This window comes from Amylibacter sp. IMCC11727, assembly GCF_029854195.1.
Taxonomy (GTDB): domain Bacteria; phylum Pseudomonadota; class Alphaproteobacteria; order Rhodobacterales; family Rhodobacteraceae; genus Amylibacter.
In genome coordinates, this window is the sequence record NZ_CP122960.1 from 2807578 (window position 1) to 2922920 (window position 115343).

Here is a 115343-nt window from a genome sequence, read left to right on the forward strand (position 1 = left end):
TCATTTTCCAGAACGTAGCCTTCACGGATCAAAACGCCGCCTTCGCCTGCGTCGATGTTGAAATCAACACCAGCTGCGCGCAAACGTTCGAGCATTTCACCGTTCAGAACTTCCAGTGGGATGGTGGCAAAGCCGTTCAGGTCAAACGCCATTTTGCCAAGCGCGTTTTTACCTTCTTCAATCGCAACAGCCGCATCCGTAGACATTTTCAGGATAAGCTGCTCAGAGATGTCTTTCTCTTTTAGCCCAGCGCCGAACGGAATGAAGCTGCCGTTTGTTTCATCAGCAAGCGTTCCCAGAACATTCGCAAGGTTCGCACCTTCACCTGGACCCGCCTGAACCGAAATCACGTTGATGCTTTGGTCAAAGTAGTCTTTTGCGATCTTGTAAGCATCCAATCCAGCTGGAATACGCCCTTCTGAATCGAGCGACCCAATTGTCGTTGGCTTTGCATCATCATTTAGAACCGCGATGACGATCTTTTTGCCTGATTGCGCCCAATCAAAAATGTTCGCACCATAGTACATCGCATCAAGAATTGGTTCTTCTACATCACCACCGCCAGACATGAATGCGGCCGCTTTTTCCAACGCATTCGCTGCGTCTTTCAAAGGCATTGGGGCAACTGGAACCAGTTTTTCCTCATCCCCTTCATCACGATAGAACAAGAAGCCCATTTCAGAACCCTCACGCACCTCTGCAGGAAGGGAGCTGATACTGCCAGCGATGGCTTTCGCAGTTGAAAGCGCAAAGGCATCCATGGAACCCGTCGCATCAAACACAACCAAGATCGTGGCTGTCGTCAAAACGCTTTCAACGCTTTCGAGTTCACCTTCTTTGATTTCAATCGCCGCTGTAGGCGCCAAAGCGGCGGGCAGCAGCACGTTATAAACACGCTTTTCTGTTACGCCGCGCAGGGAACGCATTTCCGAGCCGAGCACAGGATACGGACGCGTGGAGCGTTCGCGCAGGCGTGTGGCTTCTAGGTTTTCTTTGAACGCAGGCGGGTGCAGTTTCTTGTTGCCTGTTTCCATAAACTTTTCGAGGACCGCCTCGTCATCCCATGCGGTGATCTCTGGACGTTCTTCCAAGAAGGCGATTTCAGAGAAACTCAGGGCTTCGCGCGTTGTCCAGTTGTAGGTCTGATCTTTGGCTACGAAGGCAACGTTACCTGACAGGGCTTCATCTACGGAGTCTGCAGGCAAATCGGTGATTTTGTAGTAATCCCCAGCATCGCAGATCACAAAGTAGGGTTGCAGCAATTCCAATTGGAATGCTTCTTCAGATGCGCTTTCGTCAGTGAATGCTGGAATCTTGTCTGACCCCGCAACGATTTTGAAAATAAAGCCATTTTCTGTTTTCAGCATCTCGTCTGATTCACATGCGAGGCTCATTGTGCTGGTCAACGATAGCCCTGCTGCAAGCGCAGCCGTTGACATAAATTTAAATATTTTCAATGTGTTTACCTCTATACTAAAGTTCATCGCGAAAAGTTTCGGAGTCGAGCCTATGCTCACTAAAATTATTTTACAATACTTGCATTTCCAATTTCAGCGAGACTCCATGACACCTTCAATAATAACTTTAATTCGTGCTGGTACGGTTGCCATTATTTTGTCTGCCATGCTCGCAGTCCCGACTGTTTCGCAGGCGCAAGACTGCTCTGTTCCTTTGGAAATCGACGATCTGCGAATCGAGCATTTGGGCAAATTAAACGCACTTCGAAAACGGCAAAGCGTGAATACTGTGTCAACAAACAACCAACTTGACGCGATTGCCCAGAAATATGCGTGTTTGCTCGCCGAGACAGGGCATTTCGATCATGTGGGGCCTTATGGGTCTACGTTGGCAGAACGGGCGCGCGATGGCGATTACGAGTTTTGCCAGATCGCAGAAAACCTCGCCAAAGGGCAGCAGTCTGTAAACGAGGCCTTGATGGGCTGGATCACATCGGTGGGGCATTGGAAAAATCTCGTCCGTGCCACGGTCGAAGAAACGGGCTTTGGCGTTGCCTATGTTGGCCCAGCCCGTGAAATTGACCCGAGTGGGCCGCAGACCCTTTCAGAATTGGCCACGAGCCTTGATGGCAAACCCCGAAAAAGCGTGCGGCGCCCCGCAAGCGCCACACGAAATTATGTTTGGGTTCAGCTGTTTGGCAAATCTTGCCGCTGATCAGTGATTAGAATTTGATAACGGGTACGCTGGCGTCGTCTGCGCCGCCAGCCAACATATCAGAATTCCAAACGGCAAAGTTCAGCATGCCGTCTTCGAAATCCACAGTCATGACATCACCGCATTTGGCGCTGACACCTGCTGCGGCATCTGCGTTCAGCGTTGGCGCAGTTTTTGCTTCCCACGACACGACCCCATCAACGATCTCGGCTTCAGGTTGCTTTAGCGCCAAATCTCCGCAAGAGGCACGCATCGCTAAGTCTTTGCGGGATGCCAAGCGGGTTTCTGAATCCCCGATCCACACGAGATCATCATTCACCAACCCTTCTTTGCCATATTCTGACAGAATTTTTGGAACGATGTTTTTGGTAAAGGATGCTTTGGTAAAGCCTTCTGGCATGACAATCGAACGGAAGATTGCAATGGCACCATCTGCTGGGGCTTTTTCGTCATAAACCGCCATCACTTGCTCTGATCCAGGCTCTGGCCAGTTTGGTTGTGACAGCACATGGCCCAAGCTGAGTTGACCTTCGGCCCCGATGTCTTCGGCACCACCAACAGAGATAGTCACGTCTTCACCGAGGTTTTCGATTACGGTTTCTTCGATTTCGGACCGGTTCATCCCTGGACGCATGCCAAGAACTTCGAATTGAAGTGCGGAGACAGCGGCCACTTCGGCTTCCACTGGCTCTTCTTCAACAACGGTTTTCGCTGCGAGATCTTCGAATGTTGCAACGCCTTGGCCTTCCTCTTCGCCAAGAACGCCGCCATCAAGACCCGCAGCGGCAACTGCGACGCCCGCAACCAAGCCACCCTCGCGGGCCATGACCACACCATTCATATGGGCCAACAAACGTTGCGACGCGAGCGTTTTACCCGGCAAACCGTTTGCCGCTTTGTACGCTTCTACAGCGCGGCGCGTGCTGCCGCCCCATGCGCCATCTGGCACACCAGCGGGGAACCCTTTTTCGTTCAAGCGAACTTGGATTTCGCGAAGTTGTGCTTTGGTTGTGTCACGCACCAACACAGATTGGAACAGCATAGGGCTGTCATCTGGAATGGATGCAAAGGCAACTGATGCTGCGGCCAGATCATTGATCTGCACTGGTGTAAGCTTGCCGGTAACTTTGGCACCAATGGCAGCTTGATACGCTCTGATTGATTTACGCGTTCCTGGTCCAAATGACCCATCAATCGCAGCAGTATAATGCCCTTTGGCAGCGAGCCCTTCTTGAACCAAGCGGCGCTCTGATTTGTTGATGCCGTATCCGACGCTACCGCCGCCGCCACCTTTGGCCTTCTTTTTGCCTTTGCGGCCTGCTTTGGCTTTTTTCTTGCCTTTACACTTACCGGATGCAGCACAAGCAACGCCGATCACGACCAATGCGCCGAAGATTTCTTCAGCCCCTGCGCGCGCCGGAGTCGGGGTCACAACCGTGGTTGCGGCCATTGCAACAGCAACTGTTGCACCGACAAAGGTTTTGGAGAATGTGGCAGTTTCCGAACCACGAAGAGAGGATTTCATTAGCAGCATTTAAATCACCTTACGCTTTAAACATTGGGTCCAGTATACAAAGACGCCAACATAATTTCCAGTTTTATGGACAAAATAAATGTCCAAAATTTCTTTGACTTAGTCCTTGAACAGATCGGACAGCCCGCCCGAGGGCTTTTTCTCTTTGGCTTTGTCACGGCCTTTTGCAGCGTCACCAAACAGATCAGAAAGACCGCCAGAGGGCTTTTCATTCCGCTCCAGATCGTCCTCTGGCTCTGCCAATACATCGCCCAATCGTTTGATCTGGCTGTTGTCGAGTTGCCCCGCCAGCGCAAAGGTCAATTCATCAATAGCGTATCCCGCCGCCTCTGGTCCGACCAAGGAAAATTGAATCCCTGCGATGGCATTGCGACCGTTTTCTGTGACCAAGGCCATGTATTCCATGCCTTTGCCAAGGTTGTGGACGCCACCGATTGTGCGCCCGTTCCGATCAAATGCTGTGATAGCGGTGGATTCAACCGTATCAAAAAATCCACCCGCAAGGCCAACACCTGCAACATCGCGGTCAAACAACATGCTGATCGGGCCGTTGAATTTTGGCGAGCCTGACAGCGAAGGGCTTGTGGGGTTTGATCCATCTTCTGCTGCAAAAACATCGGGGCTGGAACTTGAAAGTCGCAACGGTGCTTCGGGTGTCCCGACAACACATCCGCTTGCACTCGCACCGACCCCACACTGGCCTGATCGTGCGATACGTTGGCCCACGTAGTATCCTGCAAAGGCCACGTTGATCCCGTTTTTGTCACCGCCGTACATGGATGGTGAATAGAACGGGTTCTTTGAGCCGATTGGGATTTCCGAAAACGTAATATGCCCTGCGTCCGCTTGGAACGCTTTGTTTTCGATGCGGATCACTTTGCCAAATGCGCCTTGATCATCAGCCACAGCAGGCGCTGCGAGGGCGAAACATGAAACGGCAAGGCCAGTTTTAAAGGTGTTTTTTAACATCATATCTCGAATCAAATTTTCGGGTCACGTAAGCGTGAAGTGTTTGCGAAAACGGGGCAAATGGCAACCAAGCGTCACCGAACCGTAGTTTCCACGAGAAATGGCGTAGCGTTTCGTTTGTCAGGTTGGCGGCTTCACCCTACCTTTTGATCAACAGCAGGAGAATTATTATGGACCTGAATTACACCGAAGCCGAAATCGCATTTCGCGATGAAGTGCGTGCGTTCATCAAAGCAAAATTACCCGATCATTTGGTTGATCAAAGCAAGCTGGGCACAAGCCTGACCAAAGCAGATTACGAAGAATGGCATGCCATTTTAAACGCGCAAGGATGGCTTGCGCCAAACTGGCCCAAAGAATTTGGCGGTGCCGCGTGGAATGCCGTAGAGCGCCATATCTTTGAAGACGAAATGACCAAAGCCAACGCCCCGCGCGTTGTGCCGTTTGGCCTGTCGATGCTTGGGCCTGTGTTGCAGGCTTTTGGGTCAAAAGAACAGCAGGATTATTATCTGCCACGTATTTTGAACGGTGACGATTGGTGGTGTCAGGGGTATTCTGAACCAGGGGCTGGGTCTGACTTGGCGTCGGTGCGCACGTCTGCGGTGCGTGATGGGGACCATTATATCGTCAACGGGCAAAAAACGTGGACGACGCTTGGCCAATACGCCAACAAGATTTTCTGCCTTGTGCGCACGTCCAAGGAAGGCAAACCACAGCAAGGCATTTCATTCCTGTTAATCGACATGGACACACCGGGCATCGAAGTGCGCCCGATTGTGCTGATCGACGGGACACCCGAAGTGAACGAAGTGTTTTTCGACAATGTGAAAGTACCTGTTGAAAATTTGGTGGGTGAAGAAAACAAGGGTTGGACCTATGCCAAATATTTGTTGACCCATGAACGCACAAATATTGCGGGAGTCGGCTTCGCCAATGCGGGGCTTCAAAACTTGAAACGCATCGCGCGGTTGGAACAATCGGGCGGGCGTCCTTTGATCGAAAATCCCCATTTCGCGGCACGCATCGCGCGGGTGGAAATGGATCTTATGGCCATGTCCACCACCAACCTGCGCGTGGTGTCCCAAGCCGCGGCAGGCCAAGCGCCCGGTGCGGAAAGTTCCATGCTGAAAATCAAAGGCACGATTATCCGTCAGGAGATCAACGCGTTGACCCGCAATGCGGTTGGCCCCTATGCCATGCCTTTTGCCAGCGAAGCCTTGGACGAGGGCAGCAACGAAGAACCCGTTGGCCCAGATTACGCCGCCCCTGCGACGGCGCAATATTTGAACAACCGTAAACTGTCGATTTTCGGGGGATCAAACGAGATTCAACGCGGCATCATTACCAAAGCCATTCTGGAATTGTGAGGAGACCATGAATTTTGATCTGACAGACGAGAGACAGATGTTGCAAGACGGCTTGCGCCGTTATCTTGCTGATGCCTACACCGCAGAGGCGCGTAAAAAAATCGAAGATGACGAAGCTGCCTTTTCCCCTGATATCTGGACGGGCCTTGCCGAAATGGGTGTTATTGGTGCGTTGTTTCGCGAAGAGGATGGTGGTTTCGCTGGAGAAGGGTTCGACATCGCGCTTGTGTTCGAAGAACTGGGCCGTATCGGTGCGGTGGACCCGCTGATTGACACGGCGGTTTTGGGTGGTGGCTTGATCGCAGTGCTGGGGACCGACGCACAGAAGGACGTGATCGAAACCGTTATTGCAGGCGGCGCACATCTGGCGGTAGCCCACGGCGAACCGAGCAGCCGTTTTGACATGCCCCGTGTGGAAACCACAGCCACAAAAGGTGCGGATGGGTATACATTGAATGGACGCAAGGCAATTGTGGTGAATGCGCCGAGTGCAGAAAACCTGATCGTCAGCGCACGCACGTCCGGCGATATTGCGGATACAGACGGCATTAGTCTGTTTATTATCCCAGCAGATACAGATGGCATGACTCTACGCAGCTATCCCATCGTTGGTGGGGGGCATGCCGCCGAGGTGACCCTATCGGATGTTAGCGTTCCAAATGAAGCGATGCTTGGCGCGGAGGGCGCTGCGTATGATGCGATTTCGGCAATGAATGCGCGGGCGACTCTTGCCATTTGCGCAGAGGCGCTTGGCCTGATGGAGAGTATTAAAACACTGACAAACGACTATCTGAAAACGCGCAAACAATTTGGTGTGCCGATTGGTAAGTTTCAGGCCCTGCAACACCGTTTGGCGGATGTACTGATCGAAATCGAACAGGCGCGGTCTGCGGTGATTAACCTTGCAGGGCACGTGGATGCAGAACCGTCTGTGCGCGATGTGCATGTCAGTGCCACCAAAAATCTGATCGGTTTGGCCGCCCGTTTGGTTGTCGAAGAAGGCATCCAAATGCACGGTGGGATTGGGATGACAAACGAATATGAACTGGGCCATCTGGCAAAACGTTTGACCATGATCGACCACCGCTTTGGCGATACGGATTATCACATGGAACAGTTCATCAAACTGGCGGTGGCCTAAAAATCCACCAGTTTTACCGACCGTCTGTCCCTGATCTTTTTCGGGGTCAGACCAAATTCATCCTTCATGGATTTTGCCAGCGTTTGGGTGGATCCAAACCCTGTGGCAACGGAAATATCCACAATCGACACCATCGTTTCCTCTAGCATCGCTTTGGCCCGTTTGACCCGCAAGCGTTTATAAAACCGCGCTGGGGTGTCATCAAAGACTTCGTTGAATTGCCGTTCCAAATGGCGCACGGACACGCCCAATTGATCTGCCAAATCCACCATAGGCAGCGGATCGCTGATGGTTTCTTCCATCAGGTTAATTGCCTTGGCGATCCGCTTGTCAAACAGGCTCTCGTTATGGCCGATGTTGCGCGGTTGTTCGGTGCTGGTTTTGCGAATGGCAGGCATCAACAACAGGCTTGATAATTCGGCGACTTGCGGGCTGGTCAAATGATCGGAAATTAGACCAATCATCAAATCAAGCGTGGAGGAATGCCCTGCTGATGTAATGATCCCATTTGCGTTTTCCGCAATGCTAAAGGTGAGGTTGGGGAAATAGCCCGCTTCGCTGAGAGTTAAAACGTCTTTCCAATGGGTTGTCGCCTTGCCCGAGGTTGGTCCCGTTGCTTCGATAAAGGATGTGGCGGCATCAGACAGCAAAACCACCGTGCGCCCCATGCGTTTCATCGCGCGAATCCGTGCGATCCAATCCGCGCCTGTTTTCTTGCGCCCACCAACAACAATCATCACATCGGAGAAATCGTGGTTTGCTACCGCGGGTTCGGCCCGAACGATCATGCCTTGCGATCCTGTCAGCAAACCAGGCTTGTCCGACACATAGCGCCAATCAAAGGCCCCCTGTCCCAACACATCATTCGCTTGTGCGAGCACACCGCTGACGGCAGCAACTTCAAGCGCGTCGAAGCCCGTGCTGACGAAAATCTCGAACCGGATTTTTGACCGCTTTTCGCTTTGGGAGTTTTCGAAACGCACGCTCATTGGTCACAGCAGCCAAGGGATTGACCGCATAAAACATGCGGTTCAGGCGTTTTTGCGTTAAAAAATGCCGATAAACTATGCTTACGATTCTCAGTCACACACCATGTTTGCAAAAATATTCCTGTTGTTCAATATTTTTTCACACAAGTAATATCACTGTCGCTCACGAGCCGCAAACGGCGAGAGTCACCCCAATTTTCCATCCAAATCCGTACAATGTGTGCCGATTTACGCCAAACTCAGGCTTCGTCCCGATTTCTCCACAGCTCCCACGCGAAACGCGTGCGCACACCCAAATCCAAAAACGGGCGCGGCGGCAAGGCACTGGGTTCGCCAAGACTAAACATATCCGCGATCAACGGATTGTCCTGCTCCGTGGCCAGATCAGCGGCCAAAGTGCCTGCAAACGTGCCTTTGGAAACGCCCACCGCGTTTTGACACGCCGCTGTCCAAATGTTTGGCGCAATCTGCCCAAACGCTGGGGCGCTGTTTTGTGAGAGGCACACAATGCCGCTCCATGTGTGTTCAATCTCGACGTTGGGCAACATGGGAAAGCGGGCATCAAAGAGCTGTTTGTGGGTGCGTTTAACCCTTTGCTGCGTGGCGGGTGTTACCTTTTGGCTAGGGCAGTATCCAAGGCCCTGACGGATCAAAATACGCCGATCATTTGTGTATCGCATCGTTATGCCAGCAAAGGCATTTGCAGGGGTCAGCCCCCATGGCGCATCCACGCCATAGGCCTGTTGTTCGGACTCTGTCAGGCGGCGGGTTAAACTGCCATGGGCCGCCAAATGCAAAAAGCGGTTGGGATAAAACCCAAATTGTTCAGAATACCCATTAGCAGCGAGGATCATCTTTGGCCCGCGCAACGATCCGTGTGCCGTTGTCAGATGAACCCCATTTTGGAAATTTGCGCTGATCACTGGGGAATGTTCAAACAGCGTCACATTTTCTGGCAAGGTATCTGCCAACCCACGGGTAAGCGCAGCAGGGTTCATCAATGCTCCACCAGGTGTGAACACTGCAGCGGTAAAGTGATCTGAGCCCACTTTTGCCCGCACGGCATCCGCATCTAACCATTCAAACGGCTCACCCAATGCTTCCAATTCTTTGGCGTAGGGTTCCAAAACCGTTTTCACACCACGCTGGGACACCGCCGCGTGATAGCGCCCATCGAGCGACCAATCACAATCAATATTGTGGGTGCGCACGATGTCTTGCAGTTGATCAATTGAAAATCGGGCCAAGCGCATAAACCGATGCGATCCTTCCAACTCATCAAGCGAAGAGCCCACATTGTGCGGCAGATCAATGGCAAAGCCGGAATTGCGGCCCGAGGCATTTTCCCCGGCCGCGCCTGCATCAATCAACCCGATATGCTGATCGGGGCAATTTTGCGCCAAGCGCCGCGCGGCGGCCAGCCCTGCATACCCTGCCCCCAAGACCACCCAATCCACTGCCACATCTTTGTTCAAAGACGGGCGTGGCGTTCTGGGGGGCAGATGGGCGCTCCACCCATTTGTGCGATCAACAATTGGGATACGTGCGATTTTCATGATCAAACCCTGTGTCCTAAAACTTCGTTTGACAATAGCACCATACACATGTGTATTGTAAAGAACAAAACTGTATGGAATCCCTCGATTGACCCTGCTTTCAACCGCACAGACACAAAAGCGCGACCCACAGAAAACCCGCGATGATTGGATTGTTGCCGCCCTATCGGCACTGATTGAAGAAGGGATTGAAGGGGTTCGTATCCTGAAACTGTCCAAATCGTTGGGCGTGACGCGCGGCAGTTTTTATTGGCATTTCGAAAACTTGGATGAGTTGCTGTCTGCCATGGTTGCGGAATGGCGCGTGCGCAATACAGGCATCATGCTGGATGTGCTGGAGCAGTCAAAAACGCTCGAAGATGGGGTGCTTGATCTGTTTGCGGTCTGGGTGGATCATTCCAAATTCATGCCCCTGTTAGATCAAGCGATCCGCGATTGGGGGCGGCGATCAGATGACATTCAGGCGCTTGTGTCCCAAGAAGACGACAACCGTATCGCGGCTATTTCGGCATTCTATCAACGGCATGGTTATGAAAAGATCGAAGCATTTGTCCGCGCCCGCGTCATCTATTTCACGCAGCTGAGTTATTACGCGTTGGTCGGATCAGAACCGTTTGAAAAACGCAAAGAGTATTTGGAAACCTATTTCCACTGTTTCACAGGCCGCAGCATTTCTGCGCAAGCCTCTGAGGCCTTCTTTTCCCGTATCCTTGGCCAGAAAGCCCCATCATGACACATGCTCCCACCCGTGGCCGTCGCAAGCGCAATCGCAGTGCCGCGCCCGCCATTTTGCGCAGACCAAATTATCGTCAGTTGAAACATCCGTTTCCACAACAGACCATGTTTTCGGATGACGAAATCCACGCCATTCACGACACCGCCCTGCGCGTGATCGAAGAGTTGGGGATCAAAGTTCTGCTGCCCGAAGCCCGCGATATCTTCGCCAAGGCTGGTGCGCGGGTAGATGATGATCACATGGTGTATTTGGGACGTGATGTGGTAGAAGCCGCGCTCAAAACAGCACCGCGCAGCATACGGTTGCGGGCGCGTAATCCGCTGCGCGAACAAGATTACGAATTGGGGTCTATGATCTTTATGCCTGGTGTTGGCTGCCCCAATGCCAATGATGCTGAACGGGGCCGCCGCCCTGGCAGTTTGGCGGATTTCACCGAAGCCATTAAGTTGTGCCAGCACTATGATGTGATGCACACCTTTGGCCCGTTGACCGAAGCCCAAGATGTGCCGATCCATTTGCGCCATTACGAAACCATGCGCGTTCAGCTGGAATACGGGGACAAGCCGATGTTTCTGTACGCCCGTGGGCGTGGTCAGGTGCAGCAAGGGTTTGAAATGGCGCAAACTGCGTTGAACCTCACCACTGAGGAGTTCGAAACGGGCACTTGGATCACCACTGTGATCAACTCAAACTCTCCGCGTATGTTGGACAATCCAATGGCCCAAGGGATCATTGATTTTGCCCGCGCCAATCAAATCTCGATCATCACACCGTTTTGTTTGGCCGGCGCGATGGCCCCGATCACGCCTGCGGGTGCATTGACCCTGCAACACGCCGAGGCCCTGTTTGGCATCACACTGGCCCAATTGGCCCGCGCAGGTGCGCCTGTCAGTTATGGTGGGTTCAGTTCAAACGTGCATATGAAATCGGGGGCGCCTGCCTTCGGCACCCCTGACCATTTGAAGATGCAGATTGGTGGGGGACAATTGGCCAAGCTGATTGACCTGCCGTGGCGCACGGCGTCTGGCTCTGCGTCGAATACGGCGGATATGCAATCGAGTCTTGAGACTGTGATGGGGCTTTGGGGTGGGTCCATGGCCCATGGTACGTTGTTGGTTCATACGGCGGGGTGGCTCGAAGGGGGGCTGACCTTTGGCTATGAAAAGTTCATCAACGATATTGAAAGCCTGCAAATCTTTGCAGAGCTGTGCGAGCGCCCCAAAGCGGATGACGCGGAGATTGGGTTTGATGCATTGGCTGATGTGCAACCCGGTGGGCATTTCTTTGCCACCCAGCACACGATGGATCGGTATCAAACCGCGTTTTACGAACCTATCGTGGCAGATTTGAACAATTTTGGCAGTTGGACAGAAGCAGGTTCGCGTACATCAACAGAAAGGGCGGTGGATGTTTGGAAGGGTATCCTGCGCGATTTCACCCCACCCGAAGGCGGGGCGGAGGCCGTGGAACGGATGCGATCCTATGTGGAAAAAGCAACCGCCGCAGGGGGCGCACCGCCGCTTGATTAGGGCTTATTCGTCGCCTGGCACGCCGTAGGAGGGCGCGGCCCTTGGGTCGAGCGCACGCTGCACGTAATCCGCCAATTGTGGTTTATACACGTCCCACGCGGTTGCGATGGCTTCGATTGGGCAATCTTCTGTCCAGTCACATCGCAGATCAGCCACTGGCCATGGCACGGCGTCACACATCTGCATCCCTGCGGAATGCACGGGGCCTGCCTCGCCGCCTGCGGCCAATCCGGCACGCATGGCCGCAATTAATCGATCCCCCAAATGCCCTGTGGTCGACATGAACCCGTCAACCAGAGCCTGAGGGATATCTTCGTTGGCCAAAAGGTTCCCCGCAGCCACAACATCTGTACCGTGGGCTTCGGTCCAGATACCCAGCGAATTTGGCCCTGAATGGATCGCCGTGCGCCCATTTTTGTCGATGGCGAGTACTTGGCGGTATTCCAGAAATTGTGCCTGATCGCGGATGCCTGCAATTGCTTCGGGTGCGGACATGCCCCCCTGCATCAGATCAAGCGCAAAGGGGCCAAGCCGTGGATCGGTGATGTTCTGGCTGGCCACAGCCCCAACACCTGCACGGGTATAGGCACAACGGGCCGCAACGGCGGGGGAAGACGATGAAATCGCCAGACCAAACATACCCGTTTCTGCGCATCGGGCCACAACGGAAAAAGTCATGACGGGATCACCGCTGTGCCGTCGATCTCTACCAACCACTCGGGCCGCGCCAAGGCCTGTACCACCAAGCCAGTGGACACGGGATGCACGCCTTTGATGTATTCCCCCATGGTGCGGTACACCGCCTCGCGGTGGCGCACATCTGTGATGTAGACCACCACTTTGACAAGATGTTCCATTTCACCGCCGGCTTCTTGGATCAGTTGGCGGATGTTCTGCATAACCTTATGGGTTTGCTCAACCGGATCATGGCTGTCGATGTTTTTCGCATCATCCAAATTTTGCGGGCATTGGCCGCGCAGGTAAACGGTTTTGCCCCCTTCAACCACAACCGCCTGACACAGATCATTGTCGAGGTTCTGTTCTGGATAGGTATCAGATGTGTTGAATTTACGAATGCGCGTATGTGCCATGTTGGCCCCCTGATATCGTTATGTGCCGCTCGGCAGTTTCAGGGTCTTTAAACCGCAATATCTGCCTTGCCGCAATGATTTCACACACTGCGGCAAGGCGAAGTTTGTTTATTCAAAAACACCCACGAGGTCTTCGATCCCAACACCGTCTTTGATTTCGCGCAAACGCGCATAGATCAGGGCCAAGCCAATGCTGACCAAACCGTAAGACAGGGTTTGCAACAACGCGGACAAAACAACCAGGAACGCGATGGAGCCGCTGCCCAGTGAACCCAGCAGCCATTGCACAATGAATGTTGGGATCAGGTTCAAAATACCTGCTGCAATGCCGATCACGATAATCGTGCCAATGACGGGCCAGCGATATTCTTTGGTCAGTTCGGCACTGCGCCCCATGGACCCAAAGCCAACACGTTCAATCACCAAAACGGGGATGGTTACGGCAAACACGCCGTAAATCCAAATACCGGGTATGATAAGCGCAATCATGCCAAAACCCGCCAAAATGGAAATCACCAACGTTAAGATCACGTTTGGCACAAGGGTTTGCACCGCTGTAGAAGCATATTTACCAAAATTTGTGCCGCGCCCTGATTTTGCGTCATAAGCCAGTTGCACAATGATCGCGGTTACAATGCCGTAAATCGCCAAAGACAGCAGGGTTGTTCCGATCATAACTCCGGCGAACCCTTGGGCCAGAACATCAGGTTCTGCCGTGCCGAACATGATGTCAAATCCCATCAAGCTGCCTGAAATAGCCAGCGCAAACAGAATGGGAATAAAAGCCGCGACTGCGACAGCAACGATATTGCCAAACAACAGTGAAAAACTCTCGCTGATGATTTGACCCGCCCCCAAGGGGACACGTGGAGGAATTGTGGCGCTATCAGACATGATATTTCCTTACTTTTAAGTTGTTTCCGTTTCTATTTTTTCAGCATGCCGTTTGTTGGCACGTTTGTCGCCAAAAAGTTGGCGTTGTTCGAGGAACGCGCGCTGCGCGTTATAAAAGCTCTGTAAAAATTCGAGGTTTTCAGACGGTTGTACTTTGTCTGCGAAATCGATCTTTTTGCGGATTTGTTTGACCACTGCATCAATCGTATTTTTGCGCCGCATTGCGGTTGAGGCATTATAGACAGACGCATCGGCGCGCAGCAAATCTTCGAGCGTTTGCAATTCGAACGCGCCATAGTGTTCCAACTGGTGCGACAGGAAAGTGAACTTTGATGCTTTGACGTTGCTTACACTTGGCGACAAGGCCAAGTCTTTGAGCAGGATCGGTTTAGGCAAATGGATGACAAACGTCCCCGCGATCATATCACCCAGTCGTTGGCTGCGCCGATTGAACAACGGCACCGCAATCACACCGCAAATCCATGCAAGCGATATCAAAGACCACATCGGGCTTGCCGCCGAAAGGGAAAACAACAAGGTGCCCGGCAAGAAAATCTCTGCCTCTTTCATCAGATTGCGCACCACAAGTGATTGCGCCGTCAACGACCCGCTGTCCGCAGCAATCACCTTAATTTTCACCATCCGTTTGCCCAGCGTTTGCCCGTTCCACAGCAATTCGGACACCACGTAATACGGAATACGAATAAGGAAAAACAACATGGACGCGATGGCCATCATGGTGTTTGGCGTGGAGAGCCCGATGGAGCCCAGGAAAATCAACAGCGCAATCGCCGCGATAAATGTGATCAGGATATCGACCAATTGCGCCCCAAACCGCACGCCAAAGGTGGCGATTTCAAAATAAAGCGGCACGCCTTCTGGTGGCATCAATTCGTCAAATCCGGGCCGTTCGGGTTTGGCGCGTTTTTTGAACCAGAACCTCATGATCGGGACCGCCCTGCCAATACGAACCATGCGAGCCACAGCCCGCCGATCCCCCAGCCAATGACCAACCGCGCGGTGCGATCTTGGATCAATTGCCGACCGAACCCTTCGAGGAGTGCTGCGGCAATCAACATAATGGCAGCAACCAACGCCAGCTTTACCGCATCTTTACCCGCATCACGCAATGCGTCTTTGCGAGTACGTTGCCCAGGAAACAGCACGGCCGCACCCAATTGCACACCGCCGCCACACGCGATGCAAATGGCCGAAAGTTCGGTCACACCGTGAATCGAAAGCCACCCTGCAAGGTCCAGCCCCAAGCCCCGTTCCACATGCAGCGCATAAAACGCCCCAAGGATCAGACCATTGTAAAACGTCAGCAGGATCGCAGGAACGCATAGAAACGCGCCCAGCCCAAAGACGAAAATGGCGATACGCGTGTTGTGCGAAAACAGATATGTGGCAAAGGCTCCAAGACCATTTACCTTTGGATCGCTATCATAAATGACCCCGCGCAAAAACTCGGTGGAGCTGTCAGGCCCACGCCCGCCCGCCAATTCAGGGGGCATGAAAACATAAAACCAAGACGCGTTTTCAAAGAATAGGAAATATCCTGCTGCTGCGCCCAGAAACATGCACAGAAACCCGATCAGGATATAAACCCACGACCGCCGCATCGCTTGGGGTGCCCCTTGCGTGAGGAATTTGCGCAGCAATCCACCCAAGCGTTCTTGGGGGGCGTAAACGCTTAGATATGCGCGTGAGGTCAGCGCCTCTAGGTATCGCAACAAAGCCCGATCAAGCGAGATCTGCCGTGCAATGGACAGGGCCGTTGTGCTGCGCCGATAGAGGCTTGCCAGATCGCGGGCCTCCGCAAAGGTCATACGGTTAAACCCTTGCCGTTCTGCCTTTGATGTTAAGGCTTCGAGTTTGCGCCAATCTGTTTCTCGTTCTGCACGAAAGCGCGCGGATCGCATGACATCGGTTTGATCGCTCATTAGATCACCTCTCGCGCTTTGATATCGAGATATGCGGAAATCAGTTGTGCCGTTACCGTGCCAGGCTTGGCGTCCACAATTGTCACCCCAAGGGAAGCCAACCGCCCCAACACCACTTGACGTTCATTCAGGGTTTGCCCTGCGGCCACCAATTCGGCCACTTGATCCATGTCATCTGGTGCGGATTCCGTCATATTTTCCAAATTAGGATCGCGCATGATCACAAAAATAACCGCGTGCCGTTTGGACAGAACGCTGATGTTTTCCACCATCAGTTCTGCGGTCGTTGTGTCCACAAAATCGGAAAAAATAATGATCAGACTGCGTTTGGGCGTGCGGGCGTTTAATTCTGTCATGGCCAGCGTGTGATTGGTTTCCAAACTCACGTAATCCAGCTCTGACGTGCGCAGGCGGATCGAAGGGAACGCCGCGCGACCCGGTTTGGGTTCCACAAACACATTCGGGCGCGTGTCATAGGCATAAAAGCCAACCATATCCCCGCCCAACGCCGCGGCCCAAGCGGTGGCCAGTGCCGCTGTAACCGCATGATCAATCTTTGGCAGCCCCGCAATTTCTTCGCGCATCAAATAGCCGTTGTCCAAGGCCACAATCACATGGTGGTTTCGTTCGGCCCGCAATTCGCGCGAAACCAAGTTGCGGTGGCGTGCGGACCGTTTCCAATCAATAGATTTCACATCCATACCCGTCACAAAATCCCGCAACTGGTGAAATTCCGTGCCTTCCCCCACCGCGCGGTTTTCTTTCATGCCGTACATGCTCGACAACACAATCGACGTGATCTGACCAGATTGCACCAGCCGAATATTGGGGACGACTTTAACATCCAGCGAGAGAGCCAAGGTTGGCACCCGTTCAAACAGTTTAAATCGGGACGACCAAATCAAATGCAGTTTATTGATGGACCAACTGCCCCGCCGCACGGCGCGAACAGGAACCTGCGTTTCCACATCAGACCCAAACGAAATACTGTCAGGCCCTGACAGGCCTTCGGGCCAATCAACCTTGCCTGTCATGCCGTTCGTGGGTGGAGAAATCTCAAACAAGAAATTTTCTGTTTCGCCGACAAACATTTCAGGAGGAACGACAACGTTCACTTCTTTTCGGGGCGCGCGCGATAAGAACAGGTCTATCAACACCGCAAGGCCAAGCACGACCCAAGGGGCAAGCGCTGCATCACGCAGCCCTTGGCCGAGGACCAAAACCATGGCCGAAATGGCGAGTGCGACAGCACCCGCCAAAAGCAATCTGCGCGAAGGACGTATCAGCGGGGGGCCTCAACTTGGTTAAGGATGTTTTCAAGGGATTGCACTGATGTGCGCCCTTCGATTTCAGCGCCCGGGCCAAGCACGATCCGGTGACGCATAGAGGGTACGAACAGGCGTTTCACATCATCAGGGATCGCAAAATCGCGTCCTTGTAACGCGGCGGCGGCACGGGTTGCAGCCGCCAGGGCATCTGCCGCGCGGGTCGAAGCGCCATAAGAAATATCAGGGCTGTTCCGCGTGGCGCGTACCAGACGCAGGATATAGGCCAGAATGTCATCATCAATGATAATGCTGTCCACCACATCACGGCTTTCTTGCAGCGCTTTGGCATCCAGAACGCTCTCAAGCTGTCCTGTGACCCCAGCAGAATCCAGTGGTTCTGCTGCGTGATGTTTCAAAATCGCCATCTCGGTGGCTTCATCAGGGAATTCCAACACGATCTTGAATAAGAACCGGTCAAGTTGTGCTTCTGGCAGGGGATAGGTTCCTTGCTGTTCAATTGGGTTTTGCGTGGCAATAACGATAAATTCGGACCCCAAATCATGGTCTTTGCCATCAATGCTGACCACCCGTTCGTTCATGGCCTGCAACAGCGCCGCTTGTGTTTTGGGCGGAGCGCGGTTGATTTCATCGGCCAGCAGTACTTGGCTGAACACAGGCCCTTTGGTCAGCGTGAATTCAGAGGTTTGAAAATTGAAAATCGACGTGCCCAAAACATCGCCTGGCATCAGATCAGGCGTGAACTGGATGCGCCCGAAATCAAGGTTCAACGCCCCTGCGAAACTGCGTGCCAGCAGGGTCTTCGCGGTGCCGGGCGGCCCTTCGAGCAGGGCATGGCCTTTGGCAAACAAGGTGATAAGCAACAGGTCAATGACCTCTTCCTGACCATGGACGGTCTTGGAAATTTCGGCGCGAAAGGCTTCGGCGCGCGCGTGAAGGGCTTCAAGTGTCATCGTTTAACTGCTCCAAAATACGTTCGAGTTTGTCGACATTGGCAATGGCCGCTGTCGCAGAAAGGTTAGAAGGCTGGGTGCGAATGGCGTTTAGCGTGTCTTGCAGCGGGGTCACCAAATCAGGGCGTTTGCGGCGGACAAAGCGCACCGCCGCATCCGGATCATTTTTATGGGTTGGCCCCAAATTACGCGCTGCAATGGCGGACAAACGCACGTTGGCATAATCCGCCAGCAACGCACCGTCCTGTTCGGTTAGCCGCATCAGACGCGCCGCAGCTTGATTGGCCACGCGTTTGGATGCGTCCACTTCGGTTTTGCGGCGTAAAATCGGGCCGAACCGCGCACTGGCACGCCACAAGATCAGGGCAAACAGGATGCCACCACTGAGCCAGAGGACAGAAAACGGGTAGGCAAAGAATTGTTTCAAATCGGCCCAGGTGCGGTCCCGTTGGACCCCTTCGAATTGATTGATCAGCCAAACCTGATCGGAATAATCAATCATCAACGTTCGATCATCCGCTAAAGGCAAAATCAAATCCCGCGCGATCACCGCGTTGTCACCAAGGCGTATGCCGTGATTGTTCAACAGATCGGGATCAGACAGCACCCACGCGAAATCATCGCTCGCGCTGTCACCTGACATTGGGCATCGGCCCAGAACCATTTCCCCTTCGCGCCCAACCATGGGAATACAGCCGCGCCCTTCAAAGACTTGCGCTTGATAAAGAACCGCCGTTGCCTTGGAATTGTCAGGCAGACGCACGGTGAACTTGCTGAAATCTTGCGGCAACACTGATACCGCGCCAATTTTGGCAGGCATGATGTCGTGCAAAACTTTTGTCGGAGCACCTTTGGCCACCAGCAATTCGGGATGCGCCTTACCTGTGAGCCGCATTCCGCTGCGCCACTTGGGCAGCACGTACATGGTTTGCACGATACGACCCTTGCGCCGCACGACCCCTGTGCGCAGATCGTATTCATCGCTTTGGGCCAAGAACTCTTCGGTATTGCGCGGCGTCACGCGGCGCTGGTCCAAATTGGTGTCGAAAATCGGCAGAATACGCAATCCGATCACATCAGGATCGCTGGTCCAGCCCCCTGTGAAACTGCGTACAGGATGACCTTTGGCGGCGACCCAAGATTGCAACCCATCATACCCCGCAGGGGATTTTCGCAATTGCTGTTGGCTGCCAGAGGCAAAATAAATCAAGATGCCAACCAGCACCAAAACCCCTGCCCCGATCAGCAACAAATCTGTGCGGCTTTCGCGCCCTGTGCTTTCACCGCTCATAGGGACAGCTCCCGCAGCAGGGGTTTCGCACGCGCGGCAAAATCGGCGAATTCTTCTTCGCTGACGTCTCTCTCCCCAAAGTGAACCAATTCGCCCTTTAGAACCAAGGCACTTAGTTCGGGCAGGTATCGGCTGTCTTTGGGCATGCGGCGCAACACATCGCGCGCGGTCCAACTGCGTTGCAGCAACAGATCATTGGCGGACACCGCTTTGTAGATAAGCAACTGCGCCAAACTGATCAGTGCTTGCTGTCGATCAGGATTGTTTAAGATGCCGTCAAAGGATTGCATATCAACGGGTGCAGATGTTGCCTGCCGTGTGCGACCTGATTTTGCGCGTTTGGCGTTTTCGGCATCGCTGCGCAGCACCACCGACCCTGCGCCGCCAAATTTGTAAAACAAAAACAGGATGACAAACAAAATGGCCCCAGCAATCAGCGCCGTGGCAGGATCAAACTCTGACACACCAGAGCGCGAACGGGTTGTCCGTTCTTCCTGTGGTTTTGGTTTTTCAGTGGTTTGAAGATCAGGTTTTGGTCCATTGGGATCATAGTATTGCACATCACTTTGCACGCCTTTCAGGCGCAGTGTGCTTTGGTATTCTTCAGATATTTCTGGGGTTTCAAGTAAAACAGCAGTGTCTTGAGCGCGTGCAATTTGAGGGACCAAAACACCCAAAATCAAACCCACGTATAAAAGACGAAAACCTATCATTCCTTGGAATCTAGGTTAGCCGAAATCAGAACACAACTGCGATAACGCTCAGCAGTTGAGTTTTTCTCGTGTCGATAAACTTTGTGGCATTTGCGATGAAATATTGGCCCTTTGCGTTGTTTTCAGTTCCGCAGATTCGTAAGCAAAGTCCAACACGACGAAAAGAAAAGACACCGATGCAAAACGATACATCTTCTCCTCCTACTGGTCCGTTGGCTGGCCTGCGCGTTCTGGATCTTTCCCGTATTCTGGCAGGGCCGACCTGTACGCAGCTTTTGGGGGATTACGGCGCGGACATTATCAAGGTGGAAAAACCGGGGCTTGGGGATGACACCCGTGCGTGGGGGCCGCCCTATGTGACGGGTAAAGATGGGCAGCCTACATCCGAAAGCGCGTATTACCTGTCGGCAAACCGCAACAAACGGTCCGTTGCGATTGACATTGCCACCACAGAGGGCGCGGCCAAGATCAAAGCTTTGGCGCGTCATTGTGATATTGTGATTGAGAATTTCAAAACAGGCGGGCTGAAGAAATATGGCCTTGATGCGCAAACCTTGCTGCAAGACCATCCCAGCCTGATTTACTGTTCCATTACGGGATTTGGGCAAACAGGGCCAAATGCGCACAAACCTGGCTATGATCTATTGGCACAAGCCTTTGGCGGGATCATGAGCCTGACGGGTGATCCTGATGGGGAGCCCATGAAGGTCGGTGTTGGCATTGCTGATGTTGTCTGTGGTCTTTACGCCTCGACCGCGATTTTGGCTGCTTTGCGCCACCGCGATCAGACAGGTGTGGGCCAGCATATTGATGTTGCACTGGCCGATACCACGGTGTCTTGGCTGGTGAATGCTGGGACAAATTATCTGACCTCTGGGCAGGAACAGCCGCGATTGGGCAATCAGCACCCCAATATCGTGCCTTATCAAGTGTTCAAGGCAGCGGATGGGCATCTGATTGTCGCCGCGGGCAATGATGCCCAATATGCGCGGTTCTGCGAGATTTTGGATCGTGCTGATTTGGCTACCGACCCGAAATTCGCCACCAACATTGCGCGTATCGAACACCGCGATGACATCGTTTCGATCCTTTCGGATGAAATCGCAAAACACAAAAAGCATGATCTGGTGGCCGCGATGGAAAGCAGCAATGTGCCAGGCGGGTCCATCAACACCCTGTCCGAAGTCTTTGCTTCGGATCAAGTGGCCGCGCGGGGAATGAAGATCGAAATGCCAGTGGAAGATGCCGCAAAGGGCCGTGTGGATTTGATCGGCAATCCGGTTAAGTTCAGCGAAACGCCCGTAACCTATCGCCATGCGCCGCCCACCTGTGGGCAACACACAGATGAGGTGCTGCGCATGATTTTGAAAGACGATGGAACGAACGCTTAAAGCGTTTCGCTTTTACCTTGAAACATTTGTTGTGATTGAAACGCAAGAAATCCCATTACCGTCAAGCGGTTAGCGAAACGCATGTGAGTCAACAACATCGCTCACCGCTCTAGTCTGGGTCGGGTCGGTATCCAGCTTCGGCGGCCTTGCGCAGAGAATCTGCGGCACTGTTCAAATGCCCCCCCACTGCGCGCAGCAAACTGCCCGCCACGGACGCATCGTTTTCGATTACGGCGTTCAGTTCTGATGCACCGATACGCAAGAAAACAGTGTCTTCTATCGCAATCAGATCGAGGACGCGCACATCATCAAGGATCACCGCCAGATCACCGATCAATCGGCCTGGGTTGATTTCGGTTACGAGCCGTTCGGCATCGCTGCCCACTTCCCAAAACAGCCCCGCCTTGCCCGACACACACAAATAGGCCGCATCGGCAGGCTCATCCTTGCGGAACACCGTGTGGCCTGCTTTGGCGTTGTACCACTGTGCACTATAGGCCAGCAGACGTTGGTTTTTCAGATCAATGCCTTTAAACAAATCCGCCTTGGACACAGCGGCCAGTTTGCGGTTCAAATCGTCGCGTGACATGTCGTCAGAGCGCAGATCAATGTTTTGTCGCCCCCCATCAATACGGCCGTTTTCGATTTCGATAAACATGTCATAGGTTTCGGGCGCATTGAAATGATCTTCGATGAAAATCTTGGTGGCGTCTGGCATTAAGTCACCAATGCGTTCGCGCATTTTGCTGCGGCTGTCGGCGTCATGGCTGCTGAGCGCGCTTTGCAAAATCAGGATATCAGGCTTTTTTATCCCTGCGCGACTGATCGCAGCGCGTTCGCGGAACACCGCTGGCAGGTTTGTTCCACCAATACCCATCTCTAAATCAAAAATAGATTGCGCCGCTTGCCGCCGCCACCCATGCGCATTGATCACCTCGACCACGATGTCTTCGACTTTTTTGTCCCGTGCCCCTGCCATATTTGAGATGCGCCCAAAAATGGCATTCCCCAAAACAGACATGACGGGGATGTATTTGTCTGGGTTGATCTTTTCAAACAATCCGCCCAGTTCCTGCACCAAATGGTCCGCACTTTTCTTGCGAATGTCCAACACGCGCTCTTTAAAGGCCTCATCAAAGGCAGGGCCGATTTGTTCCGCAGAAAAGGCAAATGGCACGGTCATCAGCAAGGACAATTCCTCATCGCTTAGCCCATCATTGCCCAACTTGATGCGTTTCATGTGAATGTCGGACAGCTGTTGATAGAGCGCGTCTTCCATGTTCAGGCGGCGAAACAGCGGGTGATCTGTGCCGTCTGACCCAAAGGTGGCGATCAGGTTCCCAACCACGCTTGAGGACATTTCGGTAAGGGGTTCGATCAAACCTTCTGATCTGAGGACCCGCAAAAATCCTTCGCTGGCGGCCAAAGTGGTTTGTTGCAAAAACCGTACTGGCAACGCGTACATCAGGTTGCTGCCGAGGGGAGACACAGGGTTGAACTTTTCTGGATCAAAGGGGTGAACCACATCCATCAATCCAGCCGCATTTAATTTTTGAGCAATTTCCGGTCGCAAATCCACGATCAGTTTTGCCAGTTCAGGCTGTGTTTCTGGGTTCATGCGATTGCGCAGGGCACGACGCACCATGAATTCATCAATGCCCATGGCTTCGACAATTTGGAACCACCAATCGCGGATGGCTTCGTCACTTTCAAACCCCGCCTGTTGTGGATCGACCCAAGTTGCCACCAAAGGATCAAGACTGTTGCCAGAGCGTTTGGCCTCTTCCAGCCAAGCGTTAAATTCGGCCCGCATGTCTTCTTGTATTTGCGGATTGTGTTTTAGGGGCAGCATCAGGTTGTCCCCCAATGTTCCGTCAAACATATAGGGGCTGGAATGGGCATATCCGATGCGGCTGCCCACGACACCCTGGTGTAGATCGTTCAAGGGTTGGCCAGCAATCGTTACCGCACCACGATAGGGGATCACCTCGCGGGTCAGCAAATCAGCAAAGGCTTGGCTTGCGGACTCGCTGCTGGATTTAACGGCAACGCGCGCACCTGCTGGGATGGTCAGGTTCAGGTCATCCAAAATAACGTGATCACTTTCATCGCGCACGGTCACGTTTTTCAAAACGATGTCCCCATGCAGGCTTGGGTTTTGCGCAGGTTCCCCTTCGAATAACGCGTCTTCCACCAGTGTTTTGGGGGCGAACCGTTCTGTGACAACCTCCCAGCGCAGCGCCATGTCCTGTGTTTGGTTGTAATAGGCCAACAGCTCTTTCCAAGGGGAGGACAAATCTTTGTAAGCCGCAAGCGCCGCCACCAAAGCACCCACTGTGATTTGCCCCTGAATGGCCAGAAAACCCCCAACGGAATAGAAAAAGAACGGAGTCAGTTGGTTGATGAAGTTGTTCAGGAACTTCATAAAAAACTTTTTCTGATAGATCTGAAAACGAATGCCAAACAACGCGCCCAATCGGTTGGAAAACAGCGCCAAACGGAACCGCAACCCACCGTTCACGCGAATGTCGCTAACCCCAGCCGCCGTTTCGCCGATATCTGCCGCCAATCTGCGCACTTCTTGAATGCGCGATTTGTTCAGCAGGTTGATCTGTCTTTGCAATTTCGGGATCAGCCACGCCTGCAACGGGATCAACGCCACAGAGGCAAGGCCGAACCAAAAGCTCTGCGCAAACAGAAAAGTGAGAATGGTCAGCATCTGGCCTGCTTGGAACACGGGCTGAGAGAGCATATCACCCATTAGCCCGCCCATCGGCTCGGCCTCGGATGTGACCATAGACACCAATTCCCCTTGCGAAGTTTTGCGGAAATACGGGCGCGGGAAACGCAACATGCGGCTGAGCAATTGAAACCGGAACCGACGCAACAAGCGTTCCGCCAGCACACCCTTCATCGTGTTCAGACGCATTTTCAACAGACCGTTGGCCAAAACGGACAACAAGAACCCACCACACAAGAGCAACAGAAACTGGATTTGGCTAAACTCGTAACCAAGCAGACTGACAGGGCTCCCGTCCCCGCCGATGGCATCGTTGATGATCCGCTTAGGCAGCTCTAACGTGATGTAAAGTAACGGAAATGTGGCCAATGTCACAGCCAACAACATCAGTTGGCTGCGTTTTGAGTGTTTCCAGATGAAGGCAAATAGGGTGGAATCCATTCAGAACGTTCCAAAACCAAAATGTGAGAATACGACAGATAGGGTCGCGCGAATGTGCCCTAAAGACAAGGGCCAAACGATTGGGCGGCACGGGTCAATCAAGCAGAACTGTCAGAAACTTACCAAACCCCTAATCCAGACGCGTCTTACACGACGCGTTGTCTATGACGCGTGTTGTATGACGCGTCATGTTTCAGACTTTGTTAACTTTCGCGCGTTCGCCATCCATCGAACTGTGCCGGTTCAAACGAAAAAAGGGCGGCGCAAAGCCACCCTTTCAATCATCGTTCCAAAGGCACATGCCTCACATGCCAAGCGCTTCTTTATAGATTTCCAGAACCGCTTCTTCCTCTGAAATATCCGCAGGTTCGCGTTTGCGCAGAGCCACAATTTTGCGCAGCACTTTCACATCGTATCCGCGCCCTTTGGCCTCTGCCATCACTTCTTTCTGCTGGTCTGCGATGTCTTTCTTTTCCGCGTCCAACCGCTCGTACCGTTCGACAAAGGCGCGCAATTCTCCTGCGGCCACGCGGTAAGACCCTTCGCCGGGGGCCGATGTTTGGCCAAAGCCCTGTGCATCATCCAATACGTCTTCCATTGCGGTCTCCTACCTGATTTCGAATCCTAGGCCCACTGCCTAACGTTCTGTGAAACCCACTACAAGGCTCGACGCTTCAGTTGCGCAACAGAACGTGGGAAAACTGCATCCAGCGCAATTTTTCACAGAACCATACGTAAAGACTTGGCCCCGTCCAATCTTTCATGCTACCGCCAGCGAAACGACGGAGGTTCCCATGTCTTGGCTTATTTATCCTGGCGCAATTGTCACCCTTTTGGGGCTGGCGGGCCTTGGCTATTGCATCAAAACGGCGATGGGTCTGCGCACGGCCAACCTTGACGATGATCAAATGACAGCGCAACTCCAACGGTTGGTGCCGATCAATCTTGGCTCCGTCTGCGTGGCCGCATTGGGGCTGATGATGGTGGTGATTGGCGTTTTGCTCTGAAGATTATTGCGCCACGCAAGGATTAAACGCCCTGCGCGGCACCATCACAGAGGACAGAAATCCGCGATCCACCTTAATACGAATACTCGTCGTAAATCTTTGTCAAATCCCCGCCCCATTCGTCGCGGTATTTGTGAACCAATTCACAAGCGGGCGAATGACCGGTTTCCACAACTTCTTCCAACGCGTTCAGGAAGTGGGTTTCATCTGGAACCAAGCCGCCGTTGCCCGTTTTCGCACGCGCCGCCAGACCCGCCTTTGAAATTGCAACACATTCCCGTGCCACATCCATCATTTTGATGCCGTTCACTTCGGCAGATACCCCATCCACGCTGGCGGCAACGCGCAATTCTTCGCGCGTTTGAGCGTCCCAGCCGTTGCACAAATCCCATGCCGCATCGAGCGCGGTTTGATCGTACATCAACCCAACCCAGAACGCAGGCAAAGCACACAGACGCCGCCACGGACCACCATCCGCGCCGCGCATTTCCATGAATTTCTTGATCCGCACTTCGGGGAAACAGGTTGTCAGATGATCGCCCCAATCGCTTTGCGTTGGCATTTCACCAGGCAGTGCGGGCAATTCACCTTTCATAAAATCACGGAAGGACTGGCCCAGCGCATCCACATATTTCCCGTCGCGATAGACAAAATACATCGGCACATCGAGCGCATATTGAACATACCGCTCAAAGCCCATGCCGTCTTCGAACACAAACGGCAGCATGCCCGTGCGCGCATCATCCAAGTTGCGCCAAATACGACTACGCCAGCTTTTGTGGCCATTTTCTTCGCCATTGAAAAAGGGCGAATTGGCAAACAAGGCCGTGGCCACAGGTTGCAACGCCAAACCCACACGAAACTTTTGCACCATGTCTGCTTCGGAAGCAAAGTCAAGGTTCACCTGCACCGTACAGGTGCGGCGCATCATCTGTTTGCCGTGCGTGCCAACGGTATCCATGTAGGCGTCCATCAGCTTATAGCGCCCTTTGGGCATCAAGGGCATTTGCTCATGGGTCCAAATCGGCGCAGCGCCCAGACCGATAAAGCCCGCACCAATCTTATCAGCGATCTGTTGTACCTCTTTCAGGTGCGAATTCACTTCGTCGCAGGTTTCATGGATGGTTTCGAGCGGCGCGCCAGACAGTTCCAACTGGCCACCAGGTTCTAGCGACACATTCGCGCCGTCCTTTACCAAACCAATGATTTTGCCGTCTTCTTCCACGGGGTCCCAACCAAACCCTTCGCGCAGCCCATCCAGCATCGCCTTGATCCCACACGGTCCGTCATAGGGCAGCGGCATCAAGCCTGCTTTGTCATAGCCAAATTTTTCATGTTCCGTGCCAATGCGCCAATCGTCTTTGGGTTTGCACCCATCCGCCAAGTATTGCGCCAATTGATCATGATGTTCGATGGGGCCACCGCCCGACTGTGGAATGGACATCGCGTCTCTCCAAATTGCTGGGCGTTTTTTCAACGCCTCGCGTGATTGTTTTGCTTAACTTCGCAAGGTCCAAAGACAGCACCCGCGAAATTATCGTTAGCCCAGAGGTGAAACGGATGGCGCGGGGTGTCAAGGCACGATGCGAAACCCATCAGGACCATTATAAGAAAACATTACGGCTTGGCGCGCCAATCTATCTGCCAAACCCGCCGTGTCAGCCATAAAAACGCACCACCCCCAGCAAGGCACAGCGCAGGGGTCAGCACGGGGTGAAACATCAGTTCCATAAAGGCTTCGGGAAAACGCCACGTTGCCCCAAATTCGATTTGGTAATTCGTGGCCGTGCTATTGCCCCCAAGACCATAGAGACAAACAAACCCAATCCCCAACATCCAATGACACAGTGGCGTGCGGTAAAACACAAGCGTCACGAGAGCGAGCACGATCCCATCAAGGACACCCCCAAACAATTGAAACGCAATCATGCTCGGGATTGTCAGATATCCATTGAGCAAATACCGATCCCGCTCCCCTGTCAGAAATCCCCATCCATAGCCAAAGGTAATCAATTCGTGAACAAAGCCGATCACAGGCAGTGTTATCAGGGCGCACAAAAACACCCAACCTGCTGCCTTAAACCGTTTCAATGCAAAACTCGCTTTTCCCAGATCAAGAAGCGCGCATTGTCTGTGCTGGCCATCGCCCGCACCGCCATTTCATAATCAACGCCTTTCAGTGCGGCAAACGCATCAAATAACAATTCGCTGCCTTTGGCGCTGGCGGGAATGGCGATGGGTTCACCACCGCGATGGGACAGCACCCAGAACACATCGTCTTCGAACGGACCGCGATCGTTCGTGACAATTTCCAGTTTCGTCAAATCTTCGAGCGACACATAGGCCTCACCTTCTGGGGCAAGGTATCCCACCTCACGCTCTGTTACTTCGACCACGCCAACAGCTTTTTGTGGTTTGTACATTTTCGCGCGCAGTATGGACCAAAACATCAGCCCTGCGAACAATGCCGCGATCATACCGCCCAGAAAGGTCTGCGTCACACTTTCACGTTCCAGCCCGACACCGATCAACCGCACCCCCCAAAGGATCAGCAAACCGCAAACAATCACTTCGCGCCAACGCCACAATCCTTCGCGCACTTCGGGTCTGATGAAATTCATCGCCAGTCTCCCAAAGCGTCCTGCCACAGTGCAAGGGCCGCCACCGCCGCCGTATCCGCGCGTAAAATACGCGGGCCGAGGCTTACGGAATGCACACCGTCCATGCCGCGCAGTTTTTCTACCTCGGCAGGGGAAAACCCGCCTTCCGGTCCGATCAAGATCGCCCATGGGCCTGCACCCAGCGCCGCCAAATCAGTTGCCGCTTCGCCAACCCGCGTTTCATCGCAAAACAATAATTTTCGCTCCGTCGGCCACTCCGCCAACACACGATCAAGCTTCACCAAATCCACAACCTCTGGCACAAAGGTTCCGCCGCATTGCTCTGCTGCTTCCACGGCATGGGCCTGCAACCGATCCTGTTTCAGCCGATCCGATTGCGTGTAGTCTGTTGATACGGGGCAAATCCGTGCCACGCCCATCTCGGCTGCTTTTTCCACGATGAAATCGGTGCGTGCCTTTTTGATGGGCGCAAACAACAGCCACAGATCGGGCGGCATCTGCAATGGCTTTGATTGTTCAACACAAGTCAGTATTCCATTGCGCTTGTTTGCAACGGTGACATCGGCAAGGAACTCCCCATCGCGCCCATTAAACAGCGCCACGTGCGCACCCTCTTTCAGGCGCATCACCCCAAAAAGGTAATGCGCTTGATCCCGCGACACCGCGACCGCTTGCCCCTTGGCCAAGTCCGCGTCTACAAAGAGCCTGATTTTCGCTTGTTTCATGGCCGCACCATATGACCGATCAAAACCAGACACCAGACCTGCCGAACGCTGATGGCGGACGGGTTGCAGATGCCACTGATCTAAACTGGGTGGATCGTTTTTGCCCATTGTGGTCGCGCCCGTATTTGCGGCTCAGTCGTGCGGATCGTCCAGCGGGCACATGGTTGCTGCTGATCCCATGTTGGTGGGGGCTGCTGCTGGCCATTCTGATTGATCCAGCAGGTTTGCAGCCCGTGGACGGGTGGATCGCAGTGGGCTTTGCCATTGGTGCGTTTCTGATGCGCGGTGCGGGATGCACATGGAACGATATTTCGGATCGCCACATTGATGCACAGGTGGAACGTACGCGTTCGCGTCCGTTGCCATCGGGTCAGGTCAGTACGAAACAAGCGCTCGTTTGGATGATCATTCAAACGCTGTTGGCCGCTTGTATCCTGTTTACATTTAACTGGTTTACCATTGCTCTGGGTATCCTCGCGCTGGTGCCTGTTGCGATTTACCCTTTTGCAAAACGATTTACATGGTGGCCCCAAGTGTTTCTGGGCCTCGCCTTTAATTGGGGGGCTATGCTTGCATGGGCCGCGCATTCGGGCTCTTTATCGCTTACGCCCATTCTGTTGTATTTTGCAGGCATTGCATGGACCCTGTTTTACGACACGATCTACGCCCACCAAGACATTGAAGATGATGCTTTGATCGGGGTGAAATCCACTGCGCGACTTTTTGCCGAGAACACGCCGCGCTGGCTGTTTGTTTTTCAAGTCGTCGCCATGACCTTGATGTTGATTGCGGTATTTACGCCTGCCGCCGTGGCACAATTGATGGCAAATCCCATTGTTTTCATACTCGTATTCGTTGGCATCTGGGGCTTTGGTGCGCATCTAACACTGCAATTGCGCAAGCTCGATATCTCGGACCCGCGCAACTGTATGCACCTGTTTCGCTCCAACCGCGAAGCAGGTCTGATCCCCATCGTGTTTTGGGCGCTGGCAATTCTGATTGGCTAACTTGATCCCACCCCACTGATCAACTACACCGAACCAAGACACATTCGCCCGAGGACGTTAATGCACCGCACTGCCCTTCTGTTTTCAGCAATTAGCTTTGTTCTGATTGCGGCGGCGTCCTTTTTCTTGGCCAGTCGCGCGGTGGAATACATCGAAAACGCCACACAAGAATCCGTTGATAAGGCGCTGCTTGCCTCTGGCCAAAACTGGGCCACAACCCGTGCGGATGGGCTGGTGGTACACCTTACAGGGCTTGCCCCAGACGAAGCTGCCCGTTTGCAAGCGCTTGAAATCATGGGGCAAGTGATCGACACGAACCGCATTTCAGATCGCACAACCGTCTTGCAATCCTCTGAAATCGTTGAGCCGCGTTTCTCGCTCGAAGTGCTGCGCAACCTTGATCGCATCTCTCTGATCGGGTTGATCCCTGAACGGGTCGGTCGTACCTTTATTCTGGATCGCGCCGCGAAAATTGCGGACGGTGGCACAGTTACCGATATGCTCGAAAGCACGGAGCATCGCGTGCCTTCGGGCTGGGCGCGAAACTTGGATTTCGGATTGCAAAGCCTCGAACGGTTGCCACGCTCCAAAATCTCGATCACGCCCGATGCAGTTCGCGTTACTGCCGTTACGGAATCCCCAGAAGAACAAGCCGAGGTCGAAAAGGCCTTGCTTGCGGCCAAGCCCGAAGGGTTAAAGCTGATTATGGATATCTCTGCACCGCGACCCGTTATTGCGCCATTCCGCTTTCGTATGCGGGTCACAGATAGTTCGGTCGAATTGCAGGCCTGTTCTGCGGACACACGGGCATCACGCGATCGCATCTTGCGCGCTGTGCGCAAGGCTGGCGGTGAGCAAAAGCTGATCTGCGATATTGGTCTTGGGGTGCCGACATCCGAATGGGATCAAGCCATTATTCAAGCGATCCAATCTCTTACCCAATTGGGGGGCGGCACGCTCGACGTGACCGACAGCGACATTTCCTTGGTGGCCAATGACAAAGCGTCCCAAACACAGTTTGACACCATCGTTGGCGCATTGGAAAGCACCCTGCCAGAGTTGTTTTCATTGCAGGCGGTTCTTCCCCCGAAAATCGCCACGGACGGGTCGCAGGCCGCAGCCGAAACGCCCGAGTTTATTGCCACGCGCAGCCCAGAGGGGCTCATCCAATTGCGGGGCCGCATCCAAAGCCAGCAAGCCAAAGAAAGCGTTGGGGTGTTTGCCCAAGCCTTGTTCGGGGCTGACTCTGTCGATAACAAAACCCGCATTGATCCCGAATTGCCCGATGGCTGGCCCAAACGCGTTTTTGCGGGGCTCGAAGGCTTGGCAGAATTGCGTCATGGTGCGGTGATTGTGCAACCCGAAGAAGTGTCCATTCGCGGCATCAGCGCCAAGCCTGATATCACCACCATCGTGTCCAAATTGTTCGCCGTGCGGTTGGGGTCTGGGGATGAGTACAAAATCAATGTGCAGCACGACCCAAAGCTGATCGAAAAAGACAATCCGCTGGATGCGCGTCAGTGCGAAGCCCAGATCAACGCAGTGCTGGGCGAACAGCAAATTGCGTTTGCTCCGGGGTCTTCAACCATCGAAGCATCAAGCCAAGGGGTGCTCGATGCCATTGCCGACATCCTGCGTGAATGCCCTGACACCGCTTTTGAAATCGAAGGCCACACCGACAGCCAAGGCCGCGATGAGATGAACCTCTCGCTCAGCCAGCAACGCGCCGATGCGGTTCTGTCTGGCCTCTTGGCCCGTCGCATTTTGATTTCAGGGCTGACCGCAAAAGGATTTGGTGAAACCCAACCTTTGGCCGACAATGACACAGAGGAAGGACGCGCCGCCAACCGCCGCATCGCGTTCCGACTTGTGACCGAAGAAACCACCACCACGACTGACCCCGAGGAAGATACATCCGATGAATAGAACCGAGCTGATCGTTATCATCGCCATCACTCTTTTTCTGACTTTTTTGGCAGGGTGGTTGCTGCGCTGGGCCTATGGCCGTTTGAACAGCGTCAACTCGGTTAATATTACCGAAATTGACGATCTGGCCCACCGTCTGCACGAAGCAGAAGAAGCCCGCGATCAGGCTATGACATACATCCAGCAGCGCGAATTCGAACTGACCAATCAGCTGACCCAGTCAGAGGCCGAATTGACCGCAGCGATGGAAGGCTTGGGTGCCGCACGGCGCGAAGCGGGGGAATTGCAGGCGCAATTAGACGCCTTTCATGCTCAAGGCACAAGCACCAGTTAAGCTGCCTACCAGCGTTTTAACGCGGCCTCGTCTGTGTCTTTTGCATCGACCCATTCGGCCCCTTTAACGCCTGTTTCTTTTTTCCAAAACGGGGCGCGGGATTTCAGAAAATCCATCAGGAAATCTGCCGCTTCGAATGCTGCTTTGCGATGGGGTGATGCGGCGGCCACCATCATGATCTGTTCACCTGGCTTCAGCGGGCCATAGCGATGCACAATCAACGTGGCATTCAAATCCCACCGCTTGTGCGCCTCGGCTTCTATCTCGGCCAGTGCGGCCTCTGTCATGCCTGGATAATGCTCCAGCTCCAGTTCTTGCAGATCGCCCGTATCGTCGCGCACCAACCCAGAAAAGCTGACCAATGCGCCAATATCCGTACGCCCTTCGCGCAGCGCGCGCAGTTCAGACCCAAGATCAAAATCTTCGCGTTGCACCCGAACGGCCATATCAACCGCCTGTCATTGGGGGGAAAAACGCCAACTCGCGCACGTCTTTCAAAGGCGCGTCAAAGTCGGCCAAGACTTGATCCACCGCCACGCGCACCACGGTTAAATCGCTAAACGCCAGATCGTATCTGTCTTCGCGTGCGCGCAGTTCGGCAACCAATTCACCAACCGTACTGGCGGTCGTTTCCACCGTTTCGCGCGGCAATCCGATACGTTCACGCACCCATGCGAAATAAACAACATCCAGTTTCACGCCTTAGGCTCCCGCAAGAACGGCAGCGATTTTGCGAAATAGTCCCAGCCCGTTACCGCCGTCAAAACCGCGGCAATCCACAGCAAGACCACGCCAACCGTCCATGTGCCATTCATAAACTGTGCATATCCGACTACGCCGTTCACGTCTTCGATAGTGCCAGCCATGACGCCTTCGTAGATTTCGGCGTCCATACCTTGCACGAGGTTCAAATAGTGATGTTCAAACACCCCTTTGGCAAACAACACCGCAATGGCAATCATTTGCACCGTGGTTTTATATTTGGCCAAATTGGTCACTTTCAGCATCCCCGCTGAAGCGCCTAAAAACTCACGCAGGCCAGACACAAACACTTCGCGAAATAGGATCACAGTGGCAGGCAGCAAAATCCAAGCGTCCATCACCAATTTGTCGGCCGTCGATAACCCCACGATGATCACAAGCGCAATAATCACCATCGCCTTATCCGCAATCGGATCAAGCATTGCGCCAAATTTGCTTTCTTGTTTCCACAATCGCGCCAAATAGCCATCCAGAAAATCTGTCAGCGCCGCCGTGATAAACAAAATCAGCGCCACCCAATCGGCCACAGGGCGTTGGAAATACAAAAACAGGATCGCCACACCTGGGGCAGCGATCAAACGCAGGACGGTCAAAATATTTGGCAGATTCCACGTCATGAATGGGTCCTATTGGCAGAAGCGTGTCTTGGGGAAACTCTTACCTGCTGGCTCAGCCTTTGTCATGGAAGAAGTCATAGATTGTTTGCGCCAAAGCCCCTGAAATCCCATCAACCGCCTTCAAATCTTCGAGACCTGCGCGAGAAACCGCCTTCGCCGATCCGAAATGCAGCAACAACGCCCGTTTGCGCCCTGCCCCAACACCAGGCACTTCGTCCAGTGGATTGGCGAATTGCGATTTGGCCCGCTTGGCACGGTGCGTACCGATGGCAAAACGGTGCGCCTCATCGCGCAGTCGTTGCACAAAATACAACACAGGATCATTGAACCGCAGGGCAAATTTACTGCCATTCGGGCGGTAAAACTCTTCCTTACCCGCATCGCGCTCTGTGCCTTTGGCCACGCCAATGAACGGCACATCATGCACGTTGAGTTTGCGGAAAATCTCTCGCACGGCTGAAACTTGACCCGCCCCACCATCAATCAGGATCAAACCCGGCCAGTTATCTGTTTTACGAAAAGGGTCCTCTTTCAGCAGTCGCGTAAACCGCCGTTTCAGAACCTCTTTCATCATCCCAAAATCATCGCCAGGCGTCAGGTCATCCCCTTTGATGTTGAACTTGCGATAGGCCGATTTCATGTACCCGTCCGGCCCCGCCACGATCACTCCACCCACCGCATTTGTGCCTTGGATGTGCGAGTTGTCGTAAACCTCAACACGCTCTGGGATATGCTCCAGATCAAAGGCTTCTTTCAGCCCTGCCAACAGCTTGGTCTGTGTGGCACTTTCCGCCAACTTGCGTGCCAGGCTTTCGCGTGCGTTGCGCAACGCACCCGCCACCAAATCCGCTTTTTCGCCACGCTGCGGGATCAGCACTTCAACCTTCTTCTCGCGTTTGTCGGTTAACAACTGTTCCACCAGATCAAGGTTTTCGACCGCGTCTGACAACAGCACCTGTTTGGGCGGCGTTTTGTTGGAATAGAATTGCCCCAAAAACCCTTCCAAAACCTCGGCAGCTTCGGCGCCTGATCCAGTTTTGGGAAAATACGCACGGTTTCCCCAGTTTTGGTTGGCGCGGATAAAGAACACCTGCACGCAGGCCTGACCGCCTTCCATGTGCAGCGCCACAATATCGGCTTCTCGCACCCCTTGGGGATTAATCCCTTGTGCCTGTTGCACCTGCGTCAGTGCCTTAATCCGATCCCGCAGGGCGGCGGCCCGTTCAAATTCCATCTTTTCGGACGCTTCGCCCATCTGTTTGGCCAGCGCCTCTTGCACATCGGTAGAGGACCCGCGCAAAAATCGCCCTGCATCACGCACCAGATCCCCGTAATCTTCTTTGCTGATGTATCCCACACAGGGGGCGGAACATCGCGCAATCTGATATTGCAAGCAGGGCCGCGTGCGGGTTGCAAACATGCTGTCACTGCAATCGCGCAACAAAAAAACCCGCTGAAGTTGGTTCAGTGTTCTGTTCACCGATCCTGCGCTTGCAAACGGGCCATAGTAATCCCCCTTTTGCTTTTTCGCGCCCCGATGTTTAGTAATCATCGGAAATTCATGTTCCTTGGTCACCAGAATGTTCGGGAAACTTTTGTCATCGCGCAACAACACGTTATAGCGCGGCTTCAACTGTTTAATCAGGTTCTGTTCTAGCAACAGCGCCTCTGTTTCAGTTTTAGTTGTCAGAAACATCATCGTAGCGGTTGCTGAAATCATCCGCCCAATACGCGCGGAATGCCCATGCGGCTTGGCGTAGTTGGATACCCGTTTTTTCAGATTTCGCGCTTTACCGACATACAAGACCTCTCCTTGTCGATCCAACATGCGATAAACCCCAGGGCTGCCATCCAAGGTTTTCACATAACCCTGAATCACCAAATACCCCGTTGGCGTGTCCGCTTCGGCATGGCCCTCTTCTGGCAGATTTTGATCGGTTTCTTCTGTCATGCTTTCTCTATGCCTGATTCCCAGCGTCGCTGCACCGAAACTCGCAGGGGTACAAGGATTTTTCTGTCCACGTCTCTTGTGGATAACTCTGCGGATAACTCATCGTGATCCTGAATTTTTCCTTTGTTTTCGCACCTTTCACCGCTTTGCACAAAAAATAGGCAATTATTTACACCCTTGTTTTTAAACGATAAAAACATTACTTCCGTGCAAATTCCTGAAATCATTAACAATTTTGTTACACACGTTAAATAATATCAGCCAAGGTGGACAAAACCCGTCAGCACCACGCACCTTTGGGACTTTGGCCACTCAACCCTGAATGTCTGGTGTGCGCCATCCAAGGTGCTGACCACCGTCCACATTCAGCAATTGACCCGTCATCGCAGGGCTGTCCAAAAGATAGTTCATCGCGGCAACGATTTCTTCAGAATTGGACCCACGTTCCAAAATCGTGGCTTTGCGCTGATTGTCAAAATGGTCTTGGCTTTGCCGCTCCCCAATGATGGTGGACCCGGGCGCAATGCCGTTTACACGCGTCGCAGGGGCCATGCCGCGCGCTGCGGTTTGCGTGAACGCCCACAGCCCCATTTTGGCGATGGTATAGGTCATGAATTCGGGCGTCAGTTTGCGCACCCGTTGATCCACAATATTGATCACTGCGGATGTGGCTTTCACCTCGCCATTCTCATCCTGAGTCGCATCAGGCACTTGTGCGCCAAAGGCTTGGGTCAGGAAAAACGGCGCACGCAGGTTTGAATTGATATGGCGCTCCCAATGTTCGGGTGTTGCCGTTTCCAGCCGATCATATTCAAAGATCGACGCATTGTTCACCAACACATCCAGCGGTTTGCCAAGCGCCTTTGATGCGCGGCCAACCAAATCCTGCGTGGCGTCAATATCCAGCAAATCCGCCTGCAAGGACACTGCTTTGACCCCATAAGACGCCGCACGGGAAACGGTTTCAGCCGCATCATCCACAGAGCCATTGTAATGCACCGCAACATCAATCTTGCGCCGTGCCAAAGCCAGCGCCAATTCACGCCCCAACCGCTTGGCTCCGCCTGTTATCAAGGCCGCGCGATACATCACGCCCCCTTCCCGCAGGAACAGGTTTCACCCGCCAGATTATACCGCCCGCAGCTTTCGCATTTTTCTGTGGCTTTGACCGTTTTGCGTTTGAACGGGTTCTTAACCTTGGGCAGCCGTAGCCGCCCAAAAATGCCCAGCACCATGATAAAAATAAGAAAGAGGATGACAATTTTTGACATCACTTCACCCCGTATTGCGCCCAAAGCGCCTGATCTTCGACCGAAGCAATAGCATCGCCAACCGCCGCCTGAACCCCAAACCGCGACAAAAGCGATTTCTTTTGTCCCAGCACATTGAACTTAACTTTGTCGCCGAACTTTTCCTTCATGAACGGAACCAGATGACCAATGCCATCCACCAACCCGTCTTCCACGGCTTTTGGACCCACCCAAATCTCGCCGGTGAACAGATCACGATCCGCCAGTTTCGCACCGCGCCGCACTTCTACGTGATCTTTGAAATTTTGGTGGATCACACGTTGCAAGTCTTTCAAACGTTCCACATCTTCGGGGCGTTCGGGGCGAAATGGATCGAGCATGGATTTATCCTCGCCCGCCGTATGTACGCGCCGCTCAATCCCTTGTTTTTCCATCAGGCCAGTAAATCCAAAAGACGCGGAAATCACACCGATGGATCCAACAACGGAACTTGGGTCCACATAAATTTCATCCGCCGCACAAGCCAGCCAATAGCCCCCTGAGGCCGCCACATCTTCGCAAAACGCATAGACTGTTGTGTCGGTTTCCTGTGCTAGGCGGCGGATACGCGCCCCAATCAGTGACGATTGCACAGGAGAGCCGCCGGGTGAGTTGATCACCAAAGCCACCGCCGCAGGTTTTCCCTTGCGAAACGCTTTTTCGAGCAAAGGCGCAAGGGCCGCATCATTCAACGCCCCGCCCCCAAACCGCCCAGCGGACGCAATTACGCCAGACATTCGAACAACAGATACGGTCGGGTGGCTTTTGAGCCAAGGAATAAATTTACGCATGGCAAACACATAGGGCGAAACCCCACGGTGTTAAACCCACCGTACAGGCTCTTTTTGGGGAAAATATCCAAAACCCGCGCCCTGCGGCTTGCCCCATCCCACTCAAAGGCGTACCGCTGGGCCAAGACGATTGGACCCATTATGCCCAAACACTCCATTTACGGCACAACCCCAAATACCACCGCTGCGCCCGAGCGGGACAATTGGCGCGGGTTGAAATGGATGCTTTTGTCCGTTGTGGCTTCATCAGCCATGACAATTGCCGCGCGTGTGGCCAGCCAAGAATTGGACAGCCGTATGGTGGTTCTGGGGCGTGGCCTGCTCACTCTTATTGCCATTCTTGCACTGTTGGCCTTTTCCGCGAACATCCGCCGTAAGCTGCAATTTACCGACATCCGAGGCCATTTGGTGCGCGGTTTCCTGATCGCCATATCAACACAGATGGGGTTTTACACCATCGCCACCGTACCTTTGGCCACCACCACCGTGTTGTTCTTTACCGCGCCCATTTTCGCCACGGTTCTGGCCATACTGATCCACGGCGAAAAAATTGGCCCCAGACGGATCGGTGCGATTGTAGCAGGTTTTGCGGGTGTTCTCATTATCATGCGGCCTGGATTTGACGCATTGGAGCTCGGCCTTATCACAGCCATTGGGTCATCGCTGACCTTTGCTATGGCCTTGACCATGTCACGCAATCTTTCAAACGCGGATGGCCCTATGTCCACTTACTTTTCGTCGGTGGTGATCATGGTGATTGTGTCGATCCCAATCGCGGCCCCTGTTATGTCTTTGCCCACCCTGAACCTGACTTGGGTTGCCATGATCGCGCTGGTCATCACCTCCACCATTCGGGGCATTGGCGATATCGAAGCCTATCGCCATGCTGACGCCGCGCTATTGACCCCTATCACATACTTGCGTTTGGTGTTTATCGGGTTGGCCGCTTACCTTTTCTTTGGCGAAACCCCAGATGGCCCCACGCTGATCGGTGCAACCATCATCATCGCGGCTACGCTCTATATCGCCCAGCGGGAACGCTCCCTTAAAGCACAGAAATAGCCTTTTTCTTGGTCCAAATATCCAATTCTTTTGGCGCGGATCAGCTCCAAATATCGCCAATTGTGAACCCTTTTTGAAACGGATCACTTGGGTCAACCATCCATTGCGACGTGCCGTAAATCCACCCCTGCCCCGCCAGTTCAGGCACAATGACAGGGTAATTGCCAACCACCGTTTCTTCCAAAATTCGACCTTCAAACACTGTGCCAAGCGGCCCTTCATTCACATAATAATCGCCAACCTTTAACTGCCCTTTCGCGTGCAGCACCGCCATTTTGGCACAGGTTCCCGTGCCACAAGGGGAGCGATCAAAAACACCAGGCGCCATTTGGGGTTGGGACCAATCAAACGCTCCCGTTGAAACCGAAACCGCAGATGAACCATGCGCATCACTACGCCGTGCGGGACCTGTTAACTGACCAATGGTTGGTCCCGTAATCCCTGAATTTTCTGGATGTACCACCGGCAATTGTTCGACCGCTGCTTGCCTGATCATTTCCGCAAATCGCACCTGATCCCGTTCGTTTTCTGGACCCAACTCAATGCCAAACTGCGCCGCATCTGCGATGGCGAAAAACATCCCGCCCCATGCCACATCAATCACTGCTTTGCCAAAGTGCGGGATTTCCACCTCTGCATCCAAATGCACGGCAAAGGCGGGTACATTGCGAAACGCCACCTTTGTCACTTTACCATCTTTGCAATCCGCGCGGACCTTCAACACGCCCGCAGGTGCTTCTAAGGTCAGTTCGGTCACAGGCTCCACCATCGGTAAAATCCCCGTTTCCAGCAGCGTCGTCACCACGCAGATCGTGTTTGATCCGCTCATGGGGGGGTATTCTGTTTGCTCCATTATGATGAACCCAGCATCTGCCGAAGGATCACAGGGTTCCACTAACGCATTGCAGCATAAAACGGGATATCCACGCGGTTCGCGTAACATTTTCAAACGAATGTCATCGTGATGCGTCTCCATATACCGCATCTTTTCATAAACACTGTTCCCTTTTAGCGGCGGCATACCACCTGTAATCACACGGCCAGGTTCCCCCTCGGCATGAACTTCGACTGCAGTGATGAGTTGGGACACGCGCATGATGGCCTCTTTTTTGGCTTTGGCACCACCCTAAGGTCCCGAGACGTGGGTTCAAGCGGTGCCCTGCAGCTTTTTACACAATTCGGCACCGCGCCCCATTTACAAATCAACCACAAAACGCAATGTATCCAACACCGTAGGTATGCGAGCGTGGTGGAATCGGTAGACACGCCAGACTTAAAATCTGTTGTCCTTATGGACGTGGGGGTTCAAGTCCCCCCGCTCGCACCAACACTCAATCCAAAGGATTGAGTGGGCGGCAGATGTTTCGCAGAAACATCGAGAGTAACCCCCGCCCCAATCTTTCCCAATTCCCGCACACTTCCCGCCGTTTTCCCGCGTTAACGTGGTTTTAGGGCGCGCCAGTGTACGTTGGCGCCGAGGAAAGAGTAAGGAGCACATCATGATCCATCAACGTTTGGACCCGTTCACAATCCGCCAAATTCGCGAAATGCTGCAATCTGATTTGCGCAATGCCACATCGCAAGCGGATTTGACGCAACGATTGAATGCCAAAGGTTACGGATTGCGCCCCTCGGCCAATGGCACAATGCTTACGGCAGAACCACAGGGTCTACCGCTGTTCCCGTACACAGCGCCGGCACAGTAGCGGGATTAGTTTAAACTTTAACGAAAGATAATCACGAAGGCACATTTTCAGATGTGCCTTTTTTCATTCATCCTACACGCACAAAAGTAAGGGCTGCTCGTTAAATCAGCCCTTTACTATTTTCATGACCTTTTGGTCCTGTGTCAGCGAAGCGTTTACGCGGCCAAACGGATTTTGCGGCTTGGGGCAGCCATCAAAGAAAACCGTACAGGCATATCTTTCAGCGCTTCTTTTACGCGGGGTGCTGTATTGCCTGTCAAAAAGCTAACGCGATCCGATGCTGTTTCAACATCAGATGTTACGTGACTGATCATCATGTCTGCTTCCAGACGAAGAATCGTATTGCTCATTTTTTGTACCTCAACTCGATTACAGTTTACTCGTGGTGCAAAGTGTTTCACCTTGCTTGGCCCTGTTTTGACGGTGAAAACGGGCGTTCAAAGGACCCGTTCAAGACGATTTCAAGAAAAATTTTGCGCAAATTGTGTTCATTAACCAGAAATGTGGCAGCGTGGTTTGGTGCGTAGAAACCCTAAAAATAAAGGGAATATGCGCAATTTCGCCATTTCCAAAAAATGGCAATATCACCACACCAATAAAAAAGGCCCCGTTTAGGAGCCTTCTTTTGTCATAAGATTCTCAGACTTTATCGTCCCCGCATCCGCGGATCGAGCGCGTCACGCAACCCATCCCCGATGTAATTCACTGACAGCACAGTCAATGAAATCATCAAGCCAGGCAGGAACACCCGTTCTGGATACAAATCCATCCGCTGTACCGCATCCGCCAGCAACTTGCCCCAAGTTGGGAAATCCGACGGAAAGCCGACGCCAAGGAACGACAACGCACTTTCGGTGATAATAGCCACGGCCAAGCCCAAGGTCGCTGACACCATGATGGGAGACAATACATTAGGCAACAGATGGCGCATGATGATTTTGCCGGGCCGCGTACCAATCGAATGGGCTGCCATCACGAACTCTCGTTCTTTCAGCGCCAACACATCCGCGCGCACAATCCGCGCGGTTTGCATCCAACTGGTAATCCCAACAACGCTTACGATCAAAATGAACATGCCTGTTTCAATGCCAAAACTCTGGCTCAGCTTTTCGCGAAACAGCGTCACAGCCACCAACAGAATTGGCAGCAAAGGCAACGACAGCATCAAATCAGTAAACCGCATCAAAATGAAATCGAGCCGTTTGAAAAAACCTGCCAAAACGCCGACCGTTGTCCCGACCAACAACGACAGAACCATCGCGGCCCAGCCAACGGCCATGGACGCGCGCCCCCCTTCGATCATCTGGCTCAGCAAATCACGGCCCAACTGATCCGTGCCAAAAGGATGGTTCCAGCCCACTTTGGCATCACCGTCCCAAATGCCCCAAATAATCGGGCGCATGTCTTTTGCGCGAATGTCCAGCTTTGTGGCTTCCAACGTCCAGATGAACGGGCCGATCAACACAAACAGGGTGATAAACAACAGAAACCCACCGCCCAACACAGCGCCTTTATGCTGCTTGAACTGCCGCCATACATCCTGCCACTGGCTGGTTGGTGGCGCAGTTGGGATTGGGTCTCCCAATGGGTTGTTAGGGGATACATCAGTCATAGCGGATCCTCGGATCAAGCACACCGTATAATACGTCTGCGATCAGGTTAAACAGCACGATCAAAATGGCGAAGATAAAGGTAAAGGTCATCACGGTTGGGATGTCGCTGGCAAACAGCGCAATCAGCAACTGATAGCCCAAACCATTCACCGCAAATACGTTTTCGGTAATAATGGCCCCGCCGAAAATCGCAGGGATACCGAGCGCAATCACCGTAACCACAGGGATCATTGAGTTGCGCAACACATGCACCATCACGACAACGCCTTCACGCAACCCTTTAGCCCGCGCCGTGCGCACATAATCCTGTTTGAGATTATCGAGCATAGCAGAGCGCATGTAGCGGCTGATCTGCGCAGTGGTTTGCAGCGCCAAAACCATCACAGGCAGCACCATCTGTTTAAGCTGGATTACAAATGCATCCCAATCCACCACCTCGTGAACCGTGTTGTACTTTGACGGCAACCATCCCAGCTGTACCGCAAAAATCCAAATCAACAGTGGCCCCGTGAAAAACGGTGGAATCGAAAAACCCACCATCGTCACAAATGTACCCGTCTGATCAAAGATCGAATAATGCCGATAGGCAGAGTAAATGCCGATGGGCAGGGCAATCAGCACCCCCACCACATACGACATGCCAACCACCCAAAACGTTTGTGGCAAAGATTGGATCACCAAATCCATCACAGGGCCACGGGTCTGCCATGAAATCATGCGCAGTTTGCCTTCGGAGAAAGACGTGTCGGGCAGCCAACCCGCCCACCATGTGTTTGCTGTGGCCCAGTCGATGAACACTTGCGGTTCAATCCAGAAAAACTGCACCAGCCATTTATAGTATTGGATGTAAATCGGTTGCCCAAGGCCAAGCGCCTCGCGCATTTTTTCTTTCACATCAGGGGGCACGGTCAGCGGCACTTGGGACATCGGGTCACCAGGTGACAACTGCAACAGCATAAAGATTGCCAAAGAAATAAACAAAAGCGTCGGAATAGACAGTAATAGTCGACGAATAGTAAAGGTGAGCATAGACGCCTCGGTTTATGTCTTGGGGGTAAGGAAGGGGCCCTTGATGGTTAAACCAAAGGCCCCAAGCTCAGATTTTTGTGAACCGCTTACTTGATGCGGTGCCAGTCAGCAATGTTCCACAGCTCACTGTCCCAAGTGTTCAGGACAACGCCGCCCAAGGACAGCGCGTGTGCGGACACACGACCACGGTCAACCAGCGGAATGATTGTCATGCTGTCTTTTGTCAACATGTCGTTCATCTTTTTGCCGATTTCACCACGCTTCTCGATGTCACCTGTACGAGCCAGTTCGTCGATCAGCTTGTCGTATTCTGGATCACAGAAACGGTTGATGTTTTCACCCTGCCACTGTGACTCTGGCTTTGGCTCGTTGCCACAACGGTACGCTGCAAGGTACTGCTGCGGGTCTGTGCCGTTAAAGTTGTTGGCGTACATTTCTACGTCCGCATAGAACTTTTGGAATGTGTCAGGGGACCCTGGGTCACCGCCAAAGAACACAGACGCATCAAGGTTACGCAGCTCGGTTTCAACACCGATCTCGGACCACCACTGTTTGATCAGCGCTTGGAAGTCCTGACGTACAGCGTTTGTGGATGTTTGGTACAGGATCGCAAGTTTCTTGCCATCTTTGTCACGTACACCGTCGCCGTCGGAATCAACCCAACCAGCTTCGTCGAGCAGTGCGTTCGCACCTGCGATGTCTTGTGTCAAACAACCCGTGTTGTCAGACGCAAATACTTTTGGCGCAGGAACAAGGTTACATGTCGGACGACCAGCAGTACCGTAGCCGATTTCAACCAACAGGTTGCGATCGATTGCCATGGACAGCGCGCGACGCACTTTTTCGTCTGACAGGAATGGGTGCGGTGCAGCGCGTGTTGAACGTGTTTCCGCATCCAACTCTGGGGATGGATCCGTCAAGTTCATTTCCAGACGCTCAACCAGTGAACCGAATGCTGCGATTGGCTTACCTTTGCCGCCTTCAGCCATTTTCGCCAACACATCTGGTGCCAACTGCATGTTCCAAGCGTAGTCGAATTCACCTGTTTCCATGACAGCACGACCCGCAGCCGTTGCATCGCCGCCACCTTTAAAGGTCACAGTTGCAAATGCTGGTTTTGCTGGATCACGGTAGTTTGGATTCGCTTCAAACTGAATTACGTCGTTTGGACGGAAATCAGTTACGCGGAATGGGCCTGTACCGATTGGGCCAAAGTTGGCTTCTGTACATTCTGGCGCCTTTGCACCCAAACAATCAGCGAATTGTGCTGCTTGAATGATTGGGGATTGGCCACCCATGAACGGGCCATATGGGTTTGGTTTTGGCTGGTTGAATGTGACCTTAACTGTCAGGTCATCAATTGCTTCAACGCTTGTCACACCATCAAAGAAAGATGCCTGTGCGCAACCGCCTTCTGGGTGCATACAGTAATCGGCCGTAAACTTAACGTCTGCAGACGTTACAGTTGTGCCGTCAGACCACAGCAGGCCTTCTTTCAACGTCCACGTGATGGATGTCAGGTCTTCGGACACGCCACCGTTTGCAACCGTTGGAATTTCTTTCGCAAGATATGGAACCAGCGCACCGTCTTGGTCGTAACGGCCCAGCGGCTCGATAACCATGGATGACGATTCAACGTCTTTCGTACCGCCCGACAGATACGGGTTCAGGATGGATGGCGCTTGCCAATAGATGATGTTCAACTGCCCATCGGAACCGCGTTCAGCAGCCGCCATGGACGCCATGGAAAGCACAAGTGCGCTTCCTAAAGCCATTTTCTTCATCGTCATACGAAGAGTTCTCCCTTTGAGGTTATTGTTTAGGTCAGAGCCGCATTTAAAACGGCATTTAGGGGGATCAGGTCCGAGCGAAAACGCCTGCGTTTGCAGGTGAAACCAACGTGAAACACGCAGCTCTCAAAGCGTTCTGGCACTAAGTTCTCCCCAAGAGTTATTTTCCGAAACGAATCCGAAAAAAGCAGACCATGAGCAAAGTAAAGACGATAAAGAATTAGTTTACAATGACTTTTCTTTTGACCATTTGGTAAATTGACCCAACGAAACATCCCAACTGCGTACTCGTTATGCTCTTGACGCCACGCCAAGCAGTTTCCAAACTCGCGCCACTCTCATCATCAGGACTCATTTATGGCTGACGTCTACACTCCCTTTGAAATGTTGGAAAAGCTCATCAGCTTTAACACCGTTTCACACCGCTCAAACCTGCCTTTGATTGATTTTGTCGAGGAGTACTTGTCTTCGCACGGTGTAACTGCAACCCGCGTGTATAATGACGAAGGTGATAAAGCGAACCTGTATGCACACATCGGACCCATGGTTGAGGGCGGCGTCATTTTATCTGGCCACACGGATGTTGTTCCTGTGGAGGGCCAAGATTGGTCCACTGATCCTTGGACAGTTGTGGAAAAAGACGGCAAATATTTTGGTCGTGGTACGTGCGACATGAAAGGTTTTCTCGCCATTGCTCTTGCCTATGTGCCCCACATGATCGCTGCCGATTTGCAAACCCCGATCCAACTGGCGCTGTCTTATGACGAAGAAGTGGGCTGCGAAGGCGTGATTCCGATGGTTAAGGAACTCGCAGGTAAAATGCCCAAGGCCGCCATGTGTATCGTTGGCGAACCGTCTGACATGAAAGCCGTTACCGGCCACAAAGGTGGCATCGGATTTCATACCGAAGTGACAGGGTATGAGGTTCATTCTTCCCTTGCCCATATCGGTGTTTCTGCGGTCATGACCGCCGCCACCCTTGTGGAATGGCACAACAAGAAAAACGAAGAGGCGGTTGCCAACCACGACCCCGAAAATGAATTTGTGCCCCCCTTCCCCACCTATCACGTCGGGACAATACAAGGCGGCACGGCAGGCAACATCACCGCCAAGACCTGTACTTTCATCAATGATTTCCGCTTGCTCCCAACACAAGACGCCAAAGCCGAGGCGGAAGCGTATATGGATTTTGCAGCAGAACTGGATGCGAAAATCAAAAAGGTTCGTCCAGAGGCAGGTATCAAAGTCACGCCAAAATTTGGCGTTCCAGGTCTGCGGCCAGAAGAAAACGGCGCGGCAGAAACCCTTGTGCGCCGCCTGACGGGCGACAACTCTATCAACGTGGTCAGCTACGGCACCGAAGCTGGCCATTTTCAAAACGAAAACATCTCTACCGTTATCTGCGGACCTGGTTCTATTGACCAAGCCCACCAAGCAGATGAATACATCACCGTTGACCAATACAATCTGGGCGCCAAATTCATGCGCGACCTGATTGCTGATCTTTCATAAGGAAACTGACATGCCACTGATCAACCGCTTTGCTGAAACCCACGCCGAACTCACCGCCATCCGTCGCGATTTGCACATGCACCCAGAATTGCAATTTGATTGCCACCGCACTGCGGGCATTGTCGCGGATAAACTGCGCGAATGGGGCTGTGACGAGGTGAAAACAGGCATCGGCCAAACGGGTGTTGTTGGCGTGATTAAGGGCAAGCAAAACACCTCTGGCAAAGTCATCGGCCTGCGCGCCGACATGGATGCCCTGCCGATATTTGAGGCAACGGGCCTCGACTATGCGTCTAAGGAAGACGGCAAAATGCACGCCTGTGGCCATGACGGGCACACCACAATGCTGCTCGGTGCGGCGCAATACCTGTGCGAAACCCGTAACTTTGACGGCACAGCCGTGGTCATTTTCCAACCCGCCGAAGAAGGCGGCGGTGGTGGCCGTGAAATGGTCGAAGACGGCATGATGGAAGAATTTGGCATCCAAGAAGTTTACGGCATGCACAATTGGCCTGGCAAAGATGTTGGCACATTTGGCATCCGTGCAGGTGCATTTTTTGCAGCGGCGGACCTGATCCAAATCGACGTCACAGGCAAAGGCGCACACGCCGCCAAGCCCCAAGACGGCATAGACACAACCGTTGTGGCCGCCCATATCGTTATCGCGCTGCAAACCATCGCATCCCGCGTGGCCGATCCGCTGGAATCTGTGGTTGTTTCCGTCACCAGTTTTGAAACAGAAAGCAAGGCGTTCAACGTTATCCCTGAAAAAGTGGAACTGCGCGGCACAGTGCGCACGCTTTCCCCTGACATGCGCGACATCGCCGAAGAACAGATCACACGCATCGCCGAAAACACCGCAGCCGCCTTTGGTGCCACGGCAAAGGTCACGTACAACCGCAACTATCCCGTTATGGTTAATCACGATGCTCAAACAGAATTCATGGCTGATGTGGCGAAATCCGTGGTCGGCGATCACAACGTAGAAGTGGGCATGGAACAAACCATGGGCGGCGAAGACTTCGCCTTTATGCTCGAATCCCGCCCAGGCGCGTACATCCTGTGTGGCAACGGCGATGGGGCAATGGTTCATCACCCAGAATACAACTTCAACGATGAAGCAATCCCAACAGGCTGCACCCTTTGGGCTAACATTATCGAACAGGGCATGCCTGCCGCATAATCGTCCCTTTCGACATGCCGGCTAACATTATCGAACAGGGCATGCCTGCCGCATAATCGTCCCTTTCGACATGCGGGCTAACATCATCGAACAGGGTATGCCCGCCGCATAATCGCTCAAAAGGCACGGTTGACCGCTCAACCGTGCCTTTAATGTTCTTCAAATACCAAACCTAGCGCCAGTGATTGTTCGCGGCCGCCACTGTTTGGAAATTTGTCGCCACCACCAAAGACACTTGCGTCAGATTTGCAGGATCATTGGCGTATTCGGGCCGCATCCGTTCGCGCGCTGCGTCATCTGGCTGTGTTTTCTTCACCGCCATCCGCGACAACATTATCGCCAATTCATACCCTTCTTCAGGTGTTTCTGTTTTTAAACTCGGCAACCAACTCATGGCATTCTCCCATTTATGTCGTGTGCGATATATTTTATCCTCTATCCCAATCATGAACTTGCGATTAGGTCAAGAAAATTGTATCGTGTGCGATATAAGTTACCGAAAGCCCGCTATGCTTGACGAGTCGACCCTGCCCACTGATCCGCAAAATATGATCTGCTTTGCGCTCTACACCGCCAGTCATGCCGTGAACCGCGCCTATGTGCCCCTGCTTAAAGACCTCGGCCTGACGTATCCGCAATGGATTACGCTATTGTTTTTATGGGAAAAGGACGAACAGACTGTGGGGGACTTATCGGCCAAATTGCAAATGCAGACCAACACGCTCACGCCTTTGCTGCAAAGGCTCGAAACACTCGGTCACATCACCCGCACGAAAAACCCCAAAGACGCCCGCCAAGTCGTCGTTCGGCTCAGCTCATCCGGGCGGCACCTGCAACAGCACGCTCCCATAGTCACCCGCTGTGTGATCGAAGCAACAGGCTTTGACCTGCCAATGTTGGATAATTTGGTCCACGTGCTGTCGACCCTGCGTGATCAGGTCAGCACCGCCGGCTAATGCGCTGGTAGCCGCACAAACACGTAGGTTTTCTGCAACGCGCCTTTGTCTTTGAGCGACACTGACGCTTGGGGACCGTCAAAAATATCAAAAGTAACTTGTTCAAAGCTATCAGGATGGTTTACCGCACCTTGCGTGCGAACCGTTGCGAACTCACCATGGGCGGAACACACATTCATATCGTGCGCCAAACGATCATAAAGCTCTCGCGCCGCATCACTTCGAAATTCGAACGCGAAAGCGCACATATATTCTGCGGTGCTGATGCTTTCGCACTTTTGGCCGCGCAGCATCGGCTGATCTGCACTTCTTTCTTTAAGAACGGCACATAATTCACTTCGTTCCTCTGCCGTGGCGAATACCGCAAGCAGAAGAACGGCTATCAAAATACCGACAAAAATTAACGGAATGAAATGCGCGAGTCTCAAGGCTCCAACCGCACAGCACCCTGTGACGCATTACCAACGTGCGCTGCATAGACCCGCAGGGCGCGGCTGACTTTGCGGGCACGCGGCTGTGCTGGGGCCCACGGGTTCTCCCGTGCTTCCATGGCGGCGCGGCGTGTGGCCAATTCTTCATCCGTCAACTTCACATTCATCGTGCGGTTCGGGATATCAATCTCGATGATATCCCCTTCTTCGATCAGTGCGATGTTGCCGCCCTCACCCGCTTCTGGCGAAACGTGGCCGATGGACAGGCCAGATGTGCCGCCAGAAAACCGCCCATCCGTGATCAGCGCACAGGCTTTGCCCAGCTTCATAGATTTCAAATAGGTCGTCGGATACAGCATTTCTTGCATTCCTGGTCCACCACGCGGCCCTTCATAGCGGATGACAACCACGTCGCCTTCCACCACTTCTTTGCCCAAAATACGCTTACATGCCTCATCCTGAGACTCGCACACAACAGCGCGGCCGTTGAATTTCAAAATGCTCTCATCCACGCCTGCGGTTTTCACAACACAGCCCTCTTGGGAAATGTTGCCAAACAACACGGCCAAACCACCCTCTTGCGAATGGGCATGTTCTGCATCGCGGATCACCCCGTTTTCACGGTCCAAATCCAGCTCTTTGTACCGCCGCGACTGTGAAAACGCCTGCGTTGTGCGCACACCGCCAGGGGCCGCCAAGAACAAGTTATGCACATCTTCGTCATTGGACGTGCGCACATCCCATTTGGCAATCGCATCGCCCAATGTTGGCTCATGGATCGTGCCGACAGATGTATCGAGCATTCCTGCGCGGTTCATTTCACCCAGCAGGCCGAAAATCCCGCCAGCACGATGCACGTCTTCCATGTGAACGTTCGCAACCGCAGGGGCCACTTTGCACAGGCAAGGCGTCTTACGCGACAAGCGATCAATGTCATCAACGGTGAAATCAACTTCGGCTTCCTGCGCCATGGCCAGCAGGTGCAAAATTGTGTTTGTTGACCCACCCATGGTGATATCCATGCGCATCGCATTTTCAAACGCCGCTTTCGTGGCAATCCCGCGCGCGGACACAGATTTATTGCCATCCACGTAATATTCTTTAGTCAGTTCCACGATCCGCTTCCCTGCTTTGCGGAACAACATTTCACGGTCGCTGTGCGTGGCCAATGTGGACCCGTTGCCCGGCAACGCCAAACCCAGCGCCTCGGCCAAACAGTTCATCGAATTGGCCGTGAACATCCCAGAACAAGATCCACAAGTCGGACAGGCGCTTTCTTCAATCGACAAAACTTCTTCGTCGGTACGATCAGGGTTGGCGGCTTCCATCATGGCATCCACCAGATCAATCGCTTTCAGCTCCCCATCAATGTCCACCTTGCCCGCTTCCATCGGGCCACCCGATACAAACACAACAGGGATATCCAAACGCAGCGCCGCCATCATCATGCCGGGCGTGATTTTATCGCAGTTGGAAATACACACCATCGCATCCGCGCAGTGGGCGTTGACCATGTATTCCACACTGTCCGCAATCACTTCGCGTGACGGCAGGGAATAGAGCATCCCATCATGCCCCATGGCGATACCGTCATCCACCGCGATGGTGTTCATTTCCTTTGCAACACCACCCGCCGCATGGATTTCTTCGGCAACCAACTGGCCCAAGTCTTTCAGGTGAACGTGACCAGGAACAAACTGTGTGAAAGAGTTCACAACCGCGATAATCGGCTTGCCAAAATCACTATCAGTCATGCCAGTCGCACGCCAAAGGCCGCGCGCGCCCGCCATGTTACGACCATGTGTAGAAGTTCTGGAACGATACGGAATCATTGGGTGTGCCCTCGCAGTGAATTAGTCCCGCGTGTTTTGCCTGATTAAAGCCAGAAATGCTAGCCACATCGCCACAAACGCACGCCAGTCTTTTTCAATCTTGCCAAGCCTGCGGTGAAAAGTTTTAGTAATCGGATACAGACCAAAGGAATTGACGGCATGGCCATCCTAAAATGTATCGAATGCGGCGGCAAAGTTTCCAGCGAAGCAGCATCATGCCCCCATTGCGGCTATGTCAAAGGCGCACGTCCCAGTGAGCCACCAAAACCCAGCCCGCTGCTAGGCGATACACCCACTGAAAGACCCCCGTCAACACCTGCCAAAACCAGTCCATGGGTGATCATTGGCGCCTGCACCGGCGGATTGCTTGTCCTTTTTATCATCATTGGCGCTATAGCTGGTTCACAAAGCACTTGTAAAATCACCAGCCTGCGAAACACCGAAGACACCTTCATTGTAAATGGCCAATGGGACTACGGGATCGTCACAAATGCTGTCGTTTCACTGGACGGAAAAGCCCGCCAAGTCACTGTCACAGTCCGCCTTGAAACCAACCAAGGGGACATCACAAAATCCAAACGCGTCGCTGTATCAGAGAATGGCAGCCGCGAAGTCCAGATTCAGTTCATCGAACCCACAGTGACGACCAAAGTCCGCCAAAGCTACGCAACGTGTAAATAAGAAATGGGCAAAGCGAAAAAGCGAGGTTCTAGGGACAATGCTCACCATAGGTTTCATCTCGAAAGCACATCACGCGACCGCCACAGACGACCTCTAGCTGCTTTCTTTTGGCCAGAAATATCCCGGGGTTTGGGGCAGAGCCCCAAGCGGGGGCAAATGCGTGGGACAGCGCCAAGGTAAAATGGTGGGTTATACTGGTTCCACGAAAATGGGGGCCAAAATGGCCCCCATCAAATCAGTTAGGTTCAGATCGCGCGGTCTTAGTCTGCTGCGGCTGTCAGCGCGTTGCCCAGTGCGAACAAGCTTGCGAACAACAACACGATGTCTTTCAGCAGGAACTGGCCAGGAACAACCGAGATGGCCAATACACCAGTTTCAGGAATAAACACGCCAGGTGTTGAAAAGAAGAAGCTGAAAGTCACAATAAATGTTCCCACTGCGCCCAATGCGCCCAGCACAGCCAGTTTTGGTGCAAAGAACCGTGCGGTGAGCAATGCGGCGATGATCAATTCAGCCACCCCGATCAGTTTGGACACGGCCCCTTCAGACAAGAAGGCGTAGAGCCAGCCCAGAAACGGTGAGTTTTCCACCAATCCTCGGATTGCGCCTGCTTCGTAGGCGGTGAACTTCATTGCGCCGAACCACACAAAGACAAGGATCAAAGTTGCGAAAATCCCTTTGGAAGCAATTTCGGTCAATCGGTTGCCAAGGTCCTGAGGTGCAGCAGCGCTGTTTACGGTTGTATGTGTCATGTTAGATCTCCAAATCTGTGTTTTGTTTGTTTCGGTGGCGGACTTGCCAGTCGTTGAAAACAGATCTATATGTTTGTTACTGATCAGTCCATAATTAATGTCCGTTGTCATATAAAGTGGGACATCAGAGCGGCTTGAGCATTGGAGGCTCTGGCTCGTTAGTGTGATTGATTATGCTGCTTGTTTCTGATGTTGCAAGCGACGTTGTTTGATTGTCTGTTTCTTGATCCTCTTCCTTTCTCTCAGAATGGCTTTGTCGCGGCCGAAGTAGACATCGGCGGGTGTGACGTTGTTCAGGCTCTCGTGGTATCGTCGGTTATTGTAATAGTCGACGAAGGCCTCGATCTGGCGCTCGAGATCGCCGGGCAGATAGTAGTTTTCTAACAGCACTCGGTTCTTCATCGTTTGATGCCATCGTTCGATTTTGCCTTGGGTCTGTGGATGGAACGGAGCACCACGGACATGATCCATATTTTGCCCTTCCAGCCATTCGGCCAGGTCGCCAGATATGTAACACGATCCGTTATCGCTGAGCAGGCGTGGTTTGTGCCGAACAACCGCTTGGTCACAGCCTGATGCTGTCAGAGCGCGCTCAATCGTCTCGGTCACATCACTGGCCCGCATGGTTGTACACAGTTTCCATGAGATGATGTAGCGGCTGTAATCATCCAAGATCGTAGACAGATAATACCACCCCCAACCAATGATTTTGAAGTAGGTGAAGTCTGTCTGCCACATCTGATTGATGGCGGTGGTTTTATCCGTGAACTCGTTGGCTGCTTTGATCACCACGTAGTCTGGTGCTGTGATCAGGTCGGCTTCCTTGAGAATGCGATAAGCTGATGATTCTGAGACAAAATACCGCTTTTCATCGGTGTATTTGACTGCCAGCTCGCGCGTGCTCAGCGCCTCGTGTTCCAGCGCAAACGCGATCAGGTCGTCACGACGATCATCGGGGATGCGGTTCCAAACGGATTTAGGGCATGGCGATTTGTCAGCCAGCCGGTCAAACCCGCCTTCGAGATATAAATCATACCAGCGATAGAATGTGGTGCGTGGAATGCCCAGCATGTCGAGGGTCTGCTTGGTTGGCAGATGTGATCCCTCGACGGTGCGGATGACCTCCAGCTTCTCAGACGCAGGGTATCTCATTCCTCGAACTCCCCAGCCCCTGTCATGCTTTTTTTGAGAAGCCGGTTCTCAAGCGTCAGATCGGCCACGCATTCCTTCAAGGCCATAGCTTCTGAGCGTAGTTCTTTCACTTCAGGGGATGTGGCCTGACGCGCCGTATCGCCAGATAGACGGCGTTTGCCTGCTTCAAGGAATTCTTTCGACCAGCTGTAATACAGGCTCTCCGCGATGCCCTCCCGACGGCACAACGCTGAGATGCTTTCTTCTCCACGCATCCCTGCCAGCACAATGCGGATCTTCTCCTCCGCCGAATAGGTTTGACGTGTCTTGCGGCGGATGTTCTTTACCAATTTATCTGCAGACGCTTTGCTGCTTCCGGATTTCTTGTTCATCTTCACTCCATGAAGGTTACGATGAACCAGAAATCCTCCGTTGTTCAATTCCTCAAATCTGTCCCAAAGGCCCTGACGTCAGACACCCAAACCCACATCGGCTGAATCCGCCACAACAAAACAGGGTTCCACCGCACCAGCGCAAGGATCAGAGCCACACCCAGCAGCCCAATCAGAAACAACAGAACCCAACCAATCACAAAATCACCCGCGGCGTCCGCCAATAAAACACCCCAAACGCAGGCCCCCAAATCCAACACAGCGCCGCAACGAGCACCGCCGCCGTCACCAAAACCTCACCCAAATCTTTGCCGCCGCCGAACAGGGTCAAAAGTCCCACTTGCAGCAGCATAAAACCGAACATCACTATGGCCGAGACCACAAGCCCTAGTCCAATTGCAGGAACACCCCGCATAGAGGCAACTGCCAAAGCCCCTGCCCAACCAGACAGAACACTGAACAAAACCGCAAAGGCGAAGATCATCATGCCCATGTCACACCTCCCTCGCACTGCCCCCGACTCGATCGGGGGCCTTTAGCCGGAAAGACCCAACGACAGGGCAGCGCCGAACTCGGGTGGCGCGAATGCGCCCGCTGGTTCGACAGGCCATTGCAAAGCAATGACCGAAAGAACGCCCATGGGGGAGGTCGGCGCAGCCCGTGCCGGGCACGGGCATGCTTCTCGGACAACTTAAAATTTCCAATCATTTTAATAGCTTATCGAATCTATTGCTTCTAAGTCGCGATTCAGACGGGACCACTCCGCTTTCAAATAAGCACGGCCCGCCTCACATAATTCATGATGCACATTTCCTCTTCCAACTTTTTCCTCATCGGTGTCCGCGCTTATGAAGATAGAATCTCCAGCGTCAGCAATCTTAGAAATTAGATTGCTGCCTAACTCTTCTTCGTCGTTAATTTTCATTTGGAAAACACTAATCAAAAATGGGACTTTGCTGTCGATATCTACAATAGAGTCGGCATCGGCAATAATCGCGTTAAACTCTGCTAGTTCTGTACGCATTTCCTCAATCCATTCTCTTCTAAAGTCCGCCATTTTAAGTTGTACTTGCAACTTGCGATCTATTCTCGCGTTAGAAAGTGCCTTTTGTTCTGAAGATCGCGTTGCAATTTGGGTGACCACAAGAGTCAGCAATGGAAGCCCCACAGTTGCAACCAACGCTTGATGGTTCGCTATCCAATTGTTCAATTCGATAAGCAAGTTGTCACCCTTCCTTCCCTTCCAAATAACGCCGCTTCGCCTCTTCATTCCGCCCAAAGTCTCGAACCATATTCTCAATCGCGACTTCATCCGATTTATCCGCATACCTAAACTCTGAATCCGCGTAGCGATTGATCTCTTGGATCACCATTTCCACCGTAATCGGCTGGGCCAGTTCGGAAATCATCGACTTCTTCGTCTCATAATCCTTGGCGATAAACAGGTCCAAATTCTCCATCCACTCGTCTGGCAACTCGAAGTCCATCGCCCGCACCTTAACAGCATCCGTGATGTTCTTAATCGCCCGCCCCGTGAACCTCGGATCGGCCTCCTGAATGCCCTTCAGATACGTCCCCAGCTTCGCAATCGTATCCAAATCGCCAATCTCCGACGACACCCGATCAAACACGTTCAGCAACCCCTGCTCGTGCGGCTTCGAATGGCTATCATACGATGCCGCTACAGCCTTTTTAATCTGCTGCGCGGCGAACAGCTCGTGATCGCCCACAGGGATGTCGTGGTTTTTGCCCATCAGCAGATGCAGGATGTCGATGTAATCCTCTCGCGTTTGTGGCCCATCCACGAGGAACCGCGCCCCCGCCCGTTGGCGCAGCGCGTCGTCCACGTTTTCGGGATAGTTCGAAAACATCCCAAAGGTACAATTCCCGCGCACTACCGTATTGGCCCCCGCGAAGCTTTCCATCAGCACGGCGGTAATCTCCAACTGTCCCGCTGAACTCTGCCGATCCCCCCGTTTGCCCGCCAGCTGGTCAATATCGTCAATCGTGCCAAAGCCAATCACATTTTGATCAATCACATTGTTGATGAACGACTTTGCATTCTGCGCTGATTTCCCCTGATAACTGTCGATGCTGTCCGTGCTCAGGTTCTCATACCGAAACGCATAGCCTGCATTGTTGCAGTAATCGTTAATCATCCCCGCCATCATCTGGATCAGCGTGGTTTTCCCCGTCCCAGGCATCCCATCGCCCATAAACGTAAAGATAAATCCGCCCAGTTCCGCGAACGGGTTCAGCTTGCGATCAAAGTCATAGGCCATCAACATTTTCGCCAGCTTCATCGCCTGATATTTGGCGATGTGGTTGCCCACAACTTCGTTTGGCTTCTTGAACGTCATGGTCAGTTTGGATGATTTCGCCTTATGGCTGGCACTGAATCCATTGATTTCAAAATCATCCGCTTCCACCCGGTAAGACACGTTTTCAAACGCCTCCAACCGCGGCAAGGAACCTGCCCGCAGCGCAACCTTTTCCATCAGCTTTTCACAGAACGCCTGCACCACATGCACCACGCCCGCTTCGTCCTTGGCAAACAGCGCGAGGTCCTGATCCAACTCCCACAACGCCCCATGCAGGGCCAGTTGCGGGTTGTCCGTCAGAACCTCTTCAACCGCGCCAATTTCAACGGTGCTTTCGCCCTCTGCTGCGGCCGTCGCCGCCACCAAATTCGCCGCCATATTTGCAAACACATGCAGCGAAATCGCGGCCGACGCCGCCAGCAATTCCCCAAATTCCGCCTTCTTCGCTAGGGCCAAATTCCCCGCGAGGTTATCCTTCAACAACTCCGACAAACCCGTCTGATCCGCATACTGATCGCTCACCACATGGGCCACCGCCAGCGCACGGCGCAAAGACTGCAACACAATCGCCTGTACAGGGGACGTCAACGGATCACTCTCATCCGCGCCCTCAATGCGATCAATCAGATGCACCCCTTCGGGCCGCGCAGTGGAGCGTGTCACCAATCCCGGCGTTGTGGATCGAAACCGCCGCCGCGTGCCAACACCGCTGGATCGCTCCTTAGGCGCCTCCACATCCCGCTTCGCCGCCAACCGAGGCGTATGGTCAAACCCATCCAGCATCGCCACAGCATCCGCATACTTCTCAAGGATCAACTCCTCCTTGAGTTCCATCAAATCACCTGTCTTGCTCATAATTCACCTTCCGAAATCGGTGGGCTGCAGCCCACCCAACAATCCTTTTTCTCTGCGTAGGGCGGGCTTCAGCCCGCCAAAAACCACTTAGCCATAACTCCGAACCTTGCCCTTACTTCCAACAACGTACTTCCGCACCCCGCGCAGGCCCTTTGGGTCGCGGTGGTCCAGCACCTGATACGCCCGCTGCGGCAGGATCAGGGATCGCCGCTGTGTTGTCGCCCCCGTCAACTCACTCCGATCATCCAGATCGAAAATTTCCCGCTCCACCGTGCTGAACCAGCCCGATTTCTCCTCTGCCACCTTTTTGGATCGCAGCGTTTCCACCGTCCAAGACAGCGCCCAGTCCAAGCCTGGCTCGCCTTCAGCCTCTGCCAAAATCTCTCGCAGGGGTCCTGATTGTTCCGTAAACGCATGGGAATACATCGGCCCGATGTGCACGCGTCGCAGTGTTTTGGGGTGCAGATCGTCAAAGTCCTGATCAAACCCCGTCGCAATCGTCACCAGCTTTAGCCCAGACACCGCCTGCGCCATCAGATGCGCCTGCACTTGGGGCCAGCGTCGCTCGTCCTGCACCAGCGCCGTGCGCCCACTGTCCACCAGCTCCATCATATAGATTGCAGGCAGGTTCGTCTGGCTGTCGTAACTCGCCCAATGCACAAGATACTTGCGCCGATCCCCATCGTTCCCACGCCAAATTGCAATCGGATCATTGGCGGCGAAAAACAAATCGCGCCCCGCCAGCCATTCATAATACAGCCGCTGGGACATGGCATATTGCAGGTTGGTCGGATGGGAATGTTCGTTCAGGATATGCTTCACCATATCCTTCTTAATCTGCTCTGGCTCTGACAGGTTTGCCAAATGCCGCTCCGCATTCAGCGCGTCATTGGCCATTTGCAACAGCTCTTGAAACACGGGAAAGCCGCTGTCCTGCCGATCCACCGACATGCCGTTTGGCAGCGCGCCAGACACCCGCCATGTCATCAGATATTTGTAGGACAGCGCCGTGAACGTATGGCTCAATCGATCCAGATAGCCGCGAATAATCTTGGCCTCTTCACGCCCAATCAACCCTTCATCTGTTGTGATTTCAGTCACCCCATCCAAGTGCCCGATGATGCGCTCGAACTTCGCAAAATACCGCCGCGTCTTGGCCGCCCCTTCAAGGTATTTGTGGTCAAGGGTGAGGTCAGCGGTCATTTAAAAATACCATTTCAATTTATAAGGGCTTTTGTCATCTTTTGTGCGCACAATCCATTGAATACCAAAACCAAGTATCCCTGAAACGATGAGGTGCAGCAGGATGAAAGGAAACCCAAAATAAAGGCCGACCAGAGCGCAAACCGCAAAAGTGGTAAAGGGAATATTCTCCCAAAATCGCTTATTCATCGTCGCCTTTCTCGCATCTCATTACGCACGCAATCGTGTAAACCTTAGCCGCCCTTTCGGGGTATTTGTGATCTAAGGTTAGGTCAGCGGTCATTTAAAAGTGCTTTCGTAATGAGGGCACCTAAACGGCAATAATTAATCTCCATCGCCACCGTCACCGTCACCGCCCTCTGAATTATAGCCATCTTCTTCGTTTTTGAACACAATCTCAGCAGCGGTGGGATCTTGTCTTCGATAAATCAAATAGATCAGATGACTAAATCCAAACCAACCACAAATAAGCGCGACCCATAAAAAAGTGCTTTGCCAGATTGCAACTGGGATGACGAGCAAACCAAATACAGGCCATCTCGCATACATGGCTAAAACGACCCAATCAGGTTCTTTCACATCCGCACGCCGAACGCCGTCTTGATTAACTCTTGGTGGGATCAATCGCTCACCCATCAAGCCCCATACAGGTTCTTGTCGTGCTTCTCGACGATCTTCTCAAACCGCCGCGCGAACCGCTCGTCTGACTTGGCTTTTTCTTCCAGAACCTTGCGCGCGAACACCATATGGTCTTCGTGCTTTTCCATCATTTCAGCCATACGCTGGTTCGTTGCCGAGCCAATCGCCGCCATCGCTGTTTGCGCTTCTTGGTCCGTTTGCACACCGATCTCGTTGATCTTATGCGCCACGTCTTGCTGTTGTGCCGTTTTCAAGGATTTCGTCAGCGCATCATACAGAACAACCCGTTGCTTTGTGTCTGTCTGCAGCTTGTTGATCAGCACCATCTGCGTGGCCGCTTGGTTCTGCAAACTATCGACCCAGGATTTGCCCTTCTCGATATACCGTTCCAACGTCTGGGAATTGGCCAGCTTCACTTGCTCGGCCTGTGCCAGTTCGTTGTATTTCGCGTTCATTTCGGCAAGCTGGCTTTCCAGCTTGGTGCGTGCAGCCGCATCTTGTTCCACGGAAATCTTGTTTTCCAGTTCAATGATGCTTGGATCCATGGCCAGCAAATCTGCCTTGATCTGCTCCAACTCGCCCACAGCGGTTTCGCGCTCCACCAGAGTTTCCTGCAAGTTGCCTTCAACCCGTGTCTTATGCTCGTTCAGCACCGCCAACTGACCCTGCAACAGGTTCACAATCACATCGGATTTCGAAATCAAATCCTGCAACTTATCGTCAATGCTGGCCGTGCGCATCCGTTCTTGGCGCAGGCTTTCGGACCGCGCTGACGAAAAGATACCAACAAAGGTTTCCCAGCCCGTTTTGGACCGCATCGCATCAAAGTCCTGCGAAAACGCGGAGGTTACATCATCCAAACCCATGATCAGTTCTGCAATGTTTGCATTCATCGCATCTGAATGCGCATGCACATCATCAAGGCTCGCATTTTCGATATCAATGGAAATATCCGCCGTCCCGATCTTGTCACGGGCCGTTTCAATTTTACTGGTGAGTTCTGCGATTTTGGACTGCGCCGCCTCCACCTGAGCCTGAGATTCTCTAATTTGCGCGTCAAAATCCGCCATGAACGTTCCCTTTCGAAATTTCGTTTTGTTTCCTCATATATAGGCACACAATTCGGAATATTTAATACCTAACTACTGCAATTGTTGCATTCAGCTGTGATTTTCTTGGCAATTTCAACTCCATAAGGATGGAATGACGCGGTTCCCTTGCCCTAGGGGCCGTTTCTGTGTCAGGACTGCGCCAAATTCTTCACCCGAACGGAGCCACACCATGCTGACGACAACTGACCTGAAAAACCTTCTGAACGATCCAACACTGCTGTGTGACAAGGCCCTTGTTGCAGGGGAATGGATCGACGCGGACAGCGGTGAAACCTTTGAGGTGAAAAACCCAGCCCGCGGTGATGTGCTGACCACTTTGCCAGACCTCGGCGTTGCCGAAACCCGCCGCGCGATTGAGGCTGCGGAAGCAAGCCAAAAAGCATGGGCCGCGCGCACAGGCAAAGACCGCGCTGCGATCCTGCGCAAATGGAACGATCTGATGATCGAAAATGCCGATGATCTGGGCATGATCCTGACCGCAGAAATGGGCAAACCCCTTGGCGAAGGCAAAGGCGAAATCCTCTACGGTGCGTCTTTCATCGAATGGTTCGCAGAAGAGGCAAAACGCGTTTATGGCGAAACCATTCCAGGCCACCAGCCGGACAAACGTATCACGGTTTTGAAACAACCCGTTGGTGTTGTGGCATCCATTACGCCGTGGAATTTCCCCAACGCCATGATCGCACGCAAGGTGGCCCCAGCTCTCGCAGTTGGCTGCACATTCGTGGCACGCCCTGCCAAAGAAACTCCGCTGTCCGCTCTTGCCATGGCGCTATTGGCTGAACGGGCTGGCGTACCCGCAGGCGTGTTCTCTGTTATCACAAACTCCCGCGCTTCCATCATCGGCAAAGAATTCTGCGACAACCCAATCGTGCGCAAACTCACCTTTACAGGCTCCACCGAAGTGGGCCGCATCCTGATGGAACAGGCCGCGGGCCAGATCATGAAAACCTCTATGGAACTCGGCGGCAATGCCCCATTCATCGTGTTTGATGATGCAGACCTCGACAAAGCGGTCGAAGGCGCAATGATCTCAAAATACCGCAACAACGGCCAAACCTGCGTCTGTGCAAACCGCATTTACGTGCAAGCGGGCGTTTACGATGCTTTCGCAGAAAAGCTCGCCGCCGCAGTGTCTGCCATGAACATTGGCGATGGCCTTGAAGATGGGGTCACAGTTGGCCCACTAATTTCCATGGATGCTGTTGAAAAAGTCGAAGAACACATCGCCGACGCCACAGCCAAAGGCGCAAAGATCATGGCAGGCGGCAACCGTCACAACCTCGGCGGCACGTTTTTTGAGCCAACGATCCTCACGGGTGTCACATCCGACATGATGGTCACAAACGACGAAACATTCGGCCCCGTTGCGCCCCTGTTCAAATTCGACACCGAAGAAGAAGTCGTTGCAGCCGCCAACGACACGATCTTTGGCCTCGCCTCTTATTTCTACTCCAACGACCTGTCCCGCGTTCACCGCGTACAAGAGGCACTGGAATACGGCATGGTCGGCGTGAACACGGGCCTGATTTCAACAGAAGTCGCCCCATTTGGCGGCATCAAACAATCCGGCATCGGCCGCGAAGGGTCTTCTCACGGGACAGAAGATTATCTGGAAATGAAGTATATTTGTACAAGTATCTAAGGGCTTGCACCGCAAGCCCTCGCCTCGCCAAGACTTTGCTTGCAAAGTCTGAGAGAGGCCGAAGCTGCGTAAAAAGATCCATCTCAAATAAAATTCCAAAGGGCGCCAACACTAGGCGCTCTTTCCCATTCTCACCCCACACAAACGTGATTTGCCCCACACGCCCGTTCGCGCCACCGTGTCCCAAACATCAGGGGACCCGTCATGGCCAAACGACGCAGCAAATCCAACCGCGCGAAATCCACCTATAAGTCCGAGATCAAAGCCACCGACCAAAAGAAACGCAAAACCCTCCGCCTCTTGCGCAACCTCGCCATCGCGACCCCTGTCGTGGGCGTCGCTGGGTTTTTCTCGGTCAAATCCGTTCAAGCCACCATCTGCGAAGCAGACCTCACCAAGGTCGGCAAAGGCGTCCCGTCAATCGTGCAAATCCACGACCCGAATTGCCAGCTGTGCGCGGCCCTGCAAAACCAATCCCGCCGTGCGCTCAAATCCTTTGAAAAGGACAGCTACCGCTTCCTCGTGGCCAACATCCGCACCGACGACGGCAGCGCCTTTGCCGCAAAATACCGCGTTCCCCATGTGACCCTCTTACTCTTCGACAAAAAAGGGGGAATGACCCAAGTGGTGCGCGGCCCCATCGACCAAGACGCCCTCGAAAACATCCTCAGCGCGCATATGAAACGCTACGGCTAACGCCTGTCATCTAGGCGCGATTAGGCTTAGTGTTCCGTTTCCAGAAGGGTCCACCCTAACGCCCGATACAAAGCACTGTGTCCCGCAATCAAAATGGCCACAACGCCAACCATACCGAAATACGCGACAAACCCGTGCAGCGCCATGCTCGGCATAACCCACAGCAGCAATGTATCATTGCCGCTTTGAACAAAAATCGCGCCAATCCCCATCAGCAGACCGCCACAAAAATTCATCACACTGAGCCGCAATCCACCCATCTTAATCTTGAATTTCTGGTTAAAAACGGATGACAAAACCGCCCCGACAAACAGCGCTAAGACAGACAGCTCAAACACCAAATCAGGCGTCGTTCCCGCCCCACTGACAAAGCGACCGATCAGCGCCTCATAACTCCAGTCGGCTTTTGTCACGAACAAAAGCGTCGCCGCGACCCCCATCACAACAAGGGCAAAGATCGTCTGCTGACGGCGACGATACAGCCGAATACAGCTCCATATCCCGAGGGCCAAAAACATGCCCAAAAGGACCCAATACAGCCAATCATCCTCCATCGTCAGCCGCACACCACGCGGCAACGGCTCCAACGCTGGAAGCCCTTGATGCACGTTAAGCGTCCGCGCCGCCGCAAGGCCGAGGAACGTAAAGATGAAAGACAGCTTCCCACTGCTGATCCGCCCGACAGACCCGATGAAACATCCCCCGTTGAGCCATGCGCCCAATCCCATAACGCCAACACCAATCAAAAGCGTCGATGTCAAACCACTGGCATTTGGCAAATTCAGCGGCATGTTGGAAAAACCAGCCAAAACAAACAAGGTAATCGCCGCCCAACTGGACGCCACAAGGATCCCCAACAGCCAATCAATCCGCCGCCGCATTACCAAACGTTCCGTGGCCGCCACCGTGCAGGTGCTGGCCCGTGACAAGGCAAATCCGAGGATGAAAGCAAAGATAATTGTGAACATTCAGAACAAACTCTCAACAACGCGCTGCCAACACTAGGCCAAACCACGCGCACATTTAGCAACACCAAGATGGGATTTTCACAAAAAAGTTCGCGACGCGCCAAGGATTGCCATTTACCGCGCGTCTAACCACATTATGCGGATGGAAACGAGCGACGAAAATTTGGTCACATTGGCCCAAACAGGGGACGCGGCGGCGTTCTCTGCGCTGATTTCGCGTCACTACGACCTGATCCACCGCATTGGTTTTCGTGTGCTGGGGTCCCAAACCGAAGCACAGGACATGACCCAAGACCTCTGCCTCGCGCTCGCCACCAAGATCACATCATTTCGCGCAGACGCAAAATTCACCACTTGGCTCTACCGCGTTGCCATTAACGCGGCCCGCGACAGATTGCGAAAACGCAAAACCCGCCAAAAAGCCACCGAAGGCTGGGGCGACTTTGAATTAAACAGCCGCGCCGCAGAAGCCGAAAATCGGGCCCAGCTTGACTGGCTCAACCAAGCCATGGCCACCCTGCCCAAAGACCTGCGCGAAACCGTTGCCCTTGTTTTGGGCGAAGATCTGACCCACGACGCCGCCGCAACCATCCTCAACATCTCGCCCGGAACCGTCAGTTGGCGCATGTCAGAGGTGAAAAAACACCTCCGTGCGCTCGCCCAGAAAGAGGAGCTCATCCAATGAATGACCTCGAAAAACTCCAAGCCGCCTTGCGCGATGCCTCCCCTGCTCCAGATGCAGATGCCAAAGCCGAAGCCCTGCGCATGGCCGCAGAAAATTTCGCGCGTATCCAAGAAAGCCAATCCGCTGCACGTCCCATGTCCGAAGCCCCAACATCGGGGTCCCTCTGGAAAAGGACCACAGCTATGTTCACATTCTCAAACCTCCGCCCAGTGCTTTATGCCACCTCTTGCCTTGTTGTTGCAGGAGCCGTTTTCGTGGCCTATGACCCGTTCAACGACAACGGACCAGCGATTTATGATGCGGATTTGTCTTCGGATGAAACCGTGCTTGGCGAACCCGAACCTGCAATTGTCTTAGAAATTGAAGAAAGCACGGTTCAGAACCGCTTGCGGGCCGAACCAAAAGCGGAAACTCGATCTACGCAAGACGCAACTAAGAAGGCTGCGACCGCTGGCAACCTTCAACAATCCATGGCTCAAAATCCCCAAACTGCTCACCGTGATCTTGAAAATGAGGGGCAACTGTACAGTAGCACCACAAAGCCGAAAATGCGGACACAACCAGGGGCTTTGAAAGGGGTTAGACTAAAGTCATACAGCGGGGATGCGTCACATCAGAAAAAACCTTTGGCGATGACTGCCCCACAAGACGACGCCATCATCGCGCCGCAACCCAACAATGACCAATTCACAGCCGCACCGGAAAACCCCGTCAAAGTCACGGCGGAATCCCCCGTTTCAACCTTTTCCATCGACGTGGACACGGCCTCCTATGCTTACGTCCGCTCAACCTTGCTGAACGGTGGACAATTGCGCCCTGATGCTGTGCGGATCGAGGAAATGATCAATTATTTCCCCTACGATTATGCCGCCCCCGCCGCCACATCCGATGTGCCGTTTTCCACCGATATCAGCGTGACGAAAACACCGTGGAACGCGGATACAAACCTCGTGCGCATCGCAATCCAAGGCAAAAAACCAGCCATCGAGGACCGTCCACCGCTGAACCTCGTGTTCCTGATCGACACGTCAGGCTCCATGCAGGACGCGAACAAACTGCCCTTGTTAAAACAGTCCTTCGCGCTGATGCTCACCGAACTGCGCCCAACGGATCAGGTGGCAATCGTCACCTATGCAGGGTCGGCTGGGACGGTTCTGGAACCCACCAATGCGGGCGACACCGCCACAATCCTAAACGCGCTTGATTCGCTCAATGCGGGCGGGTCCACCGCAGGGGGCGCGGGGCTTCGCGCCGCTTATGCGCTTGCGGATCAAATGAAAGCAGAGGGTGAAATCTCTCGCGTTCTGCTCGCAACCGATGGCGATTTTAACGTGGGCATTAACAATCCCAACGATCTGAAAACCGCGATTGAAAAGAACCGTGACAGCGGCACATATCTGTCTGTTCTTGGCTTTGGCCGTGGCAATTACCGCGATGACATGATGCAAACTCTGGCGCAAAACGGCAACGGAACCGCCGCTTATATCGACACATTGGCCGAGGCGCAGAAAACCCTTGTCGACAATCTGTCTGGCGCGCTGTTCCCCATCGCAAATGACGTAAAAATTCAGGTGGAGTTCAACCCCGCCACAATCGCTGAATACCGCCTGATCGGCTATGAAACCCGCGCCCTTAACCGCGAAGATTTCAACAACGATGCGGTGGATGCTGGCGATATCGGCGCGGGCCATCAGGTCACTGCGCTCTACGAAGTTACCCCCGTCGGCTCCCCCGCGATCCTCAACGATCCTTTGCGGTATGCCGCCGATACGGCCGCTTCGGACTCCTCCGAACTTGGCTTTTTTAAACTGCGCTACAAAACCCCTGGGGCCGCAGAAAGTCAGCTCATTACCACCCCGATCAGTCGATCCGACACGCCTGCAAACACAGGTTTCGCCGCAGCTATTGCCGGGTTTGGCCAACTGCTCAAAGGATCCAAATACACCAATTCTTGGACCTTAGGCGATGCCATTACGCTGGCGTCAGAAACGAAAGGCACAGACCCTTATGGCTACCGCGCCGAAGCAATCCGTCTGATGAAACTCGCCAAAGCACGGAAATAAACCCGCCTTCTTTTGGCAAAAAATATCCGCGACGCAGGCATTCCAATTTTTATGTCCTCACAAACGCCAACCCCCGCCGCATTTGCGTCGGGGGTTCTGTCAAAACAGGTCGCGCGCTCAGGTAGGGGAAACTCAGGGCACAGCGACGGCTCGGCCAGCCGATAAGGGACAGCGGCTGGAACATGGCGCCTCAAAAGGGGAGGTACGAGGCGCCAATTCTGTGTGTGATTTACGCTGTGGCTTTGGCCTTAGCGACTTTCTTGGCTGGTTTTGCCTCGATCGTTTTGCTCGCATCCGCAATCTCGATGCGGCGCGGCTTCAACGCTTCAGGGACTTCACGAACCAAGTCCACGTGCAAGATGCCGTTTTCTGTGGTCGCACCAACTGCACGCACGTGATCGGCCAAATGGAACCGTTTTTCGAACGTGCGCGAGGCGATTCCACGGTGCAAATACGTCACCTCTTCTGTGGTCTCTGCTTCGGCTTTCTTGGCGGAAATCACCAACTGGCCTTCGCGCATTTCAATGGTCAATTCGTCATCGGAAAACCCAGCAACAGCTACCGAAATACGATAGTCGTTTTCGTCTGTTTTCTCGATGTTGTATGGGGGATAGCCGTTTGTGTTTACATCAACCGACATGGCGCGATCCAACATGGACGCAAGACGGTCAAAACCAACAGTGGAACGGTATAGGGGTGCAAAATCATAAGTTCGCATGAGCAAACATCCTCCTTAAGAAGCGATATTTAGATACGGCCTTCCATCATGGACAGACCTGAGTTTTAGTCACCAGACCCCTTCATGGGCATCCAGTACTAGGTAATCTAGGAACACCCAAATGGGGTTTCAAGACTAATTTTTCACAAAAAATGAATTTTGTGTTCGACCCAATTGTTCGCTTAAGGATTTATCAGAAACACGCTTGCCTTTGAACACGCCTTTGTCGCGCTGCAACTGGTTCATCAACTCTTCTAGTGGGCTCCCCAATGATGTGCCAAGCGCCACATCACGGTCTTTCCACGTGGCTTTGGCCGAAATCACAGAAGCAATCTTTGGTTCGCCGTTTTCAATCACAAAGATCGGCGCGCCCGACGCCCCAAAAGACGCGCTACACGACAGCACAAATACCGCCATGCTCTTGCCCAAAATCTCGCAAGGTTCTTCAATCGACGGCATTTCAGAGCGATCTTGCGCGTAAGATACCACCTGAACCTGTGCGCCGATCACGGGACGCGCGGAACGACCGAATGGCGCAACTGCGGCGTTGCGGATGGAATGATCAAGCTCAACCAGAGCAATGTCATTGCCCACATTTTCAAATTCTGCAGTGCCGTTGTGAACGTATCCCCCATGCACAACAATTCGCCGCGCTTTGCGGTGGGCAGATGCCCGACCTTGGCGCCACCCTGCGGCAAAGGACACATCGCTCGGGTCCAACCGCTCTTCGTTATTTGGGTCAAATACGCAATGGGCCGCTGTCAGAACGAGGTTCGGCGCAATCAACGCCCCCGTGCAAAACCCGTCATTGGGCAGGTTCACACGCCCAACCGCTTGCCAGGCTTTGGCTTCATCCGCGCTCATCAACTTGCGCGTGGGGTCTTCGCCTTGTGCTTTTACGAATGTTTGCGCTGATGCACTGCTTGCGCACAGTGCCAAAACCATCATCAAAACCCGTGTAAACATATCTGTCATCCATTGCTCGTTGGATGCAGATTGCCCACAAACTGGGCCTAAAGAAGGGCGAGAAAATCCAATTACTGGGGCAAGGTTGCGGCAGCCCGCACAGTTACGCCACTTTTCTGACGCAACTGTTAGTTGGTTAACGCGTAGCGTTTAATCATCCGATCAACAGGCGTTCCATCCTTCAACGGCACGTCTTTCACCACGTCAAAGGGTGCAAAGCCGATGGCCGCATAATACCCCATGCCAGGCACATTATCTGCACGAATGCGGGCGTTGATTTGCGAAAATCCCGCCTCTATCGCCGCCGCCTTCGTGCGTTCAAACAAAGCACGCCCGACACCTTTAACTTTGTTGCTGGCCCGCGCGAATGTGGCGATATCGCCGATATCCTGTGACACACCATCCAAATGGTTTAACTTTTGAAAGCCCAAAATCGCGCCATCTTGTTCTGCCACAAACAGGCTGACAATTCCTTCCCCTTCAAAGTAATGCGCATGAAATGCGGCCAAGGACAGCACTTCCTCCGCCGCCGTCGTACCACCAATCTCGATAATCTCATTTAACAGCGCGCACATTTGCGCTGCATCCGCAGGGGTCGCTTCACGTACATTCATCTTAGCGTCTTTCCATCGCAGCGGGTTTTGGTCCGCCCGTTGCCCAATCCAGCAATTCGACGGTATGCACAATCGGCACATCTGTCCCGCTGCCAATCTGCATCATACACCCGATATTACCAGCCGAAATTACATCGGGCTGCTTGGCCTCTAGCGTTTGAACTTTGCGCGCTTTCAACTGCCCCGAAATCTCGGGCTGCATCAGGTTGTACGTCCCTGCCGAGCCACAGCACAAATGGCTATCCGCAGGCTCCACCACCTCAAACCCTGCCCGTTTCAGCAGGGTCTTTGGAAACGTCTTAATCTGTTGCCCATGCTGCAAGCTACACGCCGCATGATAGGCCACCCGCAGCCGTTGATCCGCTCCTTTAGGCATATCCAGCTTCATCAACACCTCAGACACATCCATCGCAATCGCGGCCACCCGTGCCGCATCTTCGGCCAATGGCCCATTGCGGAACATATGGCCATAATCCTTCACCGTGGTTCCACAGCCAGACGTATTGATCACCACCGCATCCAGTCCTTCGCCATCCAACTCCCGACACCACGCGGCAATGTTTTTACCCGCCGCCCCATGGCTCTCGGCGGTTTTGCCCATGTGATGGGTCAGCGCCCCACAGCACCCCTGCCCGTCCGCAATCACCACATCACAGCCCAGACGGCGCAACAGCCGAATGGTGGCATCATTGATATCCGTGTTCAGCGCCCGCTGCGCACAGCCCGTCATCAGCGCCACACGCAACTTGCGTTCGCCAATGGCAGGAAAAACCCGCGCATCATCATTGCGACTAACTGCAGGAATGGTCTTTGGTGCCATCTCCAGCATCGCTTTAAGACGCGGATCAGGCATAAACCGCGCAAACGGCCGCCCGATCTTTGCGCCCAGCAATGCCACACGGAACCGTTTCGGATAGGGCAGGATCTTCGCCAGCACTCCCCGCAACACCCGCTCCATCACAGGCCGTTTATAGGTCTGTTCGATATACTCGCGCGCATGATCCACCAAATGCATATAATGCACTCCTGACGGACAGGTGGTCATACAGGCCAGACACGACAAACACCGATCCACATGTTTAACGGTTTTTTCATCCGCAGGACGCCCCGTTTCCAGCATGTCCTTAATCATGTAAATCCGCCCGCGCGGGCTATCCAACTCATCGCCCAGCACCTGATAGGTCGGGCAGGTCGCCGTGCAAAATCCGCAATGCACGCAGGATCGCAGAATGTCATTTGACCGCTTGATCGCAGGATCATTCAGTTGCTCTGGCGAAAACTCTGTTCTCATATCAAAACCCGCTGAACACGACGGCAGGCAACACCGCTGTCGCAACACCGCTCACCAGCAAGGCCCCGACATACGGCCAACCGCCCAAATCCTTCCACCACCGCAACGCTTGCGCTGGGATCACAGCAACAGCCGCAAACATAGACATCAACGCGCTTGCCCGTCCGATACCATTAAACCAATCGTCAGGCCCCGATGACGGCGGCACGGGCCACAAAGCCCAAACACCCAGAACAACGGCGGTCATCGCCAAGGCCATCAGAAACGGCCTGCCCTTGGGCATGGTCGCTAAAATCAACCAAACCAATATCATTGGCGCAAACAAAATAACTACAACTGCCATTATCCCATCAACCTCTCATTTAAAATTCCACGTGGATCAAACTGCGACCGCAACCCTTGGCTTATTGCTGCCAATGCCCCGATTTCTGGCTCAAACACTGGGCCCACGCCAGCTCCGCGCATTAACGTGGCATGTCCTGCAATCCCAGACAGCGCCCCGCGCACGTCTGTGGCCTCGGCAACCTCGGCCCAAACCAAGCCCCCGCCCCAATCATACAGCAGTGTTGCACCATCGAGCGCCGCCGCCACACGGGGCCCATCGGATGGTTTTACCGATATCCGCCACACATCCCCTTTGCCACCCGCAAACTTAACCGCATCCCGTACAGCCGCCCAATCCGCCGCCCTGTTTAATGACACATCCCCAAACCGCGCCAAAACCTTCGACAACTCCGCCGCGCGATACGCCACGGAGTCTTCAAACCCTTCCAAACGCAGCATCGTCACGCCCGCATCTGGATCATGGGCCGCCCCTGAAACCTCAAAAGGTGAACCGAGCGCCTCTGACATGGCTTCAACCGCCCGTACATCATCCAACCCTCGCAGCTCAACTGTCACGGTTGCCTCAATGCCAGGCAGCACTTTAAACGCCACCTCACTCAAAACCCCGAGCGTACCATGGCTCCCGCACATCAGCTTCACCAGATCATAGCCCGTGACGTTTTTCATCACGCGCCCCCCGTTCTTGATGATATCGCCGCGTCCATCCACAAACCGCACGCCGATCAAACTGTCCCGACAGGCCCCTGCCTGAATGCGCCGTGGCCCTGATACATTCGCCGCGACCACACCACCAATGGTGCTTTCACCGTCCGTTCCCAACACGGCATTCGCCCGCATCGGTTCAAACGGCAACCGCTGGTTTTCTGCCTTCAGCGCGTCTTCAATCTGCTGCAACGGCGTCCCTGCCCCCGCCACAATCGTCAATGCTCCAGGGTCATACAGCGATATCCCCGACAGCCCAGCCGTCGACAAAACCTCGCCCGCACATCGCCCCACAGGCCGTGTACCGCCCCCCATGATGCGCAACGGTCCTTCTGCCTTGCGCACCAGTTCACTCAACGCTGCTTCGCTCTCAGCTGTCATCATCTTCTTTGGTCCATAAATATTCTGGGGGCGCGCACTGCGCGGGGGCAAAGCCCCTGATTACTCCGCCGCAAGGCGCCGTGCTTCCGTTACACCCAAAGGAAACACCTTTGACGGGTTCAACAGCCACGCAGGATCAAACACATCCTTCACCCGCAACTGCGCCTCCATATCCACCGTGTCGAACTGTGAATACATCAGGTCGCGCTTTTCCACCCCAACGCCGTGTTCGCCCGTTAAACAGCCACCCACATCCACACACAGCTTCAGAATCTCCGCGCCCATTGCCTCGCATTTCTGCAAATCGCCCTCTTTGTTGGCATCAAACAGGATCAACGGGTGCATATTGCCATCCCCGGCATGGAACACATTCCCCACGCCCAGCCCGTATTCTTCGGACAACTCTCCAATCCGTTTCAACACAAACGGCAATTCGGACACAGGGATCGTGCCATCCAAACACATATAGTCGTTGATCTGCCCCATGGCCCCAAACGCCGATTTGCGCCCCAACCAAATGGCAGCACTCTCTGCCTCGGACGTGCTTTCGCAAAACTCTACAGGAGAGTGCTTGGCCGCAATCTGACGGATCAGACCCAACTGCATATCAATCTCGGCCTCTGATCCTTCCACTTCAATGATCAGCACCGCCTCACATTCGGGATATCCCGCCTGCGCGTGCTTTTCGACCACTTCCAGAACCTTGCGATCCATGAACTCGATGGCCACGGGCAACACACCTGCCTTGATAATGTCGGACACACAGGCTCCCGCCACCTCATTGCTGTCAAACCCAACCAGCGCGGGCCGCGCGCCTTCGGGTTTGCGCAAAATGCGCAGCGTGGCTTCGGTCACGACGCCCAACTGCCCTTCGGACCCACAAATCAGACCCAGCAAATCCAATCCACCCGCATCCAGATGCGCGCCACCAATTTCAACCACCGTGCCATCCATCATGACCATGGTCACACCAAGGAGGTTGTTCGTTGTCACGCCATATTTCAAACAGTGCGCCCCGCCTGAATTCATTGCGATGTTTCCCGCAATGGCACAGGCCAATTGGGATGAAGGATCAGGGGCATAAAAGAAATCTTCTTCTTCGACCGCTCCTGTCACGCTCAGGTTCGTGCGCCCAGATTGCACGCGAATAAACCGATCCGCGTAATTCGTCTCGATCACATCATTCAACCGCGCCACGCCCAGGATCACACAATCCGCCGTTGGCAACGCCCCACCCGCCAGCGATGTGCCCGATCCGCGCGGCACAACGGGTACGCCCATGTCATGACAGACCTTCAAAATCGCTGACACCTCTGCCGTGTTGCTTGGCAACACCGCCGCCAATGGGGGGCATTTATACGCCGTTAACGCATCACATTCGTACACCCGCGTTTCATGGGGCTCGTGAATGACCGCATCCATGGGCAAAACCGCCTGCAAGCACGCAACAATTTCGGATTTGCGCGATAGAATCTGCGCATTTGGGGCAGGCATTTGCATGGTATGTTTCCACTTTTCAGTATTTGGTCAAATAATATTACCAATTTGGGGAAATACAATCATTATATGCCCTGACTCCCCGCACGCCCTGCGTTAAACCAATCTCATGACCGATCTTTTACCCGAAGCGCTCACGCATTTTGCATTGTTGGACGCACTTGCTGTCTTTGCACTGATCCTCGCATGGCTTGGCAGCACCGCATTTATTGAACGCAAAAACACGACCAATCCATCCACACATATGCTGATGGAACAGTATCGCGAACGGTGGATGACCCAGATGGTCACACGCCAACCTCGCATCTTTGACAGCTCCGTCCTCGCCATCATGCGCCAAGGCTCCACGTTTTTCGCCTCCTCTTGCATGATCGCAATTGGTGGCTGTGTGGCGCTGCTTGGCGGCGCGGACCAGCTCACCATGTTTGCCAGCGATCTTGCCAGCACCCCTGTCGCGCCCAAAGCAGTGTGGGAAGTTAAAATCCTCTTACTCATGGCCTTGCTCGCCAATGGGTTTTTGAAATTTGTTTGGTCTGTGCGCCTGTTTGGCTATTGCGCCATTGTCATGGCCTCTACACCCAATGATCCAACGGATGACGCGGCCTATCCCACCGCCGCAAAATCCGCAGAAATCGCAAATCACGCCGCGCGGTCTTTCAATCGCGGCAAGCGCTCGGTCTATTTCACGATTGCGGCGCTGACATGGTTGATCGGGGCAATCCCACTGATTATCGCAACACTTGTGACGCTGACGTTGATCTATCGGCGCGAATTCAATTCCCGCACTCGGTTAGCATTGGCGAACTAAAGCGTTTCGTAAAAAACCTGAGCCATCGGCCTTTCGCGAAACGCATTTCATCTCAGTTACTTACAGGTCTCTCAACCATCACCAAGTGATTCAGAGTTAACGCGAAAGGCTATATGGCCTTAGTACCCGGGGCAGATGGTCGATCCACCTTGGAACACGCCATGCCCCTTTTTACAGCCGTAAAGGCCTTCTTTTTCTGGGGCTTTTTGCACCACGGCCACGGGTGTTGAAACAGCACCCGTTTGCCCGCCCAGCAGCTTGGCCCGCGCACATTGGTTTACCGCACGCGCCTGCGCTACCGTGACATCGTCGCCATTCAACGTGGAGGCAATCACACGTCCGTTGCTCATCTCCAGCACCTCAACCGCAGCGCCGTGAACCAACCCCTGCTCTGCCTGACAGGCTGCATGGGCCTGAATTTGCGTCTGTTCTGGTATCAACGCGATCTTGTCTGCACTGGGCGTTTCAGTACACGCCGTGACCAAAAGGGAAATGAAAACAGGGGCAGAAAGTCCAAAAGAAAAGCGTAGGGTCATGTGATCTGATTCGAAGCAATTGGTGGCAGGTTTCCCCATATCTAGTAACACACCACCCATTTGGATCAAGCAATAGTCACTACTCTAGGTATAGGATCACAGGCCGAGAGACCGTTTACCGCCCCTCATACCGCCACGCGGCCACCATCAATCCAGCCACCAACAGCAACAAAGCCCAGCCTGGCAGGATAGGGGTTTGTCGAATATCTGTGGCCAAATACGCATTGCGCGGCGTCACACCCAACCACCCGCGGCCTGCAGCAGACCATCCCGCACGCACAGATCGCAATCGCGGCGCGGCGTAATCTTGCAAACGCAGAACTCCTCCGCCTGTCGCGGTCAGGATCGGTTGCAGAATGTCCGCGCTCGCCATTGTGCGTTCAAACTCGCGCGGCGCTGTTGGCCCAACAGCCACCACTGCATCGAGCTCTCCATCGCTCAACCGATACAGCCCGTTTTCCTCGCCTTCAAACTCTGCCGTCCACTGGCCAGGTGCTGTTTCCGTTGTATCGAGCGTAATCACCGATCCATCAGGGCCCGTCACGGAAATCGCGCCACGCTCTTCTGTCAGGGATCGCCGCGTTACCGTCACCGTGTTCCCGTTCACCACGGCTGAAATGCGTTCTTCTTCCAGCTCGGGTTCTTTCATTGTCCAATGGGCCAGACGGCGCAGCAGTTCCAATTGTGGCCCGCCCCCTTCAAACCCGCGCGACCACAGCCACGCATGATCTGATGTCAGCATGGCAATGCGCCCTTCGCCAACGCGATCCAGAACCAGCAATGGCCGATCATCAGCCCCTGTCATCACCACATGGCCTTTGCTGGCCTCTGTATCAATCAAACGGAACCAACGGCCCCATCCGGGTGTTCCGTCCTCGCCTTTTGGCAAGGGCGCAAATTCATCCAGCGCGGCCGTCACAGGATGTCGCTCCCCCAATTCCGAAATCATCGGGGTGAACCCCCGTTCGATCAACCGCGCCGTCGGCTTGGCAGGTAAAACAGTTGTCAACGGCGTGCGCGCAATGCTGTCAGGCCCGCCAAACGCAGGGCCAGAGGCCACCAAAACAGCCCCCCCACGGCGCACATAATCCGCCACATTCGCCATATACCGATTGGGCAGAATACCGCGGCGGCGATACCGATCAAAAATGATCAGATCGAACTCATCAATCTTTTCTAGGAACAGCTCGCGCGTTGGAAAGGCAATCAACGACAATTCGCGCACAGGCACGCCGTCCTGTTTGTCAGGGCTGCGCAGAATGGTGAAATGCACCAAATCCACCGCCGTGTCCGACTTTAGCAAATTGCGCCACGTGCGCTCCCCAGCGTGGGGCTCACCCGACACCAACAACACGCGCAACCGATCCCGCACACCGTTGATCGACAGCACCGCTCCATTGTTGCGATCCGTTAATTCACCCTCTTCAGGCACCACTTGAAACTGCAACACATTCAAACCGCCATGGGGCAGTGTCAGGGGCAGTTCAAACTGCCGCCCAACCTCAACCACAAACTCGCGCGGCGTTTCCCCATCAACGGATATGCGCAACTTTGCTGACCCTGCCACCGCCGCAGGGACAGCGCCTTGGTCTTCAACACGCAAAAACAGCGTCACAGGCTCGCCCACAATGGCAAAAGCAGGGGCGTTATCGATCACCAAGCGACGATCCCAATCGTCCGCTTCCCCAGTCAGAACAACATGTACCGGTGCGGGAAACACAGCCAGCATATCAGCATCATGCACTTGCCCATCTGTCACCAAAATGGCGCCTGCGATGCGGCTCTCGGCCACTTCGCTGGCTGCTTTGGCCAATGCGGTCACAACCATAGACCCATCGTCAACGGCACTTGGGTCATTCTCGACCTCAATCACCCGCGTTTCGAAATTCTCTAAGTCGCCAATCTCGGATTGCAACGCAGCTACGCCTGCATCGATCTGTTCAGGGCGCACATCCACCGATTGGCTCTCGGTTTTGTCCACCACCACAAACACAATGTTCGATAGGTTTTCGCGCTCTTCCTGACGAAACACAGGCTGTGCCAAGGCCAACAGAACCACCGCCAAACCTGCCAGTCGCAACCACCAACCGGGCAGACGCCGCCAAATGGCCAGCAGTGTGAACACAACGGCCACGGCAATACAGGCCAACAACACGGGTTGCGGAATAAGCGGGGTAAAGGCGATCTCAAATTCCATTTGAACACCCCAGTCCCATCAGCACGCAGAACTTTGATTGTGCAAAACCCATCATGTTACTGCCCCAACCGATCCAACAGCGCAGGCACATGCACCTGATCCGATTTATAATTGCCCGTCAGCACGTGCATGATCAGGTTCACACCAAACCGAATGGCAATCTCGCGCTGGCGTTCCCCTTGCGATCCGCGACCGACAGGAAACAGGAACCGCCCGTTTTCACCTATGGCCCAGGCGCTCGCCCAATCGTTGCCGCCAATCACCACAGGCGTCACCCCATCGTTCAAATTGCGAAACGGCATACCCTCGGTTTGCTCCGCATCTGGGGGCGCGGCCTCCACCCAAACCTGCGCGTTGGCATACCGACCTGGAAAATCCTGCAACAAATAAAACGTGCGCGTCAAAACGTGATCTTCTGGCACAGGCTCCAACGCGGGAATATCCAAATTCTGCGCAATGGATTGTAATTTTTTGCCGTTGGGCGTTCCCCCCGAAAGGCTGCGCCCAATATTCGCATCGCGCGTGTCAAACAGGATCATCCCGCCGCCACGCAAAAATACGTTTACCTTTTCCATAGCGGCATCTGACGGCACAGTTTGCGTGTCTGAAACGGGCCAATACAAAAACGGATACAGCGATAATTCATCCGTTTCCAAATTGACCGAAACGGGGGAAATCGGCTCAATGCTGGTGCGCCGAAACAGTTCTGCAGACAGCCCCAATAACCCCGCACGCGACACATCATCCAGCCGCGAATTGCCCGTTTCGACATAGGCCAGAACCGTATTATTCGCCGCTTCCAAAATTGCCGCTTCATCCTGCGCATCCGCTGGCGTCATCGGCAAAACCGCAAGGGCCATCATTGCCGCAACCCCGCGCATCCACAAACGCCCACCAACCAACAGCGTTGCCAGCACATCCACACACAACAACGCCAGTGCCGCCATTAACAACCACGCTTGCAACGGCTGTTCTTCAGATCGTGTGAGCGATAAGAAGTTTGTTCCAACGGGCCAGCTCGCCGCTTCAAGCACCCGATCCGCAGCCACTGCATTTAACGCAACACGCCGCTCCCCGCTCACGTAAACACCAGGAGGCATGTCAGCGCCAAACACACCACCTGCCAAGCGCGCACCGTCCACACCTGCCAAGGCAGGTGCATCGCGCAACACGCCAAATCCATCTAAAACCTGCTCAGGTACCCACACCGTGCCTTCCAACTCTGCCGCATCCAGCGTGGCAGATCGTGCCGAAATCGCCAAACGTTCCAGCAACTGCACAAACAACCCAGACAGCGGCAGCGAAGACCACTCCGCATTGGCCGTCACATGAAACAGAACCACGCGCCCCGCCCCTTGATCCTTGGCCGTCACAAGCGGCGTTCCATCCACCAACGCGGCCAAAACCCGTTCAGACAGGTTTGGATCAGGTTGCGCCATCACTTGGCTTTCCACCAACACATCGCTTGGCACAGTCAGCCCGAAAAATGGGCTGCTTTCGGGAAAGGCCTGCAATCCCTTGGGGGATCCCCAACTCATCGCGCCACCCACGTTTCGCCCGCCTGCCCGCAGGCGTACAGGCAACAAAGGATGTTCGCTAGATTGCCCCAAACCGCTCGCCGCCAATCGCGGCCCTGCAAAACGCACCAACATGCCGCCGCTTTCCACCCATTCGCGCACCGCGCGGGTTTCTTGGCCTGACATGTCGCCCACATCGGCCAAAATCATCACATCAGGATTGGCCTGCAAACTGTCCATGAATCCCGCTTCGATCACATCCGCAGTGGGAACCAATGCTTTGCGCAAGAAATGCAAGGGGGAGACTAAAACCGCCCCTTCTTGTTCTGTGCTACCACCAATCAACGCCACTTTGCGCCGCTGAATGCTGTCATCTGTCACCACAACCGCACCCGCAGATCGCACAGTGTCTAGCACCACGCGCTTCACCCGATTGCGCAGCTCGGACGGCAATTCAATCGCCAGTTCCGCCTCGGTCGCGCCGTCTTCAAACGCCCCCGACCCTTGCGCCAATGCCCGCGTGATCCCCGCTGGATCAGGTCCTTCCGCTTGCACTGCAAACTCTAACGGGCCACCCGCGTTCACGCGCACCGCAGTTGTGCTAAGCGCTCCGCTTTCAATGCCGATGCCGCGCAGCGCCAAAACCCCACCTTCGGCCTCGGCCACGCTCACATCGCCTTTTTCCACAAAGGCCGTCATCAAGTCATCACGCCCCTCCCGCGCCAATCCATCAGACAGCCACAGGGTTTCATAGGCCTCGCTCGTTTCTGCCGCTTGAACCCAATCTTCATACACAGGTTCCCACGCATTCGGCTCCAGCCCATCAACTTTGTTCAACCAGTCACTGGCATTCACAAAATTCAGCGGGTTTTCCCCACGCGGGCCGTCAGACAACAAAACAACCGCCACAGGCCGCCCGTCCTGCACCGCAAATTGTAACACCTCGGTCAGCTTATCCTGCCGCTGCCCCCAGCTTTGCGCGCTCGCCCAACTACCATCCATTGCGATCAACAAAGGCGCACGCCCCGCCACGCGATCCGTCGGATTCAACACAGGCTGCGCAAACGCCAAAATCGCCGCTGCAATGGCCGCCATACGCAGCAAGAGCAACCACCAAGGGGTGCGATCAGGCGTGGTTTCCTTATCCTCCAACCCCAGCAACAAAGACACCGCAGGAAACCGCCGCCGCAAAGGCGCAGGCGGAACCGCCCTCAGCAAAAACCACAGGATCGGCAGCGCCAGCAGGCCCAGCAACAACACAGGGGCCAAAAACCCGATAGAGCCAAACGCCATCATCGTGCTGGCCCCGCAATCGCATTGTGAATCCACATCAACGCGCTTTGTGCGGGCTGATCTGTGTGATGGCACAAATACATCCACCCCGTGCGCCGTGCGAGCGCCTCTAGCTGGTCTTTGCGTTCTGCCAACCGCGCCAGATAATCATCGCGCAAGGCTTTGGCGCGGCGCGTTTCAAAACTCACACCGCCGCCCATGCTTTCGAAAATGGTGCGACCATCAAAAGGGAAACTTTCCTCGGTTGGGTCCAAAACCTGCACCAAACAGCCTTGCACCCGCTGATCCGCCGCACGGCTCAGCGCATCAATCACGCGCTCCCAATCCCCCAGAAAATCCGAAATCAACAGCGCCCGATTGCCCCGAACCATTTCTTTGTTCGGCGGGACGCCGAAATCATCTTGTGCCCCTTCAACCAACCGCATGGCCATTTTCGTGATCTGCCCGCGCCCATGTTTTGGCGGCTGTGGGTCTTCCATCAGCCCCACACTCTCGCCCGCTTTCGCCAATAATATCGCACTGGCAAGGCCCAGAATCCGCGCACGCTCACCCTTAAGCGGTAAATCCTTTGCGCCGCGATATTGCATGCTGGCCGATCGATCGACCCACAGATGAACCGCTTGCAAATTCTGCCATTCCATCTGGCGCACAAAATGCGCATCCGCCCGCGCCGATCTGCGCCAATCAATCTCGCGCAGGGGGTCTCCCGCCGTGGCAGGCCGATACTGCCAAAACTCATCCCCTGGCCCTGCCCGCCGACGCCCATGCGCCCCAAGGCTAATCGTAGCCGCCAATTGATCCGCCGCCGCCATCAACGCAGGAAACCCCGCAGCAGCCTCTTCGGCATCACTGCGCAGTTGATCTGGTGTTATGTGCGCTGCGTCATTCACGCGGCGGCCTCTGCCCCCGTGACCTGAACCGTCAGCCGCGCGATCAAATCAGACAGCTTTTCACCCCGTGCGCGCGCGGCAAAGCCCAACGCCATACGATGGATCAAAATCGGATGGGCCAGCGCAATCACATCGTCCACAGACGGCGCCAACCGTCCCTGCACCATAGCCCGCGCCCGTGTGGCCAACATAAACGCCTGCGCCGCCCGTGGCCCTGGCCCCCAACTGACCGCATCGCGCACAAACTCGGGCGCTGTTTCGTCTTCTGGACGCGCCGCGCGCACCAAATCCAAAATCGCCTCAACCACCGCATCTCCCACAGGCATCCGCCGCACCGCCGTTTGCGCCGCCATCAACGTTTCAGGCGTGAACACTTCTTGCGCCTCTGCCTCATCCGCACCCGTGGTCGCCAGCAGAATATCACGTTCTGTGTCTCGGCTCGGGAACCCCACATCAATCTGCAAGATAAACCGATCCAACTGCGCCTCTGGCAACGGATATGTCCCCTCCTGTTCAATCGGGTTTTGTGTGGCGAGCACATGGAATGGCGCAGGCAAATCATATTCCTGCCCTGCAATCGTAACTTGGCGTTCCTGCATCGCTTGCAACAGCGCCGATTGGGTCCGTGGACTTGCGCGGTTAATCTCATCCGCCATCAACAACTGGCTAAACACAGGGCCTTTCAAAAACCGAAACGCTCGTGCCCCATCGTCATTGCTCTCTAAAACTTCGGACCCCAGAATATCCGCTGGCATCAAATCAGGCGTGAACTGCACACGGTTCGTATTCAGCCCAAACACCGTGCCCAATGTGTCCACCAATCGTGTTTTCGCCAAACCTGGTGCCCCCACAAGTAACGCATGGCCACCACACAACAGCGCTACCATGGCCTGCTCTACAACCTGTTCCTGTCCGATAATCCGCTTTCCGATCCAAGCGCGAGAATTTCCGAGCAACACAGAAGCCTTTTCAACTTCCTCCGCCAAACTTGCCAATTCGCTTGCATTCTCAGACATGAACAATACCTTTTTGTTTCGGGCCACTGGGACGTTGAACCCATTTAGAACCAATTAACGCGGCAAGGACAAATGACAAATCCGAAAGACGATGAAATAATCACAAAACCGAGTGCGGACAGCATAGCGCAATCCGCCACCGCTGCGTCAAAAAAGGGCCCGCCACCCGTACATTTGTGGAATCCACCGTTTTGTGGCGATCTCGACATGCGCATCGCGCGTGATGGTACGTGGTTCTATCTGGGCACGCCCATTGGCCGAAAACCGCTGGTAAAGCTGTTTTCTTCCATCATCCGCAAAGACGGCGATGATTATTTCCTCGTCACGCCTGTTGAAAAGGTTGGCATCACCGTCGATGACGCGCCATTCGTTGCCATTGATTTTGATGTGGAAAACCAAGGCCCTGATCAAACCCTCACCTTCACCACGCAAGTGGACGATGAAATGACTGCTGGCCCTGACAACCCCATCCGCGTGATGCGCGATGATGAAACAGGTGAACCCTCGCCCTATATCCTCGTGCGCACCAACCTCGAAGCCTTGATCGACCGCAAATCCTTCTACCGCCTTGTGGACCTTGGCGAACACGCAGACGTGGACGGCGAACAATGGTTCGGTGTGCGCTCCAACGGCGCGTTTTTCCCGATTATCCCATCGGCGGAATTGGACGCCTAAATGCCAACGGGCCACCTCCATCTGGTCTGCGGCCTGATCTGCGCAGGCAAATCCACCCTCTGCGCATCGCTCGCAGAGCAGCCAAACACCATTGTGCTATCCGAAGACGTCTGGCTCAAAACCCTCTTCGGCCCTGACATGCAGACCCTGTCCGACTATGTCACCTACTCCAAACGCCTCCAAGGCCTGCTGATCCCGCATGTGTCGACGCTGCTCGGAACGGGTCTCAATGTCGTCCTCGACTTCCCCGCCAACACACTCAAACAACGCGCATGGCTGAAAGCTCTGATCGACACTGCGGCCTGCGATCACACTCTGCATCACCTCGACACCCCGAAAGAGGTCTGCCGCAGCCGCCTGCGCGACCGCAACACCAGCGGGTCACATCAATTTATCGTTTCAGGAGAACAATTTGATCATGTTTCGGCCCATTTCGTCCCGCCCAGCGCCGACGAAGGCTTCTCGATCACACTCCACACGCCTTAAGGGCTATTCTGCGGGGATCACATCCTCAATCCACGCATCACCGCGCTGCGCCACCACCACACCGATGGCCAAAACCGCCGCGCCTAGCGCTTGGTTCCAATCCCATGCACCACCAAAGGCCAGCAGGATCAGCATCACATAAAACGGTGCCGCATTCAGGTGAAACGATGCAATGCCAACCCCAACCTTTGCCACACCCAAAATCCAAAACGCCTGACTGATCGCCATGCCGCAAAACGCAAAGATAGCCAACAGGCCCAGCCCACGTGCGTCGAGCACGCCAACCTCTGTGCCCCACCAGCCAAAGGTTAAAAACACCGCCAGCGTGATCTGGCAAAAGATCATCGCCCCAACCAAAGTCAATGTGGCCTGCCCAATATTGCTCATGCCAGGCAAGTCTTTAACAGTGGCCCGCGATCCCCAGGCAAAGATAAACGTGGCTCCAATGCCCATCAGCGCCCCAAGTCCGAATTGACTGTCTGCCAGCGATGCCCCCGCTGCAACAACCCCACCTGTCAGCACCAAGGCAACGCCCAAAACAAAGGAAACCGTCAGCCGCCGCCGATCAAACATCACCTCCAGTGCAACCGCTGCCACTGGCATCATCGCTGCCACCAACGCCGCCGTTACTGCATCTGTCATGGATTGCGTGACCAGCAAAATAACCGTACCCGTGCCAAACCCGATCCCACCGATCAGCAATCCTTTGCGCCACGGGGCAGTTTTCACGCGCGTCCAGCCATCCATCAAAATCCACACGGGCACCAACAACGCACAGCCCAGAACAATGCGCACCGCGATCAGCGATATCGCACCCCAGCTTTGCAACAGCACTTCCGCCGCAGGAAACCCCATCGCAAACAGCGCAATGGAAATCATGCAAATCCCATGCCCAGGCGCTGCGCGCCCGCGTTTATGTGGTGTTCGATGTGTCAAAATGTGCCCAAAAATAAGGAGCCGTGTGGTCACCTCACACTGCAACATCGATTCGGTCGCGCCAAAAAACGACCCACAGGTCGCAAACCAACGCCGCGCCTTTTTCTTGGTCTAAATATCCAAAACCGATCGCCGCCTAACGCACGACTGTATCAATCATGCCAAGGCCCATTCACCTTCTCGCCAACGGCATCCACACGCTCAAACGTATGCGCCCCAAATCGATCCCGCAGCCCTTGGATCATATTCGCCGTGGATCGTTCTGTGCGGCTGGCATTGAAATACGACAGGGCGGCAAACAACGCAGGCACTTCGATGCGGGCCGTCACCGCCATGCCCACCACACTTTGTAATGCTTCAGCATTGTCTTTCATCAGGGTCTCGAATTTGGGCGCAAAGAACAAACGCCGCGCCCCGTCTTGAGCGAAAGCATCCGACATATCATCGAGCAGCACCGAACGGATGATACACCCCGCCCGCCAGACCCGCGCAATGGCTGCCAGATCAAGGCACCACTCAAACGCTTCGGATGCACGGCGCAGCACTTCAAACCCTTGGGTATAGGCGCAGACTTTCGCAGCGATCATCGCTTGTTCCAATGCAGCAGTCCCAGCGTCTTGTGCGCCCAAATCCCCCTGCTGCACCGCGCCAAACGCCGCCGCACCTTGGCGGCGGCCTTCGATATCTGCCGATACATTTCGCGCTTCTACGGCCGCTTGGACCATTCCAATCGGCGCTCCCAGATGCAGTGCTTCGATCACAGACCATCGCCCTGTGCCTTTCTGCCCAGCCTTATCCAAAATCATGTCGAGCATTGCCTTGCCCGTTTTGGGGTCATCGGCCCGCGCCACTTCTGCTGCAATCTCAATCAGATAGGAATTGAGCGGCCCATTCATCCATTTGGCAAACACATCCCCAATGGCCGCCGCGTCCATACCCCAGCCATCGCGCATCAAACCATAGGCCTCTGCAATCATCTGCATATCGGCGTATTCAATCCCGTTGTGCAGCATTTTAATGAAATGCCCTGATCCTCCAGGACCAAACCAATCACAGCAGGGATCGTCTTCGAATTTTGCTGACGCATCCTGCAAAGGGGCTTTGACCCGTGCCCAGCTTTCTTCGGACCCGCCAGCCATAATCGCGGGACCATGCCGCGCACCTTCCGCACCGCCAGAAATTCCCATGCCAAGGAACAGCAGGCCCTTGGCTTCGAGCTCTGTCACACGGCGCTCGGTTTCTTTGTAATACGAATTGCCCAAATCCGCGATCAAATCCCTTTTTTCAAGCAGGGGCGACAGCATTTCGATCACACTGTCCAGCGGCCCGCCCGAAGGCACCAAAACAAGCACTGATCGGGGGGATGGCAGGCTTTGCACAAATGCTTCGGCATCCCTACAGGCCAGCAAATCCCCTGCCAAATCTGCCCCCGCGTCAACAACAGCCTCGGATTTTGCCAAAGTGCGATCCAACAGGCTGACCGAATGGCCTTCTTCAGCCAAGTTCAGCGCAAATTCACGCCCCATCACGCCGATACCCACAAGACCTACATGTGCCATTCTAAACTCCCAATTGGTTCATCCCATTCATTGCACTGATACGTAACTTGTCCAGACCAAAAACCAACTTTCCGTAACGCAAGCGTTGACCGCAAAGTGACGGGTGCTTACAAAGGGCCCATGGGAGAGGTTCTTAAACTCAAACGCGGCGATCTACGCGATGCGTTGATTGACTATGCTTTGCAGGCCGCAAAGGATGGCCACATCGAAGTGATGTCACTGCGCCAAGCGGCCCGCGATTTGGGTGTGTCTTCTGGGGCAGTTTATCGCCATTTCGCGGACAAAGACGCACTGCTCGCTGAAATCGTAAAACTCGCCTTTTTTGATTTGCGTGAACGGTTCATCACCATTCGCCCCGAAGGCGCCATCGCAAAATCCAAGGCCGAAGCCATCGCCCGCTGCCGCGCCACCTGTCGCGCCTATATTATGTACGCCCATGAAAACAACGCGCTGTGGCACATGATGTTTGGCCGCGTTGGCATGATGTGCCGCGATGAATTGATGCAAGATCCCGAACTCAAACGCTACACGCCGTTTGATGTGGGTATGGAGCTTGGCAAGGATTTGCACCGTGTCGGCCTGCTAGATCACGAACCTAACATCGCAGACAACCGCTACATCTGGTCCGCGATCCACGGCGCGGCTGATCTTGCCCAATCGGGTGCGCGACTTGACTCAGATCACCTTGACCAAGTGATCGAAGACACGGTGCAACGCAACATGCGTATGCTGGGCGTAAATCTGAATGATATCGAAAACGGTTAACGTAAACTGAGTTGCCAGCCCATCGCCTGCGTGCAACGCTGCCACCATGCAAACCATCGATTCAATCCCCGCCCTCGAAGCGCTTTACGACGATGCGGCCCCCGCCTCGCTGACCAAAGTCACCCCCGTCATCACGCCCAACTATCGCAAATGGATCGAGGCTTCTCGATTTTGCATCCTCTCCACCGTCGGGCCAGAAGGCACAGACGCCACCCCGCGCGGCGATGATGGGCCCGTAGTGCGCATCGCAGACGAAAAAACCATCCTGATGCCCGACTGGCGCGGCAACAACCGGCTCGACAATTTGCGCAACATTGTGCGCGATCCGCGTGTCTCGCTGATGTTCCTGATCCCCGGCGAAAAGAACGTGGTGCGCGTGAACGGCACCGCCAAACTCACCGCTGACGCCGATCTATGTCACAGCTTTGAGCAAAAAGGCATGCACCCCAAAACCGTCATCGTCTTCACGGTCAAAGAACTCTACTTCCAATGCGCCAAAGCCATCCTGCGCTCAGGCCTCTGGAATGGTACAGATGAAACATTGGTCGTACCCACCGCAGGTGATTTACTGAAAGAAATGAGAGAGGATTTCGACGGCAAAGCCTACGACGATGCCTATGTGGATCGCGCGAAGGCGACGATGTGGGGGTGACACCTGTCGGGCTAATCTGACCTCATAGCCCCTATAACCCGCCGTGTTAGGCTGAGGAAAAGCTCCCGTTCGGCGGCGTCCAAATCTGCCAACGCCACAGCGTTTTGATCGTTTGCGGATTGATACGCCTGCGCTTTGATCTCGACCGCTTTCGCGGTCAGCCAGATTTTTTGCACCCTCGCATCCGCTTCGTCCTTGGTTCGCTTTATCAAACCATCCCGCTCCATACGATTAAGCGTGTTTGCCAACGTGGCTTGCTCAATATCAAGACGAACCAAAAGGTCGCGTTGTGACACACCATCCTTTTCCCAAAGTTCCAACAAGATCGGAAATTGGCCAATAACAATACCCAACGGGGCGATGCGATCTTGCAATCCTTTGGCGAACAATCGCGCCATGTGGTTCACAAGGTATCCAGCAGAGGAATCTTTATCAAAAGTCATGTCAGAGATTTACACTTGTATAGCTTGCTATGCAATATTATATAGCTTGCTATGTTAATAAGAATCGAAAGGCTAAAACCATGTCAAAACTTCAAGAACTCGACCCCATCGTCGCCCTTGCCGATCAACTGCAATCCGAAGAAGGGCCGGTCGTTTTGGTCAATATTTTCACGGTGGATGCTGCCGAAGAAGACGCGCTCGTCACCGCCTGGACCCACGATGCACACTTTATGAAAGAACAACCCGGTTATGTTTCGACCCAGCTTCACAAGGGAATTGCAGGCAGCTCTACCTTTATGAACTACGCCATTTGGCAAGACGTCGCGTCCTTTCGCGCGGCCTTCACAAACCCAGAATTCCAGCGCCGCATCGGGCAATATCCGCCAAGCGCAGTAACTCGCCCGCACCTTTTTACAAAATTGGCAATCGACAATCTTTGCACAGCCTAAGCCGCGAATAGGAGTCTCCTCATGCTTGGAAAAATTCACCCAATCGCTGGCGTCATTGGGTTTCTAACAATCCTCACCTTTTGGACCTCTACCGCTATCAGCGAACTCTTTGCCAGTTATGAAACAGTGGCCGCTGTAAAACAGATGGTTCTGTACGGCATGTTCATACTCTTGCCCTCAATGGCCATCGTTGGCGCGTCTGGAATGAAAATGGGCAGCCGCCGCAAAGATGCGCCAGCCCGTGCCAAAAAGAAAAGAATGCCGATCATCGCGGCCAACGGCCTGTTGATCCTGCTACCGCTCGCATTTTTTCTGGAATCCAAAGCCAGCGCTGGCAGCTTCGACACAACTTTCTACACACTGCAAGTCGTTGAACTGGTCGCAGGTGCAACCAATTTGACCCTAATGGCCCTCAGCATCCGTGACGGCCGCGCAATGGGCCAACGCCGCCGATCAATGCACGCAAAAACCTAAGGAAAATCAATCAGGCCGCTTCACCGGAAGCGGCTTGTTTGCGTTTAGTGCGCTTCCGCCCAGTTCGCCCCCTGTCCCGCATCCACAATCAGCGGCACATCAATCTCAACGGCGGGCATCGCCGCCCCTTCCATCACGGCTTTCACCACTGAAATCGTTTCATCAACCGCTGCCTCTGGAACTTCGAACAACAGTTCGTCATGCACCTGCAACAGCATTCGCGCGGGCAGATGCGCAATCGCATCGGGCATTCGGATCATCGCGCGGCGAATAACATCCGCTGCTGTCCCTTGGATCGGCGCGTTGATCGCCGCCCGCTTGGAAAACCCAGCCTGCGGCCCCTTCGCGTCAATGTTCGGCGTGTGGATTTTGCGCCCAAACAGCGTCTGCACAAACCCGTGTGCCTTCGCGAATGCCACCGTATCATCCATATAGGTTCGAATGCCTGGGAAGCGTTCAAAATAACGATCAATGAACCCTTGCGCATCCTTACGCGGTATCCGCAGATTCCGCGCCAGACCGAACCCTGAAATCCCGTAAATCACCCCAAAGTTAATCGCTTTGGCCTGACGGCGCACATCTGGCGTCATCTCATCCAGCGGCACATCAAACATCTCTGATGCGGTCAGCGCGTGAATATCAATCCCATCCGCAAAAGCCTGCTGCAATTCGGGTATCTTCGCAATATGCGCCAAAATCCGCAGCTCAATCTGGGAATAATCGAGCGCCACCAGCACATTCCCCTCCTCTGCCACGAACGCTTCGCGAATTTTGCGTCCCTCTTCGGATCGAATAGGAATATTCTGCAAATTCGGATCAGTCGAGGCCAACCGCCCCGTGCTCGCCCCCGCAATATGATAAGACGTATGAACCCGCCCCGTATCCGCATTGATGTGGTTCTGCAGCGCATCCGTATAGGTGGATTTCAGCTTGCTCATCTGCCGCCAGTCAAGCACGCGGGCAGGCAAATCATTGCCCTCTGCCGCCAAATCCTCCAGCACATCGACACCCGTGGAATAAGCCCCTGTCTTGCCTTTCTTGCCCCCCTGCAACCCCATCTCGTCAAACAGAATTTCGCCAAGCTGCTTGGGCGACCCCACATTAAATGACCGCCCCGCCAGTTGATGAATTTCATCCTCCAGCCCAGCCATTTTCTGCGCGAAATTGTTCGACATGCGGCTCAACACATCGCGATCCACCTTGATCCCGTGCATTTCCATTGTCGCGAGAACGGGCACCAACGGCCGCTCCAGCGTCTCATAAACCTTGGTCACTTTCGTGGTATGCAGCTGTGGCTTAAACATCTGCCACAGGCGCAGCGTGATATCCGCATCCTCAGCCGCATATTTCACCGCCTCGTCAATGGGCACCATATCAAACGTTTTAGCAGATTTCCCCGTCCCCAGCAGCGTCTTAATGCTGATTGGTTTGTGATCCAGATATCGCTCGCTCAGCGCATCCATCCCATGATTGTGCATCCCACCATGCAGCGCATAAGACAGCAGCATCGTGTCATCAATCGGCGCGACCTCGATCCCCTGACGGCGGAAAATCTTCAGATCATACTTCATGTTCTGACCGATCTTGATAATCGCATCATCTTCCAAAACGTCCTTGAGCATGGAAAGCGCTTCGCTCGCATCCATCTGCCCCTCGGCCAATGCGGCACCGCCAAACAAATCGCCTTCGCCATCCTTATGGGCCAGTGGAATGTAACAGGCTTCGCCCGCCTCCACGCAAAGGCAAATCCCCACCACATCAACGACCATTTCGTTCAGCCCAGTGGTTTCCGTATCAACCGCAACCCAGCCCCGTTCCCGAATACGATCAATCCAAACCTGCAAGGCGGCAGCATCGCGCACGCATTCATATTTCTCGGCATCAAATCCCGCCGTGGCCGACGCAGGCACAGGGGCCGCACCCAACACTTCTGGCTCTACAATCGTGGGCGGTTCCACCCCCAACTTGCTGGCAATCCGCGTGGTCAGCGTGCGAAACTCCATCTCCGCCAGAAACCCCAGCACATCTTCCGCCACAGGCTCGCGCACATCCATTTCCGCCAGATTGATGTCCAAATCCATATCTTGCTTCAACGTCACCAAATCACGGCTGATGCGAATTTGATCCGCATAATCAATCAAGGTCTGCCGCCGCTTGGGCTGTTTAATTTCCTCAGCCCGCGCCAACAAAGTATCAAGATCACCATATTCGTTAATCAACAAAGCCGCCGTCTTGATCCCAATCCCTGGCGCCCCTGGCACATTGTCCACGCTGTCCCCCGCCAGCGATTGCACATCAATCACCCGCTCAGGCCCCACGCCGAACTTCTCTTCTACTTCCTCAACACCAATGCGCTTGTTCTTCATGGCATCCAGCATTTCAATGCCACCGCCCACCAGCTGCATCAAATCCTTGTCCGAACTGATAATCGTCACACGCGCCCCAGCATCACGTGCCTTCACGGCCAAGGTCGCAATAATATCATCCGCCTCAAATCCCTCTTCTTCGATACACGCCAGATTAAACGCGCGCGTTGCATCGCGGGTCAGGGGAAATTGCGGAACCAAATCCTCAGGCGCTGGGGGACGGTTCGCCTTATACTCTGGATAAATGTCAGACCGAAACGTTTTCCCTTTGGCATCAAAGATCACCGCACAATGGGTCGGCGCATCGTGGCCTTTGTTATCTTCCACGAATTTATACAACATATTGCAAAACCCAGACACCGCACCGACGGGGAGGCCATCGGACTTTCGTGTAAGCGGAGGAAGCGCGTGATAGGCTCGAAAGATAAACCCAGACCCGTCAATTAAATGCAGATGATGCCCTTTACCGATGCTTGCCACGTGCTTACCTTTACAAGAATTCCAAGATGTCAGGACCAACCTAAATGAACGCCAAAGCCTTTGCGATAGCCATTTTGTGTTTCTCGGCCTCTGCACCGCTCAGCGCCCAAGATTCCTGCACATTTCAGGAAAATGGCGAAAACAACTGCGCCCATTTCGTCGGCTGTATCAACGAAGGCGAAACCTTGATCAAAGGAACCACACGGGGCTGGCAAAACGGCACACTTTACGGCGAAACCACCACAGGCGTGGTATGCAAAGGCACATGGAGCTATGATGACCGCCTTGAAAAAGGCGAAGGCCTAATTGAATGCGAAGATGGCGAATCCGCCAATATCAACGTTTTTTCGCGCGGTGTGACTGTGCGCTCCATCACAGGGGTTGCAATTACGTCTTCGGGAAAACGCCTTCGCATTTGGGGCAGCACCGATCTGTCCACACTATTCGCAGAACGCTATCCAGATGCCCCTGTCCCGGGCCAAACCTATAAATGTGGAACCGCATGGATTCCCCTGCCAACACAGTTTCCAAAAGACCCAGAATTAGCCAATTAATTCGGCAGCAAACCTGCGCCACGTCATCGGTGTATCCTTTTGAAAGGCCGCTGCATTTGCGCGTTGACCTGTCACCGCTTCAACGGTCAAGAATATTTCCATCACTTCCAGCGATGAAAATTCGGGGATCGTTTGTTCAAACCCATGCCAATCCGCAATCAACCCCCGATCCAGCGCCCATTGCCCGATCACTGTTTCCACGGCGGTTAAATCATCAGGCGCGGCAACCTCCACCACAGCATCCGTGTCCAAACCAGCTTCCAGCTGCTGCAACAGAAACCCGCGATCAAGTTTTTCGCTCGGCAACTTTTTAAACTGATCCACAATCGCAATTTTCTTCGGTCGCGCCGATGTGCTGATTTTCTCTGAAATACGGGCGCTGATTTCTTCGCGCAACGCGCCGTCATCCAAACGGGCGCTTTCGACCGCCAGCAAAACAACGGACGCGCCATCAACCGTTTGCACAAACGCCGCTGTCCCTGTCACCCCTTTTACAAGCCCCGCAACATGCTCGATTTCCAGCAACGAAAACCGCCGCGCACCAAGGTTAATCTCGGAATCCACGCGCCCGAAAATTTCGATTTTACCGCTGGCCCGATCCCATTGCAGGATATCCCCCCCATCAAAGGAACGAGGCGCAAGCGGATCAATCACAGGGTTTTCCTGCGCCATATCAGCGATATACCCAAACGCCACGCGTGGCCCAGACACACGTGCCACCCCTTTGCGCATGTCCCCCGTTTGCAAAACACCGTCTTCCCCAACAACGTCAAACGGAACACCTTCAACAATTCGACCCCCTGGGCTGCCATTCCAGTGATCCTCTTCCAGATCGGAAATCGTGTCATAAGCGGAATAAAAATTCGTTTCCGTCGCCCCATAATTCATCGCCTGTTCGGCCCTTGGAAAATGCTTTCGTGCCGCTTTGACCACGGCTGCGGAAACGGGCTCACCCCAATATCCAATATGGCGCAGCTTTGGCGCACCCACTGCCCCAATAGCTTTGCCAAACACTACGGATCGCCATTTCGTCGTTGGCGCTGACATCACAGAAACACCTGTTTGCGCCATCCATTCCAACAGCGCAAAGGTATCGCGCGACGCCTCATCAGTTGGCTGCACAATGCGCGCACCCACCGACAATCCTGCAAGAAAATCCATCACACCGGGGCAATCCCAACGATATACATAATAATACCGCTCACCCTGTTTTGCTCCTGACAGCGCATAATAATTCCGCGCCCGATCCAACACGCAATATGGCAAGACCACCCCTTTTGGCGCCCCCGTACTGCCCGAGGTGAACACCAGCAACCCGACCATTTCAGGTAGGAACTTTGGCAAAGACATTGGCGCATCAAACCCATCGGTCAGCTCTGCCAACGCATCGCGCCCACCACCCCCATCGACGATCAAAACCTCAAAGGCTTTTGTGCGATCCAACAGTGGTTTTATCTTGCTCCAACTGTCCGCCGTGGCGATCACCAGATCAGGATCAAACGATTGTACCCGCGTTGCCATGGCCTGTGCTGGCAAATCATTTTCCACAGCACACAGCATGGATTGCGACGCAATCACCCCCGCAGACCCGCACAACATGGCGGCCCCTTTGGGTAAAATCAGCATAACGCGATGCTGATCCAAAAAGCGACGATCCTTTCCAAAATGGGCAGGTTTGTTGGTTTGAAAATGCTGCACCACGGCTGCCATTTTCAAGCTATACGCACGCAATTCTTGCAAAGAAAGCGACTGGTCGCCAACGCACAGCGCATCCGACCTATCGTCCTTTTCCGCCAAAAAAGCGATGATCGACCCACGAACATCTGCATCTTCTTTCCACGCCTCTAATGGCATGAAATCGCGCGGTTCGGGGCAACCACCGTACTTTGACAATCGCCCTGCGGACAGCGGCGCGCCCTTTTCTTTTGTTGCCCTTAATAGGGTTCGTGCAACACGCTGCGCATACCAAATGGCCCGAATTTCCAGCGACCCTTCGTTGGGCGGGGGGGCGACCCTCTCCAAATCAAACCGCGCCACACCGTCCCTATCCAGCCAAGCGAACCGCGCCGCCACGTGGCTGCCTTTACTCAACGCCAGAAACAACGGAAAGGTTTTGACGTAAAACGGACGCAGGAACCACGGCACAACCGCCTTTTCACCGGGCGCTGTCAATCCATCAAAATCAATGTCCAACGCCTTGCCGGGCCCCAGCGCATCCGCCGCCCGCGCCACTTGCAGCGCCTGTGACATGGCCTTGCGTTGCAACACTGGAAACGCCGCGCCCAGTTGCGCCAACTCTTCAGACACCCATGTTCGGCGCACATTGGATGGCCCCGTAAACCGTGCCACAAGGCTGGTCACAACGGTGCCGTTCATAAACCCCGCCAAGTTTGACAGATACCACATTGCCCCCACACTTGGCCCGTGCGCACCGATGGTAATCAACCCGCCATCAGCATCTGCCGCGTCTGCAAATACGTCCTTAGCACGCGAGCTGATCTGCGCGCTGTCCGCCAAGGCCAACAGCGCTCCTTTGCGCATTTGGCCCGCCTGATGAACCACGATATCCGCATCGCTTGCAGGGTCGACAGCCACGAAACCCCGCGCATCCGCCGCGTCGCAGATGGCCTTTGCCGCCACGGATTGGTGCGGCAAGATCAGACTTATCAGCCCATGTATTTTATCCTGATCCGTGTCGCGTAAGTCCTGCGCAAACGGCAACTGGCGTAGGATCATACCCAAAATTCGCAGCGCACCTTTCGGGTCTACCGCAATAGACGGCTCCAATGCCTGCGCCAAATCCGCCAAGTCCACCAGCTCAAACGTATCGCGAAAATTGACATACCCAACAGGCCCCATTTCACGCGCCGCTGTATCAATCACGTCCCAGTCCCGCGCCGTCCCCAACCCAATCATTTGCACATATTGCGCCGCCAAAATCGCAAGCGACCTGTTCGCACTCACCATATCCAAATGCCGCGCGATCAATGCCCAGCCAGCATCCAGATCATCCATGAAATAATGATACATGGCTTGCGAATAAACACCATTTGCATCTGCAAACCCATCTGGAAACGGTGCATTCGAAACCCGCCGAAACAACGCAGTCAACGCGTGCCGATCCATTTGGCCCGCTTGCAACCGCGCCAAATCCGCTTCAAACACATGCCCTGCTGTTTTTGCAGCACGTGGGTTTCGCATCTGCACTGTCGCGGCCAACGATGCTTTCTGCACCGATATCGCCCTATCCAAATCCGCCCAATCCGCATCAAGCAGGGGGTTTTCCCCTGCCAAAGCGCGCAAACGCGATAGCAAGTCCTCCGACGCATCTGGTTTCAAACGGTCCACCAAAACCGCCATGGCGGCTGAACGGATTTCAACCTCCGCTCGCGCCAATCCATCCAGCACATTACCACGCCGCGCCACAGGGGCCTTTGCCACCGGCAAGCCCGCACAAATCGCTGCAATACTGTCTGAAATTGAAATCACACAAACCTCTGAAGTCACCAATTCAGGAAAAGCCTAAACGGTTTCAAAAGGGTGCGAAACGGAAATTATCTGTGGCGGCTTTGTTGGAACACCAAAGCGCAGATCGCGGGATCAATGCCCTGCGTCAGCGCCTTCTTTGACCACAAACTTGCAGTCGCAATAAGGGCATTCAACCCAGCCATGCTCCATTGGAATTTGCAACCAAACGCGCGGGTGCCCACCCTCACCACCATCACAATGAATGCGATAACTGTCTACTTCTTTGGTCTCTGGGGCTTGCGTGCTCATATCCAAAACTCCGTTAAATCACGCCCCCTTATTCTCAGCTAAATATGCGCTTTGCAAGTCTGTTTCGCCGCGTCACACGCGGTCCATTTCTTCTTTTGTCCAAAAATATCCTCGGGTGAATGGGCCAACGGCCCAGAGGGGCGACGCCCCTCCCCCTGTGCGACAGCGCACACAGGCATAACACGGCTATGTGTTGCGATTAACCGCGTTCAACCATGCGCCCAGCGCTCGCACCCCCTAAGATATGCACATGCAAATGGGGCACCTCTTGCACGCCATGCTCCCCCGCATTTGAAATCATACGGTATCCATCCCCCGTATCAGGGCTCACCCCAATGGCATCACAAACTTTGCCGATGGTACGCGTGAAATCAACGATCTCGGCGTCCGATGCTTCACGCGCGAAATGGTCGTAATTCACATACGGTCCCTTTGGGATCACCAAAACATGTTCTGGTCGCGCAGGTTGGATATCGCGAAAAGCCAAACAGTGATCGGTTTCCATCACCGTTGTGTTGGGGACTTCACCGCGCAGGATTTTGGCAAAAATATTTTGATCGTCGTAGTCATACGCCATGGGCTGATCCTAATCTGCAAACAAATAAGGCGTATGCGCAATCTCGCGCGCCTTATCTTCAGTTATGTCCATAAATGCAGAAATCTGCATCGTGTTTTCTTCGGGCTCATTGCGATCCGAAATGCTGTAAAAGTTCGGGTAATTCCGATCGCGCACGGCATTGCTTTCATAAGCGAAATCCATGCGGATGGTCGGCACCACCCGTTTGATCGTATCCTCAGACGCGGTAGGCCCCGCAAGCCCTGTGCGGATCGCATGGCCGCGCAAATAGTCGTCATCAAACGTACAGGCCAGTTCCAACATCTTTGTGGTGCAGCGGTCAGAATAGAAATCCTCCAACAACTCCACATTGGATGGGTCCGCACAGATCATCAAACGATCTGTGAAAGACCGTTCAAACAAAAGCCGCATCACCGCCCGCCTGTGGCGCGCCCGTTTTTCCAGTGTCTTTTCAATGCCCCCCATGTCAGGCATCGCCGTGTCCTGTTCGTCAAACAAATAGGCATAGCCGCGCACGCCTGTCACCTCTTCGGCGGCATGTACAAACCGCTTTGCCACATGCCATTTCTTACATACAAGGATCAGCAATTCGCGCTCGCGTCCGATGGTGCTTTCGCGCTCCCAAAACCGCGTTGCAAACCGCCGCCCTTCGCGCCCCCGCGTGGTCAGGAATTTATGCAAGGTGCGGCCTTCGTTGGTGATATTCAAATCAATATCCCCCCCCGCATAGAGCCGCCCCAGCTTGTCCTTCAAATCATGCGCCTCGGGCGAGATTTTACGCGCAAACAGGCTGTCTTGGCTCAACAGGAAATCATATTGATCGTTAAAGAACGTCACAGGCATCCCATAATCTGTGAACATCAAAAACGTCAGCGTGCGGTTAATCACTTCGTCCTTGGGGACAAGATGCAAAACCACCGTTTGGAAAAACGTTTCATCTGGAATCCACGTGGTTTTGAAAAATTTCACCACGTCTTTGCGCTCTTTTACAAACCGCAACACGGCTTCAACCGTACGGCGGCGCAAACACCACCACTGAGACCCGATTTTGATGCTCATGCCCTTGGGCACATCACGTTTGATCCCCAGCGATTTTTGCAGCTTATACGAATTGTAAAACAACGCCTTGTTTTGGCGTTCATTGAAAAAGTGACGGTAATACAACCGATCCTCTTTCATACCCGTTTTAATCCAATCGCTTTCGAAAAAGTCGTTGTTTTCGATGAAGTCAACGTCGTTTTCATCCAAAAACCGATGGGTATAGGTGGCTGGCTTGATCGCCATACAATCGCCGGACACCATGTAAAAATGTGTGGCGTCTGGAAAGGCATCATTGGCCGCTTGCATCGCATTGATCGACCCTTGCACCAGCGACCATTCCCCCCAACCGCAACTCACGCGTTTGGCGAAGGTCACATTTGGATTGTCCGCCAAAGCCTTTGTGATCTGCGCATAGGCAGCCTTATCTGCGCTGGCATCAAAGTGAATGGATATGCAATCCCCCACAGACGTCAGGCCTTCGGCCTGCTGGATGATGGCTTCGGGGTCTTTGTGACACAAAAGGATATAGGCAATTTTTGCCATCTGCGCTGTCGCCTGTTGTTGTTTTCGCTACCTCAGTTAGGGGTTTATCCTTAAAATTTGCCCCAATAAACACTTTTTCTTGGCATTCTTCTGCCTAAACGGTAGATCATGATGAAAGAACAAGCGCACAAGCGTTGCAGAGCAGGAGTAACAGTCATGGGCTTCCCAGGAACTTGGATGACCGAAAGCGAAAGCGTGGCCTACCGCGTTGTGCCGAAATGCGCGTGTTCGACCATTGGTCAGATCATGTATTACTCCGATCATGGGCGTTTCTTTGATGGCGACATTCACGACAGCACCAAAGGCTTGCACAAGTGGTCCCAAGAATATTCCCAAGGCCCTATCACCGAACGCGTACAGGCCCAAGACACGTACACCTTCACCTGCGTGCGCAACCCTTACACCCGCATTCTGTCGTCCTTCTTTGACAAAATCTGCGGCATTCAACGCAACGGCAAACGCTATCGCGGCAATCTTGTGCCCAACATCATCCGCAAATACGGCGTAGAGGTTGAAGGCGATTTCGATCAAATCCAATCGTTCCGCCGTTTTCTTTTGTTCGCACGCGACACCATCAAATGGCGCCGCCCGATGGACCCTGATATCCATTGGTCCGCTATGGCGGGTCACGCCTCAACTTTGGTGGTGAACGGCGGCAAATACGACAAGATCATCACAACCGAAAACTTCAAAGAAGGCATGAAAGACGTGTTGAAAAACATCGACGTCAAACACGAAGTCGATGTCGATAACATGCCCCGCTTTAATGAATCCGAAGGTCATGGCCCCAAACGGGCACACCCCGTCGAAGACTATTTCGACGATCTGTCCATGCACTTGGTCTATGAAATCTACAAACGGGACTTTGTGTTGTTCAAATACGATCACACCGATCCCAGCCGAAAAGAACCTATTGGCGAACCCGATTTAGAAGAAATCTACGCCAAACTTGGGGAATAACCCCAACAGACGTTCAAGCAAAGCCACTCCAACCAGAGTGGCTTTTTTACATCTGATATGTTTTGAAACATACGCGCGTGCGCCCTCAGCCTTTATTGTCACGCTTTTTCAGTAGTTTACCCTAGGTCAATTTATGCAATTCACCTTTGCATTTTTGCAACATCAATGTTGGATTTATCACTCCTCTCTAGAAATTACCCCAAACGCGCCCATGTGACGTTAAGGTAAAGACAGCGGAACCATGGTTAAGCCTTGGGTAGGGGAAGTTTTCGATCTTGGGTTCGCGCAACAAAGGTAGGGAAAATGAGCATCATTTTTATTGCGGCGTTTGCGATGGGCATTGTGGTGGGGTTTGTCACCTTGCTACTGGCGTTGGCGTTTTACGGCTAACCCTTAAAACCCATACTCAAATCGCGCGATATCTTTGGCAAATAACCGTCCAACCAGCGCCTGATCTGCCTCGGAAAAATACGTCTGATAACCGTCTCGCTTGGACTTATTCGCATGCGGAACCACACCCAGCTTGACCCCAATCGCATCTTCCAACACCGCAATATCTTGCGCCAAATGCTCTAACCGCAGATAAAGATTGCACTGATCCACGCCCTCGCGATCTGTCACATACCCCGCAGCACCGTCATTCCCCATCATCGCTTTGGTCAAGGCATCATTCAAAAACGCTGAAAAACCCACCGCCTTTGCCAAGGTCACATGCGGATGGTCAAATGTTTGATCTTGTAACCAATGGTAATAACTGACCATGCGATCCCACGGATTGCGCACCAGCGTAAAAACGAAATATGTCTCAATCTGCGTTTGATCTACCACCCCATAGATATCCCGCAATTTGGAATGTTTCCACAGCCGTCCAGACGTCTGCACATCTTTCAAACGCTTGCGCCTATTCTTGGCCTTGGGCGTGTCCCCGATCAGCACATCATCTTTCATCGCCTTCCCTTCAAGGGCCAACGCCAGTGACGTCCCCCCTGTTTTTGGGATATGCACAAAAATGTATTTGCGGCCGTGCGAAACAATCATGCCAAGACCCTAGGCATCCGCACTGCGCAACGCAATCACTGCGCCTGACGCAATGATCAGCGCAATCCCGACCATACCCCAAACATCCACTGTTTGCGCAAACAAAATCCAGGCCCAAAAGCTGGCAAAAATCAAAAAGGAATATTCAAACACCGCAATATAGCTGGTGTCCCCAACCTGATAGGCCCGCGTTAACATTGCCACGGCAACCATGGAAAACACCGCTTGAACAATGGTCCATTTCCAGAAAATGAAACTCGGCTCAACCCAACCTGTGGTGACAAAACTGCCCCCATCCCCAAGCCCAGCGGCCATCAAACCCAACCCAATCGCGCCCAAAACCCCAAGCGCGAAAAAGAACCAAAACAGCAACGTCACCGTGTCTTCGCCATCGCACAGATACCGCGTACTCAGCGCAGTCAACGCCCAAGTAATCCCCGCCAACATGGGCAAAACGGCGATCAATTGCACCGCTGTCACATCCAGCTTCAGCACCATCATAACACCGACAAACCCAACAACCGCCGCCACGATGCGCCAAATGCCGATCCGCTGCCCAAAGAACAGCACCGAAAACAGCAAAACGAACAGCGGCGCGGTAAACAGCCCCGCACCCACCTGCGCAATCGGCAGAAAGGCCAGCGCCCCAAAATACACCCCCATGGAAATCGCGCCACAGATGGATCGCACCGCAACCCCACGCCAATTGCGTGGCAGAATGCGCCATCCCATCAACACGGACAGGACCAACAACGTACCGCACACCATGACCGAACGCATGAAATGGAATTGCCACAACCCGCCTTCACCCGCGATGACGCCCACATAATTGTCGACCAACCCAATGATCGCCATGCAGCACACCATCAACGCAGCCCCCTGCGCGGTGTTTGTTGTCGTTGCCATCTGGAAATTCCCGCTTACACTTGTTGCATCTACCCACAACCCAACCTGTCAGGCAACACTCATGCGTCCACAAACCTTTGGCGAAGTCACCATCCACCGCGTGCTAGAGCTAGAAGGCCCCTTCATGCTCCCCTCGGACGTGTTTCCAAACGCCACGCCGCAGGCTTTGGAGCCGGACATGCACTGGCTGCTAAACCACTCCATCTGCCCCAACACGGGAAAACTCATTCTGCCCGTGCAATCCTATGTGGTGCAAACGCCTGATCACACCATCCTGATCGACACCTGTGTGGGCTGCGGCAAAACCAGTGCCCTGCCCGATTGGAATGATCGGGATGATGACACATGGCTGCGCAACCTCGCCGCCGCTGGATTCACACCCCAAGATATCGACTTTGTCTTCTGCACCCATCTGCACGCGGATCACACAGGCTGGAACACGCGTTTGCTCGATGGGCGCTGGGTTCCCACTTTTCCAAACGCCACATACATCCTCGCAAAATCCGAGGTTGCAAAAGCCGAAGCAGACCAATCCAACGTGTTTCGCGAAAACGTCCAGCCCATCCTCGAAGCAGGCCAAGCCCAACTGGTCGAAACGGATTTTGCCTTAAATGACATGATCACTTTGATCCCAACGCCTGGTCACACCGTTGGCCACGTCTGCGTGCAAATCCAATCAGGCGGCCAAACCGCCATCATGATCGGCGATGTGATCCACTCCCCCATCCAACTGGCCCACCCCGATTGGTCGATGGTATATGACGACGATATGGACCTTGCGGCTGCCACGCGAATTAAGCTGTTTGATGGATTGGTCGATACAGACACTCTGGTCTTAACCGCCCACCTACCAACCCCATCTGCGGGTCGCCTAACAGGCCACACAGATCGGCCCTATGATTTTGCTTATGTGGACAAAGAATAGGCCGCAAATACTCGACAACATTGAAAAGTCTGACATATAAAATCCGAACGATCTTGGGAGGGAATCATCATGGCAAAAATGGCAGACGAAGCAGGTCTCGATAAATGCGCAGCAAACTTTGTGGCGCTGACACCCTTGTCTCATCTAAACCGCGCCCGTGATGTGTTTCCAAACCGTGATGCGCTGGTGTATGGTGCGCGGCGTCACACTTACGCTGAACTTCACGCCCGGTGTTCGCAATTGGCCAGCGCCCTGATCAAACACGGCATCACGCCTGGTGACGTGGTGTCCACCATCTGCCCCAACATCCCCGCCATTGCCGAGGCGCACTTTGGCGTGCCCGCCTCTGGCGCAGTGCTCAACACCATCAACACCCGCCTTGATGCCGACACCATTGCCTACATCTTCGACCACTCCGAAGCCAAAATCGTGCTTGTCGACACACAATTCCTGCCCGTTGCAAGCGACGCCATCGCCATGATGGATGGTGACGGCCCCATGATTGTCGAAGTGGCCGATGCCGCCGCTGGCTTCCCTGCCACAGGGGATCATTTGGAATACGAAGACCTGCTGCAAGAAGGCGACCCAAACCACCCGTGGCACATGCCCGATGATGAATGGGACGCCATTTCGCTCAACTACACATCTGGCACGACAGGTCGCCCCAAAGGGGTCGTCTGCCACCATCGCGGCGCATATTTGCTGACCATGGGCACCGCACTCAGCTGGCAAATCGGCCTCTACCCAAAATACCTCACCATTGTGCCCCTGTTCCACTGCAACGGCTGGAACCATACATGGATGATGCCCAGCTTAGGTGGTCAAATCACCTGCTGCCGCGATATCACCGCCAAGGCCATTTTTGATGCGATCGAAGCCGAAGGCATCACCCATTTCGGCGGCGCACCTATTGTGCTGAACACCCTCATCAACGCCAAAACGGACGAAAAGAAATCCTTCGACCATGAAATTTCCGTCCTTACCGCAGGCGCACCGCCAAGCCCCGCCACGATCAAAGGCGCAGAAGAGCTCGGCTTTAAAATCATGCAGGTCTACGGCCTGACCGAAACTTACGGCCATGTCACCGAATGCGTCGAACCCGATGACTGGGCCCACTTGCCAGAGGCTGAACGCTACGCCCAAATGGCCCGTGTCGGCGTGCAATACCCCATGATGGAAAACATCGACGTGGTGGACCAAGACACCCGCAAACCCGTCCCGCGCGATGGCAAAACCATTGGCGAAATCGTCATTCGCGGCAATCCCGTGATGAAAGGCTATTACAAAAACCCCAAGGCCACGGCAGAAGCCTTCGAAGGGGGCGCTTTCCGCTCTGGCGACATCGCGGTGCGCGAACCCGATGGCTACATCCGCATCACGGACCGCATGAAAGACATCATCATCTCGGGCGGCGAAAACATCTCGTCTGTCGAAGTAGAAAACACCCTCATGTCCCACCCCGCCGTATCGCTCTGCGCCGTGGTGGCCAAACCGGACGAAAAATGGGGCGAAACCCCATGCGCCTTTATCGAATTGAAAGACGGTGTTGACCAACCGACAGAGGCCGAAATCATCGCCCACACGCGCGAACACCTGTCAGGCTTCAAATGCCCCAAAAACGTGGTGTTCCAAGAACTGCCGAAAACCAGCACGGGCAAAATTCAGAAATTTGAACTGCGGCACGTGGCAAAGGCGCTTTAACCCAATCACAGGAGGCAAACCGTGGTAGAAGACACATTCGTCAATCGCGGCGCAGCCACCTTTGCATTCGAATACAACCACCCCCCGCGCGACATCTACTTCGCGCTGCTGCCAAAACTCACCCTGCTGGCGTTTTCATCCGCAGTGGAACCTTTGCGCATTGCCAACCAGATCACGGGGAAAACGCTCTATCGCTGGTTCACCATGTCCGCCGATGGCGCGCCCATTCGCTGTTCAAATCACGTGCAAATTACACCTGATACAGCGCTCAAAGACCTCGTGAAAACCGACCGCGCTTTTGTGTGCAGCGGTATCGAACCCGCCACCACGCTTGATCCCAAAGTCACCCAATGGGTCCGCCGTCAGAAAGCCCACGGCGTTACCGTTGGGGGTATTTGCACAGGCGCGTTCACTCTTGCCGCCGCTGGAACACTGCGCGCCCAACGTTTTACACTTCACTGGGAAAACCAACCAGGCTTTGGTGAAATCCACCCAAACCTCACGCCTTCGAAAAACCTCTATGAAATGGACAAGGGCTTGTTGACCTGTGGTGGTGGCGGGTCGGCCACAGATATGATGCTCGACCAGATCGAACGGGATCACTCCAAACAACTGGCGATCATGGTTGCCGATATGTGCTTGCACTTCCGCTCCCCCAAACAAGGCACCAACCAACAATCCGCCCACGCGGTGGCCCTTGGCACACGCAACCCGCGCCTGATTAAGGCGATTGAAATGATGGACGCGAACCTTGAAACGCCGCTGTTCATCACCGACATCGCGGATGAGGTTGGCCTCTCCAGCCGCCAATTGGAACGCCTGTTCAAACGCTACCTCAACCAATCCCCTGCCGAAGTTTACGTGCGCCGCCGCACCGCACGCGCCTATGCGCTGCTCAGTGAAACAAATCTCTCCACCGCCGAAATCGCCATGGCCGCAGGGTTTTCATCTGCCAACCAACTCTCCCAACGGTTTCGCCGCCTATACGGTCTCTCCCCACACGCCCTGCGCAAAAATTGGGAAGCAGAATCTTAACGTCTGGTATCCTTTGAACAATTCTGTAAGATTCCCGAAAAAACAGGGGCAGCAGACCAATGGCAGGCAAAGAACCATTTTACCCAAACGGGCATTATTACTCTCCAATCGGGAAACCCCGTGCGGTCAAAGGATATTTTGAAAGCGAACATTTCCAACGCCAAGTGGCGCATACAGACGGTCTCATGGATTACCCTGCTCATGCGAAAAAATGGGCGGCGATCAGCAAGAAAATGATCGAATTTCCGTTCCACCCCAGAGATGATTTCCGCTATTTCGCCAAGAATAACCAACTGCCCTATTTCGATGCGTCGATTCTGTCGGGCATGATCCAAACCATCAATCCCACCCGCGTCATCGAAATCGGCGCAGGGTTTTCCACCGCCGCGATGTTCGACACCTTTGATCGAATGACAAAGCCAAAGCTGAAGAAATTCACCACAATCGACATTGATCTGACACGTGTCAAAGGGCTCACGCCGCCGGACACCTGCGAAATGATCGAAGCCCCCGTTCAATCCATCGACCCCGCCTATTTTGGCGAGCTAGAAGCAGGGGACTTGCTTTTCATCGACACATCCCATGTTTTGAAAACAGGCTCAGACGTACACTACGAATATCTGCACATCCTGCCTGCCATCAAAAAAGGCGTCCATGTTCACATCCACGACATTCACTACCCGTTTGAATACCGCCGCCAATGGGCCCAGCAGGAAAACCGCTCGTGGAACGAAGTCTACCTCGTCGATATGCTTCTGACCTTTTCGAAAATGTTCAAAATCGAATTCTTCAACGACGCCTTCTTACAGGTCCAATCCGAAGACCTGCGCAAAAAGGGCGATATGTTTGATCGTTTCGATGAATTCGACGCCCGCCCCTTTAATCGTGGCGCAGGATCAATCTGGTTAAAAAAGGTGGCCTAAGCGTTTATCGGGTCTGATCTTCGGCCCGCATAACATTGTCACATTCCCAAAACACATCGCGTAAACATCCTTCGCAGATACCGCGATCAAGGCTCGACATGGCATCGGCAACCGCTTCGGATTTGCTGGGGAACAAGCGATCTTCGCCGATTTCATCAATCACATGAAAGCGGTGTAAACTCGCCACCAATGGCGGAAACAGCGCCACGATGCGGAACGATCCCCCCTCCGCCTTGGCCTCGCGCGCGGCGTTAATCAGGAAATCCGCACCTGCCAGATCAATCTTGCCCATGCCCTTCATGTACAGCAACTTGTGCTTTTGCCGTGGATTACGCGCACTGATCTTTTTGTATTCCTTCGCCACGTTTTCCACGCTGCCAAAATACAACGGCCCATCCAATCGAAACGTCAACAACTGCGGGCATTCCGTCAGGTTTGATCGTTCCACATTGCGAAACTTGCGCGACCCATCTGGCTGCAACATCGGTGCGGTTACGGGCAATTCAGGATGCGAACTTTCGTAAATGAACACGCACAAGGACGCGATCACACCCACATAAATCGCGAAATCCAGCTCGATAAACAGACCCGCCGCAAGCGTCAGGCCAAGGATCACCGTTTCAGGGCGGCTGCTGGTTATGATGTGGCGCAGTTCGTTAAAATCAATCAAACGCCACGCCACAAACAGGATCAAACCCGCCATGGCAGGCTGGGGAATAAACGCCACCCAATCGGCGATGAAAAACAGCACCAACAACAACGCAAGGCTCGCAAAAACGCCTGACAGCGGCGTCACCGCCCCCGCCGTCGCATTCACGCCCGACCGCGTGAAAGACCCCGATCCCGCGTAACACTGAAAGAAACCGCCAACCACATTTGATAACCCCTGCCCGATCATCTCTTGGCTGGAATCAAATTGTTCTTTGCGCCGCACCGCAAAGGCTCGACCAATGGAAATCGCTTCCAGCAATCCCACCACCGCAATCGCCGCCGCACCAGGGGCGAGCATGGCCACATCTTGGATAGACGGGTTTGGAACATGCAAAGACGGAACCATATTGGGCAAAGCACCGACCATGGCCACACCATGCCCCGCCGCATCCACAAACCACGCCAATCCAGCCCCCGCGAGCAATGCCAGCAAAAAACCTGGCAGCCGTGGCGCAAATTTTTGCACCAAAATGGCAACCCCCAGCGTCACCCCGGAAATCAACAGCGCATAAGGATTTGCCTCTGTGATATGCAGCGACAATCGCTCCAACCGCTCTGCGATATTGCCGCCGCGCTCCACAACAACGCCGCTTGCCCCTGCCAATTGACTGACCGCAATCAAAATCGCCGCGGCCATGGTAAACGCTGTCATCACACTATGGGACACAAAGGACACAAGCCCCCCAAGGCGCGCAAACCCGCCCACCATTTGGAACAGCCCCACCAGAATGGTCAGCGTCAACGCCAACTCAATATACCGCGCCGATCCAGGTGCCGCGAAATCCGACAAAGTGGTGAACAGCACCGCAGAAATCGCGGTGGTCGGCCCCGAAATCATAATCATGGATGACCCGAACATCGCCGCAACAATGGCCGTAATCATCGCCGTATAAAGGCCGAACTCAGGGGGCAACCCAGCAATCGTGGCAAAAGCCACCCCTTGTGGCAAAACAATCGCCGCGTTGATTAGACCAGCATAAGCATCCGCGCCAAGGCTCTGGCGCGAAACACGAGTGCGCCACGTTAGCGGCGGAAAATAATCGGCAATTCGCATAAGACAGCGATCCAATACCAGCAGGGAGTGTGAATCAAATTACCGCCCGCCTACGCCTGTCGGCTCAACTTTGCAAGACCACCAAAGGGTCGCAACGCCTCCGACAACCTACCTAATGACAAAGACACTACCCAGAACAGGATTTCCCCTGTAAGGTAGCCCCATAAAACAGGCCAAAGGCCGACAGAGGCGTGCAGTGACAGCTCTCAAACAATATGAACGGCTCGAGTCTCTCGGGCTTTGGAAGGAATCTGATGCGGATCAAAGACGCGAAGTGATCGTGTCCTTTGGGGCTGCGTCTTTGGTGCTGTCTGATTCCAATGGCAAACCTTTGGCACACTGGTCCTTGGCGGCGGTGCGCACGCTTAATTCGGGCGAACTGCCAACCATCTACAGCCCTGATAAGATCAGCAGTGAAACGCTCGAAATTGACGACGAGCAGATGATTGAAGCCATCCAGGAAGTGCGCAAAAACATCCGCCGCATTGGCCCACATCCTGGCCGCCTGCGCTGGATATTGTCAGGCGTTATCATCGTTCTGGTCTGCTTTTTGATGTTCTCGTGGCTGCCAAGCATTTCCGCCGATTACGCCACGCGTGTTGTCCCCCCCGCAAAGGCACAGCAGATCGGCAAAGACATCCTCGCTCAAACCAATCGCCTCACCGGCCAACCCTGCGGTGATCCGCTCAGCCTGCCTGCGTTGCGCAAACTCGAAAACTGGCTTTTACCCGATGGTGGCAACATTCACATCGTTGATATGGGCGCACGGTTTTCGGCCCATATTCCGGGTGGCAACATCCTGATCAACCGTGTTCTGATCGAAGAAAACGCTGGCCCCGAAGTGGCCGCAGGTTTTGTTCTGATGGAACGGGCGCTGGCGGCTGAAAGCAATCCAATGACGGGCATGTTTTCCTCCATCGGCACACGCGGCACGCTCACGTTTATTGCCAACGGCACCCTGTCACGCGATGGGCTCGCCGCTTATGCGCGCAAAACCCTGACGCACCCCATGACCCGCCCCAGCGACGAAACCCTTTTACCGCTGTTTCGCAAAGCCGCACTCACCTCCGCCCCCTACGCCTATGCGCTCGATGCAAACGGCACGGCAACCGCAGGGCTTATTTCAAACGACCCCTTCAAACAAAACTACCGCCCGCAAATCACTGACGCCGACTGGATCGCACTGCAAGCGATTTGTGGGGATGGGTGAGTTTTAGAGGCCACAAAATCATAACGAAACACTTTGCAGCCGCTCACAATTGTGCAAATTTAAAGTATACCAAAAAATTAAGAGGACTTTCTAATGCGTTTACTTTTGATTTTCTTAGCATTTGGCCTTGCGGCGACACTGTCTTTTTCCACTACAGCACAGGCCAATGGCTGCCGATATTTCTCCTACGTCCAATATGGAACCGTCATGTACGGTGGAAACCCACAGGACATGCGAAAAGGCTTTCGTGTCGGCCCTGTCAGAAAAACCGCAGGCAACACCTCCGCCTCCAGCGCAAGCGGCATTATCAACATCGGACCCTTCGATTCAGAAAGCGCGCTCATCCTAGAACGCAGTCTGGCTGTGGACGACGTCAAAGCCCAAGGGTATGTCCGAAGCGGGAATTTCACGTTCCCAGGTGTTGTCATTCACAAACAAAAAGATTGCTAATAACCCCGTGATTTCGGCCTTGGTCGCACGCATTTCTGCCATCAAATGCAGATAAATTCTTTCTGCGATCCGTAAACTCTTACACACAGGTTCAAGGGATTGATGACTATTTTTGGGACAATGCCATTTTTTATAAGGTAGCCTCAGAAACACTGACGTTCACAATTTCACCCTAATCCCCCCAACGAAAAAGGCCGCTCCCATCGGAACGGCCTTCAAATTCTTCAGTGTGGCGAAGATTAGTTCTTCGCGTAGAATTCGACCACGAGGTTTGGTTCCATCATCACTGGGTATGGCACGTCAGACAGGCCAGGAGTGCGAACGAATTCCGCTTTCATCTTGCCAGCGTCTACGTTGATGTAATCCGCAAAGTCACGCTCCGTAGAAGCAAGTGCTTCCATCACCAGCGCCATTTGCTTGGAACGGTCACGCACTTCGATCACGTCGCCTTCTTTCACGCGGTAAGACGGGATGTTTACCTTCTTGCCGTTCACTGTGACGTGGCCGTGGTTCACGAACTGACGCGCAGCAAATACTGTTGGGACGAATTTCGCACGGTACACAACCGCGTCCAGACGACGCTCCAACAGGCCGATCAGGTTTTCACCTGTGTCGCCATTCACACGAACCGCTTCGGCATAAATGCGACGGAACTGTTTCTCTGTCAGATCGCCGTAGTAGCCTTTCAGCTTTTGCTTGGCGCGCAGCTGGATACCAAAGTCGGACAGCTTTTGCTTACGGCGTTGACCGTGAACACCAGGGCCGTACTCACGACGATTTACAGGGGATTTCGGACGACCCCAGATGTTTTCACCCATCCGGCGGTCAATTTTGTATTTGGCAGTCGTACGTTTAGTCACGGCTGTTCTCCTTCTGTGGCCCCAAAGGGCGATTTGTGAAGGGCGTTGTCCTCTGGCCGAAGCCCGACAGGGTTCCTTTTGCAAGGTCCACCAACACCAAGTATCCGCAATTGCGGATGAGCGGCTTATAAGGGGTTTAAGAGGGGAGTCAACAGCGCCAAACACCCAAGTGTTCAGAAAGTGGCGTTCACACTCTGCCTGTTCATTTTGCGCACGTTTTTACGTGCAAAGCAACGCACTTGCGGCCAGCAAACAGCGGTCTGTAACAGGGTGCCTCAAATGCGCATTGCAGGAACGTCCTCTGGGTCAAGCCGCAGCTCAATCAGGAACGGGCCAGAGCGGGTTTCCATCGCCTTCAACGCCTGCTCCAACTGATCCTTAGAACGCACCTCAAACCCCTGCCCGCCAAGCGATTTCGCGATATCTGCAAAGGATGGCCAAGAAAACTCCGTCAAGCTCGGGTCCATTTTACGATCCACAAACTGAATGTGTTCCGCGCCATAAGCGGAATCATTGGCAATAATGATGATCAAATCGAGCCCAAGGCGCACCGCCGTATTAAACTCGTTGATCCCACCCATCATGAACCCACCATCCCCACTAAACAGGACGACGGGACGCTCTGGCGCGGCCACAGCCGCGCCCACAGCTTCCTGCAAACCCAATCCAATGGCGCCAAAACTGACCGTACCGACAAAACTCTTTGGGTTTGGAACCGACAAGCGACACCAAACCTCGGTCATAAATCGCCCCCCATCCGTAACCAGCACGCGGTCTTTGGGCAGAGCGTCTTCAAGCCGTTCCAGTGTTTCCACGTAATTCACAAACCCATCTGCCGCTTTGCCCGACCCTGCCACATGCTGTGTCAGCACCGCAGTATCCAAATCACGGGTAAAGCCGCTTGCCGCAACATCGGCCTCGTTCAACCAATAAAGAATGGTCTCCGCAGCCAGCCCAGCATCCGCAACAAGCGCCACATCAGGGTGCAATCCACCACCAATCGCTGTCGGGTCCGTGTCAATTTGAATGATCCGTTTGTCTTTCATCAGCTTGCCACGATCCGTTGTGAAATCATGCAAAGCCGTACCAAAACAAACGATACAATCAGACTGCGCAATCAAATCATACGCTGCGGGCGTGGACAGCGTTCCAAAGATATCAATGTTATACGGATGATCATTGAAAAGCCCCTTGGCACGCAATGTGGTCGCAAGCGGGGCTTCTAATCTATCGGCCAATTGCACCAATTGATCATGGGCATGAATGGCCCCACCCCCGCCAAAATCAAAGGACGCCGTGCCGATGCGATCATCCCAATTGCATTGTCCAGCAAATCACCCTCTGCGGCTCCGCCGGGGGTCGTGAAAACATCAAGAACCTGCGCAGAGTATTCCGCTTTTTGCCACATAAAGTCGGCGGGCATGTTCAAAACAATCGGGCGGCGTTCTACCTGTGCGCGGTAAAAGGCTTGCGCCACATCTTTTGCCACTGTTTCGGGCGTGCGAAGCTGCACAAAACCCGCACCTGTTACCTTAACCACCGCCCTTTGGTCGATGCTTTGCAAATGGCGCGGATTATCGGCTGGCGTATCACCCGCCAAAATCACCAACGGCGCGTGAGCGCGCGCCGCCTCTGTCAACGCTGTTGCGCAATTTGTCAGGGCCGGCCCGTGCGTCACAGTTGCAACGCCCACTTGCCCCGAAATATGCGCATAGGCCGCCGCCATCAAAACGCTGCTGCCTTCGTGCGCCGCAGGTATAAAATCACCGCCACAGTCTCTGACAAAACTATCGACCATAAACAGGTTCGCATCACCCATCAAACCAAACATCTTTGTCGTCCCGTTGTCTTTCGTGGCTCGGGCAATGGATTGATAAACATAATTGGCAGCGGTCATTGAGCCTGTTCCTTCACTTTCACAAAATAGATGCTTCTAAGAACGATAACGTCAAAATCGAAGCATTAGGCTTCTAAGTTGATCTCATTTAGAACATCATGGCATAAATTTGGCTGAAACTCGAACATTTGAGGTGAAATTTTGCTCGACACTTACGAAAAACGGATCCTGAAAGAACTGCAACGGGACGGGCGGGCCAGCACCCAAACCCTGTCTGATGCCGTGGGGCTATCCCCATCCCCGTGCTGGCGGCGGGTCAAACGGCTCGAAGAAGATGGCTACATCACCCGCTATGCCGCAATTCTGGATGGAAAAAAGCTGGGCTTGCGCGCTTTGGCGCATATTCAGGTTTCGCTGATAGATCACGACACGTCTTCGATTGCCAAGTTCAAGGATTTCATCGACCACAATGAACAAGTGCTGGAATGTGCATCCATCACGGGTGATTTTGACTATATTTTGAAAGTCGCAGCCAAAGACCCCGAAAGCCTCGAGCACTTTATCATGCAAAACCTTCTTGGGCTAAAGGTCGTGCGCACCACGGCAACCACCTTTATCCTGCGTCAGATGAAGGTCTCTGGCGCGCTGCCTGTCGATATCTAGGTGCGGACGAAACGCCCCAAACCTGTGCCGCTGACACAAAACCCTTAAAAGTTGAACTTCACGTTCAACGACCCCGTCACCTGACTGTCACGCTGGCCTTCGAACTCTTTGCCAAGCCACGTAACGCCGTAAAACAGCCCCGCATTTTCGCCTTCATACAGGAAACCAGCACGGGCACGGGGGCGGACATTGCGCACCTCATATCCACGGCTTTCAGGCAACAGATTGCTGTCCCTCACATAGGCCACATCGCCACCCATCATAAAACCAAAGCTGCGATCATCGCTGTGGCGCACATTTGTCACCAAATGCCCTGTCACCGCTTCCCGGACAAAAAAGTTACGCGAGATATTCTTGCCAAACACCGCATCAACCCCAACTCGTGCATAGCTTTCAATGCCGACCTGCGCTTCGGCAAAGGGGCGGACCAGCGTATTGTTAAACCGCACATCGCGCGACAATTCACCCTGTGCCGTTGGATACACTTTATTTCCCAGCTGCGTTGCCGCCGCCGTTGGCCCTTGAATGCCCAACCGATCATGGGCCCAATCCTGAAAATCATCCAAACCGGTTTGCGGTCCCACAAACACCAATTCCCCACCATAGGACACATTGTAATTGCCCCGCTCATAATGGGTAAACGCACCAAGCCCGATCACACCCGCATAGGCACGATCAGGGAACGGATTGGCCACCGACAAATCTTCGGGCGCAATGATTTCTGCACGGGCGCGATACTGCATCAATTCAAACGGGATCGCAGGCAATCCATCCAACACATGATCCCCAAATGTCACCGAAACCTCGTATGACCCCGTGCGCCAACGGTCATTGCCATCGCCAATGAAATCGTTGCTAAACAGGCGCGAAACCCCCACCACGTTTTCAAGATTAGGAAAGGCGAACCCCTCGGCAGAGGCGGCACTGGCTTGGGTGATGCCCGCAATGGCAATCAAAACTAAACGCATCGGATGTCTCAACTTTTGAATCTCGTCCTCCCTTCACCACAATTTGTGGCAGATTTGCGGCAAATTTGACCGATGCCCGAATTTCAGTTGGAATTGCCCACCGATGTGACCATCATGCCATAATCACAGCGTAAGGGGCGATCATGTACAAACAATTAACCATCGCGATTGCGGCACTTGGCTGCGCCACCGCCGTGCTTGCTCATGACACCGCCACGGGCATTGTCAAAGAACGCATGGACGGCATGGTTGTCCTCAGCAAAGCGATGAAAACGGTTCTGGCAGAAACCCAATCCGCCGTCCCAAATCCCGATGTGATCAAACAGGCCGCACAGGCCATGCAGGATCACGCAGGGGACACGATGACCAAACGCTTCCCCAAAGGATCCTTGGACCACCCCAGCGAAGCAACCGAAGCCATCTGGCAAGATTGGGATCGCTTCACCTTTCTTGCGTCCCAACTGGACCTCAAAGCAAAGGGCCTCGCACTGGCCGCCGCAAACCCGATCAGCAACAAAACGGTTCAATCCCGCGACAATTTCATGCTGATGGATTTCGCCACAATGGGTCCAGACGAGGTTTTCACCCTTATCGGAATGAACTGCAAAGCCTGCCACCAAGATTTCCGCGTAAAGAAGAAATAGTTCATGAGCAGTTTTACAAAAATCGGCCTCTTTCTTGCGGCTGCCATCGCCATTGTCTATGGCATTGTACTCAGCGCCACGTTCGGCGTCACACCCAGCATCGCACCTCGTAAAACTCCCGCGCCAGATGGGTTTGACGCGGCCCAGTATCAAACACTGATTGATCTACAAAGCACGGATCAAATGCACGTTGAAAACCTGAACGGCCTTGGCGATCCCTTCCATCCTGGTTTTATGACGGACCCAGCCATAGTTTATGTCACCGTCAGCACGGGTCCCTATGATGCCTTCTACGTGTTCTTCAATAAACAAGGCCGCGAAATCGGTCGCCGCGAAAAAACCCGCACAATGTCTCCGCTAGGAAGCCTGTTCATGGATATCGACGGATATTTTGCCGTCACGCAACAAGGGGTGGGCGACCAACAATCCTATATAGATGTCGAAAACGGCGCGTTGATCCCGTTTGAAACTCTTGAAAAACTGCACGCGAAATCAACGACATTTCGCGCTATTTCTTATCACGATGCACCGCGCGAGTCCGAAACCTACAAACAGAAAATCAACACCTACATTCTAAAGGTTGATGGTGTCTGGCTGCGCGCCAAAATGGGCCAAAGCGATCCACCGCAATTCCTCGATTGGAAAACACCAAGCTTTCCCCAATTTCACACGCAATACCGTTTTCCAACCAAGGACGATCCAAACCAGGACCGAACAACCTTTAACGCTGGCAGCTTTTTTGGGGGCAAATACACGATCCACCAAACGTGGTTTGACGAACAAGAATATTTCCGCCGCCGTGCCCCGTCTATCGGCAGCACCACAGGAATGGGCACGCCAGAACACTGGCGCGGCACAGGATATTACGAAATTGCAGCGGATGATAAATCCATAAAATTTGCCATCCCAAATGATCGCAAAATCCTGTCAGGCAGCGGACGCTTCACGATGAAAGTCATGGGCCATGAATCGCTCGATCTGATGGTGATCGAACGCTACGCTGGCAACGACGCGCAGTATTACATTGTCTCCACCAAAGATTAATGCGCGATGGTGCGGCACTGATCCCAAACGCTCTCAGCGCGGTCCAGCTTCAGTATCCAATCGAGCGGAATATCCCGCACGCCGCAGGCCGCCGCCATGATACTACCGATGATAATCGCCCGCCCACAGCTGTCGCCACCTGCGCGGATGTTCTGTTCGACAGCATCCGCGTAATCCTCGGCGCGTGACAGGATGTGAAACGCCAAAGGTACGGCCATGGGCAAATGACACGCCCGCCCGGTCACCTCGCCATAGGCAACACTGTCCACTTCATCTGTGCCTAATGCTGCACGCAACGCTTCGCCAATCTCCCCCTCGGCCTCTTGCGCTGTGACCTTCAGAACAGTCTTTAAATCCCCGCCTTCAATCACACCGTTCAGCACCGCCGCACAGACCGCAGCATATCCTTCTGCCACGTCATTGATGTTGGTCACTTCCCGCGCGGCCTTGGCCATGGAAACCTGTGCATCACCGCCATAGCGGGCCACAATGGCAGGCAGGGTCGATGTGGCTGGCAATTGATCGTCGTCAATCCCCGTCACCTCTTTCTCGGCCGCCGTATTCTCCAGCACACCGCGCGTTGGGCGGTCAATGTATCCCTGATATCGCCCCCCAGCGCCAAAATGCGCCACGAACGCCGCACGATACGCCGCCCCGTCAAATCCATCGTGGTCTAGGATAGATTGCATCACCAAACGCAGCACCTCTCCGTATTGGCTCTGCATCCCATCACACCGCAACGCATGGGCGAAATACGCTGGCACGCCCTCATGATGTGCGGGGTCAACAGGCACAAACGCCCCACCACCATGGGCATCCGCCACCGCCTTAATCCGCGCAGGATCATACACCCAATGCAGGCCCAGCGCCGCTGCATCCGCCACCAAGGCCCCAAAAACCGCCGCTGCTTTGCGTTCTGCTGACATGATCTGCCTCTTTCCAATCTATGATGTTTCCAAAAACAATAGCGCCCTGCCCCTAAATGCCAAGCTCCCAGAATTTGCCATGGACATCCCCACCCGATCCATGGCGCAATACACTTGATGGAAAACCCACACACCCTTCGCCCCCTGCCAACTGGCCCGTTCCGCTTTTTCGCCCTTGATGTGGAAACCGCGAACCGCTCCTCGTCGAGCATCTGCCAAATTGGCGTGGCCTGTGTACGATCCGACGGCTCTATGGCCACTTGGATGAGCTATATTGACCCTGTCACAGACGATTGGTCCGCCACTTGGGTGCATCACATCACCCAAGACACCGTCAATGGCGCCCCAGATTTCCCCACTGTCCTTGCGCATCTGCGCCCCCATCTGGACGGTGAAATCGTCTTTCAACACAGCCACTTTGATCAAAACGCCATCCGCCGCGCCTGCCTGAAACACGATCTCGACATCCCCAACTGGCGCTGGCGCGACAGCGTTAAGGTCGCGCGCAAAGCATGGCCCCAACTGCGCGGCAACGGTGGCTTTGGGCTCGCCTCGCTCAAAGACTATCTCAGCCTCGAATTTCGCCATCACGACGGCGAAGAAGACGCCCGCGCCAGTGCCGAAGTGGTCCTGCTCGCCGAAGAAAAAACTGGCCGCGATTTTGCGCTGAAACGTGTCTTAAAACCCAAGGTCGATCCGAACCAACTCGACCTATTTCCCCCTCAACTAAAGGAACCTCAAAATGGCCCTTTCTGATCAACTCCCCCTACACTCTGGCTTTCACGCAAAATCCACCGCACTAGAGGTTGTTGACGGCATCGACCTCACTGGAAAAACCGCAATCGTCACGGGCGGCTATTCGGGGCTCGGCCTTGAAACCACCCGCGCATTGGCCGCCAAAGGTGCGGCTGTCATCG

The 115343-nt window shown here is 53.9% G+C and carries 113 protein-coding genes and 1 tRNA gene (2 of these 114 only partly in view); 41 read left to right on the plus strand and 73 right to left on the minus strand.

Annotation, left to right across the window (positions count from 1 at the left end):
* Nucleotides 1-1367, minus strand: the 5' portion of a protein-coding gene (locus QBD29_RS14150; RefSeq protein WP_280098730.1) for a VWA domain-containing protein. The gene continues 385 nt to the left of window position 1, outside the view; only the first 1367 of its 1752 coding nucleotides appear in the window; it begins with the start codon at nt 1365-1367; its stop codon lies off the left edge, out of view.
* 196 nt (nt 1368-1563) lie between these two features.
* On the opposite strand from QBD29_RS14150, the gene QBD29_RS14155 reads away from it, so the two are divergent.
* Nucleotides 1564-2172 (plus strand): CAP domain-containing protein, encoded by a 609-nt coding sequence (locus tag QBD29_RS14155; protein WP_280098731.1) that lies wholly within the window; start codon nt 1564-1566, stop codon nt 2170-2172.
* 7 nt (nt 2173-2179) lie between these two features.
* Here the strand turns inward: QBD29_RS14155 and QBD29_RS14160 are convergent, their stop codons facing one another.
* Complete coding sequence (locus QBD29_RS14160) at nt 2180-3706, minus strand: peptidoglycan-binding protein (protein ID WP_280098732.1); 1527 nt, start codon at nt 3704-3706, stop codon at nt 2180-2182.
* A 99-nt stretch (nt 3707-3805) separates the two neighbouring features.
* Nucleotides 3806-4612 (minus strand): PEP-CTERM sorting domain-containing protein, encoded by an 807-nt coding sequence (locus tag QBD29_RS14165; protein WP_280098733.1) that lies wholly within the window; start codon nt 4610-4612, stop codon nt 3806-3808.
* Nucleotides 4613-4845: 233 nt separating this feature from the next.
* On the opposite strand from QBD29_RS14165, the gene QBD29_RS14170 reads away from it, so the two are divergent.
* Together QBD29_RS14170 and QBD29_RS14175 are read left to right on the plus strand one after the other, a co-directional pair.
* The gene (locus QBD29_RS14170; RefSeq protein WP_280098734.1) at nt 4846-6042 is read left to right on the plus strand and encodes an acyl-CoA dehydrogenase family protein; all 1197 of its coding nucleotides are present in this window, start codon (nt 4846-4848) and stop codon (nt 6040-6042) included.
* A 7-nt stretch (nt 6043-6049) separates the two neighbouring features.
* Nucleotides 6050-7183 carry an acyl-CoA dehydrogenase gene (locus tag QBD29_RS14175; RefSeq protein ID WP_280098735.1) on the plus strand — a complete coding sequence of 378 codons (1134 nt, stop codon included), beginning with the start codon at nt 6050-6052 and terminating at the stop codon, nt 7181-7183.
* Here QBD29_RS14175 and QBD29_RS14180 read toward each other — a convergent pair.
* Both QBD29_RS14180 and QBD29_RS14185 read right to left on the minus strand, forming a co-directional pair.
* Nucleotides 7180-8172 carry a helix-turn-helix domain-containing protein gene (locus QBD29_RS14180; RefSeq protein ID WP_280098736.1) on the minus strand — a complete coding sequence of 331 codons (993 nt, stop codon included), beginning with the start codon at nt 8170-8172 and terminating at the stop codon, nt 7180-7182. The genes QBD29_RS14175 and QBD29_RS14180 overlap by 4 nt on opposite strands.
* 239 nt (nt 8173-8411) lie before the next feature.
* On the minus strand, nt 8412-9728 hold the full coding sequence (locus QBD29_RS14185) for an FAD-dependent oxidoreductase (RefSeq protein WP_280098737.1): 1317 nt from the start codon (nt 9726-9728) through the stop codon (nt 8412-8414).
* Between the two features lie 88 nt (nt 9729-9816).
* On the opposite strand from QBD29_RS14185, the gene QBD29_RS14190 reads away from it, so the two are divergent.
* Nucleotides 9817-10461, plus strand: coding sequence for a TetR/AcrR family transcriptional regulator (locus QBD29_RS14190; protein ID WP_280098738.1), 645 nt, complete (start codon nt 9817-9819; stop codon nt 10459-10461).
* On the plus strand, nt 10458-11993 hold the full coding sequence (locus tag QBD29_RS14195; protein WP_280098739.1) for a trimethylamine methyltransferase family protein: 1536 nt from the start codon (nt 10458-10460) through the stop codon (nt 11991-11993). Before QBD29_RS14190 ends, QBD29_RS14195 begins: the two co-directional genes overlap by 4 nt.
* 3 nt (nt 11994-11996) lie before the next feature.
* Here the strand turns inward: QBD29_RS14195 and QBD29_RS14200 are convergent, their stop codons facing one another.
* From QBD29_RS14200 to QBD29_RS14240, 9 genes are all read right to left on the minus strand, one after another.
* Nucleotides 11997-12671 (minus strand): DUF1028 domain-containing protein, encoded by a 675-nt coding sequence (locus QBD29_RS14200; RefSeq protein ID WP_280098740.1) that lies wholly within the window; start codon nt 12669-12671, stop codon nt 11997-11999.
* Entirely contained in the window at nt 12668-13084 is a 417-nt protein-coding gene (locus QBD29_RS14205) for a RidA family protein (protein ID WP_280098741.1), read from the minus strand. The genes QBD29_RS14200 and QBD29_RS14205 overlap by 4 nt, the downstream gene beginning before the upstream one ends.
* A gap of 108 nt (nt 13085-13192) precedes the next feature.
* Nucleotides 13193-13978, minus strand: coding sequence for a hypothetical protein (locus QBD29_RS14210; protein ID WP_280098742.1), 786 nt, complete (start codon nt 13976-13978; stop codon nt 13193-13195).
* Between the two features lie 15 nt (nt 13979-13993).
* Nucleotides 13994-14923, minus strand: coding sequence for an RDD family protein (locus QBD29_RS14215; protein ID WP_280098743.1), 930 nt, complete (start codon nt 14921-14923; stop codon nt 13994-13996).
* Complete coding sequence (locus tag QBD29_RS14220) at nt 14920-15921, minus strand: stage II sporulation protein M (RefSeq protein WP_280098744.1); 1002 nt, start codon at nt 15919-15921, stop codon at nt 14920-14922. Before QBD29_RS14220 ends, QBD29_RS14215 begins: the two co-directional genes overlap by 4 nt.
* A complete protein-coding gene (locus tag QBD29_RS14225) occupies nt 15921-17180 on the minus strand; it encodes a DUF58 domain-containing protein (RefSeq protein ID WP_280098745.1) in 1260 nt (419 codons plus the stop codon). Before QBD29_RS14225 ends, QBD29_RS14220 begins: the two co-directional genes overlap by 1 nt.
* Before the next feature lie 23 nt (nt 17181-17203).
* A complete protein-coding gene (locus QBD29_RS14230) occupies nt 17204-18160 on the minus strand; it encodes a MoxR family ATPase (protein ID WP_280098746.1) in 957 nt (318 codons plus the stop codon).
* Nucleotides 18150-19451, minus strand: coding sequence for a hypothetical protein (locus tag QBD29_RS14235; RefSeq protein ID WP_280098747.1), 1302 nt, complete (start codon nt 19449-19451; stop codon nt 18150-18152). Before QBD29_RS14235 ends, QBD29_RS14230 begins: the two co-directional genes overlap by 11 nt.
* A complete protein-coding gene (locus QBD29_RS14240) occupies nt 19448-20164 on the minus strand; it encodes a hypothetical protein (protein WP_280098748.1) in 717 nt (238 codons plus the stop codon). The genes QBD29_RS14235 and QBD29_RS14240 overlap by 4 nt, the downstream gene beginning before the upstream one ends.
* 176 nt (nt 20165-20340) lie before the next feature.
* On the opposite strand from QBD29_RS14240, the gene QBD29_RS14245 reads away from it, so the two are divergent.
* Complete coding sequence (locus QBD29_RS14245) at nt 20341-21555, plus strand: CoA transferase (RefSeq protein ID WP_280098749.1); 1215 nt, start codon at nt 20341-20343, stop codon at nt 21553-21555.
* Between the two features lie 109 nt (nt 21556-21664).
* Here QBD29_RS14245 and QBD29_RS14250 read toward each other — a convergent pair whose 3' ends face one another.
* Together QBD29_RS14250 and QBD29_RS14255 are read right to left on the minus strand one after the other, a co-directional pair.
* Nucleotides 21665-24736 carry an ABC transporter transmembrane domain-containing protein gene (locus tag QBD29_RS14250; RefSeq protein WP_280098750.1) on the minus strand — a complete coding sequence of 1024 codons (3072 nt, stop codon included), beginning with the start codon at nt 24734-24736 and terminating at the stop codon, nt 21665-21667.
* A gap of 304 nt (nt 24737-25040) precedes the next feature.
* Nucleotides 25041-25334, minus strand: coding sequence for a DUF2312 domain-containing protein (locus tag QBD29_RS14255; protein WP_280098751.1), 294 nt, complete (start codon nt 25332-25334; stop codon nt 25041-25043).
* A gap of 196 nt (nt 25335-25530) precedes the next feature.
* Here QBD29_RS14255 and QBD29_RS14260 point away from each other — a divergent pair, with 196 nt between their 5' ends.
* Nucleotides 25531-25743, plus strand: a complete 213-nt coding sequence (locus QBD29_RS14260) for a hypothetical protein (protein WP_280098752.1) — start codon at nt 25531-25533, stop codon at nt 25741-25743.
* Nucleotides 25744-25816: 73 nt separating this feature from the next.
* Here the strand turns inward: QBD29_RS14260 and QBD29_RS14265 are convergent, their stop codons facing one another.
* The 4 genes from QBD29_RS14265 to QBD29_RS14280 form a co-directional block, all read right to left on the minus strand.
* The gene (locus QBD29_RS14265; RefSeq protein WP_280098753.1) at nt 25817-27187 is read right to left on the minus strand and encodes a glutamate--cysteine ligase; all 1371 of its coding nucleotides are present in this window, start codon (nt 27185-27187) and stop codon (nt 25817-25819) included.
* A gap of 173 nt (nt 27188-27360) precedes the next feature.
* Complete coding sequence (locus tag QBD29_RS14270; RefSeq protein ID WP_280098754.1) at nt 27361-27834, minus strand: hypothetical protein; 474 nt, start codon at nt 27832-27834, stop codon at nt 27361-27363.
* Nucleotides 27831-28364 carry a hypothetical protein gene (locus QBD29_RS14275; RefSeq protein ID WP_280098755.1) on the minus strand — a complete coding sequence of 178 codons (534 nt, stop codon included), beginning with the start codon at nt 28362-28364 and terminating at the stop codon, nt 27831-27833. The genes QBD29_RS14270 and QBD29_RS14275 overlap by 4 nt, the downstream gene beginning before the upstream one ends.
* Nucleotides 28361-29089 carry a 16S rRNA (uracil(1498)-N(3))-methyltransferase gene (locus QBD29_RS14280; protein WP_280098756.1) on the minus strand — a complete coding sequence of 243 codons (729 nt, stop codon included), beginning with the start codon at nt 29087-29089 and terminating at the stop codon, nt 28361-28363. The genes QBD29_RS14275 and QBD29_RS14280 overlap by 4 nt, the downstream gene beginning before the upstream one ends.
* Before the next feature lie 11 nt (nt 29090-29100).
* Between QBD29_RS14280 and ubiA the strand changes: the two genes are divergently transcribed.
* Genes ubiA through QBD29_RS14295 form a run of 3 tightly spaced genes read left to right on the plus strand, consistent with a single transcriptional unit; the run spans nt 29101 to nt 32356 of the window.
* Nucleotides 29101-30096, plus strand: a complete 996-nt coding sequence (gene ubiA, locus QBD29_RS14285) for a 4-hydroxybenzoate octaprenyltransferase (RefSeq protein ID WP_280098757.1) — start codon at nt 29101-29103, stop codon at nt 30094-30096.
* A 60-nt stretch (nt 30097-30156) separates the two neighbouring features.
* The gene (locus QBD29_RS14290) at nt 30157-32022 is read left to right on the plus strand and encodes an OmpA family protein (protein ID WP_280098758.1); all 1866 of its coding nucleotides are present in this window, start codon (nt 30157-30159) and stop codon (nt 32020-32022) included.
* Nucleotides 32015-32356 (plus strand): hypothetical protein, encoded by a 342-nt coding sequence (locus QBD29_RS14295; protein WP_280098759.1) that lies wholly within the window; start codon nt 32015-32017, stop codon nt 32354-32356. The genes QBD29_RS14290 and QBD29_RS14295 overlap by 8 nt, the downstream gene beginning before the upstream one ends.
* 5 nt (nt 32357-32361) lie before the next feature.
* Here the strand turns inward: QBD29_RS14295 and QBD29_RS14300 are convergent, their stop codons facing one another.
* From QBD29_RS14300 to QBD29_RS14330, 7 genes are all read right to left on the minus strand, one after another.
* Nucleotides 32362-32802 carry a molybdenum cofactor biosynthesis protein MoaE gene (locus QBD29_RS14300; RefSeq protein ID WP_280098760.1) on the minus strand — a complete coding sequence of 147 codons (441 nt, stop codon included), beginning with the start codon at nt 32800-32802 and terminating at the stop codon, nt 32362-32364.
* 1 nt (nt 32803) lies between these two features.
* A complete protein-coding gene (gene moaD, locus QBD29_RS14305) occupies nt 32804-33049 on the minus strand; it encodes a molybdopterin converting factor subunit 1 (protein ID WP_280100974.1) in 246 nt (81 codons plus the stop codon).
* A 2-nt stretch (nt 33050-33051) separates the two neighbouring features.
* A complete protein-coding gene (gene pgsA / locus QBD29_RS14310) occupies nt 33052-33735 on the minus strand; it encodes a CDP-diacylglycerol--glycerol-3-phosphate 3-phosphatidyltransferase (RefSeq protein WP_280098761.1) in 684 nt (227 codons plus the stop codon).
* Between the two features lie 52 nt (nt 33736-33787).
* Complete coding sequence (uvrC, locus tag QBD29_RS14315) at nt 33788-35686, minus strand: excinuclease ABC subunit UvrC (RefSeq protein ID WP_280098762.1); 1899 nt, start codon at nt 35684-35686, stop codon at nt 33788-33790.
* Between the two features lie 312 nt (nt 35687-35998).
* The gene (locus QBD29_RS14320; protein ID WP_280098763.1) at nt 35999-36775 is read right to left on the minus strand and encodes an SDR family oxidoreductase; all 777 of its coding nucleotides are present in this window, start codon (nt 36773-36775) and stop codon (nt 35999-36001) included.
* A complete protein-coding gene (locus QBD29_RS14325) occupies nt 36775-36957 on the minus strand; it encodes a hypothetical protein (protein ID WP_280098764.1) in 183 nt (60 codons plus the stop codon). Before QBD29_RS14325 ends, QBD29_RS14320 begins: the two co-directional genes overlap by 1 nt.
* Entirely contained in the window at nt 36957-37766 is an 810-nt protein-coding gene (locus tag QBD29_RS14330) for a S49 family peptidase (RefSeq protein WP_280098765.1), read from the minus strand. Before QBD29_RS14330 ends, QBD29_RS14325 begins: the two co-directional genes overlap by 1 nt.
* 141 nt (nt 37767-37907) lie before the next feature.
* Between QBD29_RS14330 and QBD29_RS14335 the strand changes: the two genes are divergently transcribed.
* A complete protein-coding gene (locus tag QBD29_RS14335) occupies nt 37908-38828 on the plus strand; it encodes a DMT family transporter (protein WP_280098766.1) in 921 nt (306 codons plus the stop codon).
* 40 nt (nt 38829-38868) lie between these two features.
* Here QBD29_RS14335 and QBD29_RS14340 read toward each other — a convergent pair whose 3' ends face one another.
* Complete coding sequence (locus QBD29_RS14340) at nt 38869-39924, minus strand: proline racemase family protein (protein WP_280098767.1); 1056 nt, start codon at nt 39922-39924, stop codon at nt 38869-38871.
* Nucleotides 39925-40068: 144 nt separating this feature from the next.
* Here QBD29_RS14340 and QBD29_RS14345 point away from each other — a divergent pair.
* Nucleotides 40069-40155, plus strand: a tRNA-Leu gene (locus QBD29_RS14345).
* Nucleotides 40156-40327: 172 nt separating this feature from the next.
* A complete protein-coding gene (locus QBD29_RS14350) occupies nt 40328-40534 on the plus strand; it encodes a hypothetical protein (RefSeq protein WP_280098768.1) in 207 nt (68 codons plus the stop codon).
* 155 nt (nt 40535-40689) lie between these two features.
* Here QBD29_RS14350 and QBD29_RS14355 read toward each other — a convergent pair whose 3' ends face one another.
* The 4 genes from QBD29_RS14355 to QBD29_RS14370 all read right to left on the minus strand — a co-directional run bounded on the left by QBD29_RS14355 (nt 40690) and on the right by QBD29_RS14370 (nt 44966).
* Nucleotides 40690-40884: a hypothetical protein gene (locus QBD29_RS14355; protein WP_280098769.1), complete on the minus strand. Its 195-nt coding sequence runs from the start codon at nt 40882-40884 to the stop codon at nt 40690-40692.
* A 296-nt stretch (nt 40885-41180) separates the two neighbouring features.
* Entirely contained in the window at nt 41181-42146 is a 966-nt protein-coding gene (locus QBD29_RS14360) for an ABC transporter permease (protein ID WP_280098770.1), read from the minus strand.
* On the minus strand, nt 42139-43176 hold the full coding sequence (locus QBD29_RS14365; protein ID WP_280098771.1) for an ABC transporter permease: 1038 nt from the start codon (nt 43174-43176) through the stop codon (nt 42139-42141). Before QBD29_RS14365 ends, QBD29_RS14360 begins: the two co-directional genes overlap by 8 nt.
* A gap of 86 nt (nt 43177-43262) precedes the next feature.
* Nucleotides 43263-44966, minus strand: coding sequence for a peptide ABC transporter substrate-binding protein (locus tag QBD29_RS14370; protein ID WP_280098772.1), 1704 nt, complete (start codon nt 44964-44966; stop codon nt 43263-43265).
* A 357-nt stretch (nt 44967-45323) separates the two neighbouring features.
* Here QBD29_RS14370 and argE point away from each other — a divergent pair, with 357 nt between their 5' ends.
* Both argE and QBD29_RS14380 read left to right on the plus strand, forming a co-directional pair.
* Nucleotides 45324-46478 carry an acetylornithine deacetylase gene (argE, locus tag QBD29_RS14375; RefSeq protein WP_280098773.1) on the plus strand — a complete coding sequence of 385 codons (1155 nt, stop codon included), beginning with the start codon at nt 45324-45326 and terminating at the stop codon, nt 46476-46478.
* Between the two features lie 10 nt (nt 46479-46488).
* Nucleotides 46489-47661, plus strand: coding sequence for a M20 aminoacylase family protein (locus tag QBD29_RS14380; protein WP_280098774.1), 1173 nt, complete (start codon nt 46489-46491; stop codon nt 47659-47661).
* 172 nt (nt 47662-47833) lie between these two features.
* On the opposite strand, the gene QBD29_RS14385 is transcribed toward QBD29_RS14380, so the two are convergent.
* The gene (locus tag QBD29_RS14385; RefSeq protein WP_280098775.1) at nt 47834-48055 is read right to left on the minus strand and encodes a hexameric tyrosine-coordinated heme protein; all 222 of its coding nucleotides are present in this window, start codon (nt 48053-48055) and stop codon (nt 47834-47836) included.
* A 115-nt stretch (nt 48056-48170) separates the two neighbouring features.
* On the opposite strand from QBD29_RS14385, the gene QBD29_RS14390 reads away from it, so the two are divergent.
* Nucleotides 48171-48617, plus strand: a complete 447-nt coding sequence (locus QBD29_RS14390; RefSeq protein WP_280098776.1) for a MarR family transcriptional regulator — start codon at nt 48171-48173, stop codon at nt 48615-48617.
* On the opposite strand, the gene QBD29_RS14395 is transcribed toward QBD29_RS14390, so the two are convergent.
* Both QBD29_RS14395 and ilvD read right to left on the minus strand, forming a co-directional pair.
* Entirely contained in the window at nt 48614-48910 is a 297-nt protein-coding gene (locus tag QBD29_RS14395; RefSeq protein WP_280098777.1) for a hypothetical protein, read from the minus strand. The two genes, QBD29_RS14390 and QBD29_RS14395, sit on opposite strands and share 4 nt — an antisense overlap.
* A 131-nt stretch (nt 48911-49041) precedes the next feature.
* A complete protein-coding gene (gene ilvD / locus QBD29_RS14400; RefSeq protein WP_280098778.1) occupies nt 49042-50880 on the minus strand; it encodes a dihydroxy-acid dehydratase in 1839 nt (612 codons plus the stop codon).
* Between the two features lie 159 nt (nt 50881-51039).
* Between ilvD and QBD29_RS14405 the strand changes: the two genes are divergently transcribed.
* A complete protein-coding gene (locus tag QBD29_RS14405; protein ID WP_280098779.1) occupies nt 51040-51561 on the plus strand; it encodes a hypothetical protein in 522 nt (173 codons plus the stop codon).
* Between the two features lie 260 nt (nt 51562-51821).
* Here the strand turns inward: QBD29_RS14405 and QBD29_RS14410 are convergent, their stop codons facing one another.
* From QBD29_RS14410 to QBD29_RS14450, 9 genes are all read right to left on the minus strand, one after another.
* A complete protein-coding gene (locus QBD29_RS14410) occupies nt 51822-52313 on the minus strand; it encodes a DUF417 family protein (RefSeq protein WP_280098780.1) in 492 nt (163 codons plus the stop codon).
* Nucleotides 52314-52484: 171 nt separating this feature from the next.
* Nucleotides 52485-53836 (minus strand): IS3 family transposase gene (locus QBD29_RS14415; RefSeq protein ID WP_280098781.1). Its coding sequence is split into 2 segments (ribosomal slippage): nt 52485-53500 and nt 53500-53836, totalling 1353 coding nucleotides; the frame shifts between segments, so codons are not numbered across the junction.
* A 44-nt stretch (nt 53837-53880) separates the two neighbouring features.
* On the minus strand, nt 53881-54060 hold the full coding sequence (locus QBD29_RS14420) for a hypothetical protein (RefSeq protein WP_280098782.1): 180 nt from the start codon (nt 54058-54060) through the stop codon (nt 53881-53883).
* A complete protein-coding gene (locus tag QBD29_RS14425; protein WP_280098783.1) occupies nt 54033-54329 on the minus strand; it encodes a hypothetical protein in 297 nt (98 codons plus the stop codon). The genes QBD29_RS14420 and QBD29_RS14425 overlap by 28 nt, the downstream gene beginning before the upstream one ends.
* Before the next feature lie 216 nt (nt 54330-54545).
* Nucleotides 54546-55058, minus strand: coding sequence for a hypothetical protein (locus QBD29_RS14430; protein WP_280098784.1), 513 nt, complete (start codon nt 55056-55058; stop codon nt 54546-54548).
* 4 nt (nt 55059-55062) lie between these two features.
* A complete protein-coding gene (locus QBD29_RS14435; protein WP_280098785.1) occupies nt 55063-57012 on the minus strand; it encodes an ATP-binding protein in 1950 nt (649 codons plus the stop codon).
* 87 nt (nt 57013-57099) lie between these two features.
* A complete protein-coding gene (locus tag QBD29_RS14440) occupies nt 57100-58215 on the minus strand; it encodes a hypothetical protein (RefSeq protein WP_280098786.1) in 1116 nt (371 codons plus the stop codon).
* Between the two features lie 324 nt (nt 58216-58539).
* Nucleotides 58540-58851 carry a hypothetical protein gene (locus tag QBD29_RS14445; RefSeq protein WP_280098787.1) on the minus strand — a complete coding sequence of 104 codons (312 nt, stop codon included), beginning with the start codon at nt 58849-58851 and terminating at the stop codon, nt 58540-58542.
* On the minus strand, nt 58851-59924 hold the full coding sequence (locus tag QBD29_RS14450) for a hypothetical protein (protein ID WP_280098788.1): 1074 nt from the start codon (nt 59922-59924) through the stop codon (nt 58851-58853). Before QBD29_RS14450 ends, QBD29_RS14445 begins: the two co-directional genes overlap by 1 nt.
* Before the next feature lie 211 nt (nt 59925-60135).
* Between QBD29_RS14450 and QBD29_RS14455 the strand changes: the two genes are divergently transcribed.
* Both QBD29_RS14455 and QBD29_RS14460 read left to right on the plus strand, forming a co-directional pair.
* Nucleotides 60136-61611, plus strand: coding sequence for an NAD-dependent succinate-semialdehyde dehydrogenase (locus QBD29_RS14455; protein WP_280098789.1), 1476 nt, complete (start codon nt 60136-60138; stop codon nt 61609-61611).
* Between the two features lie 204 nt (nt 61612-61815).
* Entirely contained in the window at nt 61816-62307 is a 492-nt protein-coding gene (locus tag QBD29_RS14460) for a thioredoxin family protein (RefSeq protein ID WP_280098790.1), read from the plus strand.
* A gap of 26 nt (nt 62308-62333) precedes the next feature.
* Here QBD29_RS14460 and QBD29_RS14465 read toward each other — a convergent pair whose 3' ends face one another.
* Nucleotides 62334-63275 (minus strand): YeeE/YedE thiosulfate transporter family protein, encoded by a 942-nt coding sequence (locus QBD29_RS14465; protein ID WP_280098791.1) that lies wholly within the window; start codon nt 63273-63275, stop codon nt 62334-62336.
* A 142-nt stretch (nt 63276-63417) separates the two neighbouring features.
* Between QBD29_RS14465 and QBD29_RS14470 the strand changes: the two genes are divergently transcribed.
* Together QBD29_RS14470 and QBD29_RS14475 are read left to right on the plus strand one after the other, a co-directional pair.
* Nucleotides 63418-63960, plus strand: coding sequence for an RNA polymerase sigma factor (locus QBD29_RS14470; RefSeq protein WP_280098792.1), 543 nt, complete (start codon nt 63418-63420; stop codon nt 63958-63960).
* The gene (locus tag QBD29_RS14475) at nt 63957-66023 is read left to right on the plus strand and encodes a VWA domain-containing protein (protein ID WP_280098793.1); all 2067 of its coding nucleotides are present in this window, start codon (nt 63957-63959) and stop codon (nt 66021-66023) included. Before QBD29_RS14470 ends, QBD29_RS14475 begins: the two co-directional genes overlap by 4 nt.
* Nucleotides 66024-66252: 229 nt before the next feature.
* On the opposite strand, the gene QBD29_RS14480 is transcribed toward QBD29_RS14475, so the two are convergent.
* From QBD29_RS14480 to QBD29_RS14510, 7 genes are all read right to left on the minus strand, one after another.
* Nucleotides 66253-66741, minus strand: coding sequence for an Hsp20 family protein (locus QBD29_RS14480; RefSeq protein WP_280098794.1), 489 nt, complete (start codon nt 66739-66741; stop codon nt 66253-66255).
* A gap of 135 nt (nt 66742-66876) precedes the next feature.
* Entirely contained in the window at nt 66877-67716 is an 840-nt protein-coding gene (locus QBD29_RS14485; RefSeq protein WP_280098795.1) for a trypsin-like serine protease, read from the minus strand.
* A 119-nt stretch (nt 67717-67835) separates the two neighbouring features.
* On the minus strand, nt 67836-68321 hold the full coding sequence (locus QBD29_RS14490; protein ID WP_280098796.1) for a GNAT family N-acetyltransferase: 486 nt from the start codon (nt 68319-68321) through the stop codon (nt 67836-67838).
* A 1-nt stretch (nt 68322) separates the two neighbouring features.
* Nucleotides 68323-69612: a glycolate oxidase subunit GlcF gene (glcF, locus tag QBD29_RS14495; RefSeq protein ID WP_280098797.1), complete on the minus strand. Its 1290-nt coding sequence runs from the start codon at nt 69610-69612 to the stop codon at nt 68323-68325.
* 1 nt (nt 69613) lies between these two features.
* Nucleotides 69614-69955: a hypothetical protein gene (locus tag QBD29_RS14500; protein ID WP_280098798.1), complete on the minus strand. Its 342-nt coding sequence runs from the start codon at nt 69953-69955 to the stop codon at nt 69614-69616.
* Nucleotides 69955-71040, minus strand: a complete 1086-nt coding sequence (locus tag QBD29_RS14505; RefSeq protein ID WP_280100975.1) for an FAD-binding protein — start codon at nt 71038-71040, stop codon at nt 69955-69957. The genes QBD29_RS14500 and QBD29_RS14505 overlap by 1 nt, the downstream gene beginning before the upstream one ends.
* A 60-nt stretch (nt 71041-71100) precedes the next feature.
* Nucleotides 71101-72540, minus strand: coding sequence for an FAD-linked oxidase C-terminal domain-containing protein (locus QBD29_RS14510; RefSeq protein ID WP_280098799.1), 1440 nt, complete (start codon nt 72538-72540; stop codon nt 71101-71103).
* Between the two features lie 106 nt (nt 72541-72646).
* On the opposite strand from QBD29_RS14510, the gene QBD29_RS14515 reads away from it, so the two are divergent.
* The gene (locus tag QBD29_RS14515) at nt 72647-73345 is read left to right on the plus strand and encodes a DUF599 domain-containing protein (protein ID WP_280098800.1); all 699 of its coding nucleotides are present in this window, start codon (nt 72647-72649) and stop codon (nt 73343-73345) included.
* 119 nt (nt 73346-73464) lie between these two features.
* On the opposite strand, the gene QBD29_RS14520 is transcribed toward QBD29_RS14515, so the two are convergent.
* From QBD29_RS14520 to QBD29_RS14540, 5 genes are all read right to left on the minus strand, one after another.
* Nucleotides 73465-73881 carry a hypothetical protein gene (locus QBD29_RS14520; RefSeq protein WP_280098801.1) on the minus strand — a complete coding sequence of 139 codons (417 nt, stop codon included), beginning with the start codon at nt 73879-73881 and terminating at the stop codon, nt 73465-73467.
* 115 nt (nt 73882-73996) lie between these two features.
* The gene (locus QBD29_RS14525; protein ID WP_280098802.1) at nt 73997-76078 is read right to left on the minus strand and encodes a hypothetical protein; all 2082 of its coding nucleotides are present in this window, start codon (nt 76076-76078) and stop codon (nt 73997-73999) included.
* Nucleotides 76079-76134: 56 nt separating this feature from the next.
* Entirely contained in the window at nt 76135-78891 is a 2757-nt protein-coding gene (locus tag QBD29_RS14530; protein ID WP_280100976.1) for a DUF4159 domain-containing protein, read from the minus strand.
* Nucleotides 78888-79778, minus strand: coding sequence for a DUF58 domain-containing protein (locus QBD29_RS14535; RefSeq protein ID WP_280098803.1), 891 nt, complete (start codon nt 79776-79778; stop codon nt 78888-78890). The genes QBD29_RS14530 and QBD29_RS14535 overlap by 4 nt, the downstream gene beginning before the upstream one ends.
* Nucleotides 79775-80794 carry a MoxR family ATPase gene (locus QBD29_RS14540; RefSeq protein ID WP_280098804.1) on the minus strand — a complete coding sequence of 340 codons (1020 nt, stop codon included), beginning with the start codon at nt 80792-80794 and terminating at the stop codon, nt 79775-79777. The genes QBD29_RS14535 and QBD29_RS14540 overlap by 4 nt, the downstream gene beginning before the upstream one ends.
* 72 nt (nt 80795-80866) lie before the next feature.
* On the opposite strand from QBD29_RS14540, the gene QBD29_RS14545 reads away from it, so the two are divergent.
* Nucleotides 80867-81469, plus strand: coding sequence for a DUF1285 domain-containing protein (locus QBD29_RS14545; protein WP_280098805.1), 603 nt, complete (start codon nt 80867-80869; stop codon nt 81467-81469).
* A complete protein-coding gene (locus tag QBD29_RS14550) occupies nt 81470-81955 on the plus strand; it encodes an ATP-binding protein (RefSeq protein WP_280098806.1) in 486 nt (161 codons plus the stop codon).
* Between the two features lie 3 nt (nt 81956-81958).
* Here QBD29_RS14550 and QBD29_RS14555 read toward each other — a convergent pair whose 3' ends face one another.
* Both QBD29_RS14555 and gndA read right to left on the minus strand, forming a co-directional pair.
* Entirely contained in the window at nt 81959-82834 is an 876-nt protein-coding gene (locus QBD29_RS14555; protein WP_280098807.1) for a DMT family transporter, read from the minus strand.
* A gap of 209 nt (nt 82835-83043) precedes the next feature.
* A complete protein-coding gene (gndA, locus tag QBD29_RS14560) occupies nt 83044-84450 on the minus strand; it encodes an NADP-dependent phosphogluconate dehydrogenase (protein ID WP_280098808.1) in 1407 nt (468 codons plus the stop codon).
* 120 nt (nt 84451-84570) lie between these two features.
* Here gndA and QBD29_RS14565 point away from each other — a divergent pair, with 120 nt between their 5' ends.
* Together QBD29_RS14565 and QBD29_RS14570 are read left to right on the plus strand one after the other, a co-directional pair.
* Complete coding sequence (locus QBD29_RS14565) at nt 84571-85215, plus strand: TetR/AcrR family transcriptional regulator (protein WP_280098809.1); 645 nt, start codon at nt 84571-84573, stop codon at nt 85213-85215.
* A 46-nt stretch (nt 85216-85261) separates the two neighbouring features.
* Nucleotides 85262-85867 carry a pyridoxamine 5'-phosphate oxidase family protein gene (locus QBD29_RS14570; protein ID WP_280098810.1) on the plus strand — a complete coding sequence of 202 codons (606 nt, stop codon included), beginning with the start codon at nt 85262-85264 and terminating at the stop codon, nt 85865-85867.
* Nucleotides 85868-85878: 11 nt separating this feature from the next.
* Here QBD29_RS14570 and QBD29_RS14575 read toward each other — a convergent pair whose 3' ends face one another.
* Nucleotides 85879-86310, minus strand: a complete 432-nt coding sequence (locus tag QBD29_RS14575) for a MarR family transcriptional regulator (RefSeq protein ID WP_280098811.1) — start codon at nt 86308-86310, stop codon at nt 85879-85881.
* A gap of 80 nt (nt 86311-86390) precedes the next feature.
* On the opposite strand from QBD29_RS14575, the gene QBD29_RS14580 reads away from it, so the two are divergent.
* Nucleotides 86391-86759, plus strand: coding sequence for an antibiotic biosynthesis monooxygenase (locus tag QBD29_RS14580; protein WP_280098812.1), 369 nt, complete (start codon nt 86391-86393; stop codon nt 86757-86759).
* A 21-nt stretch (nt 86760-86780) separates the two neighbouring features.
* A complete protein-coding gene (locus QBD29_RS14585; protein WP_280098813.1) occupies nt 86781-87233 on the plus strand; it encodes a hypothetical protein in 453 nt (150 codons plus the stop codon).
* A 44-nt stretch (nt 87234-87277) separates the two neighbouring features.
* Here QBD29_RS14585 and polA read toward each other — a convergent pair whose 3' ends face one another.
* A complete protein-coding gene (gene polA, locus QBD29_RS14590; RefSeq protein WP_280098814.1) occupies nt 87278-90079 on the minus strand; it encodes a DNA polymerase I in 2802 nt (933 codons plus the stop codon).
* A 44-nt stretch (nt 90080-90123) separates the two neighbouring features.
* Here polA and QBD29_RS14595 point away from each other — a divergent pair, with 44 nt between their 5' ends.
* Nucleotides 90124-90633, plus strand: coding sequence for a hypothetical protein (locus QBD29_RS14595; protein WP_280098815.1), 510 nt, complete (start codon nt 90124-90126; stop codon nt 90631-90633).
* Here the strand turns inward: QBD29_RS14595 and QBD29_RS14600 are convergent.
* The 4 genes from QBD29_RS14600 to QBD29_RS14615 all read right to left on the minus strand — a co-directional run bounded on the left by QBD29_RS14600 (nt 90622) and on the right by QBD29_RS14615 (nt 96571).
* Nucleotides 90622-94122 (minus strand): class I adenylate-forming enzyme family protein, encoded by a 3501-nt coding sequence (locus QBD29_RS14600; RefSeq protein ID WP_280098816.1) that lies wholly within the window; start codon nt 94120-94122, stop codon nt 90622-90624. The two genes, QBD29_RS14595 and QBD29_RS14600, sit on opposite strands and share 12 nt — an antisense overlap.
* Nucleotides 94123-94233: 111 nt before the next feature.
* Nucleotides 94234-94410, minus strand: a complete 177-nt coding sequence (locus QBD29_RS14605) for a zinc-finger domain-containing protein (RefSeq protein WP_280098817.1) — start codon at nt 94408-94410, stop codon at nt 94234-94236.
* 199 nt (nt 94411-94609) lie between these two features.
* The gene (locus tag QBD29_RS14610) at nt 94610-94987 is read right to left on the minus strand and encodes an HIT domain-containing protein (RefSeq protein WP_280098818.1); all 378 of its coding nucleotides are present in this window, start codon (nt 94985-94987) and stop codon (nt 94610-94612) included.
* 9 nt (nt 94988-94996) lie between these two features.
* Complete coding sequence (locus QBD29_RS14615) at nt 94997-96571, minus strand: DUF5928 domain-containing protein (RefSeq protein ID WP_280098819.1); 1575 nt, start codon at nt 96569-96571, stop codon at nt 94997-94999.
* Between the two features lie 156 nt (nt 96572-96727).
* On the opposite strand from QBD29_RS14615, the gene QBD29_RS14620 reads away from it, so the two are divergent.
* Nucleotides 96728-97531 carry a sulfotransferase family protein gene (locus QBD29_RS14620; RefSeq protein ID WP_280098820.1) on the plus strand — a complete coding sequence of 268 codons (804 nt, stop codon included), beginning with the start codon at nt 96728-96730 and terminating at the stop codon, nt 97529-97531.
* Between the two features lie 393 nt (nt 97532-97924).
* On the opposite strand, the gene QBD29_RS14625 is transcribed toward QBD29_RS14620, so the two are convergent.
* The gene (locus tag QBD29_RS14625; protein ID WP_280098821.1) at nt 97925-98569 is read right to left on the minus strand and encodes a sulfotransferase family 2 domain-containing protein; all 645 of its coding nucleotides are present in this window, start codon (nt 98567-98569) and stop codon (nt 97925-97927) included.
* Nucleotides 98570-98578: 9 nt separating this feature from the next.
* Nucleotides 98579-99475 carry a DMT family transporter gene (locus tag QBD29_RS14630; protein ID WP_280098822.1) on the minus strand — a complete coding sequence of 299 codons (897 nt, stop codon included), beginning with the start codon at nt 99473-99475 and terminating at the stop codon, nt 98579-98581.
* Nucleotides 99476-99536: 61 nt separating this feature from the next.
* Between QBD29_RS14630 and QBD29_RS14635 the strand changes: the two genes are divergently transcribed.
* From QBD29_RS14635 to QBD29_RS14650, 4 genes are all read left to right on the plus strand, one after another.
* The gene (locus QBD29_RS14635; RefSeq protein ID WP_280098823.1) at nt 99537-100400 is read left to right on the plus strand and encodes an MBL fold metallo-hydrolase; all 864 of its coding nucleotides are present in this window, start codon (nt 99537-99539) and stop codon (nt 100398-100400) included.
* Nucleotides 100401-100469: 69 nt separating this feature from the next.
* Complete coding sequence (locus QBD29_RS14640) at nt 100470-102101, plus strand: AMP-binding protein (protein WP_280098824.1); 1632 nt, start codon at nt 100470-100472, stop codon at nt 102099-102101.
* 21 nt (nt 102102-102122) lie between these two features.
* Nucleotides 102123-103136: a GlxA family transcriptional regulator gene (locus tag QBD29_RS14645; RefSeq protein ID WP_280098825.1), complete on the plus strand. Its 1014-nt coding sequence runs from the start codon at nt 102123-102125 to the stop codon at nt 103134-103136.
* A gap of 59 nt (nt 103137-103195) precedes the next feature.
* Complete coding sequence (locus tag QBD29_RS14650) at nt 103196-104059, plus strand: class I SAM-dependent methyltransferase (RefSeq protein WP_280098826.1); 864 nt, start codon at nt 103196-103198, stop codon at nt 104057-104059.
* Between the two features lie 4 nt (nt 104060-104063).
* Here the strand turns inward: QBD29_RS14650 and QBD29_RS14655 are convergent, their stop codons facing one another.
* Nucleotides 104064-105824 (minus strand): SulP family inorganic anion transporter, encoded by a 1761-nt coding sequence (locus QBD29_RS14655; RefSeq protein ID WP_280098827.1) that lies wholly within the window; start codon nt 105822-105824, stop codon nt 104064-104066.
* Between the two features lie 196 nt (nt 105825-106020).
* Between QBD29_RS14655 and QBD29_RS14660 the strand changes: the two genes are divergently transcribed.
* Complete coding sequence (locus tag QBD29_RS14660) at nt 106021-107034, plus strand: hypothetical protein (protein WP_280098828.1); 1014 nt, start codon at nt 106021-106023, stop codon at nt 107032-107034.
* A 93-nt stretch (nt 107035-107127) separates the two neighbouring features.
* Nucleotides 107128-107484 carry a hypothetical protein gene (locus tag QBD29_RS14665; protein WP_280098829.1) on the plus strand — a complete coding sequence of 119 codons (357 nt, stop codon included), beginning with the start codon at nt 107128-107130 and terminating at the stop codon, nt 107482-107484.
* A 239-nt stretch (nt 107485-107723) separates the two neighbouring features.
* Here QBD29_RS14665 and rpsD read toward each other — a convergent pair whose 3' ends face one another.
* The 3 genes from rpsD to QBD29_RS14680 form a co-directional block, all read right to left on the minus strand.
* Nucleotides 107724-108344: a 30S ribosomal protein S4 gene (gene rpsD, locus QBD29_RS14670; protein ID WP_280098830.1), complete on the minus strand. Its 621-nt coding sequence runs from the start codon at nt 108342-108344 to the stop codon at nt 107724-107726.
* 275 nt (nt 108345-108619) lie between these two features.
* Entirely contained in the window at nt 108620-109582 is a 963-nt protein-coding gene (locus tag QBD29_RS14675) for a thiamine pyrophosphate-dependent enzyme (RefSeq protein WP_280098831.1), read from the minus strand.
* The gene (locus tag QBD29_RS14680) at nt 109567-110241 is read right to left on the minus strand and encodes a thiamine pyrophosphate-binding protein (protein WP_280098832.1); all 675 of its coding nucleotides are present in this window, start codon (nt 110239-110241) and stop codon (nt 109567-109569) included. The genes QBD29_RS14675 and QBD29_RS14680 overlap by 16 nt, the downstream gene beginning before the upstream one ends.
* Before the next feature lie 141 nt (nt 110242-110382).
* Here QBD29_RS14680 and QBD29_RS14685 point away from each other — a divergent pair, with 141 nt between their 5' ends.
* Entirely contained in the window at nt 110383-110844 is a 462-nt protein-coding gene (locus QBD29_RS14685; RefSeq protein WP_280098833.1) for an Lrp/AsnC family transcriptional regulator, read from the plus strand.
* Nucleotides 110845-110888: 44 nt separating this feature from the next.
* Here QBD29_RS14685 and QBD29_RS14690 read toward each other — a convergent pair whose 3' ends face one another.
* Nucleotides 110889-111812 (minus strand): lipid A-modifier LpxR family protein, encoded by a 924-nt coding sequence (locus tag QBD29_RS14690; protein WP_280098834.1) that lies wholly within the window; start codon nt 111810-111812, stop codon nt 110889-110891.
* A 143-nt stretch (nt 111813-111955) separates the two neighbouring features.
* On the opposite strand from QBD29_RS14690, the gene QBD29_RS14695 reads away from it, so the two are divergent.
* Together QBD29_RS14695 and QBD29_RS14700 are read left to right on the plus strand one after the other, a co-directional pair.
* Entirely contained in the window at nt 111956-112456 is a 501-nt protein-coding gene (locus tag QBD29_RS14695) for a cytochrome c (RefSeq protein ID WP_280098835.1), read from the plus strand.
* Between the two features lie 3 nt (nt 112457-112459).
* Nucleotides 112460-113500, plus strand: coding sequence for a hypothetical protein (locus tag QBD29_RS14700; protein WP_280098836.1), 1041 nt, complete (start codon nt 112460-112462; stop codon nt 113498-113500).
* Here the strand turns inward: QBD29_RS14700 and QBD29_RS14705 are convergent.
* Nucleotides 113497-114426 carry an ADP-ribosylglycohydrolase family protein gene (locus QBD29_RS14705; protein WP_280098837.1) on the minus strand — a complete coding sequence of 310 codons (930 nt, stop codon included), beginning with the start codon at nt 114424-114426 and terminating at the stop codon, nt 113497-113499. The genes QBD29_RS14700 and QBD29_RS14705 overlap by 4 nt on opposite strands.
* A 117-nt stretch (nt 114427-114543) precedes the next feature.
* On the opposite strand from QBD29_RS14705, the gene QBD29_RS14710 reads away from it, so the two are divergent.
* Both QBD29_RS14710 and QBD29_RS14715 read left to right on the plus strand, forming a co-directional pair.
* Nucleotides 114544-115182: an exonuclease domain-containing protein gene (locus QBD29_RS14710; RefSeq protein WP_280098838.1), complete on the plus strand. Its 639-nt coding sequence runs from the start codon at nt 114544-114546 to the stop codon at nt 115180-115182.
* On the plus strand, nt 115169-115343 hold the start of the coding sequence (locus QBD29_RS14715; protein WP_280098839.1) for an oxidoreductase. It continues 800 nt past the right edge of the window; the window shows 175 of its 975 coding nt (coding positions 1-175); the start codon lies at nt 115169-115171; the stop codon falls past the right edge of the window. Before QBD29_RS14710 ends, QBD29_RS14715 begins: the two co-directional genes overlap by 14 nt.

What these genes read in the sequence shown, in the direction of transcription:
- QBD29_RS14155 (WP_280098731.1), top strand. Translation starts at nt 1,564, where the DNA reads ATGACACCTTCAATAATAACTTTAATTCGTGCTGGTACGGTTGCCATT.
- QBD29_RS14160 (WP_280098732.1), bottom strand. Translation starts at nt 3,706, where the DNA reads ATGCTGCTAATGAAATCCTCTCTTCGTGGTTCGGAAACTGCCACATTC.
- QBD29_RS14170 (WP_280098734.1), top strand. Translation starts at nt 4,846, where the DNA reads ATGGACCTGAATTACACCGAAGCCGAAATCGCATTTCGCGATGAAGTG.
- QBD29_RS14175 (WP_280098735.1), top strand. Translation starts at nt 6,050, where the DNA reads ATGAATTTTGATCTGACAGACGAGAGACAGATGTTGCAAGACGGCTTG.
- QBD29_RS14180 (WP_280098736.1), bottom strand. Translation starts at nt 8,172, where the DNA reads ATGAGCGTGCGTTTCGAAAACTCCCAAAGCGAAAAGCGGTCAAAAATC.
- QBD29_RS14185 (WP_280098737.1), bottom strand. Translation starts at nt 9,728, where the DNA reads ATGAAAATCGCACGTATCCCAATTGTTGATCGCACAAATGGGTGGAGC.
- QBD29_RS14195 (WP_280098739.1), top strand. Translation starts at nt 10,458, where the DNA reads ATGACACATGCTCCCACCCGTGGCCGTCGCAAGCGCAATCGCAGTGCC.
- QBD29_RS14200 (WP_280098740.1), bottom strand. Translation starts at nt 12,671, where the DNA reads ATGACTTTTTCCGTTGTGGCCCGATGCGCAGAAACGGGTATGTTTGGT.
- QBD29_RS14205 (WP_280098741.1), bottom strand. Translation starts at nt 13,084, where the DNA reads ATGGCACATACGCGCATTCGTAAATTCAACACATCTGATACCTATCCA.
- QBD29_RS14210 (WP_280098742.1), bottom strand. Translation starts at nt 13,978, where the DNA reads ATGTCTGATAGCGCCACAATTCCTCCACGTGTCCCCTTGGGGGCGGGT.
- QBD29_RS14215 (WP_280098743.1), bottom strand. Translation starts at nt 14,923, where the DNA reads ATGAGGTTCTGGTTCAAAAAACGCGCCAAACCCGAACGGCCCGGATTT.
- QBD29_RS14220 (WP_280098744.1), bottom strand. Translation starts at nt 15,921, where the DNA reads ATGAGCGATCAAACCGATGTCATGCGATCCGCGCGCTTTCGTGCAGAA.
- QBD29_RS14230 (WP_280098746.1), bottom strand. Translation starts at nt 18,160, where the DNA reads ATGACACTTGAAGCCCTTCACGCGCGCGCCGAAGCCTTTCGCGCCGAA.
- QBD29_RS14235 (WP_280098747.1), bottom strand. Translation starts at nt 19,451, where the DNA reads ATGAGCGGTGAAAGCACAGGGCGCGAAAGCCGCACAGATTTGTTGCTG.
- QBD29_RS14240 (WP_280098748.1), bottom strand. Translation starts at nt 20,164, where the DNA reads ATGATAGGTTTTCGTCTTTTATACGTGGGTTTGATTTTGGGTGTTTTG.
- QBD29_RS14245 (WP_280098749.1), top strand. Translation starts at nt 20,341, where the DNA reads ATGCAAAACGATACATCTTCTCCTCCTACTGGTCCGTTGGCTGGCCTG.
- QBD29_RS14250 (WP_280098750.1), bottom strand. Translation starts at nt 24,736, where the DNA reads ATGGATTCCACCCTATTTGCCTTCATCTGGAAACACTCAAAACGCAGC.
- QBD29_RS14255 (WP_280098751.1), bottom strand. Translation starts at nt 25,334, where the DNA reads ATGGAAGACGTATTGGATGATGCACAGGGCTTTGGCCAAACATCGGCC.
- QBD29_RS14260 (WP_280098752.1), top strand. Translation starts at nt 25,531, where the DNA reads ATGTCTTGGCTTATTTATCCTGGCGCAATTGTCACCCTTTTGGGGCTG.
- QBD29_RS14265 (WP_280098753.1), bottom strand. Translation starts at nt 27,187, where the DNA reads ATGTCCATTCCACAGTCGGGCGGTGGCCCCATCGAACATCATGATCAA.
- QBD29_RS14275 (WP_280098755.1), bottom strand. Translation starts at nt 28,364, where the DNA reads ATGAATTTCATCAGACCCGAAGTGCGCGAAGGATTGTGGCGTTGGCGC.
- QBD29_RS14280 (WP_280098756.1), bottom strand. Translation starts at nt 29,089, where the DNA reads ATGAAACAAGCGAAAATCAGGCTCTTTGTAGACGCGGACTTGGCCAAG.
- ubiA (WP_280098757.1), top strand. Translation starts at nt 29,101, where the DNA reads ATGACCGATCAAAACCAGACACCAGACCTGCCGAACGCTGATGGCGGA.
- QBD29_RS14290 (WP_280098758.1), top strand. Translation starts at nt 30,157, where the DNA reads ATGCACCGCACTGCCCTTCTGTTTTCAGCAATTAGCTTTGTTCTGATT.
- QBD29_RS14295 (WP_280098759.1), top strand. Translation starts at nt 32,015, where the DNA reads ATGAATAGAACCGAGCTGATCGTTATCATCGCCATCACTCTTTTTCTG.
- QBD29_RS14300 (WP_280098760.1), bottom strand. Translation starts at nt 32,802, where the DNA reads ATGGCCGTTCGGGTGCAACGCGAAGATTTTGATCTTGGGTCTGAACTG.
- pgsA (WP_280098761.1), bottom strand. Translation starts at nt 33,735, where the DNA reads ATGACGTGGAATCTGCCAAATATTTTGACCGTCCTGCGTTTGATCGCT.
- uvrC (WP_280098762.1), bottom strand. Translation starts at nt 35,686, where the DNA reads ATGACAGAAGAAACCGATCAAAATCTGCCAGAAGAGGGCCATGCCGAA.
- QBD29_RS14320 (WP_280098763.1), bottom strand. Translation starts at nt 36,775, where the DNA reads ATGTATCGCGCGGCCTTGATAACAGGCGGAGCCAAGCGGTTGGGGCGT.
- QBD29_RS14325 (WP_280098764.1), bottom strand. Translation starts at nt 36,957, where the DNA reads ATGTCAAAAATTGTCATCCTCTTTCTTATTTTTATCATGGTGCTGGGC.
- QBD29_RS14330 (WP_280098765.1), bottom strand. Translation starts at nt 37,766, where the DNA reads ATGCGTAAATTTATTCCTTGGCTCAAAAGCCACCCGACCGTATCTGTT.
- QBD29_RS14335 (WP_280098766.1), top strand. Translation starts at nt 37,908, where the DNA reads ATGCCCAAACACTCCATTTACGGCACAACCCCAAATACCACCGCTGCG.
- QBD29_RS14340 (WP_280098767.1), bottom strand. Translation starts at nt 39,924, where the DNA reads ATGCGCGTGTCCCAACTCATCACTGCAGTCGAAGTTCATGCCGAGGGG.
- QBD29_RS14350 (WP_280098768.1), top strand. Translation starts at nt 40,328, where the DNA reads ATGATCCATCAACGTTTGGACCCGTTCACAATCCGCCAAATTCGCGAA.
- QBD29_RS14355 (WP_280098769.1), bottom strand. Translation starts at nt 40,884, where the DNA reads ATGAGCAATACGATTCTTCGTCTGGAAGCAGACATGATGATCAGTCAC.
- QBD29_RS14360 (WP_280098770.1), bottom strand. Translation starts at nt 42,146, where the DNA reads ATGACTGATGTATCCCCTAACAACCCATTGGGAGACCCAATCCCAACT.
- QBD29_RS14365 (WP_280098771.1), bottom strand. Translation starts at nt 43,176, where the DNA reads ATGCTCACCTTTACTATTCGTCGACTATTACTGTCTATTCCGACGCTT.
- QBD29_RS14370 (WP_280098772.1), bottom strand. Translation starts at nt 44,966, where the DNA reads ATGACGATGAAGAAAATGGCTTTAGGAAGCGCACTTGTGCTTTCCATG.
- argE (WP_280098773.1), top strand. Translation starts at nt 45,324, where the DNA reads ATGGCTGACGTCTACACTCCCTTTGAAATGTTGGAAAAGCTCATCAGC.
- QBD29_RS14380 (WP_280098774.1), top strand. Translation starts at nt 46,489, where the DNA reads ATGCCACTGATCAACCGCTTTGCTGAAACCCACGCCGAACTCACCGCC.
- QBD29_RS14385 (WP_280098775.1), bottom strand. Translation starts at nt 48,055, where the DNA reads ATGAGTTGGTTGCCGAGTTTAAAAACAGAAACACCTGAAGAAGGGTAT.
- QBD29_RS14390 (WP_280098776.1), top strand. Translation starts at nt 48,171, where the DNA reads ATGCTTGACGAGTCGACCCTGCCCACTGATCCGCAAAATATGATCTGC.
- QBD29_RS14395 (WP_280098777.1), bottom strand. Translation starts at nt 48,910, where the DNA reads ATGCTGCGCGGCCAAAAGTGCGAAAGCATCAGCACCGCAGAATATATG.
- ilvD (WP_280098778.1), bottom strand. Translation starts at nt 50,880, where the DNA reads ATGATTCCGTATCGTTCCAGAACTTCTACACATGGTCGTAACATGGCG.
- QBD29_RS14405 (WP_280098779.1), top strand. Translation starts at nt 51,040, where the DNA reads ATGGCCATCCTAAAATGTATCGAATGCGGCGGCAAAGTTTCCAGCGAA.
- QBD29_RS14410 (WP_280098780.1), bottom strand. Translation starts at nt 52,313, where the DNA reads ATGACACATACAACCGTAAACAGCGCTGCTGCACCTCAGGACCTTGGC.
- QBD29_RS14425 (WP_280098783.1), bottom strand. Translation starts at nt 54,329, where the DNA reads ATGGGCATGATGATCTTCGCCTTTGCGGTTTTGTTCAGTGTTCTGTCT.
- QBD29_RS14435 (WP_280098785.1), bottom strand. Translation starts at nt 57,012, where the DNA reads ATGAGCAAGACAGGTGATTTGATGGAACTCAAGGAGGAGTTGATCCTT.
- QBD29_RS14440 (WP_280098786.1), bottom strand. Translation starts at nt 58,215, where the DNA reads ATGACCGCTGACCTCACCCTTGACCACAAATACCTTGAAGGGGCGGCC.
- QBD29_RS14445 (WP_280098787.1), bottom strand. Translation starts at nt 58,851, where the DNA reads ATGGGTGAGCGATTGATCCCACCAAGAGTTAATCAAGACGGCGTTCGG.
- QBD29_RS14450 (WP_280098788.1), bottom strand. Translation starts at nt 59,924, where the DNA reads ATGGCGGATTTTGACGCGCAAATTAGAGAATCTCAGGCTCAGGTGGAG.
- QBD29_RS14455 (WP_280098789.1), top strand. Translation starts at nt 60,136, where the DNA reads ATGCTGACGACAACTGACCTGAAAAACCTTCTGAACGATCCAACACTG.
- QBD29_RS14460 (WP_280098790.1), top strand. Translation starts at nt 61,816, where the DNA reads ATGGCCAAACGACGCAGCAAATCCAACCGCGCGAAATCCACCTATAAG.
- QBD29_RS14465 (WP_280098791.1), bottom strand. Translation starts at nt 63,275, where the DNA reads ATGTTCACAATTATCTTTGCTTTCATCCTCGGATTTGCCTTGTCACGG.
- QBD29_RS14470 (WP_280098792.1), top strand. Translation starts at nt 63,418, where the DNA reads ATGGAAACGAGCGACGAAAATTTGGTCACATTGGCCCAAACAGGGGAC.
- QBD29_RS14475 (WP_280098793.1), top strand. Translation starts at nt 63,957, where the DNA reads ATGAATGACCTCGAAAAACTCCAAGCCGCCTTGCGCGATGCCTCCCCT.
- QBD29_RS14480 (WP_280098794.1), bottom strand. Translation starts at nt 66,741, where the DNA reads ATGCGAACTTATGATTTTGCACCCCTATACCGTTCCACTGTTGGTTTT.
- QBD29_RS14485 (WP_280098795.1), bottom strand. Translation starts at nt 67,716, where the DNA reads ATGACAGATATGTTTACACGGGTTTTGATGATGGTTTTGGCACTGTGC.
- QBD29_RS14490 (WP_280098796.1), bottom strand. Translation starts at nt 68,321, where the DNA reads ATGAATGTACGTGAAGCGACCCCTGCGGATGCAGCGCAAATGTGCGCG.
- glcF (WP_280098797.1), bottom strand. Translation starts at nt 69,612, where the DNA reads ATGAGAACAGAGTTTTCGCCAGAGCAACTGAATGATCCTGCGATCAAG.
- QBD29_RS14500 (WP_280098798.1), bottom strand. Translation starts at nt 69,955, where the DNA reads ATGGCAGTTGTAGTTATTTTGTTTGCGCCAATGATATTGGTTTGGTTG.
- QBD29_RS14505 (WP_280100975.1), bottom strand. Translation starts at nt 71,040, where the DNA reads ATGACAGCTGAGAGCGAAGCAGCGTTGAGTGAACTGGTGCGCAAGGCA.
- QBD29_RS14510 (WP_280098799.1), bottom strand. Translation starts at nt 72,540, where the DNA reads ATGCAAATGCCTGCCCCAAATGCGCAGATTCTATCGCGCAAATCCGAA.
- QBD29_RS14515 (WP_280098800.1), top strand. Translation starts at nt 72,647, where the DNA reads ATGACCGATCTTTTACCCGAAGCGCTCACGCATTTTGCATTGTTGGAC.
- QBD29_RS14520 (WP_280098801.1), bottom strand. Translation starts at nt 73,881, where the DNA reads ATGACCCTACGCTTTTCTTTTGGACTTTCTGCCCCTGTTTTCATTTCC.
- QBD29_RS14525 (WP_280098802.1), bottom strand. Translation starts at nt 76,078, where the DNA reads ATGGAATTTGAGATCGCCTTTACCCCGCTTATTCCGCAACCCGTGTTG.
- QBD29_RS14530 (WP_280100976.1), bottom strand. Translation starts at nt 78,891, where the DNA reads ATGATGGCGTTTGGCTCTATCGGGTTTTTGGCCCCTGTGTTGTTGCTG.
- QBD29_RS14540 (WP_280098804.1), bottom strand. Translation starts at nt 80,794, where the DNA reads ATGTCTGAGAATGCAAGCGAATTGGCAAGTTTGGCGGAGGAAGTTGAA.
- QBD29_RS14545 (WP_280098805.1), top strand. Translation starts at nt 80,867, where the DNA reads ATGACAAATCCGAAAGACGATGAAATAATCACAAAACCGAGTGCGGAC.
- QBD29_RS14550 (WP_280098806.1), top strand. Translation starts at nt 81,470, where the DNA reads ATGCCAACGGGCCACCTCCATCTGGTCTGCGGCCTGATCTGCGCAGGC.
- QBD29_RS14555 (WP_280098807.1), bottom strand. Translation starts at nt 82,834, where the DNA reads ATGATTTCCATTGCGCTGTTTGCGATGGGGTTTCCTGCGGCGGAAGTG.
- gndA (WP_280098808.1), bottom strand. Translation starts at nt 84,450, where the DNA reads ATGGCACATGTAGGTCTTGTGGGTATCGGCGTGATGGGGCGTGAATTT.
- QBD29_RS14565 (WP_280098809.1), top strand. Translation starts at nt 84,571, where the DNA reads ATGGGAGAGGTTCTTAAACTCAAACGCGGCGATCTACGCGATGCGTTG.
- QBD29_RS14570 (WP_280098810.1), top strand. Translation starts at nt 85,262, where the DNA reads ATGCAAACCATCGATTCAATCCCCGCCCTCGAAGCGCTTTACGACGAT.
- QBD29_RS14575 (WP_280098811.1), bottom strand. Translation starts at nt 86,310, where the DNA reads ATGACTTTTGATAAAGATTCCTCTGCTGGATACCTTGTGAACCACATG.
- QBD29_RS14580 (WP_280098812.1), top strand. Translation starts at nt 86,391, where the DNA reads ATGTCAAAACTTCAAGAACTCGACCCCATCGTCGCCCTTGCCGATCAA.
- QBD29_RS14585 (WP_280098813.1), top strand. Translation starts at nt 86,781, where the DNA reads ATGCTTGGAAAAATTCACCCAATCGCTGGCGTCATTGGGTTTCTAACA.
- QBD29_RS14595 (WP_280098815.1), top strand. Translation starts at nt 90,124, where the DNA reads ATGAACGCCAAAGCCTTTGCGATAGCCATTTTGTGTTTCTCGGCCTCT.
- QBD29_RS14605 (WP_280098817.1), bottom strand. Translation starts at nt 94,410, where the DNA reads ATGAGCACGCAAGCCCCAGAGACCAAAGAAGTAGACAGTTATCGCATT.
- QBD29_RS14610 (WP_280098818.1), bottom strand. Translation starts at nt 94,987, where the DNA reads ATGGCGTATGACTACGACGATCAAAATATTTTTGCCAAAATCCTGCGC.
- QBD29_RS14615 (WP_280098819.1), bottom strand. Translation starts at nt 96,571, where the DNA reads ATGGCAAAAATTGCCTATATCCTTTTGTGTCACAAAGACCCCGAAGCC.
- QBD29_RS14620 (WP_280098820.1), top strand. Translation starts at nt 96,728, where the DNA reads ATGGGCTTCCCAGGAACTTGGATGACCGAAAGCGAAAGCGTGGCCTAC.
- QBD29_RS14625 (WP_280098821.1), bottom strand. Translation starts at nt 98,569, where the DNA reads ATGATTGTTTCGCACGGCCGCAAATACATTTTTGTGCATATCCCAAAA.
- QBD29_RS14630 (WP_280098822.1), bottom strand. Translation starts at nt 99,475, where the DNA reads ATGGCAACGACAACAAACACCGCGCAGGGGGCTGCGTTGATGGTGTGC.
- QBD29_RS14635 (WP_280098823.1), top strand. Translation starts at nt 99,537, where the DNA reads ATGCGTCCACAAACCTTTGGCGAAGTCACCATCCACCGCGTGCTAGAG.
- QBD29_RS14640 (WP_280098824.1), top strand. Translation starts at nt 100,470, where the DNA reads ATGGCAAAAATGGCAGACGAAGCAGGTCTCGATAAATGCGCAGCAAAC.
- QBD29_RS14650 (WP_280098826.1), top strand. Translation starts at nt 103,196, where the DNA reads ATGGCAGGCAAAGAACCATTTTACCCAAACGGGCATTATTACTCTCCA.
- QBD29_RS14655 (WP_280098827.1), bottom strand. Translation starts at nt 105,824, where the DNA reads ATGCGAATTGCCGATTATTTTCCGCCGCTAACGTGGCGCACTCGTGTT.
- QBD29_RS14665 (WP_280098829.1), top strand. Translation starts at nt 107,128, where the DNA reads ATGCGTTTACTTTTGATTTTCTTAGCATTTGGCCTTGCGGCGACACTG.
- QBD29_RS14680 (WP_280098832.1), bottom strand. Translation starts at nt 110,241, where the DNA reads ATGACCGCTGCCAATTATGTTTATCAATCCATTGCCCGAGCCACGAAA.
- QBD29_RS14690 (WP_280098834.1), bottom strand. Translation starts at nt 111,812, where the DNA reads ATGCGTTTAGTTTTGATTGCCATTGCGGGCATCACCCAAGCCAGTGCC.
- QBD29_RS14695 (WP_280098835.1), top strand. Translation starts at nt 111,956, where the DNA reads ATGTACAAACAATTAACCATCGCGATTGCGGCACTTGGCTGCGCCACC.
- QBD29_RS14700 (WP_280098836.1), top strand. Translation starts at nt 112,460, where the DNA reads ATGAGCAGTTTTACAAAAATCGGCCTCTTTCTTGCGGCTGCCATCGCC.
- QBD29_RS14705 (WP_280098837.1), bottom strand. Translation starts at nt 114,426, where the DNA reads ATGTCAGCAGAACGCAAAGCAGCGGCGGTTTTTGGGGCCTTGGTGGCG.
- QBD29_RS14710 (WP_280098838.1), top strand. Translation starts at nt 114,544, where the DNA reads ATGGAAAACCCACACACCCTTCGCCCCCTGCCAACTGGCCCGTTCCGC.